This is a genomic window from Collinsella sp. OM04-5 (genome assembly GCF_003439125.1).
Classification (GTDB): Bacteria; Actinomycetota; Coriobacteriia; order Coriobacteriales; family Coriobacteriaceae; genus Collinsella.
The window spans coordinates 1-115,322 of the sequence record NZ_QSUU01000006.1 but is presented as its reverse complement, the minus strand read 5'-3'; the positions used below and the strand labels follow the sequence as shown (position 1 = coordinate 115,322).

General features: G+C 59.2%; 99 protein-coding genes and 1 tRNA gene. 68 read left to right on the top strand and 32 right to left on the bottom strand.

Annotation, left to right across the window (positions count from 1 at the left end):
• Window positions 1–163 precede the first annotated feature (163 nt).
• A complete protein-coding gene (locus tag DXB53_RS05105) occupies window positions 164–601 on the bottom strand; it encodes a universal stress protein (protein WP_117583590.1) in 438 nt (145 codons plus the stop codon).
• A 249-nt stretch (window positions 602–850) separates the two neighbouring features.
• Here DXB53_RS05105 and DXB53_RS05100 point away from each other — a divergent pair, with 249 nt between their 5' ends.
• Window positions 851–1,831 carry an undecaprenyl-diphosphate phosphatase gene (locus DXB53_RS05100; protein ID WP_117583589.1) on the top strand — a complete coding sequence of 327 codons (981 nt, stop codon included), beginning with the start codon at window positions 851–853 and terminating at the stop codon, window positions 1,829–1,831.
• 227 nt (window positions 1,832–2,058) lie between these two features.
• On the top strand, window positions 2,059–4,959 hold the full coding sequence (locus DXB53_RS05095; protein WP_117583588.1) for an ATP-dependent helicase: 2,901 nt from the start codon (window positions 2,059–2,061) through the stop codon (window positions 4,957–4,959).
• 281 nt (window positions 4,960–5,240) lie between these two features.
• On the opposite strand, the gene DXB53_RS05090 is transcribed toward DXB53_RS05095, so the two are convergent.
• Complete coding sequence (locus DXB53_RS05090; protein WP_369831573.1) at window positions 5,241–6,173, bottom strand: type I phosphomannose isomerase catalytic subunit; 933 nt, start codon at window positions 6,171–6,173, stop codon at window positions 5,241–5,243.
• A gap of 72 nt (window positions 6,174–6,245) precedes the next feature.
• Window positions 6,246–6,965: a GntR family transcriptional regulator gene (locus DXB53_RS05085; protein WP_117583586.1), complete on the bottom strand. Its 720-nt coding sequence runs from the start codon at window positions 6,963–6,965 to the stop codon at window positions 6,246–6,248.
• A 339-nt stretch (window positions 6,966–7,304) separates the two neighbouring features.
• On the opposite strand from DXB53_RS05085, the gene DXB53_RS05080 reads away from it, so the two are divergent.
• From DXB53_RS05080 to nhaA, 3 genes are all read left to right on the top strand, one after another.
• A complete protein-coding gene (locus DXB53_RS05080; RefSeq protein WP_117820909.1) occupies window positions 7,305–8,258 on the top strand; it encodes an ROK family protein in 954 nt (317 codons plus the stop codon).
• A gap of 169 nt (window positions 8,259–8,427) precedes the next feature.
• On the top strand, window positions 8,428–9,351 hold the full coding sequence (locus DXB53_RS05075) for a manganese-dependent inorganic pyrophosphatase (protein ID WP_006235927.1): 924 nt from the start codon (window positions 8,428–8,430) through the stop codon (window positions 9,349–9,351).
• Between the two features lie 263 nt (window positions 9,352–9,614).
• The gene (nhaA, locus tag DXB53_RS05070; protein WP_117583584.1) at window positions 9,615–10,973 is read left to right on the top strand and encodes a Na+/H+ antiporter NhaA; all 1,359 of its coding nucleotides are present in this window, start codon (window positions 9,615–9,617) and stop codon (window positions 10,971–10,973) included.
• A 373-nt stretch (window positions 10,974–11,346) separates the two neighbouring features.
• Here the strand turns inward: nhaA and DXB53_RS05065 are convergent, their stop codons facing one another.
• Window positions 11,347–11,601, bottom strand: a complete 255-nt coding sequence (locus DXB53_RS05065; protein ID WP_117583583.1) for a hypothetical protein — start codon at window positions 11,599–11,601, stop codon at window positions 11,347–11,349.
• A 149-nt stretch (window positions 11,602–11,750) separates the two neighbouring features.
• On the opposite strand from DXB53_RS05065, the gene DXB53_RS05060 reads away from it, so the two are divergent.
• From DXB53_RS05060 to DXB53_RS05030, 7 genes are all read left to right on the top strand, one after another.
• Complete coding sequence (locus DXB53_RS05060; RefSeq protein WP_117583582.1) at window positions 11,751–13,055, top strand: aminotransferase class I/II-fold pyridoxal phosphate-dependent enzyme; 1,305 nt, start codon at window positions 11,751–11,753, stop codon at window positions 13,053–13,055.
• A gap of 66 nt (window positions 13,056–13,121) precedes the next feature.
• A complete protein-coding gene (locus DXB53_RS05055; protein ID WP_117583581.1) occupies window positions 13,122–13,436 on the top strand; it encodes an STAS domain-containing protein in 315 nt (104 codons plus the stop codon).
• 153 nt (window positions 13,437–13,589) lie between these two features.
• Window positions 13,590–14,162, top strand: a complete 573-nt coding sequence (locus DXB53_RS05050) for a twin-arginine translocase TatA/TatE family subunit (RefSeq protein ID WP_158551954.1) — start codon at window positions 13,590–13,592, stop codon at window positions 14,160–14,162.
• The gene (gene tatC, locus DXB53_RS05045; RefSeq protein WP_055285525.1) at window positions 14,162–14,953 is read left to right on the top strand and encodes a twin-arginine translocase subunit TatC; all 792 of its coding nucleotides are present in this window, start codon (window positions 14,162–14,164) and stop codon (window positions 14,951–14,953) included. The genes DXB53_RS05050 and tatC overlap by 1 nt, the downstream gene beginning before the upstream one ends.
• A 6-nt stretch (window positions 14,954–14,959) precedes the next feature.
• The gene (gene hypA, locus DXB53_RS05040; RefSeq protein ID WP_117565013.1) at window positions 14,960–15,316 is read left to right on the top strand and encodes a hydrogenase maturation nickel metallochaperone HypA; all 357 of its coding nucleotides are present in this window, start codon (window positions 14,960–14,962) and stop codon (window positions 15,314–15,316) included.
• A gap of 55 nt (window positions 15,317–15,371) precedes the next feature.
• On the top strand, window positions 15,372–16,055 hold the full coding sequence (gene hypB / locus DXB53_RS05035; RefSeq protein ID WP_117583579.1) for a hydrogenase nickel incorporation protein HypB: 684 nt from the start codon (window positions 15,372–15,374) through the stop codon (window positions 16,053–16,055).
• 54 nt (window positions 16,056–16,109) lie between these two features.
• On the top strand, window positions 16,110–18,686 hold the full coding sequence (locus tag DXB53_RS05030; protein ID WP_117583578.1) for a DNA topoisomerase I: 2,577 nt from the start codon (window positions 16,110–16,112) through the stop codon (window positions 18,684–18,686).
• A 142-nt stretch (window positions 18,687–18,828) separates the two neighbouring features.
• Here the strand turns inward: DXB53_RS05030 and DXB53_RS05025 are convergent, their stop codons facing one another.
• A complete protein-coding gene (locus tag DXB53_RS05025; RefSeq protein WP_117583577.1) occupies window positions 18,829–19,812 on the bottom strand; it encodes a zinc-ribbon domain-containing protein in 984 nt (327 codons plus the stop codon).
• A 239-nt stretch (window positions 19,813–20,051) separates the two neighbouring features.
• Between DXB53_RS05025 and tmk the strand changes: the two genes are divergently transcribed.
• From tmk to DXB53_RS04960, 13 genes are all read left to right on the top strand, one after another.
• Window positions 20,052–20,735, top strand: a complete 684-nt coding sequence (gene tmk / locus DXB53_RS05020; protein WP_117583576.1) for a dTMP kinase — start codon at window positions 20,052–20,054, stop codon at window positions 20,733–20,735.
• Between the two features lies 1 nt (window position 20,736).
• On the top strand, window positions 20,737–21,864 hold the full coding sequence (locus DXB53_RS05015; protein ID WP_117583575.1) for an ATP-binding protein: 1,128 nt from the start codon (window positions 20,737–20,739) through the stop codon (window positions 21,862–21,864).
• Window positions 21,855–23,555, top strand: coding sequence for a regulatory iron-sulfur-containing complex subunit RicT (locus tag DXB53_RS05010; protein ID WP_117583574.1), 1,701 nt, complete (start codon window positions 21,855–21,857; stop codon window positions 23,553–23,555). The genes DXB53_RS05015 and DXB53_RS05010 overlap by 10 nt, the downstream gene beginning before the upstream one ends.
• A 101-nt stretch (window positions 23,556–23,656) precedes the next feature.
• Window positions 23,657–24,463, top strand: a complete 807-nt coding sequence (locus tag DXB53_RS05005) for a ComF family protein (RefSeq protein WP_233503813.1) — start codon at window positions 23,657–23,659, stop codon at window positions 24,461–24,463.
• The gene (locus tag DXB53_RS05000) at window positions 24,414–25,583 is read left to right on the top strand and encodes a hypothetical protein (RefSeq protein WP_117583573.1); all 1,170 of its coding nucleotides are present in this window, start codon (window positions 24,414–24,416) and stop codon (window positions 25,581–25,583) included. Before DXB53_RS05005 ends, DXB53_RS05000 begins: the two co-directional genes overlap by 50 nt.
• Window positions 25,584–26,315: 732 nt before the next feature.
• Window positions 26,316–27,341, top strand: a complete 1,026-nt coding sequence (locus tag DXB53_RS04995) for an ABC transporter substrate-binding protein (protein ID WP_233503819.1) — start codon at window positions 26,316–26,318, stop codon at window positions 27,339–27,341.
• A gap of 317 nt (window positions 27,342–27,658) precedes the next feature.
• Window positions 27,659–28,243, top strand: coding sequence for a ribosome hibernation-promoting factor, HPF/YfiA family (gene hpf, locus DXB53_RS04990; protein WP_055285508.1), 585 nt, complete (start codon window positions 27,659–27,661; stop codon window positions 28,241–28,243).
• Window positions 28,244–28,322: 79 nt separating this feature from the next.
• Window positions 28,323–29,276 (top strand): DegV family protein, encoded by a 954-nt coding sequence (locus tag DXB53_RS04985; RefSeq protein WP_089572413.1) that lies wholly within the window; start codon window positions 28,323–28,325, stop codon window positions 29,274–29,276.
• Window positions 29,277–29,374: 98 nt separating this feature from the next.
• On the top strand, window positions 29,375–30,454 hold the full coding sequence (locus tag DXB53_RS04980) for an NAD(P)-dependent oxidoreductase (RefSeq protein ID WP_117583571.1): 1,080 nt from the start codon (window positions 29,375–29,377) through the stop codon (window positions 30,452–30,454).
• A gap of 5 nt (window positions 30,455–30,459) precedes the next feature.
• Window positions 30,460–30,888 carry a hypothetical protein gene (locus DXB53_RS04975; protein WP_055310425.1) on the top strand — a complete coding sequence of 143 codons (429 nt, stop codon included), beginning with the start codon at window positions 30,460–30,462 and terminating at the stop codon, window positions 30,886–30,888.
• 15 nt (window positions 30,889–30,903) lie between these two features.
• On the top strand, window positions 30,904–31,602 hold the full coding sequence (locus DXB53_RS04970; protein ID WP_117583570.1) for a HEAT repeat domain-containing protein: 699 nt from the start codon (window positions 30,904–30,906) through the stop codon (window positions 31,600–31,602).
• Between the two features lie 6 nt (window positions 31,603–31,608).
• A complete protein-coding gene (locus DXB53_RS04965) occupies window positions 31,609–32,694 on the top strand; it encodes an isocitrate/isopropylmalate dehydrogenase family protein (RefSeq protein ID WP_022094615.1) in 1,086 nt (361 codons plus the stop codon).
• 126 nt (window positions 32,695–32,820) lie between these two features.
• Window positions 32,821–33,915: a hypothetical protein gene (locus DXB53_RS04960; protein ID WP_117583569.1), complete on the top strand. Its 1,095-nt coding sequence runs from the start codon at window positions 32,821–32,823 to the stop codon at window positions 33,913–33,915.
• Window positions 33,916–34,029: 114 nt separating this feature from the next.
• Here DXB53_RS04960 and DXB53_RS04955 read toward each other — a convergent pair whose 3' ends face one another.
• Window positions 34,030–34,266 (bottom strand): helix-turn-helix transcriptional regulator, encoded by a 237-nt coding sequence (locus DXB53_RS04955; RefSeq protein ID WP_117564746.1) that lies wholly within the window; start codon window positions 34,264–34,266, stop codon window positions 34,030–34,032.
• A 9-nt stretch (window positions 34,267–34,275) separates the two neighbouring features.
• Window positions 34,276–34,914, bottom strand: a complete 639-nt coding sequence (locus tag DXB53_RS04950; RefSeq protein WP_117583568.1) for a DUF2975 domain-containing protein — start codon at window positions 34,912–34,914, stop codon at window positions 34,276–34,278.
• A gap of 701 nt (window positions 34,915–35,615) precedes the next feature.
• On the opposite strand from DXB53_RS04950, the gene DXB53_RS04945 reads away from it, so the two are divergent.
• The 8 genes from DXB53_RS04945 (at window position 35,616) to nagA (ending at window position 42,307) form a co-directional block, all read left to right on the top strand.
• Window positions 35,616–36,059, top strand: coding sequence for a PTS fructose transporter subunit IIA (locus DXB53_RS04945; RefSeq protein ID WP_117583567.1), 444 nt, complete (start codon window positions 35,616–35,618; stop codon window positions 36,057–36,059).
• Window positions 36,059–36,340, top strand: coding sequence for a preprotein translocase subunit YajC (yajC, locus tag DXB53_RS04940; RefSeq protein WP_117583566.1), 282 nt, complete (start codon window positions 36,059–36,061; stop codon window positions 36,338–36,340). Before DXB53_RS04945 ends, yajC begins: the two co-directional genes overlap by 1 nt.
• Before the next feature lie 36 nt (window positions 36,341–36,376).
• Complete coding sequence (gene agaV, locus DXB53_RS04935) at window positions 36,377–36,859, top strand: PTS N-acetylgalactosamine transporter subunit IIB (protein WP_117583565.1); 483 nt, start codon at window positions 36,377–36,379, stop codon at window positions 36,857–36,859.
• Window positions 36,860–36,949: 90 nt separating this feature from the next.
• Window positions 36,950–37,750, top strand: coding sequence for a PTS sugar transporter subunit IIC (locus tag DXB53_RS04930; RefSeq protein ID WP_117583564.1), 801 nt, complete (start codon window positions 36,950–36,952; stop codon window positions 37,748–37,750).
• Window positions 37,740–38,822, top strand: coding sequence for a PTS system mannose/fructose/sorbose family transporter subunit IID (locus DXB53_RS04925; protein ID WP_022094609.1), 1,083 nt, complete (start codon window positions 37,740–37,742; stop codon window positions 38,820–38,822). Before DXB53_RS04930 ends, DXB53_RS04925 begins: the two co-directional genes overlap by 11 nt.
• Window positions 38,823–39,006: 184 nt before the next feature.
• Window positions 39,007–39,738, top strand: a complete 732-nt coding sequence (locus tag DXB53_RS04920) for a GntR family transcriptional regulator (RefSeq protein ID WP_117583563.1) — start codon at window positions 39,007–39,009, stop codon at window positions 39,736–39,738.
• Between the two features lie 114 nt (window positions 39,739–39,852).
• Window positions 39,853–41,019 carry an SIS domain-containing protein gene (locus DXB53_RS04915; RefSeq protein ID WP_117583562.1) on the top strand — a complete coding sequence of 389 codons (1,167 nt, stop codon included), beginning with the start codon at window positions 39,853–39,855 and terminating at the stop codon, window positions 41,017–41,019.
• A gap of 118 nt (window positions 41,020–41,137) precedes the next feature.
• On the top strand, window positions 41,138–42,307 hold the full coding sequence (gene nagA / locus DXB53_RS04910; RefSeq protein ID WP_117583561.1) for an N-acetylglucosamine-6-phosphate deacetylase: 1,170 nt from the start codon (window positions 41,138–41,140) through the stop codon (window positions 42,305–42,307).
• 75 nt (window positions 42,308–42,382) lie between these two features.
• Here the strand turns inward: nagA and DXB53_RS04905 are convergent, their stop codons facing one another.
• A complete protein-coding gene (locus DXB53_RS04905) occupies window positions 42,383–42,967 on the bottom strand; it encodes a hypothetical protein (protein ID WP_117583560.1) in 585 nt (194 codons plus the stop codon).
• A gap of 157 nt (window positions 42,968–43,124) precedes the next feature.
• Between DXB53_RS04905 and DXB53_RS04900 the strand changes: the two genes are divergently transcribed.
• The 3 genes from DXB53_RS04900 (at window position 43,125) to DXB53_RS04885 (ending at window position 45,672) form a co-directional block, all read left to right on the top strand.
• On the top strand, window positions 43,125–44,006 hold the full coding sequence (locus DXB53_RS04900) for an aldose 1-epimerase family protein (protein ID WP_117583559.1): 882 nt from the start codon (window positions 43,125–43,127) through the stop codon (window positions 44,004–44,006).
• A gap of 59 nt (window positions 44,007–44,065) precedes the next feature.
• Window positions 44,066–45,001 carry a hexose kinase gene (locus DXB53_RS04895; RefSeq protein ID WP_117583558.1) on the top strand — a complete coding sequence of 312 codons (936 nt, stop codon included), beginning with the start codon at window positions 44,066–44,068 and terminating at the stop codon, window positions 44,999–45,001.
• Window positions 45,002–45,198: 197 nt separating this feature from the next.
• Window positions 45,199–45,672, top strand: a complete 474-nt coding sequence (locus DXB53_RS04885; RefSeq protein WP_117583557.1) for a YhcH/YjgK/YiaL family protein — start codon at window positions 45,199–45,201, stop codon at window positions 45,670–45,672.
• Window positions 45,673–45,805: 133 nt separating this feature from the next.
• Here DXB53_RS04885 and DXB53_RS04880 read toward each other — a convergent pair whose 3' ends face one another.
• Window positions 45,806–46,171, bottom strand: a complete 366-nt coding sequence (locus tag DXB53_RS04880; RefSeq protein WP_117583556.1) for a hypothetical protein — start codon at window positions 46,169–46,171, stop codon at window positions 45,806–45,808.
• Between the two features lie 429 nt (window positions 46,172–46,600).
• A tRNA-Thr gene (locus tag DXB53_RS04875) sits at window positions 46,601–46,676 on the bottom strand.
• A 157-nt stretch (window positions 46,677–46,833) separates the two neighbouring features.
• On the opposite strand from DXB53_RS04875, the gene DXB53_RS04870 reads away from it, so the two are divergent.
• Window positions 46,834–47,316: a PTS sugar transporter subunit IIB gene (locus DXB53_RS04870; protein ID WP_117583555.1), complete on the top strand. Its 483-nt coding sequence runs from the start codon at window positions 46,834–46,836 to the stop codon at window positions 47,314–47,316.
• A gap of 326 nt (window positions 47,317–47,642) precedes the next feature.
• Here DXB53_RS04870 and DXB53_RS04865 read toward each other — a convergent pair whose 3' ends face one another.
• Window positions 47,643–48,695: an aldose epimerase family protein gene (locus DXB53_RS04865; RefSeq protein WP_117583554.1), complete on the bottom strand. Its 1,053-nt coding sequence runs from the start codon at window positions 48,693–48,695 to the stop codon at window positions 47,643–47,645.
• Window positions 48,696–48,901: 206 nt separating this feature from the next.
• Here DXB53_RS04865 and DXB53_RS04860 point away from each other — a divergent pair, with 206 nt between their 5' ends.
• Complete coding sequence (locus tag DXB53_RS04860) at window positions 48,902–49,666, top strand: DeoR/GlpR family DNA-binding transcription regulator (protein ID WP_070097564.1); 765 nt, start codon at window positions 48,902–48,904, stop codon at window positions 49,664–49,666.
• A 98-nt stretch (window positions 49,667–49,764) separates the two neighbouring features.
• Here the strand turns inward: DXB53_RS04860 and DXB53_RS04855 are convergent, their stop codons facing one another.
• The 4 genes from DXB53_RS04855 to DXB53_RS04840 form a co-directional block, all read right to left on the bottom strand.
• Window positions 49,765–50,070 (bottom strand): type II toxin-antitoxin system RelE/ParE family toxin, encoded by a 306-nt coding sequence (locus DXB53_RS04855; RefSeq protein WP_117583553.1) that lies wholly within the window; start codon window positions 50,068–50,070, stop codon window positions 49,765–49,767.
• Window positions 50,060–50,326 (bottom strand): type II toxin-antitoxin system Phd/YefM family antitoxin, encoded by a 267-nt coding sequence (locus DXB53_RS04850; protein WP_117583552.1) that lies wholly within the window; start codon window positions 50,324–50,326, stop codon window positions 50,060–50,062. The genes DXB53_RS04855 and DXB53_RS04850 overlap by 11 nt, the downstream gene beginning before the upstream one ends.
• A gap of 375 nt (window positions 50,327–50,701) precedes the next feature.
• Window positions 50,702–52,123 carry a 6-phospho-beta-galactosidase gene (gene lacG, locus DXB53_RS04845; RefSeq protein ID WP_199409680.1) on the bottom strand — a complete coding sequence of 474 codons (1,422 nt, stop codon included), beginning with the start codon at window positions 52,121–52,123 and terminating at the stop codon, window positions 50,702–50,704.
• Between the two features lie 76 nt (window positions 52,124–52,199).
• Window positions 52,200–53,978 (bottom strand): PTS lactose transporter subunit IIBC, encoded by a 1,779-nt coding sequence (locus DXB53_RS04840; protein WP_117583551.1) that lies wholly within the window; start codon window positions 53,976–53,978, stop codon window positions 52,200–52,202.
• Between the two features lie 284 nt (window positions 53,979–54,262).
• Between DXB53_RS04840 and DXB53_RS04835 the strand changes: the two genes are divergently transcribed.
• Window positions 54,263–55,264, top strand: coding sequence for a LacI family DNA-binding transcriptional regulator (locus tag DXB53_RS04835; protein ID WP_117583550.1), 1,002 nt, complete (start codon window positions 54,263–54,265; stop codon window positions 55,262–55,264).
• Between the two features lie 257 nt (window positions 55,265–55,521).
• Here the strand turns inward: DXB53_RS04835 and DXB53_RS04830 are convergent, their stop codons facing one another.
• Together DXB53_RS04830 and lacG (DXB53_RS04825) are read right to left on the bottom strand one after the other, a co-directional pair.
• Window positions 55,522–57,282: a PTS lactose transporter subunit IIBC gene (locus tag DXB53_RS04830; RefSeq protein ID WP_117583549.1), complete on the bottom strand. Its 1,761-nt coding sequence runs from the start codon at window positions 57,280–57,282 to the stop codon at window positions 55,522–55,524.
• 177 nt (window positions 57,283–57,459) lie between these two features.
• Window positions 57,460–58,908, bottom strand: a complete 1,449-nt coding sequence (gene lacG / locus DXB53_RS04825; RefSeq protein WP_117583548.1) for a 6-phospho-beta-galactosidase — start codon at window positions 58,906–58,908, stop codon at window positions 57,460–57,462.
• 344 nt (window positions 58,909–59,252) lie between these two features.
• Here lacG (DXB53_RS04825) and DXB53_RS04820 point away from each other — a divergent pair, with 344 nt between their 5' ends.
• Window positions 59,253–60,281 carry a LacI family DNA-binding transcriptional regulator gene (locus DXB53_RS04820; protein ID WP_040358938.1) on the top strand — a complete coding sequence of 343 codons (1,029 nt, stop codon included), beginning with the start codon at window positions 59,253–59,255 and terminating at the stop codon, window positions 60,279–60,281.
• Between the two features lie 267 nt (window positions 60,282–60,548).
• On the opposite strand, the gene lacG (DXB53_RS04815) is transcribed toward DXB53_RS04820, so the two are convergent.
• Window positions 60,549–61,988, bottom strand: coding sequence for a 6-phospho-beta-galactosidase (gene lacG / locus DXB53_RS04815; protein WP_022094685.1), 1,440 nt, complete (start codon window positions 61,986–61,988; stop codon window positions 60,549–60,551).
• Window positions 61,989–62,054: 66 nt separating this feature from the next.
• Window positions 62,055–63,830, bottom strand: a complete 1,776-nt coding sequence (locus DXB53_RS04810) for a lactose/cellobiose PTS transporter subunit IIB (RefSeq protein ID WP_117583547.1) — start codon at window positions 63,828–63,830, stop codon at window positions 62,055–62,057.
• Window positions 63,831–64,187: 357 nt separating this feature from the next.
• Here DXB53_RS04810 and DXB53_RS04805 point away from each other — a divergent pair, with 357 nt between their 5' ends.
• From DXB53_RS04805 to DXB53_RS04775, 7 genes are all read left to right on the top strand, one after another.
• On the top strand, window positions 64,188–65,192 hold the full coding sequence (locus DXB53_RS04805) for a LacI family DNA-binding transcriptional regulator (protein ID WP_117583546.1): 1,005 nt from the start codon (window positions 64,188–64,190) through the stop codon (window positions 65,190–65,192).
• Between the two features lie 214 nt (window positions 65,193–65,406).
• The gene (locus DXB53_RS04800) at window positions 65,407–65,745 is read left to right on the top strand and encodes a PTS lactose/cellobiose transporter subunit IIA (protein ID WP_055252615.1); all 339 of its coding nucleotides are present in this window, start codon (window positions 65,407–65,409) and stop codon (window positions 65,743–65,745) included.
• Window positions 65,746–66,010: 265 nt separating this feature from the next.
• Entirely contained in the window at window positions 66,011–67,000 is a 990-nt protein-coding gene (locus DXB53_RS04795; protein ID WP_117583545.1) for a hypothetical protein, read from the top strand.
• A gap of 307 nt (window positions 67,001–67,307) precedes the next feature.
• Window positions 67,308–67,736, top strand: coding sequence for a galactose-6-phosphate isomerase subunit LacA (gene lacA / locus DXB53_RS04790; protein ID WP_006234830.1), 429 nt, complete (start codon window positions 67,308–67,310; stop codon window positions 67,734–67,736).
• Window positions 67,737–67,799: 63 nt separating this feature from the next.
• Complete coding sequence (gene lacB / locus DXB53_RS04785; RefSeq protein WP_117583544.1) at window positions 67,800–68,324, top strand: galactose-6-phosphate isomerase subunit LacB; 525 nt, start codon at window positions 67,800–67,802, stop codon at window positions 68,322–68,324.
• Window positions 68,325–68,701: 377 nt separating this feature from the next.
• Window positions 68,702–69,583 (top strand): aldose 1-epimerase family protein, encoded by an 882-nt coding sequence (locus DXB53_RS04780; RefSeq protein WP_117583543.1) that lies wholly within the window; start codon window positions 68,702–68,704, stop codon window positions 69,581–69,583.
• A gap of 56 nt (window positions 69,584–69,639) precedes the next feature.
• Window positions 69,640–70,575, top strand: coding sequence for a hexose kinase (locus DXB53_RS04775; RefSeq protein WP_117583542.1), 936 nt, complete (start codon window positions 69,640–69,642; stop codon window positions 70,573–70,575).
• Window positions 70,576–70,988: 413 nt separating this feature from the next.
• Here DXB53_RS04775 and DXB53_RS04770 read toward each other — a convergent pair whose 3' ends face one another.
• The gene (locus DXB53_RS04770) at window positions 70,989–72,617 is read right to left on the bottom strand and encodes a UDP-glucose--hexose-1-phosphate uridylyltransferase (protein ID WP_369831352.1); all 1,629 of its coding nucleotides are present in this window, start codon (window positions 72,615–72,617) and stop codon (window positions 70,989–70,991) included.
• A complete protein-coding gene (locus DXB53_RS04765) occupies window positions 72,608–73,813 on the bottom strand; it encodes a galactokinase family protein (RefSeq protein WP_199409679.1) in 1,206 nt (401 codons plus the stop codon). The genes DXB53_RS04770 and DXB53_RS04765 overlap by 10 nt, the downstream gene beginning before the upstream one ends.
• A 383-nt stretch (window positions 73,814–74,196) precedes the next feature.
• Here DXB53_RS04765 and DXB53_RS04760 point away from each other — a divergent pair, with 383 nt between their 5' ends.
• Together DXB53_RS04760 and DXB53_RS04755 are read left to right on the top strand one after the other, a co-directional pair.
• Window positions 74,197–75,183, top strand: coding sequence for a LacI family DNA-binding transcriptional regulator (locus DXB53_RS04760; protein ID WP_117583539.1), 987 nt, complete (start codon window positions 74,197–74,199; stop codon window positions 75,181–75,183).
• Window positions 75,184–75,312: 129 nt separating this feature from the next.
• Window positions 75,313–76,473, top strand: a complete 1,161-nt coding sequence (locus DXB53_RS04755) for an FprA family A-type flavoprotein (RefSeq protein WP_233503116.1) — start codon at window positions 75,313–75,315, stop codon at window positions 76,471–76,473.
• Between the two features lie 65 nt (window positions 76,474–76,538).
• Here DXB53_RS04755 and DXB53_RS04750 read toward each other — a convergent pair whose 3' ends face one another.
• Window positions 76,539–77,342 (bottom strand): DeoR/GlpR family DNA-binding transcription regulator, encoded by an 804-nt coding sequence (locus DXB53_RS04750; RefSeq protein WP_117583537.1) that lies wholly within the window; start codon window positions 77,340–77,342, stop codon window positions 76,539–76,541.
• A 335-nt stretch (window positions 77,343–77,677) separates the two neighbouring features.
• Here DXB53_RS04750 and DXB53_RS04745 point away from each other — a divergent pair, with 335 nt between their 5' ends.
• Window positions 77,678–78,535, top strand: a complete 858-nt coding sequence (locus tag DXB53_RS04745) for a class II fructose-bisphosphate aldolase (RefSeq protein WP_022095149.1) — start codon at window positions 77,678–77,680, stop codon at window positions 78,533–78,535.
• A gap of 433 nt (window positions 78,536–78,968) precedes the next feature.
• On the opposite strand, the gene DXB53_RS04740 is transcribed toward DXB53_RS04745, so the two are convergent.
• The 3 genes from DXB53_RS04740 to vsr form a co-directional block, all read right to left on the bottom strand.
• Window positions 78,969–79,592, bottom strand: a complete 624-nt coding sequence (locus DXB53_RS04740) for an HAD family hydrolase (protein WP_089572377.1) — start codon at window positions 79,590–79,592, stop codon at window positions 78,969–78,971.
• Between the two features lie 56 nt (window positions 79,593–79,648).
• A complete protein-coding gene (locus DXB53_RS04735; RefSeq protein WP_158556493.1) occupies window positions 79,649–80,578 on the bottom strand; it encodes an AraC family transcriptional regulator in 930 nt (309 codons plus the stop codon).
• Between the two features lie 497 nt (window positions 80,579–81,075).
• Window positions 81,076–82,062, bottom strand: coding sequence for a DNA mismatch endonuclease Vsr (gene vsr, locus DXB53_RS10110; protein WP_233503812.1), 987 nt, complete (start codon window positions 82,060–82,062; stop codon window positions 81,076–81,078).
• Window positions 82,063–82,206: 144 nt separating this feature from the next.
• On the opposite strand from vsr, the gene DXB53_RS04720 reads away from it, so the two are divergent.
• Together DXB53_RS04720 and DXB53_RS04715 are read left to right on the top strand one after the other, a co-directional pair.
• Window positions 82,207–82,992: an ABC transporter ATP-binding protein gene (locus DXB53_RS04720; protein WP_117583535.1), complete on the top strand. Its 786-nt coding sequence runs from the start codon at window positions 82,207–82,209 to the stop codon at window positions 82,990–82,992.
• Window positions 82,982–85,219 (top strand): ABC transporter permease, encoded by a 2,238-nt coding sequence (locus DXB53_RS04715; RefSeq protein WP_117583534.1) that lies wholly within the window; start codon window positions 82,982–82,984, stop codon window positions 85,217–85,219. Before DXB53_RS04720 ends, DXB53_RS04715 begins: the two co-directional genes overlap by 11 nt.
• A 330-nt stretch (window positions 85,220–85,549) precedes the next feature.
• On the opposite strand, the gene DXB53_RS04710 is transcribed toward DXB53_RS04715, so the two are convergent.
• Window positions 85,550–86,515 (bottom strand): response regulator transcription factor, encoded by a 966-nt coding sequence (locus DXB53_RS04710; protein WP_117583533.1) that lies wholly within the window; start codon window positions 86,513–86,515, stop codon window positions 85,550–85,552.
• Window positions 86,516–86,845: 330 nt separating this feature from the next.
• Between DXB53_RS04710 and ptcA the strand changes: the two genes are divergently transcribed.
• The 5 genes from ptcA to DXB53_RS04685 all read left to right on the top strand — a co-directional run bounded on the left by ptcA (window position 86,846) and on the right by DXB53_RS04685 (window position 93,015).
• Complete coding sequence (gene ptcA, locus DXB53_RS04705) at window positions 86,846–87,919, top strand: putrescine carbamoyltransferase (protein WP_117583532.1); 1,074 nt, start codon at window positions 86,846–86,848, stop codon at window positions 87,917–87,919.
• Window positions 87,920–88,052: 133 nt separating this feature from the next.
• On the top strand, window positions 88,053–89,492 hold the full coding sequence (locus DXB53_RS04700; RefSeq protein ID WP_117583531.1) for an APC family permease: 1,440 nt from the start codon (window positions 88,053–88,055) through the stop codon (window positions 89,490–89,492).
• Between the two features lie 367 nt (window positions 89,493–89,859).
• Window positions 89,860–91,065, top strand: a complete 1,206-nt coding sequence (locus DXB53_RS04695; protein ID WP_117583530.1) for an agmatine deiminase family protein — start codon at window positions 89,860–89,862, stop codon at window positions 91,063–91,065.
• 368 nt (window positions 91,066–91,433) lie between these two features.
• Window positions 91,434–91,616: a hypothetical protein gene (locus DXB53_RS09885; protein ID WP_147330897.1), complete on the top strand. Its 183-nt coding sequence runs from the start codon at window positions 91,434–91,436 to the stop codon at window positions 91,614–91,616.
• The gene (locus tag DXB53_RS04685; protein WP_117583529.1) at window positions 91,606–93,015 is read left to right on the top strand and encodes an APC family permease; all 1,410 of its coding nucleotides are present in this window, start codon (window positions 91,606–91,608) and stop codon (window positions 93,013–93,015) included. Before DXB53_RS09885 ends, DXB53_RS04685 begins: the two co-directional genes overlap by 11 nt.
• Window positions 93,016–93,050: 35 nt before the next feature.
• Here the strand turns inward: DXB53_RS04685 and DXB53_RS04680 are convergent, their stop codons facing one another.
• The 6 genes from DXB53_RS04680 to DXB53_RS04655 form a co-directional block, all read right to left on the bottom strand.
• Entirely contained in the window at window positions 93,051–93,242 is a 192-nt protein-coding gene (locus DXB53_RS04680; RefSeq protein ID WP_117583528.1) for a hypothetical protein, read from the bottom strand.
• A gap of 759 nt (window positions 93,243–94,001) precedes the next feature.
• A complete protein-coding gene (locus DXB53_RS04675) occupies window positions 94,002–94,652 on the bottom strand; it encodes a GNAT family N-acetyltransferase (RefSeq protein WP_117583527.1) in 651 nt (216 codons plus the stop codon).
• Window positions 94,653–95,016: 364 nt separating this feature from the next.
• Entirely contained in the window at window positions 95,017–96,048 is a 1,032-nt protein-coding gene (locus DXB53_RS04670; protein WP_117583526.1) for a 3-deoxy-7-phosphoheptulonate synthase, read from the bottom strand.
• A 570-nt stretch (window positions 96,049–96,618) separates the two neighbouring features.
• The gene (locus DXB53_RS04665) at window positions 96,619–98,475 is read right to left on the bottom strand and encodes an ABC transporter ATP-binding protein (protein WP_117583525.1); all 1,857 of its coding nucleotides are present in this window, start codon (window positions 98,473–98,475) and stop codon (window positions 96,619–96,621) included.
• A complete protein-coding gene (locus DXB53_RS04660; protein WP_117583524.1) occupies window positions 98,475–100,844 on the bottom strand; it encodes an ABC transporter ATP-binding protein in 2,370 nt (789 codons plus the stop codon). The genes DXB53_RS04665 and DXB53_RS04660 overlap by 1 nt, the downstream gene beginning before the upstream one ends.
• Window positions 100,841–101,290 (bottom strand): MarR family winged helix-turn-helix transcriptional regulator, encoded by a 450-nt coding sequence (locus DXB53_RS04655; protein WP_117583523.1) that lies wholly within the window; start codon window positions 101,288–101,290, stop codon window positions 100,841–100,843. Before DXB53_RS04655 ends, DXB53_RS04660 begins: the two co-directional genes overlap by 4 nt.
• A gap of 537 nt (window positions 101,291–101,827) precedes the next feature.
• Here DXB53_RS04655 and pflB point away from each other — a divergent pair.
• The 11 genes from pflB (at window position 101,828) to yihA (ending at window position 115,135) form a co-directional block, all read left to right on the top strand.
• On the top strand, window positions 101,828–103,879 hold the full coding sequence (gene pflB, locus DXB53_RS04650; RefSeq protein WP_117583522.1) for a formate C-acetyltransferase: 2,052 nt from the start codon (window positions 101,828–101,830) through the stop codon (window positions 103,877–103,879).
• Between the two features lie 85 nt (window positions 103,880–103,964).
• A complete protein-coding gene (gene grcA3, locus DXB53_RS04645) occupies window positions 103,965–104,216 on the top strand; it encodes an autonomous glycyl radical cofactor GrcA3 (RefSeq protein ID WP_117583521.1) in 252 nt (83 codons plus the stop codon).
• Window positions 104,217–104,517: 301 nt separating this feature from the next.
• Window positions 104,518–105,528 carry a LacI family DNA-binding transcriptional regulator gene (locus tag DXB53_RS04640; RefSeq protein WP_022094949.1) on the top strand — a complete coding sequence of 337 codons (1,011 nt, stop codon included), beginning with the start codon at window positions 104,518–104,520 and terminating at the stop codon, window positions 105,526–105,528.
• Window positions 105,529–105,711: 183 nt separating this feature from the next.
• Window positions 105,712–107,094 (top strand): family 43 glycosylhydrolase, encoded by a 1,383-nt coding sequence (locus DXB53_RS04635; RefSeq protein WP_117583519.1) that lies wholly within the window; start codon window positions 105,712–105,714, stop codon window positions 107,092–107,094.
• A gap of 45 nt (window positions 107,095–107,139) precedes the next feature.
• Window positions 107,140–108,591: a PTS transporter subunit EIIC gene (locus DXB53_RS04630; protein ID WP_117583518.1), complete on the top strand. Its 1,452-nt coding sequence runs from the start codon at window positions 107,140–107,142 to the stop codon at window positions 108,589–108,591.
• Window positions 108,592–108,686: 95 nt separating this feature from the next.
• The gene (locus DXB53_RS04625) at window positions 108,687–110,135 is read left to right on the top strand and encodes a glycoside hydrolase family 32 protein (RefSeq protein ID WP_117583517.1); all 1,449 of its coding nucleotides are present in this window, start codon (window positions 108,687–108,689) and stop codon (window positions 110,133–110,135) included.
• 276 nt (window positions 110,136–110,411) lie between these two features.
• Window positions 110,412–111,266 (top strand): DegV family protein, encoded by an 855-nt coding sequence (locus tag DXB53_RS04620; protein ID WP_233503811.1) that lies wholly within the window; start codon window positions 110,412–110,414, stop codon window positions 111,264–111,266.
• Window positions 111,267–111,452: 186 nt separating this feature from the next.
• On the top strand, window positions 111,453–112,271 hold the full coding sequence (pflA, locus tag DXB53_RS04615) for a pyruvate formate-lyase-activating protein (protein WP_117583515.1): 819 nt from the start codon (window positions 111,453–111,455) through the stop codon (window positions 112,269–112,271).
• Between the two features lie 483 nt (window positions 112,272–112,754).
• Window positions 112,755–113,684 carry a serine hydrolase gene (locus tag DXB53_RS04610; protein ID WP_158551689.1) on the top strand — a complete coding sequence of 310 codons (930 nt, stop codon included), beginning with the start codon at window positions 112,755–112,757 and terminating at the stop codon, window positions 113,682–113,684.
• An 80-nt stretch (window positions 113,685–113,764) separates the two neighbouring features.
• Complete coding sequence (mtnN, locus tag DXB53_RS04605) at window positions 113,765–114,505, top strand: 5'-methylthioadenosine/S-adenosylhomocysteine nucleosidase (protein WP_117583513.1); 741 nt, start codon at window positions 113,765–113,767, stop codon at window positions 114,503–114,505.
• A 39-nt stretch (window positions 114,506–114,544) separates the two neighbouring features.
• Window positions 114,545–115,135 carry a ribosome biogenesis GTP-binding protein YihA/YsxC gene (gene yihA, locus DXB53_RS04600; RefSeq protein WP_117583512.1) on the top strand — a complete coding sequence of 197 codons (591 nt, stop codon included), beginning with the start codon at window positions 114,545–114,547 and terminating at the stop codon, window positions 115,133–115,135.
• Window positions 115,136–115,322 lie beyond the last annotated feature (187 nt).

Genomic DNA, 115,322 nt, shown 5'->3' with positions numbered 1-115,322 from the left:
CCCCAAACGGGGCGGCACGCCATCTTTTATCAGCCAACTCGCTGAAGTATGGTGACGAAGGCGCAAGGCCGGGAGGGGTTATCAAAGCCGACATCCCGCAGCAGCGAAGCGGCGAGGACGTCGGCGTGATAACCCCGCAGGCCTTGCGCCGACGGGAAGGAACCTACTTCACGACCAAGATGTCGCAGTCGGTATTGCGCAGCAGGAACGTCGAAATCGAACCCAGAAGCGCATACTTGATCGAGGACAGGCCGCGAGCGCCGCAGAGCACCAGGTCGGGCTTGACCACGTCGAGCATCTCGTCTTTGAGCGTCTCGCGAATACGACCGGCGCGTATCATGACCTCGACCTCGGGAATATCGGGATTGGCCTTGGCCTCTTCGAGCTGCTTTTCGATGGAGTTCTTAAAGGCCTCCTCCAGACCGTTGACCAAATCGACCGGATAGGAGCCGGCGCTCTCGAGCGCCGTGGAATCGATAACGTGGCCGATAATCAGCTTGGCGCCGTTGTTCGCGGCGACCTTGATGGCGCGTGCGAGCACAAAATCCTGCTGCTCAGTACCGTCGAGTGAAACAAATACCTTGGTGTAACCTTCGTTCATGGTTTCCTCCTTGGTCTATCGCACGGGCGCGGGGCTCGTGCGTCGGGCGGGCGCGGGTGCGTTGACCGCCGGACACTTTATCTTGTTGCAGTTATACCCAAGGATTTCGGTTTAACTGCTCGCAATTCTGTGAACGGGCGAGTTTTTTGGTAAGGGTAGGCGCGGTCGCACCGCCAACGGTTGATAATGGGACATCGCCCGCATCGTCCGCAGAACATCTACCGGCGGGTGTCTAACGAGGGGGTCCCTTTGGATATTATCGAGCTTCTAAAATCTGCCTTCATGGGCCTGGTCGAGGGCATCACCGAATGGCTGCCCGTTTCGTCGACGGGCCACATGATCTTGGTGGACGAGTTCGTCAAGATGAACGTGAGCGAGACGTTCTGGAACATGTTCCTGGTCGTGATTCAGCTTGGCGCCATTTTGGCCGTCTGTGTGCTGTTCTTCCATGAGCTCAATCCGTTCTCGCCCAGCAAGGGCAAGGAGGGCCGTCGCGACACCTGGGTGCTGTGGGGCAAGATTGTGCTCGGTTGCATTCCTGCGGCGGCGATCGGCCTGCCGCTCAACGACTGGATGGAGGAGCATTTCTACAATGCTCCCGTCGTGGCGCTGGCGCTCATTGTGTACGGCGTGCTGTTTATCGTGATCGAGAACTGGCGCGCAAACAAGCGCGAGGAAATGGCCGTTGCCGGTTCGTTTGGTTCGCGTGCTGTGGTGTCGGGTGGACGTCCCGCCGGTGCGCACTTTGCGGCGCCCCCCACGGCTACCGCTGAGGATGAGGACGATGACGAGAACCTGGACTTTGGCTCCATCGCCACGCTCGAGGACCTCAGCTGGAAGACTGCGCTGGGTATCGGCTGCTTCCAGGTGCTTTCGCTGGTGCCTGGTACGTCTCGCTCCGGTTCTACCATCATCGGCGGCCTGCTTTTGGGCTGCACGCGCTCGGTGGCGTCTAAGTTCACGTTCTTCCTGGCCATCCCTGTCATGTTTGGCGCGAGTGCGCTCAAGCTGGTCAAGTACTTCATCAAGGGCGGCACGTTCGGCACCAACGAGATCGCCATCTTGGGCGTGGGCTGCGTCGTCGCCTTTGTGGTGTCGCTCATTGCCATCAAGTGGCTTATGGGCTTCGTTCGCCGTCACGACTTCAAGTGCTTCGGCGTCTACCGCATCATCCTGGGCATCGTGGTGCTCGCGTACTTCTTCGTTCTGGAGCCTATGCTCGGCCTGTAACTTGGTTGACGCTGCGCGGCGGCCAGAGCGACAACTTGTCATTCAAAGAGGGTGGCATGACCAAAAGGTCTATGCTGCCCTCTTTTTTGGGCGATGGGGCGGGCCTGACGGTGGCGCACGGAGTCGTGGTGTGATTTGCGTCGGTGTCCGCGCGGCTCGGTATACTGGTACGGCTCAAACTATGGCGCTGCCCGCAGGCGCGCCGTCCGTCAGATGAGGAGTCGCCCATGACCCAGCCCTTGCCCTGGGAAAAGAACGCCGCGGTACCCGTGCCGCCCGCGCCGGAACCCGTGCCGCTCGATGCATACACCGCCCCCGCTGCGCCGGAGCCCGAGCTCGTTCCGCTCGACATCTATGACGCTCCCGCGCCGGCGCCCAAGCCTATCAAGCCGCTCGTCGACATCGACAGCCTTAATCCCGCCCAGCGCGAGGCGGTCCTGTCCACCGAGGGCCCGTTGCTGGTGCTCGCCGGCGCCGGCTCGGGCAAGACCCGCGTCTTGACCTTCCGCATCGCACATATGCTTGGCGACCTGGGCGTTAAGCCTTGGCAGGTTCTTGCCATTACGTTTACCAACAAGGCTGCGGCCGAGATGCGCGAGCGTCTGGCGGCACTCATCCCCAGCGGCACTCGTGGCATGTGGGTGTGCACCTTCCATGCCATGTGCGTGCGCATGCTGCGCGAGGACGCCGACCTGCTGGGCTATACCGGTCAATTCACCATCTACGATGACGACGACTCAAAGCGCATGGTGCGCGACATTATGCAGGCGCTCGGCATCGAGCAAAAGCAGTTCCCCATCAACATGATCCGCAGCAAGATCAGCTCTGCTAAAAACGCCATGATCGGGCCCGAGGACATGCTCAAGAGCGCCGATAGCCCCAACGACAAAAAGGCCGCGCAAGTCTACCTGGAGCTGGAGCGCCGCCTGCGCGCCGCCAACGCGATGGACTTCGACGACCTGCTCGTGCGCACGCTCGAGCTACTGCGCACCCGCCCCGAGGTGCTCGACAAGTACCAGGAGCGCTTCCGCTACATTAGCGTCGACGAGTATCAGGACACCAACCACGTCCAGTACGAGATCGCCAACCTGCTGGCCGCCAAGTACCAAAACCTTATGGTCGTGGGCGACGATGACCAGTCCATTTACAGCTGGCGTGGCGCCGACATCACCAACATCCTGGACTTTGAGCAGGACTTTAAAAACTGCAAGACCGTCAAGCTGGAGCAGAACTATCGCTCTACGGGTCATATCCTGAGCGCCGCCAACGCCGTGGTGCGTCACAACTCGCAGCGCAAGGACAAGCGCCTGTTTACGGCCGAGGGCGATGGCGAGAAGATTCAGGCTTTCCAGGCAAGCGACGAGCGCGACGAAGGTCGCTGGATTGCCGGCGAGATCGAAAAGCTGCATGCCAAGGGTACGAGCTACGACGATATCGCCGTGTTCTACCGCACCAACGCCCAGTCGCGTATCCTCGAAGATATGTTCCTGCGCGCGGGCGTGCCCTACAAGATCGTCGGCGGCACGCGATTCTTCGACCGCGCCGAGATTCGCGACGTCATGGCCTATCTCAAGATGATCGTGAACCCGGCCGACGAGATGAGCGTCAAGCGCGTCATCAACACGCCGCGCCGCGGCATCGGCTCCACCTCGATCCAAAAGATCGAGCAGCTGGCGCGCGACAACCGCTGCTCGTTCTTCCAGGCCTGCGAGATCGCAACAGCCGAGACGGGCATGTTTAGTGCCAAGGTGCGCAACGGCCTGTCGAGTTTTGTGGCGCTGGTGCGCGAGGGCCGCCGCATGGACGGCGAGCTCAAGGACGTCGTCGAGATGATTGTCGATAAGACGGGCCTGCTGCAGGCGTTCCGCGCCGAGGGCACCATGGAGTCCGAGAGCCGCGCCGAGAACATCCAGGAATTCCTGGGCGTCGCTGCCGAATTTGAGGAGACGCACGAGGATATCGAGGGCACGCTCGAGAGCTTGGAAGAGCTGCGTGCAGCCGGTGTTGCCGATGTGCCTGTCAGTGCCGAGCCCGAGCCCGTCGTGGTGAGTGCGCCCGCGCCCGAGCCGGGGCCGTCCGCTCCGGCATCCTCGTTTGAGGCACTTGTCGGCGCTCGTGACGCCGCGGGCTCCAATCCGCTCGATAGCCTAGCCGCCCCGGCGTTCTCGCCGCAGGATGCCTTGGCCGCCGCCATCGCGGGCAACGCCTATGCCGCACCGACGGAGCTGCCGGCGGGTGCTGTACATGCCGACGAGATCGAGCGCACCTATGGCCCGCTCACTTGCAAGGCGTTGCCGGCGCTCATGGAGTGGCTGGCCCTGCGCTCCGACTTGGATTCCCTGGCCGGCGAGACGCATGCCATTACCATGATGACCATCCACTCCGCCAAGGGCCTGGAGTTCCCGGCGGTGTTCGTGGCCGGCATGGAGGAGGGTATCTTCCCGCACGTGCACGACTTTGGCGGCAGCGATGACCCGGGCAAGCTCGAGGAGGAGCGTCGCCTGGCCTACGTTGCCATCACGCGTGCCCGTAAGCGCCTGTTCCTGACCTATGCGGCCACGCGTCGCACCTACGGCTCGACCTCTGCCAACCCGCGCTCTCGCTTCCTCAACGAGATTCCGTTTGAGGATATCGAGTTTAGCGGTATCGGTTCTGCCGGTTTTGAGGGCACGGGCTGGGAGAAGCGCGGCGACCGTCACGGCACCTTTGGCTCGGGCATGGGCTCGGATATGTATGGCGGCAAGGTGTTCGGTTCGCATACGCGCTCGACCGGCGGTTCCGGATCGCGCGGCGGATCGAGCTTCGACGATTTCTTTGGCGGCAGCAGCTATGGGACCGAGCGCCATCGTGGGGTCTCGCCCGACGCCGGCCGTGTTGCCTCGACCTTTGGCTCGGGCGCGCCGCGAGCCAAAAAGCCGTCGTCCAAGGTGTCGCCGACGGTGGAGCGCAAGGTCGATCGCGCCAGCGCGTCGCAGGACTTTGCCGCGGGCGATACCGTGAGCCACAAGACCTTTGGCACGGGTACCGTGATCTCGGTCGCCGGAGACATGATCGAGGTTCAATTCGAAAAGACCGGCCAGACCAAAAAGCTCATGAAGGGCTTTGCGCCGATCGTCAAGCTGTCGTAATCTCGGCGGCCCCGGACAGGCGCCATGGACAACGTCGCCTGCTCGGACAGTCCTGCTCGCACGGAGAGCACATTAAGTGCTCTCCGGCTCGTGCGGAACTCGCGATCGACGTTGTCCATGGCGCCTGTCCGGGGCCTTGGGTAACGTTGCTTGCGAACGTCGCTTTGCTCGTTCGCTTTTTGGTCTGGAGAGCCGGGTGGGCTGATAAATAGATGTGAGTAGGGGCTCTCCCGTTTGATGAGCGGGGGAGCCCCTTGTTGCGTTTTGGTTGTTGGTGCGACCTAGAGGTGGCTGATGATCAGTTCCATCTTGCCTTCGAGGTCAATGGAGCTGACGGTGCTCGGAGCCAGGAGGTGGCTTCCCTTGTGGACGGGGTCGCCGCAGACGGTACCTTCGCCGTCGATGACCGACAGGCACATGAAGGGCCAGCGCTGGTCGAGAGTCTTGCTGCCGTCAACACGCACGCGATCGACGGTGTAGCAGGGGTTGGACTCGAGCTCGGTCACGCCGTCGACCTCGGGCGCGGTCACGGTGCCGTCGGTCGGGGCCTGAACATCAAAATCGATGCAGTCGAGGCTCTGCTCAATGTGCAGCGGGCGCAGCTTGCCGTCGGTGCCGGGGCGGTCGTAATCGTACAGGCGATAGGTCACGTCGCTCGACTGCTGCGTCTCCAAAATGAGCGTGCCGGTCTTGATGGCGTGCACGGTACCGGAGTCAATCTGGAAAAAGTCGCCCTTGTGGATCGGCAGCACGTTGAGCATGTCGTCCCAGCGGCCGTCCTCGATCATCTGCGCGGCCTCGGCGCGGTCCTTGGCGCGCTGGCCGACGATGATCGTGGCGCCGGGCTCGCAGTCCAGTACATACCAGCACTCGGTCTTGCCCAGGCTGCCGTTCTCGTGCTCGGCGGCGTACTCGTCGTTGGGATGAATCTGGATCGAAAGATCGTCCTTGGCGTCCAAAATCTTGATGAGCAGCGGGAACTCCTTGCCCTCACAGTTGCCAAAGAGCTCGCGGTGCTCGGCCCACAGCCACGACAGCGTGTGGCCAGCATACGGGCCCTCCGCAATCTGGCAGTCGCCGTTGGGATGGGCCGAGATGGCCCAGCACTCACCGATGGGACCCTCGGGAATGTCGTAACCAAATACGGTTTCGAGCTGGCGGCCGCCCCAGATCTTCTCGTGGAAGATCGGCGTCAGTTTAATCAAATCGGACATGTGCATACTCCCATAAGGTTGTGCGGGTGCCGCGTAAGACAGCTCAAAACGAGCACCCACCGGATTACAAAACTAGGCCAACGTTACGTTGTGCAGCTCAAAGCGGTCGCCAACGTTGCGTGAGATCGAATGCTCAAAGGCGGTGCCACTATCCAAAAAGCCAATCTGGTTGAGCTCGAGCAGGGGAGAGCCGGGTTTGGTGTCCAGACGCTCAGCCTCTTCTTCGGTTGCCGCAACGGCACGGATGGTGCGATGGAAGCTCGAAATCTTAAGCCCGCACTGCTCGCGGATAAAGCCGTAGACCGATCCGTACAGGTCTTTTTTCTTAAGACCCGGAATCAGCTCGAGTGGCATATAGGTGTACTCGATAACGATGGGCTGACCATCGACCTGGCGCACTCGCACGATGTGATAGGCAAAGTCATCTTCGGCAATTCCCAGCTGAGCAGCGACGTCCGCCGGCGGATTAACAATCGAGAAATCGTAGACCACCGAGGTCACTTTCTCCCCGCGGTGCTCATACGAAAAACCCTGGGCACGGTCGTTTTTGCCCTGGAAAAACGCCTGGCCGGGAAGCCCCGCCGTGTCCTTAACGTAGGTACCCGATCCACGCCGGCTGGTGATCAAGCCCTCCTCGGTAATCTGCTCAATCGCACGTTTGACGGTGATCTTAGAAACGTTATACAGCTCGCAAAACTCTACGACGGTGGGAAGCTTGTCGCCCGGTTTAAGTGCGCCGCCCTCGATGCTTCGACGAATGTCTGCAGCTATCGCCTCGTATTTGGGAATCATGGAACCTCCTTTCCAGTTTGATTGAGTATAAAAGAAAGTATAGTCAACACCTAAGTATCCCTATTGCATTTAAAAAAAGTTCGAGAAAGACATAATTCAAAGTCGCTTTGCATATATGACTAGAGCGCTCTAAATGAATAAACATCTGAGTAATGTCGTGTTGAGAAGTCTGATTGGTCCGAGGATGGGGCCAAACCGATTTGGCGCCCAGTGAACCGAATCCCATACTCTGCGTTTCCCAGATAAAACCTACCAAAACAAACCCGTCCCTTTTTGGTAGGTTTTTGTCTTGGGAGCGGTACCATACAGGCAATGTTTAAACGAGAAAGGTGGGCTCCCATGGAACCTAAGCAGTATTACATCGGCATCGACGTCGGCGGTACCTCGGTTAAGGAGGGCCTGTTCGACGAGGACGGCAACCTGCTGGCCAAGGCCAGCGTGCCCACTCCGCCCATCGTTGACGCCGCGGGCTTTGCCGCGGTGACCGAGGCTATCGACCAGGTGGTCGCCAAGGCCCAGATTCCGCGTGCCTTTGTGGCGGGCATTGGTCTGGCCGTTCCGTGCCCCATCCCGGCATCGGGCGATGCCAAGGTCAAGGCCAACATTGCCATTAACCTGCCCGAGCTGAGAGTCGCCATTCAGGAGCACTGCCCCGACGCGGTCGTTAAGTACGAAAACGATGCCAATGCCGCTGCCATGGGCGAGGCCTGGCTCGGCTCTGCCAAGGGCGTGCAGAACGTGGTGATGGTCACCATCGGCACCGGCGTGGGCGGCGGCGTTATCGTTAACGGCGATGTGGTATCGGGCGTCGTGGGCGCCGGCGGCGAGATTGGCCACATGTGCCTGAATCCGGCTGAGGAGCGCACCTGCGGCTGCGGCGGCCATGGCCATCTGGAGCAGTATTCCAGCGCCACCGGCGTGGTGAGCAACTACCTTGCCGAGTGCAAGAAGGCAGGCGTCGAGCCCATCGAGCTCACCGGCCCCTCCGATTCCAAGGACGTGTTCCAGGCCTGCCGCGAGGGCGACAAGCTCGCGCTTGCCGCGGCCGATACCATGGCCGACTACCTCGGCCGCGCCCTGGCGCTTATCGCCAACGTGGTCGACCCCGAGATGTTCCTCATCGGCGGCGGTGCCTCCGCCTCGGCCGATGTTTACCTCGACAAGGTTCGCGAACACTTTAAGCAGTACGCGCTTTCCGCCTCGCGCGAGACGCCCATTAAGGTCGCTTCGCTCGGCAACGACGCCGGCATCATCGGTGCCGCCTACGTAGCCCTGCGCGCCGCCGGTAAATAGCTGGTGCAAGGGGGACAGGTTACTTTGCACCAACATGGTGCGAAAGGGACAGCCTTGGCCCCCCCCATGCTTGCCACAAAATATGCCGTGGCCCTTCCGTCTGCGAAGGCTCGGCATCGGCGTGCTACCATAGCTACGTCCAAGTACACATATCAAGTGGAGGATATCCATGGCAAACGTTCTTGTCTTTGGTCACCAGAACCCCGATAACGACGCCATCATGAGCGCCGTCGTCCTGTCCCAGCTGCTCAACCAGGTTGAGTATGCCGGCAACACCTACGAGGCCTGCGCCCTTGGTCAGCTTCCGGCAGAGTCTGCCAAGCTGCTCGCCGACGCCGGCATTGCCGAGCCCCGCGTGATTGAGTCCGTCGAGGCCGGTCAGCTTGTCGTCCTCACCGACCACAACGAGTCCGCCCAGTCCGTCGCGGGCCTTAAGGACGCCACGGTCTTTGGCGTCGTCGACCATCACCGCATCGGCGACTTCGAGACCGCCGGCCCGCTGCATTACATCTGCCTGCCCTGGGGCTCCAGCTGCACCATCGTCACCAAGCTCGCCGGCGTGCTCGGCGTTGAGCTTTCCGACGTACAGGCCAAGCTGCTGCTCTCGGCCATGATGACCGACACGCTCATGCTCAAGAGCCCCACCACCACCGATGTCGACCGCGCCGTCGCCGCCAAGCTCGGCGAGCAGGTGGGCGTCGACCCGGTCAAGTTTGGCATGGAGGTCTTCCTCACCCGTCCGTCCGGCTCCTTCACTGCAGCCGAGATGGTCGGCAACGACATCAAGATGTTCGAGCCCGCCGGCAAGAAGCTGCTTATCGGCCAGTACGAGACCGTCGACAAGAGCCGTGCGCTTGGCATGATTGACGAGATCCGCGAGGCCATGCGCGCCTACGCCGCCGAGAAGGGTGCCGACGGCATTGTCTTGTGCATCACCGACATCATGGAGGAGGGCTCGCAGGTCCTGCTCGAGGGCGAGACCGAGGCTGCTCAGAAGGGCCTGGGCATTGCTGACGAGCACGACGGCGTCTGGATGCCGGGCGTCCTCTCCCGTAAGAAGCAGGTCGCTGCCCCCATCATGGCCGCCTGCTAGGTTTTGTAACCTGCTACGACCGGACCGCGGACACCCCGCGCTCCGGTCGTTTTTTGTGCGCGGCGCCGCGTCGTCTCTTGGACAGGCGCGCCCGTGTCGTTGAGCAAATAATGTTCAACCTGTGGTTCCGCTTTTCGGCCACGCCTGCGTGCTTGTCGTGCAGGGTAGGCTAGATGCAAGCGTAATACGTTGGAGCGCGGCGCCGCCACTTGGGCGGGCCGTGCTTTTTTAAGACGGGAGCTTTCCCGTGAAAGGAGCCGCCCATGGCAGCAACTGAGCAGCTGTTCAACGTTCGTGAGCGCAAGCGTTTTGAGCGCCACGACATCTGGGAGCGCATCGCCGAGAACGGCACGATTTCCGCCGCCGTCATGGTCTTCGCCGCCATCGCCGCCGTCATTTGCGCCAATACCGATGCCTACGAGGCCATCCATCACTTTTTGGAGACCCCGCTGTATGTGGGTCTGGGCAACCTTACGGCCGGTCTCACCGTCGAGCTTTTCGTCAACGACTTCCTCATGGCGATCTTCTTTTTGTTGGTGGGCATCGAGCTTAAGTACGAGATGACGGTCGGCGAGCTCAAGAATCCGCGTCAGGCCATGCTTCCCATGCTGGCGGCCGTGGGCGGCGTTGTCGTTCCCGCCTGCATCTACCTGATCTTTAACCATGCCGGCGCGCACAACGGCTGGGCCATTCCCATGGCAACCGATATTGCCTTTGCGCTGGGCGTGCTGTCGCTTTTGGGTAATCGCGTGCCCAACGGCGTGCGCGTGTTCTTCTCGACGCTCGCCATCGCCGACGACCTCATCTCCATCGCCGCCATCGCCATCTTCTACGGTCAGAGCCCCAATCCGTTTTGGTTGGGCGCTGCCGCGCTTGTGACCTGCGCGCTCGTGTGGCTCAACAAGACGCAGCATTACCGCCTTGCCCCGTATTCGGTACTGGGTCTGCTGTTGTGGTTCTGCATGTTCAAGAGCGGCGTACATGCCACGCTTGCTGGCGTCATCTTGGCCTTTACCATCCCGGCCAAGTGCGGCGTCAAGCTCGATAGCCTCACCGATTGGCTGGGCGAGTGCCTGCCGCTACTCGATGACCGCTACGACGACGAGGCGCACATCCTGGGCCAGCATGACTTTACCGTCTCGACCACCAAGGTCGAGCGCGTCATGCACCGCGTGACCCCGCCGCTCATCCGCATGGAGCGTCTGATCTCCACGCCGGTCAACTTTGTGATCCTGCCGATCTTTGCGTTCGTGAACGCACAGGTTCGCCTAGTGGGCGTGGACATGAGCACGCTGCTCACCGACCCGGTGACGCTCGGCGTGTACTTTGGCATGCTGCTGGGCAAGCCGATCGGTATTTTTGGCATGACGTTTGCCCTGGTTAAGCTTAGGGCCTGCGAGCTGCCGCGCAATGTCAACTGGCACATGATTGCCGGTGTGGGCATTCTGGGCGGCATCGGCTTTACCATGTCGATTCTCATCAGCGGCCTTGCCTTCCCGACGGCTGAATTTGAGGTTCTGGCCGCCAAGGCCGCTATTCTCGCCGGCTCTGTCACCGCGGCCGTGCTTGGCATGATCTACATGAGCGTGGTCTGCAAGCATCCCTCGCCCAAAGACGAGTAAGAGCGCGAAAACCGGCTCCAGAACCGATTCGGGCGCGTTCAAAATGCGGATTCGGGCGGTGCTTGCCGCCTGCCAGACACGCCAGTGGTCAAAAAACGCCGTTTGTGAGTACTGTCACAAACGGCGTATCATTTTAGGTGCGGAAAATAATGAACAAAGTTATAAGAACTGTACGTTAATGAGTGACCATCGACTTCCAATTTGGCGCTAGCTGACGGTGATTAGGAAGTTTCAAGTCGAGTTTTGCCGATTTCGACCAAGAATCGCTGCTACTAAAAAGGTAACAGTACTCATATTTGCCCTTTTTTGGCCACAAGCCCTAAAACAAGCCTCGCCAAGGTCGGGAAGCGGGCCAAATCGCCGGCCTCGAGGCTTATTCCACCGTTCCGTAGACGGCGCCCCAGCCGTGGGCGGCCAAGGCGGAGTTGAGCTGGTCGCAAAGTGACTGGCGGTCGTAGTAGCCGGGCGGCAAAAGGTTCACGATTTCCATGAGGTCGGGTGCCAAGTCGACGATTTCGGCCTGCACGATTAGGTCAAGCCGGTCGATGGCGTGGCGGTCGTAAAACAGTCCGTCGACCAGGCGCTGCAGGTCACCGAATTCCTCGGCCTGGAACAATCCGTACTCCATAGTGCCTCCTTGGGCGCCCCACGCCGGCATGCGCGGCGATTCGTAATTTATTGCGATGGACTTAATCTATCACGGCTTCATAACGTTGCGGCGGTGGCGGTCTATACTTAGACGAACTGCAACGTCCCGCTTCGCGAAAGGTCGCACCCATGCAGACGATCTACCAGAAGATGGAAACCACCGAACTCGATGCCGCCATCGAGGCGCTCAAGGCCGAGGTCGCCGAGGTCAAGGCCAAGGGTCTGGCGCTCGATATGGCCCGCGGCAAGCCGTCGCCCTCCCAGGTGGACATCTCGCGCCCCATGCTCGATATCCTCAACGCCGATGCCGATCTGCACGACGGCAGCGTCGACTGCTCCAACTACGGCTGCTTCGAGGGTATTCCTTCGGCACGCAAGTTGGCAGGGGAGTTCCTGGGCTGCCCCGCCGAGCAGACGCTCGTGCTGGGTTCGTCGAGCCTTTTGATCGAGCATGACATCGCCGGCATGTTCTGGCGCTGTGGCTCGTGCGGCAGCGAGCCCTGGGACGCCTACGAGGCCGCGCACGACGGCAAGAAGGTCAAGTTCCTGTGCCCCGTTCCCGGCTACGATCGCCACTTTGGCATCACCGCCGACTTGGGCATCGAGAACGTCCCCGTCGCGATGACCGACAACGGCCCCGACATGGCCGAGGTTGAGCGCCTGGTTGCCACCGACGACTCCATCAAGGGCATCTGGTGCGTGCCCAAGTATTCCAACCCCACGGGCATCACATTTAGCGAGGACACCGTGCGTCGCCTGGTCGAGATGCCCACGGCCGCGCCCGATTTCCGCATCTTCTGGGACAACGCCTACTGCGTGCACGACCTGTACGACGAGACCGACGAGCTCGCCAACATCTTCGATCTTGCCCGCGCGGCGGGCACCGAGGACCGCGTGGTGGCCTTTGCCTCGACGTCCAAGATCACCTTCCCGGGTGCCGGCATCGGCTTTATCGGTGCGAGCCCCGCGGTCATCGCCGAGTTCTCCAAGCGCCTCAAGGCCGGCCTGATCAGCGCCGACAAACTCAACCAGCTGCGTCACGTGCGTTTCCTCCCCACCATCGAGGCGGTCAAGGAGCACATGAAAAAGCATGCCGAGTTCCTGCGCCCGCGCTTTGAGTCCGTCGAGCGCAAGCTCACCGAGGGCTTGGGCGACACGGGTTGTGCCACCTGGACGCATCCCCGCGGCGGCTACTTTGTGAGCTTCGATGGTCCCGAGGGCTCGGCCCAGAAGGTCGCCGCGCTTTGCGCCGACCTGGGCGTCAAGCTCACGCCGGCAGGTGCTACCTGGCCCTATGGCAAGGACCCGCGCGACACCAACATCCGCATCGCGCCGAGCTATCCCACGGTCGAGGACCTGGAGGCCGCGCTCGATGTGCTGGTGCTGGCCGTCAAGCTCGTCGCTGCCGAGCTTGCGCGTGCCGAGCGCGCCTAGCGCGTATGGCCCCGCAAGTACGCACCCATTACTATCAGCACTTTCGATTCGCAAAGGAGCGTTTACATGGATTTGGGTATTTCCACCAACCCCACGCCGGAGCTCTACACCATTAAGGTAACCGGCGAGATCGATATCTCTAACGCCGACAGTCTGCGTAATGCCATCGACTTGGCGCTCGAGCAGCCCACCGAGGCCGTTGAGCTCGACTTTGCCCAGGTGAGCTATATCGACTCGACGGGCATTGGCGTTCTTGTGGGCGCCGCGCACCACGCAGCCGATCATGGTAAGCGCTTTAGCTGCGCCAACGTGCAGCCTGCGGTGATGCGCGTGGTTCAGCTGCTGGGCGTGGACCAGGAGATCTCGATCACGGCGGCATAGGCCCCGCCCCAAAAGGGGTGTGCCGTTTGGCATATGTTTGTGATGCGCTCGGACGTTTTGGCGTCCGGGCGCTATACTTGACCGAATGAATAGACGAGTTCCGGCCGAATGGCGCGGTGCGGGCTCGACTCACATCGAGCCTTGGAGGTATGTGTGTTTGGTATTGGAGAAGGTGAGCTGGCAATCATCGTGGTCTTCGGCTTTTTGCTGTTTGGCCCGGATAAGCTCCCGCAGATGGGCCGCACGATCGGCCGCGCCATCCGTCAGTTCCGCGAGACGCAGGAAAAGATGACGGCCGTTGTTCAGTCCGAGATCATCGATCCGGTAAGCGAGGCCGCGTCGGCGCCGGTCAAGCCCAAGAAGGCCGCTGCGACCGACGACGATTCCGATGCGGACGAGGATGCCGCCGAGACGGCTGCGCCAGCAAAGAAGGAGACCTTTGCCGAGCGCCGCGCCCGTCTTGCCGCCGAGAAGGCCGCAAGCGAGGGCGCTGCTGAGGGCGAAGGCGCTGTTGATGAGGCCGAGGGTACAGAGCCTGCTGCTGCCGTCGAGCCCGAGCCTGCTGCAGAGTCCGAGCCCGAGCCGGCAGAGCCCACGACGGCTGACCTCTACGCCCGTCGTCCCCGCAAGCGCAAGGCCGTCGTCGACCAGCTCGCTCGCGAGCTCGAGGTCGAGGACGATGCCGAGGCTGCTGCCGCCGACGCCCCGAAGGGAGGCGATGAGTAATGCCGATCGGACCTGCGCGCATGCCGCTCTTCGATCACCTGGGAGAGCTCCGTCGCCGCCTGACCATCGTGGTCGTTTCGGTGTTTGCCGCCGCCATCGTGCTGTACTTTGCCACGCCCGTGGTGCTCGATATTCTTGAGGACCCCATCCGCTCCTTTGTGCCGGACGGTAAGTTTTACATCACCACCACGCTCGGCGGCTTTGGCCTGCGCTTCTCGCTTGCCATCAAGATGGCCGTGGTCATGTGCACGCCCATGATCATCTGGCAGATTCTGGCATTTTTCCTGCCGGCACTGCGCCCCAACGAGCGCAAGTGGGTTGTGCCCACGGTGCTCGCCTCGACGGTGCTGTTCTTCCTGGGTGCCATCTTCTGCTACTTCATCATCATCCCGGCGGGCTTTGAGTGGCTCATCGGCGAGACCTCGGCTGTCGCTACGGCGTTGCCCGATCTGGAGAACTACGTCAACATGGAGCTGCTCTTTATGATCGGCTTTGGTGTGGCGTTTGAGCTGCCGCTCATCATCTTCTACCTGTCCGTTTTCCACATCGTGTCCTATGCGGCCTTCCGCAGCGCCTGGCGCTACGTGTACGTAGGCCTGCTCGTGGGTTCGGCTGTGATTACGCCCGACGGCTCGCCCGTTACGCTGGGTCTCATGTATGGCGCCCTGCTCTCGCTCTACGAGATTTCGCTCGCCATCGCTCGCGTGGTCATTACCGCGCGCGAGGGCAAGGAGGGCCTGTTCGTGAGCCGTCTGGACCTGTTCTCGGACGACGAGGACGACGAGGAGTAAATCGGTATGCACGAGGTTGGCATTGTCAACGGCATACTCGATACAGTGATTCGCGCGGCGCGTGGGGCGGGGGCCTCGCGCGCCGTTTTGGTAACGCTGCGTATCGGGGATATGACCGAGGTCGTGCGCGAGGCGCTCGACTTTGCGTGGGAGACGTTTCGCGACGAGGACCCGCTCACGCGCGGCTGCGAGCTTGCCGTGGAGGAGGTCCATCCACAAAGCGAGTGCCTGGACTGCGGCGAGGTCTTTGAGCACGACCGTTTCCATTGTCGCTGCCCCCAGTGTGGCGGCGCCAACGTGCGCCTGCTGCACGGCCGCGAGCTCGATATCGCAAGTATCGAAATCGAAACCCCCGACGATTAGCCCGCTAGCCATCTAATGATGGGGTATAAAGGGGCCAAAGTAAGGAGCGCTAAGTATGGCCGAGAAAACGATTGATATCGCGTCGCCGATTCTGTCGCGCAACGAGCGCCTGGCAGATCAGCTGCGTCAGCGATTTAATGAGGCAGGCACCTACGTGATCAATGTGCTGTCGAGCCCCGGCTCGGGTAAGACCACCACGATTCTGGGCACCAACGAGCGCCTGCGTGACAAGGCCGGCCTACGCTGTGCCGTCATCGAGGGCGATATCGCCTCGGATGTCGACGCCATCACCATGAAGGAAGCCGGCATGCCCGCCATCCAGATCAACACGGGCGGTCTGTGCCACCTCGAGGGCAACATGATCATGGAGGCTGTCGATGCCTTCGACCAGGCTGTGGGTCTGGAGAACATCGACGTCATCTTTATCGAAAACGTGGGTAACCTGGTCTGCCCGGTCGACTTTGACCTGGGCGAGAACCTGTCCATCATGATTCTCTCGGTGCCCGAGGGCGACGACAAGCCCATCAAGTATCCGGGCATCTTCCAGCACGCCGGCGCGCAGCTGCTCAACAAGGTCGACGTGGCCCCAGCTTTCGATTTTGACATGGATAGGTATACTAAGACACTCGATGACCTCAATCCGCAGGCGCCGCGGTTTGCCGTGAGCGCGCGCAAGGGCGAGGGCATGGATGCCTGGTGCGATTGGCTCATCGGGCAGATTGAGCAAGCAAGGGCGTAAGTCGGCCGCCATACGGGCGGGCGTAGCCGCAGAGATACGAGATAGGAGCCTCTTTTGAAGCTCATCATCGCCGAGAAAAACGACGCCGCGCGTCAGATTGCCGAGCGTCTGTCCACGGGCAAGCCCAAAAAGGACAAGGTGTACAACACCGCCATCTACCGTTTTGAGTGGAAGGGCGAGGAGTGCGTGACGATCGGCCTTGCCGGTCACATCCTTGCGCCCGATTTTTGCGACAGCGTGCTGTTCGATAAAAAGCTGGGCTGGTATTCGGTCACCGAGGACGGCGAGATGCTGCCGGCCGATATGCCCGATGGCCTGGCACGTCCGCCCTACGACACCAAGCGCAAGCCGTTTCTTGCCGATGGTATCTCCATCAAGGGCTGGAAGCTCGAGAGCCTGCCTTACCTCACCTGGGCGCCCGTCATTAAGCTGCCGGCCGAGAAGGAGCTCATCCGCTCGCTCAAGAACCTTGCCAAGAAGTCCGACAGCGTCATTATCGCCACGGACTTCGACCGCGAGGGCGAACTGATCGGTTCGGACGCCCTCAACAAGGTGCGCGAGGTTGCGCCCGACTTGCCGGTCGCCCGCGCCCAGTATTCTTCGTTTACCAAGGCCGAGATTACGCAGGCCTTCGATAATCTTGTCTCGCTCGACCAGAATCTGGCCGACGCCGGCGAGAGCCGCCAGCACATCGACCTCATTTGGGGTGCGGTGCTCACGCGCTACCTGACGCTCGCCAAGTTTGGCGGCTTTGGCAACGTGCGCTCCGCCGGCCGCGTGCAGACGCCGACGCTTGCCTTGGTGGTCGAGCGCGAGCGCGAGCGCATGGCGTTTGTGCCCGAGGACTATTGGCAGATTCGCGGCATGGGTGCCGCTCAGGGTGCTGCCGAGGATGACCGCTTTAAGATTGCGCACAAGACGGCACGTTTTACCGATAAAGATGCTGCCGAGACGGCGTACGGCCACGTCGACGGCGCTACGACGGCAACCGTCGCCGCGGTGACCAAGCGCTCCCGCAAGCAGCAGCCGCCCACCCCGTTTGCGACGACCTCGCTGCAGGCTGCCGCCGCGGCCGAGGGCATCTCACCTGCACGTACCATGCGCATCGCCGAGTCCCTCTACATGGCGGGCCTCATCAGCTATCCGCGTGTCGACAACACCGTGTACCCTGCGACGCTCGATCTGGGCGCCGTGGTGAGCGACCTGGCAAAGATCAACCCGGCGCTGGCGCCCGTGTGCAAAAAGGTACTCGCCGGCCCCATGAAGCCCACGCGCGGCAAAGTCGAGACCACCGACCACCCACCCATCTACCCCACGGGCGAAGGCGATCCGTCCACGCTCGATGGCGGCCAGCGCAAGCTCTACGACCTCATTGCCCGCCGCTTCCTGGCGACGCTTATGGGTCCCGCGACCATCGAAAACACTAAGCTCGAGCTCGACGTGAACGGTGAGCCGTTCGTGGCCTCGGGCGACGTGCTCGTGACCCCGGGCTTCCGCGAGGCCTACCCGTACGGCCTTAAGCGCGACGAGCAGATGCCGCCGCTGGAGCAGGGCGACACGGTCGACGTGTTCGACATTAAGCTTGAGGCCAAGCAGACCGAGCCGCCCGCGCGCTACAGCCAGGGCAAGCTCGTGCAGGAGATGGAAAAGCGCGGCCTGGGCACCAAGTCCACGCGCGCGAGCATCATCGAGCGCCTGTACGCCGTGCGCTACCTCAAAAACGATCCCGTTGAGCCGAGCCAGCTGGGCATCGCCATCATCGACGCGCTGACGCAGTTTGCCCCGCGCATCACGAGCCCCGATATGACCAGCGAGCTCGACGGCGACATGACTCGCGTCGAGCGCGGCGAGGACACCGAAGAGCATGTCGTGACGCACTCGCGCGCGCTGCTGGCCGGCGTGCTCGACGAGCTGCTCAAGCATACGCAGGAGCTGGGCGACGCCATCAGCGACGCCGTCACGGCCGATGCGCGCGTGGGCGCCTGCCCCAAGTGCGGCAAGGACCTGGTTATGAAGACGAGCGCCAAGACCCGCGGCAGCTTTATCGGCTGCATGGGTTGGCCCGACTGCGACGTGACCTATCCGGTGCCGAGTGGCGTCAAGGTGAGCCCGCTCGAGGGCGAGGCCGCCGTGTGCCCCGAGTGCGGCGCGCCGCGCATCAAGTGCCAGCCATTCCGCCAGAAGGCCTTCGAGATCTGCGTGAACCCCACGTGCCCCACCAACTACGAGCCCGATCTTAAGGTGGGCGAGTGCAAGGTGTGTGCCGAGGCCGGACGTCACGGCGACCTGATCGCGCACAAGAGCGAGAAGAGCGGCAAGCGCTTTATCCGCTGCACCAACTACGATGACTGCGGCGTGAGCTATCCGCTGCCGGCGCGCGGCAAGCTCGAGGCGACGGGCGAGACCTGTCCCGAGTGCGGCGCCCCCATCGTAGTGGTCAACACGGCGCGCGGTCCGTGGCGTATCTGCGTCAACATGGACTGCCCGACCAAGGAGAAGAGGCCCGCCCGCGGTCGCAAGACCACAACCAAGGCGAGCACGGCAAAGAAGACGACGGCTAAGAAAGCCACTGCCGCCAAGAAGACGACCGCGAAGAAGTCGACTGCCAAGAAAACAACCGCCGACAAGTAACGGCGCAGTCGAAACATTGCCCAAAAAAACGAGCGAGGACCCCGCGATCCTCGCTCGTTTTTTTGACCGGCAGTTAGGGACGTTCTTTTTCTGCCGGCAGTTTAGGAACGTCCCTAACTGCCGGCTCGGGAACGACAAAGCGCTAGTTCACCTCGACAGGCTTGGCGCCGGGATAGCGCTCCTCAAAGTCTAGGCGGTACTTATTGTCATTGGTGCCCGCCACGTTGTCGCGCGACAGCGGCGCCACGATCTCATTCTTGTGGTCCGCAGGCTTGGCGTATTTCAGGCTGATCTCCCAGGCATCACAGATTGCGTCAATGCGGTGATCCAGGTCGTCGTACAGGGCGATGATGTCCTTCCAGGAGCTGTAGTTTTTGGAGCTCGTCGGGACGTCCAGGTCCTCGACGATGTCGTAATACTGCTCGATGGTGTCCTCCGTGCGCTCGGCGACGTCGGCGAGATTTTGACGGGTGGTTCGATCCTCTTCTAGATAGTTGCCGTTGAAGTTCTGCGCGCAGCCACGGACCTGGCTGTCGAGATCTTCGAGCAGGTCGTAGTATTCGCTCAGGCGACGGTAGAGGTTCTGCTCAGAGAGCGTTGCTTCGCCGCCATCCTCGTCGTCATCGTCATCATCGTCGTACAGGCTGTTGGGATCGCCGAGAGGCTTTAGGTCATCGTCGTCGACGTCATGGTGCAGCTTAGCTACCTCGGCAGTCGTCTGCGTGGCGGCGTTGTCGAACGGTCTGATTGCAAAGAAGATGACCAGGGCGATGATGATCGCCACCAGCACAACGATAACGGCGATAAGCGGCCCGGTGCCGCTCTTTTTGGAAGCGGGGGTCTGTGGCGAAGCGGGCACGTATGCGGGAACCGGCTGCTGTTGGGGCGAGCCGCTCGCGACGGGTATGCGCTGCGTGGTCTCGACGGCCTCGGTCCTTGCGGCGGGGTCGGGGCTATAGGCGAGGGAGTCGTCCGCCTTGGCTTGCGGCGTATCAAGGGAGCCGGTCTGCTCAAAAGCGGGCTGGCTATCGCTCGCGGCTGTTTGCTCAACGGGTGCACCGCACGAGGTGCAGAACTTGGCATCATCTGCAAGAAGCTTGCCGCACGAGGCGCAATACCGAGACATTGCCACTCCTTTCGCCACATTTCAATGCAATACGACGATTATACCCAGCATCCAAAATTCCCCATCATAAGTTGCGGTGAAATAGGGACTGTTTGGCGGTCTCAGAGCTTCAATCAGTCCCTATTTCACCGCAACTTTGGAAAGGCGCCTTTAGCCATTGGGGACGCGCCGAGCACTGGGGTATCATGGCTTAGTTGATATATCTGCATTTACGCGCCTTGTAGGAAGGGGCTGCGCCCATGGCTTTTGAGCCTGCTCAACATAGCTTTATCACGCTCGAGGGCGTCGACGGTGCCGGCAAGTCCACGCAGACGCGTCTGCTTGCCCGTGCGCTCGACCTCGCTGGCTATCAGGTCGTAACTCTGCGCGAGCCGGGTGGCACTGCCATCAGCGAAAAGATTCGCGCCCTGCTGCTCGACCCCGCCAACACGGCGATGGGCGACACCTGCGAGTTGCTGCTCTACGAGGCTGCGCGTGCCCAGCTGGTGCACGAGGTCATAGCCCCCGCCCTTGCGGCCGGCAAGGTGGTCCTGTGCGATCGCTTCTACGATTCCACGACCTGCTACCAGGCGTTTGCCGATGGCCTCGACCGCCAGATGGTGCGCGACGCCAACAACCTGGCCGTCGCGGGAACGCACCCGGCGCTCACACTCGTCTACCACATCACGCCCGAGCAGGCGGCGCTACGCATGGCAGCCCGTGGCGCGGCAGATCGCATGGAGGCTAAGGGCATGGCATTCCAGGAGCGTGTGTACCAGGGATTTTGTGCCATTGCTGCCGAGGAGCCAAACCGCGTAAAGCTCATCGACGCCACTACGACCGTCGAGGAAGTTTTCGAGAAGACGGTCGAGCAGGTTCGCGCGTACGGTCTCGATATTCCGCGGGAAGCCGTTGCCGCCGCGCTTGCCAAGGAGGCCGAGTAACATGGCCCCCGCTCAGGCAAGCCTGCTGGCCAAGCTCGACACCCAACAGCGCGTGCGCGACTTTTTGACCAACGCCGTCGCCAGCGGTCGCGCATCGCACGCCTATCTGTTCTTGGGAGCGCCCGGCGCGGGCAAGCTCGACGCCGCGTGGGCGCTCGCCCAAGCCTTCCTGTGCGAGCAGGATGGCTGCGGCGCATGCGACAGCTGCGTGCGCGTCGCGCGCCATACGCATCCCGACGTGCACTATTACACGCCCGAGAGCGCCACGGGCTACCTCATCGCCCAGACCCGCGAGCTGCTCGACGACGTGCCCCTGGCGCCCATCCGTGCCAAGGCCAAGGTCTACATCATCGACCGTGCCGAGCAGCTGCGCGCCAACACCGCTAACGCGCTGCTCAAAACACTCGAGGAGCCGCCCGAGGGCGTCATGTTCATCTTGCTGGGCACCTCGGCAGACGTGATGTTGCCCACCATCGTGAGCCGCTGCCAGTGCGTGCCGTTTCGGCTGGTGTCGCCCGCCGTGGCCGCGCGTGCCGTGAGTCGCGCCACCGGTCAGGACCCTGCGCGTTGCCGCATGGCCGTCGCCGTAGCGGGAAGCCCCACGCGTGGCATCGAGTTCCTCAAGAGCGCCGAGCGCCAGGATGCTCGCCGCCAGATGGTCCGTGCCATCGATTCGCTCATCGCCGCCGACGAGGCCGATGTGCTCAGCCGCGCCAAGTCGCTCATCGTCGCCGTCAAGGCGCCGCTCGCCGAGGTCAAGTCCACGCAGGAAAAGGTGCTCGAGCAAAACGCCGATTACCTGTCGCGTGGAGCATTGAAGCAGCTTGAGGACCGCAACAAGCGCGAACTCAACGCGCGCGAGCGTTCGGGTATCATGGAAGCGCTGGCGAGCGCGCGGACGCTTATGCGCGACGTGCTGCTGACGCTTCAGGACGAGGCAGCCGACGTAGTGAACGAGGACGTGCGCGACACGATCGGGCGGCTTGCCGCCGCGACCAATGTTGCGGGTGCCACGCGGGCGCTCGAGGCAGTCGCGACCGCCGAGCGCAACATTGCCAGGAACGTTACTCCCCAGCTGGCCATCGAGGTCATGCTGTTCGATATCAGGAAGGCACTGAAATGCCGTTAGTCGTACCCGTTAAGTTTACCTACGCCTCGCGCGACCTGTGGTTCGATCCGCAGGATTTGGATATCCTCGAGGCCGATTATGCCATTTGCTCCACCGAGCGCGGAACCGAGATCGGCCTGGTCACGGCCGATCCCTTCGAGGTGCCGCAAGACGAGATCGGTCAGCCGCTCAAGCCCGTGCTGCGCGTGGCGAGCGACATCGACCTGCAGCTTGCCGACGACCTGGCCATCCAGGGCGACGAGGCCATGGTCGACTTCCGCCGCCTGGTCAAGGAGCTCGACCTCGAGATGAAGCCGGTCGGCGTCGAGTACCTGTTTGGCGGCGAGAAGGCCGTGTTCTACTTTGCGGCCGAGGAGCGCGTCGATTTTCGTCAGCTCGTCAAGGACCTGTCCTCGACGCTGCACATTCGCGTCGACATGCGCCAGATCGGCGTGCGCGACGAGACCCGCCTGGTGGGCGGCTATGCCCAATGCGGACAGGAGCTCTGCTGCACGCGCTTTGGCGGACAGTTTGAGCCAGTCTCGATTCGCATGGCAAAAGAGCAGGACCTGCCGCTCAACTCGTCCAAGATCAGCGGCGTGTGCGGCCGCCTGATGTGCTGTCTGCGCTATGAGTTCGAGGCGTACAAGGACTTTAAGAGCCGTGCACCCAAAAAGAAGACGCTCATCGATACGCCGCTTGGCAAGGCACGTATTCAGGAATACGACACGCCGCGTGAGCAGCTAGTGCTGCGCCTGGAGAACGGCAAAGTCTTTAAGGTCAACTTGGCCGACATGACCTGCTCTGAGGGCTGCAAGAAGAAAGCTGCCGAGCAGGGCTGCAATTGCCGTCCCGACTGCGTGACGCGCGACGTGCTCGAGCGCATCGAGTCGCCCGAGATGCGCCTGGCGCTCATGGAGCTCGATCGCGAGAACGGCGTCGACGTGGGCGATGGCCTGTCGAGTGCCGACCGTCTGGCCGGCACGTCGATGCCCAAGCGCCGTCGTCGCGATGCCGAATCCGATGCTCGCGCCGGCCAGGGCCAGGGCCAGGGCGAGGGCCGTGGTCGTGGAAAGGGCCGCGGCAAGGCCGAGGCGCCCGAGGCCGAGGAGGCGGCCGGTAGTCGTCGCCGCCGCAAGCGCGCGGCGTCCGTCGACAATGGCGAGGCCGCGGGCAAGAACGTTTCCCGCGAGCGCGAGGCTCAACAGCCCCAGCAGCAAAACCGCGGCGGTGGCATGAACCCCACGCGCCGTCGCCGTCGTCACCTGTCGAGCGAAGAGCGCGAGGACGCCTTCCGCGCCGCAGCCGCTCGCGAGGCCGGTGCTGCTCCCGAGGGTGGCTCGGGTTCCGACGCGCCTGCCGACAAGGGCGGCAAGCCGCGCGGCGAGGAGGAGCGCGCGCCGCGTCCACGTCGTCGCCATTCCTCGGGCACGCAGCAGAAGCCCTCGGTTCCTTCTGTGGCCGATCAGGTTTCGGATGGCGAAGTCAAGGTCACGCGCCGTCGCCCCGGCGATGGCGGGGGAGCTGCCGCCAAGGCTTCGCGCGGCGGTGCTCGCGACGAGTGCGAACCGCGTGAGAATCGCGGCGGCGAGGGTTCGACCGACCAGGGTCAAAAGCGCCGTCGCCGTCGCCGCTCCCGCAAGCCGCGCCAGGACGGTGGCGAGGGCTCGACCCAAACCTCGCCCGCACCGCAACCGCCTGCCGGCGAATAGCGCCCGTAAACGGATGTAACCCGCCTGGCCCCAGCGCCTCTGGGTATCATGGCTCTACACCGACAACCCTCCCTTCGCCTTCGCGTAGGGAGGGTTGTGTCATGAAGAGACATTTGGACGTATTGATTCGCTTGCAGGGTGTTGGTGCCATGCCGTTTGCGGACGAATTGCTACCGCTTGCCGAGCGCGCGACGTACGAGGCGCTTGAGGCGTTGTCGCCCACGCGATGCGCCGGCTGCGAGCGCTCCGGCGCGCTTATTTGCCAAGACTGCTTGGCGGCGCTTGCGCTCATCGACCCGCGGCATAGCTGCATCCGATGCGGCGCTCCGTTTGGGGAATTGCTGTGCACCGAGTGCTCGGTCGAGGGCGCGTCTTCGGCAATGGCCGAGGCGCTCGACCGCTGTCTGGCGTGTGCCGTCTACGCACATCCGCTGCCGCGCATCATCAAGGCGTACAAGGATGCGGGCGAGCGCCGCCTTGCCCCGTATCTGGCAGAGCTGCTCTACGACACCGCCTTGCATGCCCAGGTGGCAGCCCCCGAACGTTACGGCGGCGTGCTGTCCGGTGCGGACGCGGTGGTATTTGTGCCCGCGACTGCAGCGGCGTTTCGGCGGCGTGGATTCGATCACATGGAAGCAATCGCGCGCTCGTTTTGCGATCTTTCGGGTGTGCCGTTGCTGGACGCCCTGGTCAAATACGGCCATGGTGATCAGCGCGAACTCGGTCGCGATGAGCGTCGGGAACGTGCCCGGGGCATGTACGAGACGATCGAGGACGTGCGGGGCCGCCGCCTGCTGCTTATCGATGACGTTATCACCACGGGTGCGACGATGGCAGCGGTTTCGGCGGAGCTCAAGCATGCCGGCGCCGCAGCAGTCGATGGCCTCGCTATCGCACGCGTTTGGTAGGGGTGATTTTGTGGCAGTGAAGATTGAGCGGCGCAACGATCCGACAGACGAACAACTAGCGGCTTCCGTAATCCTAACAGGCGCCTCGGCGCTACGCATGATGCGCGCCGAGCGCCGGCAGATGGGCTACATAAGCTGGAAGGACCTCGATCCCGATGAAGAGCGCCGTGTGCTGCGCACGTCGTCGCCCTCGACCGAGGACATCTATCTTCCCGACTTGGTGCGGATTGGGGCCGCAAGCGGCGAGGTGCAAGAAGATCTTTGCTTGCTGGTGGGATCAGCGGCGCAGCGCCGCCGCATGCCTGGCGTGGGCTGGTCCGTATGCTCCGGGTTGCCCGCCGGCTCGATTCTAGAGGTGGAACCGGGGGTGTACAGTCTATCTCCCGAGGCCCTTTGTGTTGCCATCGCGCGCGAGATCGGCTGCATCCAGGCGTTTGCCCTGGCCCAGGAACTGTGCTCTAAGATTTCACTGAGCGACCGCGGGAAGTATCTGCCTCCCTATACCTCGCCTGTTGTGAATAGACTTGCAAAGGATAAGGACCAACCGACAGACGTGGGCTACTTTGAAGTCGAGCCAGCGCTGACGCCCGATCGCTTGGCAGATTACCTCGCGGCATGCAAGGGGAACGCGGCCAAACAATTGCAGCGTCTGTGTCCCTACTTGTCAGAAAACCTGCGCTCGCCCATGGAGTGCATCATGCTCGCCCTGTTTTCGCTTCCGTTTCCCTATGGCGGATTTGCCTGCGGTCCCTTTAAGACCGACTACAAGATCGAGTTCGATGACCGCGCGCAGGCAATCTCGGGGATGCCCCATGCAGTTTGCGATGCATATCAGGAGACAGCCCGGTTTGACCTGGAATACAACGGTGAGCTGGGCCATTCCTCCCGGAGGGGACGTATCCATGATGAAAAACGCAACACGGGCTTGATTACTATGGGAATCGAGGTCGCGACGGTCAACAACGAAATGCTCTGTGACATGGAAGCGATGGAAGCGCTCGCATGGCGCATGCACCAGCGTATGCGAAAGCGGTACCGGAATCGTGTCGATGCCCGCAGGAAGAAGCAAGAGGCGTTGCTTAACACGCTGCGGGCGTGTTTTGGGCTTAAGCCGGTCTAATACGCGTCGAAAATAGAGGGTTAATCATATGCCCTGGCCATAATATGGCAAATATGAGTACTGTCACTAAATCAGTAACAGCAAAATCAAGGAATTTAGGACTCGGAGGCGGCGTAAAGTAAGAAGATAATAAACAAATGTAGAATAACTAAGCATCAGGTTGGCGACACTGAGCGCAAAATCTGTCCGAGAGGCCAAAATTGCCTGTTACTAAATTGGTGGCAGTACTCATATTTGCCATATTTTGACCGGGGCACCCTAAGAAGGGTGCCCCGGAGCTCCCCACAGGGGAGCTTCGGGCTTCATAGGGGCACGAATAGCCCACTCCGACCTGCGAAATCTGTACTCGCGGTGCGAATGACGCCCTTAACCTTAAACTTTAGCTTGAACTTAGCTATAATGCGCTACGTTCCTACCAGGCTGTGGTTGCGGACGGACGAAATGCCCGTCCTAGTCCAAGACAGACGCGGTCAAAGGGATCCACGTAAGCGACCGCGTGCGCGCGGCGCGATCATGGCGCGTCCTAGATGTAAGCCGCACCGTCCGTTCTACTTTCTTTGGGGCAATACCGCCTCGCGGGCGAGCGGGCCAGTCGTGAAGGTGGCTGCGGCCTCCCGAGCAAACACCCCGGTGCGCAAGTGTGGGGTCAAATACCAGGTCAGCTGGTGGGAACAACCCGATATTCCGCGCAACGCACGGATCGTATACGACACAGAAGGCAGGGTAGTGGACATGGTGAGGGGCAGCTTGATGCACGCGGCTCGGTTAGGTGCTGGGACCGCAGCGGTCATTGCCGTTTTGGGCCTGAGCGGATGCGCGTTCAACCCGCTGTCTACGTTCACGACTCCCACGATCGACCAGATCGAGTACGAGACCGTCACGCCGGCGGTGTCGGACGATGCCCTGGTCACTCCCGGAACCCTGACGGTCGCCCTCGATACTTCCGATGCGCCGCAGGCAATGCAGGGCGCCGACGGCGAGCTTACGGGGTATGCAGTCGATGCTGCCCGCGCCCTCGCAAGCCGCATGGGCCTTAAGGTCGCCTTTGTCGATGCGTCCTCGGCAGGTTCCGCGCTCGGCGACAAAAAGGCTGATATCTTTATCGGCGAGATCAACTCCACGGACGGGGACGTTAGCTCGCTCGGCACCTGCCTGTACGATGCCGCTTCCGTGTTCGGTAAAACCAGCGATGGTGGGTCGCTAAGCGTTTCCACCGATACCCTTAACACGTCTACTCTGGGTGTCCAGATGTCCTCGGCCTCGCAGGAGGCGCTTGCTAAGCAGAGCATCACCGCCAACCAAAAGACCTACTCCAACATCAACGAGTGCTTTGAGGCGCTCGAGTCTGGCGAGGTCGACTATGTGATCTGCGACTCCACAGCCGGCGGCTATCTTGCACGCCTGATGAGCGAGGTCTCCTATGTCGGTGCGCTCGAGGCGCCCTCGACGCTTGGTGTTGCGGGCCTCTCGTCCAATGACGAACTGTGCCGTGCCGTGAGTGATGCCCTCGACGACATCACGGTCGACGGCACGCTCGAGGCGGTTCACTGCGTCTGGTTCGGTCAGATTCCCTACGACCTTACCACTAAGACGGTTTCGGGCGCTAACGTGCAGCCGGGCGACTCTGAGTCCAGTGAGACCACGTCCTCCGGCAGCGAGTCCTCCGATTCCAACAATGAGACCGCATCCTCCGAGGACAAATCGTCCAGCCAGGAAGGCACCATCACTGACGACGACATTAACAAACTTAATAGCTAGTTATTGCTAGGGGTGGTGTCTCCTATACGTTGGAAAGGACACCTCTTCACGGTTTCAACACGCACTGCCGGGTTTCCCCAATAGGGGAGCCCGGCTTTTTTATCCCTATAAAACCAGCAGTTCAAAGCCAATTTTCGGGACCAAATACAAAGTCGCCGGCTCCCTCCTATAGCGCACTTTGCCACAGAAAAGTGCGAGACTTCGGTATGCGGTATCAAGCAATCGTTATTCGGGTCTTTGGGAATCCGCGTGATTAAATGCACGGCAATGGGTACATAGCCAGTACAGTAAGTCCCCGAGGCAGATTGGAGCCACGTATGGATATCAAGGTTTCTGGACGCAAGACGACGGTAACCGATGCTCTGCGTGCGCATGTGGATGAGAAGATCGGCGAGGCGCTCAAGGTTTTCGATATCGAGCCCATGACGGTCGACGTTGTACTTCGCTATGAGAAGAACCCCTCGAACCCCAACCCGGCAATCGTCGAGGTTACGGTTCGCGCCCGCGGTTCGGTGATTCGCGTTGCCGAGCACGGTGCAGATATGTACGCCGCCATCGACCTCTCCGCCGATAAGGTCACCCGCCAGCTGCGCAAGTTCAAGACCAAGGTTGTGGACAACCGCCAGGGTGGTGCCAGCGCAGCGGATGTTGCACCGGTCGAGCGTGTCGAGGATCTGGCCGACCTGCTGCTGCCCGAGGAGGACGACGACCTGCTCGTCCGCGAGAAGGTCATCGATGTCACCCCGATGACTGAGGAGCAGGCGCTGGTGCAGACCGATCTGCTGGGCCACGACTTCTACGTGTTCGAGAACGCGACGACTGGCCTCATCAATGTGGTGTATCACCGTAAGAATGGTGGATATGGCATCATCAAGCCCCGTATCGAAACACTTGACGAGTAAAATACGTTAACTTGCATGAGTTAACGGTTGGCGGCCATCCCATGCGGGTGGCCGCCTTTTTACGTAAGGAGTCGCTTTGATGGACAAGGCCGCATCCGCCGGTCATTCGGACCGTTGCCGCATCGTCGTCGATACCTGCTGCGACTTTAGCCCCGAGGTCGCCGCGAACCTCGATGTCGATATCCTGGGTTTCCCCTTCATTATCGATGGCGAGGAGCGCACGGATGACATCTGGTCGAGCATCACACCCAAGGAGTTCTACGACCGCATGCGCGCTGGTGCCCGCGTGTCCACCTCGGCTGTGTCGCTCGGTCGCTATATCGAGTTCTTTACCGAGTGCGCCAAAGAGGGTACGCCCACGGTCTACCTGTGCTTTACCTCGGCGCTGTCGTCGAGCTACAACTCCGCGTGCCAGGCGGCGGACGCCGTGCGCGCCGAGTATCCCAACTTTGAGCTGTACGTGGTCGACAACGCTCTGCCCTGTGCGACCGGTGAGCTCTTGGCGCTTGAGGCCGTGCGCCAGCGTTCGGCGGGACTGACCGCCAAGCAGCTGGTCGACTGGGCAAACGAGGCCAAGACCTATGTCCACGGTTACTTTACGCTCGAGAGCTTTGACGCGCTGGCTGCCGGCGGCCGCATTCCGCCCGCGGCGGCACAGCTCACGGCAAAGCTCGACGTCAAACCCGAGCTGTCCTACGACCTGGCCGGCTCGCTGTCGCTGATCGGCGTCAACCGCGGTCGCAAGAAGGCGCTCAAGTCCATCCTCAAGTCGTTCCGCGAGAACTATGTGCCCGATCGCACCATGCCCATCGCCATTATGACGGCCGATGCCGAAAAGGACGGCGACTGGCTCGAAGCCGCCATCCGCAAGGAGGAGGGTTGCGCCGACGTCACGATCATTCGCAGCTCCGTCGGTCCTACCATCGGCTCGCACGTGGGCCCCGGCATGGTGGCCTGCGCGTTTTGGGGTAAGAACCGCGCCGACAAGGCGTCGCTTTCCGACCGCATCGCCCGCCGCGTGCGCGGTCAGTAGGCAAGTAACGCGGCCGTAATCGATCCCAACTCACAGCCCAAACGCTGGCACCGAGTATTCAACCTGGTAATAACACCCAACCCAAAAGGAAAGGCTTCATGGCAAACAAGCTCTCTGTCGCATTCATCGGCACCGGAATCATGGGTGCCCCCATCGCCGGCCACATCCTGGATGCCGGCTATCCCGTCACGGTCAACAACCGTACCAAGTCCAAGGCCGTCGCGCTTATCGAGCGCGGTGCCGTTTGGGCCGATACGCCGGCAGATGCCGTGGCGAACGCCGACGTCGTCTTTACCATGGTGGGTTATCCCTCCGAGGTCGAGGAGCTCTACCTGGCGGGCGACGGCCTGCTCGCGTGCACTAAGCCCGGCGCGGTCCTGATCGACCTCACCACAAGCTCGCCCGAGCTGGCGCGCGACATTGCCGAGGCCGCCCAGGTTTCCGGCCGCATGGCGTTTGACTGCCCCGTCACCGGCGGCGAGTCGGGCGCTATCGCCGGTACGCTCACGGCTATCGTGGGCGCTACCGAGAACGACATCGCGCCGGTCCGCGACATCCTTGCCACCTTTGCGGCCAACATCTGCTGCTTCGACGGCGCCGGCAAGGGCCAGGCTGCCAAGCTCGCCAACCAGGTGTCGCTGGGCGCCTGCATGGTCGGCATGGCAGACGCCATGGCATTTGCCGAGCTGAGCGGCCTTGACCTGGAGAAGACCCGCCAGATGATCCTGGGCGGTACCGGCAAGTCCGGCGCCATGGAGAGCCTGGCTCCCAAGGCGCTTGACGGCGACTACAAGCCCGGCTTTATGGTCGAGCACTTCATTAAGGACCTGCGCTTGGCGCTCGCTTACGCCGATGACCGCGAGCTCGCGCTGCCCGGCGCCGACGTCGCCTTTACGCTCTACGACATGCTCGACGCCATCGGTGGCGCCAAGCTGGGCACCCAGGCCATCACGGTTCTCTACAAGGAGGAGGCCGACGCCATCGCCGCCGGTCTGGACTGGTCGCAGTATCGCCCCGAGGAGCATGGCGCTCACGAGGAAGGTTGCGGTTGCGGCGAGCACGGCGAGGACCATGAGTGCGGCTGTGGCCATCACCATGGCGAGGACCACGAGTGCTGCGGCGGCCACGGCCATGACGACGGCCACGAGTGCTGCTGCGGCCACCATCACGGGGAGTAGCGCCCATGAGCTGGACGTTCGTGGTGCTTGCGCTGGTGCTCTTTCTCTTTGCGATCTACATCGGCTTTCTGTGCGGCCAGTGGGCGTGCGAAAAGCGTGTCATCACCAAGCGCGACTACTGGATTGCCAACTTTGCAGGAGCGGCGGCGGTCGTCCTGCTGACCTGGGTGTTCTCGCTGTTCCCGCTGGTGCAGTTTGCGCCGATCGGCTGGCTCGGCGGCTTTATCGCCGGCCTTAAGATGAGCTTTGGCGAGTCCGTCGGTCCATGGCGCAAGCACGACGAGGTTTTTAACGTCAACAAGGCTCATCGCGCCGCCGCCGACGCGGGCGACGCCGAGGAGCGCCGCCGTGCACGTCGCAATGGCGCGGCCGACCGGCAGCTCATCTCGGTCACCGATGACAGCAAGGGTGCTGGCAAGCACGCCAAGAAATAAAAAGAAGAGGTAACTATGGCAGAAAACAAAGACGAACAGCTCACCGACGAGGAGCTGGCACAGCTTCAGCTGGCAGAGGAGAACGAGAACGCCGTCGATCGCCTGGTCCAGGAGCTCGGCTGCCCCACGCGCCGCATCCGCCAGTTTGCCGCCCGCGTGCTGCACCTGCTTGCCGAGCGCGATCCGCAGCGCGTCGCGCCCTGCGTGCCCGCGTTGATCGAGGCACTCAACCGCCCCGAGGCGCAGACCCGCTGGGAGGCCCTTGATGCCCTGACGGCGCTCGCTACCACCTGCCCCGAGCAGCTGGGCGATGCCTTTGAGGGCGCCGAGACTGCACTGTTCGACGAGATCTCCTCCACGCTGCGCTATGCCGCCTTCCGCCTGCTGTGCGTGTGGGGTGCCACGGGCGTCGAGCGTTCGCGCGAGGCTTGGCCCATCCTGGACGAGGCCATCCAGTGCTACCACGGCGACCTTGAGTATCGCGACATGCTCGGTTGCCTGTACGAGTTTTGCCAGGGCGAGATTGACGCCGAGGTTGCCGAGAAGCTTGCGCTGCGCCTTAAGTTCGATGCCGAGAACGGTAAGGGCAGCTATCTCAAGGCCCGTTCGAGCGAGATTTGCGAAATGCTTGTTAAACGTTTTGGCCTGGATCTCTCCAAAAAGAAGAAGCGTGCTAGCGTTAAAAAATCTGACGACGCCGAAGACGAGGAGTAACAGATTATGGCGCACGATGTAGTCCTGATTCCCGGTGACGGTATCGGTCCCGAGATTACGCAGGCCATGCGCCGCGTGGTCGAGGCCACCGGTGTCCAGATCAACTGGAACGTCCAGGAGGCCGGTGCCGGCGTCATGGACGAGTTTGGCACGCCGCTGCCCCAGCACGTCCTCGATGCGGTCGCCGAGACCAAGGTTGCCATCAAGGGCCCCATTACCACGCCGGTTGGCACGGGTTTCCGCAGCGTCAACGTGGCCCTGCGCAAGCATTTCGACCTGTACGCCTGCGTGCGCCCCTGTCTGTCGCAGCCGGGTGACGGCTCGCGTTTCCGCGATGTCGACCTGGTCATCGTGCGCGAGAACACCGAGGACCTCTACGCCGGCATCGAGTTCGATGAGGGCGCTGCCGAGGTCGAGGAGCTCTCGCAGCTCGTCGAGCGTTCGGGCCAAAAGACCTTCGCCGCCGATTCCGCGATCTCGATCAAGCCGATCTCCATCGCCAAGAGCCGCCGCATTGTGGAGTATGCCTTTGAGTATGCCCGCCGCTGCGGCCGCAAAAAGGTGACGGCCGTGCACAAGGCCAACATCATGAAGGCGACTGACGGCCTGTTCCTGCGCGTTGCGCGCGAGGTGGCCGCTAACTATCCCGATATCGAGTTCAACGACAAGATCGTCGACGCCACCTGCATGGGCCTGGTCCAGAACCCCAATGACTTCGATGTCCTGGTGCTGCCCAACTTGTACGGCGATATCGTCAGCGACCTGTGCGCTGGCCTGGTGGGCGGCCTGGGTATGGCCCCCGGCTCCAACATCGGTGCCGACTGTGCCATCTTCGAGGCTACGCACGGCTCCGCACCCGATATCGCGGGCCAGGATATCGCCAACCCCACGGCCGAGATTCTGTCTGCTGCGATGATGCTCGATCACCTGGGCGAGAACGATGCGGCCAATCGTATCCGCGCCGCCGTATCTGCCACGCTCGACGAGGGTGAGCAGGTTACCGGTGACGTGCGTCGTGCCCAGACCGGCTCCGTTGAGGGCGCGGTGGGTACGCAGGCCTTCGCCGATGCCGTTATCGCGCACCTGGCCTAAGGTATGCACGCTGCAAACGCCTAAATAGTACTTAAGTGTTTGCGTATAACCTAAGAATCAATACGCCCGGCGCTCCGTCGGGCGTATTCTATTGGGGACTATGTTTCCTAACAAGGAGTAATTGATATGGGTCTGATTCAAAAGAAGGACGAGAAGGACGAGATCGACGGCATCCAGATCATCGAGCGCGGCGAAGGCCCCGACGGTGATGAGGGCGAGAAGATCGACCTGGTCGCCGGCACGTCTGCCGAACATATTGCCGCCGGCACGACCGCCGAGGAGGAGGACGCTCGCCTGGAGGCAAAGATCGCCGCGGACGCCGCCGACGAGAACCTTATGCCTGAGGAGCAGGACGAGGATGATGACTCCCTAGGTTCCGATGGGGACGATCACGTATCCAAGCACAAGAAGACGATGATTGCCGCCTTTGTGGTTGCAGTCGTGATCGCTGCGGTGGTCGGCTTCTTTATGGGCAATGGCGGCTTTGACGGCAAGGGCGTCGGTTCGTCGACCCTGACCGAGGACCAGCTCGATTCGACCGTGGCAAGCTATAGTTATAGCGGCAAGAAGAGCGACATCACCGCGCGCGAGGCCATCGAGAGCCAGTACAGCCTCGATACCGTCAAGGATAGTAACGGCAACTACACCGCCCCCTCTGCCGACGTCATCCTGTCTTACGTGCGCAACAAGATTCTGCTCGATGCTGCCGAGGACGAGGGCATTACCGTCTCCTCTAAGGAGATGAAGAAGTACGCCGAGGATTCTATCGGCACCTCGGACTACGACACCATGGCCAAGCAGTATGGCGTGTCCAAGGACCAGGCCAAGCAGATCGTCCGCCAGTCCGCGACGCTGCAGAAGCTCTACAAGAAGAAGGTGGGCGATGCTTCCGCGAGCATGCCGACCGCTCCGACCGAGCCTTCTGACGGCAACGAGGACACCGCGAGCAAGGATTACGCCGATTACATCATCAACCTTGCCGGTGACGAGTGGGATAGCTCGAAGGGCACCTGGAAGGACGAGAGCAGCACCTACGCTAAGGCCTTCGCTAACGATGCCTTTACCGCCGATAGTGCCACCTATAAGCAGGCCATGACCGCCTATTACACCGCCTATCAGCAGTACTCCTCGCAGGCCTCGAGCGCCAGCTCCAAGTGGACCGAGTATGCCAACGGCCTGTACGCCAAGGCCAACATCAGCATCTACGGCCTGTTTGCTTAAAGGTTGCCCGAGCTTTCGAGCACGAAGTCGAAATATCTGATTGAGCCCGCTAGAACGCATCGTTCTGGCGGGCTTTTTGCGTTGAGGGCGTGATTGGCGGCTTAATTATGGCTATTAATCTTTAAGTCCAAAGAGGTTATCGGCTTCATCGTCAGGCATATATTCCAGCACATCGCCCGGTTGGCAGTCGAGTGCCCGGCATATCGCGTCAAGAGTTGAAAAGCGCACGGCAGAAACCTTGCCCGTCTTGATACGCGACATATTGACCTGGGAGATACCCACGCGTTCCGCAAGCTCTTTGGATGAGATCTTGCGTTCGGCAAGCATGCGGTCGAGCCGCAGAATAATCATGGATTCCCCCTAGAGCAACTCGTCATCTTGTATTTGCAGGATACACCCGTACTGGAAGACGCTGGCAATCAGGCTAATAATCAGGCCTGCAAAGAGCATAGAGAGGTCGAGATGCTGGCCGCCAAGCGCATCCGTAAAGTTGCCGCCAAATCCTGAGAGTATCAGCCCCGTGACTATGGCACCAAGAAGCTTCACAGCAACGCCGCCAATAAGGAACAAATGTCCTACTTGACGTAGTATGCGGATGCATTCGAGGTCAAAGGGCCTGCCTGCCTTTTCAATGGTGGAGAAAAACCTGTATGCGCTTAGCACAATGGCAAGCGCAAGGCATGTCATCATGGCGCTCCCTATGGCAGTATGACCGTCGTGCGCGACAAGCATAAGAGGGGTCTGTTCATTGGCGCCGACGAGAGCGAGAGATGGCCCTTCGCCGGCATTAAGCTCTACGGATTGGAGGCAGAACCCTTGGGAGAGGCTAGGCAATATGAGTAGAAGCTCGATTGCAATGACTGCGAGGAGTCCCAGAGCGAGCGCTACGGCGGTGCAGATTGTGGCCCATTTGCAGATGTGAGCGAGCTTCCTCAGATCGGCTATTGCCTGTTCGCGGTTGATGGGTTCATTCGATTTGGATACGTTCCAGCGGATCATAGCTCCTCCAACCAATGTCTAGGATGATATTTAAATCTTATAACATACTTAATGATAAACGATAAACAATTACAGATTAGAGTAAGTTATGTTTGTAAGACGAATAGCGAGAGCTTATGGCATATTTAGGGAGTGAGAGTTTGGCACGTGGGGGATGGACGAGTATCGAAATTTCCCGCAACCACGCAAGTGCTTCATCGGGTCTCCCTAATTCATATGGAAAAGGAGCTGCAAACGATTGGAAATAACCGCTGAGCGGTCGAAAACTACCGTTCACCGATAATTTCTAAACTGGTTCTAACTGGTATTAAGTCAAAAAGACCAATTCACAAATCTTCACAATGACCTGCATTTTTTCTACACGCCATTTTTAGCCACCCTGCGTTGTTTAGACACGAAGAAAAGTTCCGATCTTTGGCCAAGGCATTTCAAAACGATTACAAAACCGCAGGTAGAAGTGTTAACGAGCGGTAAACGGTCGATTTTTCGCCGTGAACGGCGCAAAAACGTTTTACTGTGTGAATCAGCGAAAGCGACCTCTTCTGTGGTGATATAGTGACAACAACACGTCACGTGGTTACTACCAGTTGAGAGACCACTGGTCTTAAAGAACGCTTTCCAAGAAGCTTTAAGGGCACCTGCCCGCTGGCTTCCGAAAACATCGGACTCGTATCGTACACACCTTCGGAAGGGAAATTTGAATGGTTGGCTTTATTCTTACCGGTCATGGACAGTTCGCACCCGGCCTCGCAAGCGCTATCGCTATGGTCGCTGGCGACCAGCCCGCTTTTACCGTCGTTCCTTTTGAGGGCGATCAGGCTGCTTCCTACGGTGAGGATCTCCGCGCCGCTATTACCGCCATGCGCGAGGAGTGCGATGGCGTGCTCGTCTTTACCGACCTGCTTGGTGGTACCCCGTTCAACCAGGCAATGATGATTGCCCAGGATGTCGACAACGTCGAGATTCTGACTGGAACTAACCTTCCCATGGTTATTGAGCTTCTGTTCCTCCGCGGCAACGCCACGCTCGCCGAGCTTGGCGAGCAGGCCGTGACCGTTGGCCAGACGGGCATCACCGCCCAGACGGTCGCTTCCGTCGCTGGTGCCGAGGATGAGGATATCTTCGGCGACGAGGACGGCATCTAATGGCCGATTTCGGAGCCAGTGTTCTGAGTTCCTCGGTCGCTCTTTTGGGCCTGCTTGTCATCATGGGCTTGATTTACACCATCTGGTCGCAAATCAACATGAAGAAGAAGCAGAAGTACTTCAAGGAGCTGCACACGGAGCTCAAGCCGGGTCAGGAGGTTCTTTTCGCCGGCGGTATCTACGGAACCGTCAAAGGCATCGAAGGCGAAAAGGTCCAGATTAAAGTCCGATCCGGTGCCGTCGTAGATGTTTCGCGTTACGCGATTCAGGAGATCAAGTAACTGTCGTCAGCAAATAACGAAAGGAAGCTGATCAACATGGCAGAACCCAACATTCTTCTTACCCGCATCGATAACCGACTGGTTCATGGTCAGGTTGCCACCCAGTGGAACTCCACCCTGGGCTCCAACCTCATCCTCGTCGCCAACGACGACGTGTCGAACAACACCATGCGCCAGAACCTCATGAAGATGGCCGCTCCCACCGGCGTTGCTACGCGTTTCTTCTCCCTGCAGAAGACCATCGACGTCATCGGCAAGGCGAGCCCGCGCCAGAAGATCTTCATCGTGGCCGAAACACCGGAAGACGTGCTTACGCTCGTCAAGGGCGGTGTGCCTATAAAGAAGGTAAACATCGGCAACATGCACATGTCGGAAGGAAAGCGCCAAGTCGCCACCTCCGTCGCAGTTAACGACGAGGATGTCGCTGCGTTTAAAGAGCTGCAGGAATTGGGGGTGGAGTTGGAGATCAGGCGCGTTCCGAGCACGCCTGTTGAGGATACGAGCAAGCTCTTCTCGTAATCCTCGTGATCCACGTTGTCAGGAGTGAAACCCTGACATTCTGTACGTGATATCCAAAGTGCGTACATACATTTTGAAAGGAGGAGCAAGATGGAATTCTCGATCATTCAGGTCGCACTGGTCTTCGTTGTTACGTTCATCGCGGCAATCGACCAGTTCAACTTCCTCGAGTCTCTCTATCAGCCCATCGTCACCGGCGCCGTCATCGGTCTTATCCTTGGCGACCTCAACACCGGTCTTCTCGTGGGTGGTACTTATCAGCTCATGACGATCGGCAACATGCCGATCGGAGGCGCTCAGCCGCCTAACGCCGTCATCGGCGGCATCATGGCAGCCATTCTCGCTATCGCTACGAAGCTCGAGCCCAACGCGGCAGTCGGCCTCGCCATTCCGTTCGCTCTGCTTGGCCAGCTTGGTGTTACCCTGGTCTTCACGCTTATGTCCCCGCTTATGTCCTCGGCCGATAACATGGCTCACAACGCGGACACCAAGGGCATCGAGCGCCTGAACTACTTCGCCATGACCCTGCTCGGCCTGATCTTCGCTGTCGTCGTCACCCTGTTCTTCATCGCTGGCGCCACCATCGGTCAGACCATCGCTTCCGCCATCCCGACTTGGCTGCAGACCGGTCTGTCCGCTGCAGGCGGCATGATGCGCTTCGTCGGCTTCGCCGTCCTGCTCAAGGTTATGATGAACCGCGATATGTGGGGCTTCTTCCTCATGGGCTTTGGCCTCGCGCTCATCACCGTTGCCAACGATTCTCTGGCAACCCCTGCCCTGCTCATCCTCGCTCTCATCGGCTTCGGCATTGCTTTCTGGGACTTCCAGCAGCAGACCGAGCTGAAGGGTGCAGCTGTTTCTGACGGAGGTGACTTCGAAGATGGCATCTAATGAGTATGTGATCCCGGAGCACTACGAGGATCTCACTCCTGCTCCGCAGCTCGACCAGAAGACCCTCAACAAGATGGCTTGGCGCTCCTGCTTCCTGCAGGCATCGTTCAACTACGAGCGCATGCAGGCCGCTGGCTGGCTTTACTCCATCATCCCCGGTCTGGAGAAGATCCACACCAACAAGAACGACCTCGCGGCTTCCATGAGCCACAACCTGGAGTTCTTCAACACTCACCCGTTCCTCGTCACCTTTGTTATGGGTATCGTGCTTTCGCTCGAGCAGAACAAGGTTGACATCCCCACGATCCGCGCCGTCCGCGTCGCCGCAATGGGCCCGCTCGGTGGTATCGGTGACGCCCTGTTCTGGCTGACGCTCGTGCCTATCACGGCCGGCATCACCTCCAACATGGCCATCAACGGCAACGCCGCTGCGCCGATCATCTTCCTGGTGATCTTCAACGTCGTCCAGTTCGCTCTGCGCTTCTGGCTCATGAACTGGTCCTACAAGCTTGGCACCAGCGCTATTGACGCTCTGACTGCCAACATGCAGGCCTTCACGCGTGCCGCTTCCATTATGGGCGTCTTCGTCGTCGGTTGCCTGGTCGTCACCATGGGTGGCACCCAGATCAACCTCCAGATCCCCAACGGCACCACCCGTGGCCTCTCCGCTACTACCGTGATCGTCTCCGAGAAGGAGGCCGAGAACTTCACCGGTATGGAGGGCATCGATACCGAGACCGCTGAGGCCGGTACCATCGCCATGACCGATGAGGACGGCAACGCCCTCACCGCTTCCGATGCCGACGGCAACGCTGTCGAGTGCGGCGTCACCGATCTGGGCAACGGCATGGAGTCCGTTACCTACGGCACCGTCACCGAGGATCCGGTCAACTTCTCTGTTGCCGACACCCTCAACACCATCGTCCCGAAGCTTGTCCCGCTTATGCTTACGCTGCTGCTTTACTACATGTTCGCTAAGCACAGCTGGACCCCGACCAAGGGCATTCTGCTGCTCTTCGTTCTGGGCATCCTGGGCGCTGGCCCGCTTGGTCTCTGGCCGAGCATCTGGTAAGGCTCTAGCTTGAGGGGTGTGTCCCTACGCGGCTCACACCCCGACCCCTTAAGCCATGTGTATGTTAAAAGCCGCGTGCTCGAAAGAGCGCGCGGCTTTTGTTTTCTTAATGATTCGGGTGTTGCAGACCGATAATGCTTAACACCCAAGGTAGTAGCCTAGTTTGAGCAAAAGGGAGGATAGGATGGCGATCGGAGCGCGTAAGCAACCGCTGTACGATCAGCTGGTCGATATTCTGACCGAAAAGATTGACCATGAATATCGCGCCGGTGACATGATTCCTTCCGAGCGCGAACTTTCGGAGCGCTATGGTCTCTCGCGCACTACGGTACGCCTAGCTCTGCAGGAACTGGAGCGTTTAGGACTGGTGGTTCGGCAGCACGGTCGCGGTACCTTTGTGACCGACCGTTCGGCAAAGGCAACCAATCTTATGCAGTCCTACAGCTTTACCGAGCAGATGCGCGCGATGGGTCGCGACCCCGAGACCACGATTCTCGATTTTTGCGAGATGGAGGCCGATAAGAATCTGGCCGAGCATATGGGATTACGTATCGGTGATCGCATTTTTAAGCTCAAGCGCCTTCGTTCTGCCGACAACATGCCCATGATGGTCGAACGTAGCTATCTACCGGTTCGTCAATTTCTGTCCCTAAAGCGACCGCTGCTGGAGCGTAAGCCGCTTTACGATGTGATTGAGCAAGACTTTCAACAAAAAATACGCGTGGCCGAAGAGGAGTTCTATGCGAGCATAGCCCGTCCCACCGATGCCCACCTTTTGGAAATCGTCGAGGGCTCGCCTGTGCTCGATTTGGTTAGGACTACGTATAACGAGTCAAACGAGGTTGTGGAGTATACGCTCTCGGTTGCTCGTGCCGATCAGTTTAAATACAAGGTTTACCACCAGCGTAGCGACTAGTGTTGGCATCGTTTCCATATGATGATTCTTTGTATTTAACTGGTTACTACCAGATAACCAACCGAAGTGTATAATTGCACGTCAGAGGATTACTTCTAGAGAGAGGTATTAGAAATGTTCGAGAAGAGTGTCGAGGAGCTCACCGAGCTCGGCGCCCAGATCACCACGGCCGAGATTGCTCAGCAGCCCGAGCTTTGGCGTGATACGCTCAACATCTATCGCGAGAACAAGGAGGCCATCGAGGCCTTCCTGGCCGAGGCTCGCGCTATGGGCGAGGGTCGTCTGTCCGTTGTCTTCACCGGTGCCGGTACGTCCGACTATGTTGGCGATACCTGCGCCCCGTACCTGCGTCACGCTGGCAACACTGATCTCTACGACTTTAAGCCCATCGCCACGACCGACATCGTGAGCGCCCCGCGCGACTTCCTGCGCGCCGAGGATCCCACACTCGTGGTTTCCTTTGCCCGCTCTGGCAACAGCCCCGAGAGCCTTGCCGCCGTTGCCGTTGCCAAGGAGCTCGTCCACAACGTCAAGTTCCTCAACATCACCTGCGCTCCCGAGGGCAAGCTCGCCGTCGAGTCCGCTGATGACCCCAATGCGCTGACGCTGCTCATCCCGCGCGCCAACGACAAGGGCTTTGCCATGACCGGCTCTTATTCTTGCATGACCCTGCTCTCCACCCTTATTTTCGACACTGCCTCTGACGAGCAGAAGGCTGAATGGGTCGAGACCATCGCCAAGATGGGCGAGGAGGTCATCTCCCGTGAGCCTGAGATCGCCGATTACCTGGCTGGCGACTTCAACCGCGTAACCTACTTGGGCTCTGGCTCCTTCGGTGGCCTTGCCCAGGAGAGCCAGCTCAAGATCCTCGAGCTCGCTCACGGTCTGGTCGCTACTTCCTACGACACCTCCATGGGCTATCGTCACGGACCTAAGTCCTTCGTCGACGATAAGACGCTCGTCTTCGTGTTCGTCAACAACGACGCCTACACCCGTCAGTACGATATCGACATCCTCAACGAGATCGGTGGCGACGAGATCGCTCAGCACACCGTTGCCGTTCAGCAGGATGGCGCTACTGTCTACGAGGGTGAGTCCTTCACCTTTAAGGGCTACGAGGCACTTCCCGAGGGCTACCTCGCCCTGCCGTTCGTGATGTTTGCCCAGGCTATCAGCCTGCTCAACTCCGTGCGCGTGGGCAACACGCCCGACACGCCGAGCCCCACCGGCACGGTCAACCGCGTGGTCAAGGGCGTGACGATTCACCCCTTCACCGCTTAATCGCGTCCCCCTGTAAGGGCGCCCGTCCGCTCATAACGGCGGGCGGGCGCTTTTTGTTTTTACGTGGGCTGGGTATAAGCATCACCACAGTCAACTGCTTTAGAAGCAAGGAGTGCATATGAGCACGTACGCAATTAAGGCTGACAAGTTCATCTTGCCGGCAGGCCCGCAGCTGGGCGGCTATCTCATGGTCGAAGACGGCGTCTTTGGCGCCTGGCAGGCCGACGAGCCCTCTTGCGAGATTAAGGACTACACGGGATCGTGGATCGCACCGGGTATGGTCGATACTCACATCCATGGCTTCTACAACCACTCAACTACCGATAACGATCCCGAGGGCATCGATATCAGCTCGACTGAGCTCGCCCGTCGCGGTACCACCAGCTGGCTGCCCACGACGTTCACCGATGGCGTCGAGCAGATCAAGGATGCCTGCGCCGCCATCGCCCAGGCGGATGAGGGTCGCGGCCCCGACTTCTGCGGTGCTCGTATTCAGGGTATCTACCTGGAGGGCCCCTTCTTTACCATGAAGCACGTGGGCGCGCAGAACCCTGCATATCTGATCGATCCTTCCGAGGAGGTCTTCGATCAGTGGCAGGAGGCTGCGGGTGGTCGCATCGTTAAGAGCGCTATGGCGGCCGAGCGCGACGGTGCCGCTGCTTATGCGGCTGCTCTGAACGCCAAGGGTGTGGTGACCAGCATCGGTCACTCCGACGCCACCTACGATGAGTGCATCGCCGCCATCAACGCCGGTGCCAGCTGCTTTACGCATACCTATAACGGCCAGCGCGGGCTGCATCACCGTGAGCCCGGTGTCGTGGGCGCTGCTATGTCCACGCCCGAGACCTACGCCGAGATCATCTGTGACGGCAAGCACGTAAACCCTGCCGCCATCAAGGCGCTGCTGCAGGCAAAGGGCTGGCAGCACACGGTGCTCATCACCGACTGCCTGGGTTGCGGCGGCATGCCCGAGGGCAGCTACACCAGTGGTGGCATGGACGTCATCATGAAGGACAACCTGTGCTGGCTCGCCGATGGCAAGAGTATTGCCGGTTCGGTGCTCACGCTTGCCCAGGGCGTCAAGAACATCGTCGACTGGGGCATCGCCAGCGCCGATATCGCCATTCGCATGGCAACCGAGGTGCCGGCACGCTCCGCGCACATCGAGGATAAGTGCGGCAGCATCATGCCGGGTCGCGACGCCGACTTTGTCGTGTTCGACCATGAGCTCACCCTCGTCGAGACGTATGTTGGCGGCCAGAGCGTCGGCAACGCCTTTACCGAGTAACGAAAGAAAAAGACGGCGGGCCCGAATCTGCTCGGACCCGCCGTACGGGTTAAACGCTCAAAAGCACCTTTACAGTTACAGCTTGCTAGCGATTTTCTTTGCCGTACGCTTAACGCCGGCCACCAGGCCTCCTGCAGGATGTTCCTTCTCGTATGCTAGACGCTTCTCGCGCTTGGCGTACTCTTCGACGATGATGTCTCCATACTCGTCTTCGATCTTGTCGAAGAAGTCGACGGCACCCTTAATTTCCTCAGCGGTCGGGTGCCCCTTTTGGACCCCGCCGGTGAGTTTGAACGGCCCCCACGTATCAAAGCCGGGGCAGCCGTAGACACCCATAAAGATGGCCTGCCTCATGCGGCAGATGCCATCGATATCCTTGCCGTACCACTTGTTTTTGCCACCGTAGGTCATAAGGCCAAACACCTTGTCCTGCGGCTGCAGCACGTTAGTGAGCACGCGTGCCATGTCCTTGTCGATCTCGGAGTAATAGATGCCCGTGGCGACACCAATCAGATGGTATTCGTGCAGGTTGGGATACTCGTTTTTGCCGAGTGTTTTCACGTCGAGGGTATCGATTTTGGGGTGCGCCTCGACGATGGCGTCCACGAGCTTTTTCGTATTGCCGTGGTGGCGTGAGGCATAAAGAATGATGGTTCGCATAAGAAGGCCTTTCAGCTGTAATTGCATCAATGTCTGTATGGTACCCCGTTACATGACCGGGATACCGGACGCATCGATGAGCGTGCGGGTTTGTTCTATGGTTAGGATTGAAACGGGCGCTTGCGTGAAATAAAGCAGTTGTTCGAAAGGATGGGTAATGGAATACGCTCTTTCCAACGATTCGATTTCTATTAAGGTTTCCACTGCCGGCGGCTCGTTTACCTCGATTGAGGCCGACGGTCGCGAGTATTTGTGGCAGGGCGACCCCGCAGTATGGTCCGGTCAGGCGCCGGTCTGCTTCCCGATTTGCGGAGGTCTGCGCGACGGCAGCGCCATGACGTTCGCTGGGCATCATGTGAAGCTCGCCCGCCACGGGTTTGCGCGTAAGCAGGAGTGGAAACTGCTGAGCCAAAGCACGAACGAGCTGGCTGTGTGTCTGGCTTCGGAGGATAACGCCGCGCTGCTGAGCGATTATCCGTATCCGTTTAGGCTCGTCGCCCGCTATACGCTCGAGGACGCCGCCGTGCGTGTCTCCTATGAGGTTACCAACGAGGGCACCGAGGACATGCCGTTCTTTATCGGTGGGCATCCCGGCTTTAGGTGCCCGCTCGATGAGGGCGAGGCCTATACGGACTACGAGTTGCGCTTTGAGAAAGAAGAGGCTGCAGAGCTTTGCACCGCTGTCCCTTCGACTGGCTTGATTGACGTGGACAAGCGCTCCAAGAACCCCATGGTGGGAAAGACGCTGCCCCTGTCGCACGAGCTCTTCGATTTTGCGGAGACCATCTTTGACGTGCTCGAGAGCCGCCAGGTCACGCTTTCCAAAAAGGGCGAGGACAAGGGCGTTCGCCTGAGCTTTGAGGGCTTTCCGTACCTCATCGTGTGGAGTAAGCCCGAGGGCGATTTTGTGGCAGTTGAGCCCTGGGGCGGCCTTTCGACCTGTTCCGATGAGGACGACGTGCTTGAGCATAAGCGCGGCTGCCTTGTCGCCAAGCCCAAGGAGACCGTCGTTCGCTCGTTCACGATTGAGATTCTGTAATTCCGTTTTGTCGACTCGTATCGCGAGGCACAAGGAGCCTGCGAGATAAGGAGCTAAAAATGATCCTCACCGTTACGATGAACCCGTCTGTCGATACGCGCTATCAGCTCGATGAGCTCATTATCGACGACGTCAACCGCGTGACGCCCGAAAAGACCGCCGGCGGCAAGGGCCTTAACGTGGCCCGCGTCCTGGATCAGCTGGGCGACGACGTTGTGGCAACCGGTCTGCTCGGCGGCCACATGGGCGCCTACATGGCCGAGCTCATGGATGCCAACGGCATTAAGAATGATTTTGTACCCATCAAGGGCGAGACTCGTATTTGCCTCAACATCCTTCACGCCGGCAACCAGACCGAGCTGCTCGAGAGCGGCCCGACGATTGCCCCCGAGGAGCTCGATGCCTTTACCGCCAAGTTTACCGAGCTTGCGGGCAAGGCCGACGTCGTCACCATCTCGGGTTCGCTGCCCCGCGGCGTCGAGGCGGACTACTACGCCAAGATCACGGGCATTGCCGAGAACGCCGGCGCCAAGGTGCTGCTCGATACCTCGGGTGCTTCGCTTGAGGCCGCCCTTAAGTCCGAAGTTAAGCCCGAACTGGTTAAGCCTAACCTGACCGAGATCAACGGCCTTCTGGGCACGAGCTTTACCACCGACGATGTGGACGAGCTCCGCGCCGCGCTCGCCTCTGATGCCCGCTTCTCCGATATCCCCTGGGTCGTCGTGTCCATGGGCGCTGCCGGTTCCGTGGGTTTCCATAACGGCCGTGCGTTCCGCGCCAAGACTCCCGATATCCCTGCCGTTAACGCTACGGGCTCTGGCGATTCGACCATTGCCGGCTTCGCGCACGCCATCGCAGCCGGCGCGGATGATGAGACGGTGCTGCGTACCGCCAACACCTGCGGCAAGCTCAACGCCATGGATCCCATGACTGGCCACTTGGTCATGGACCGTTGGGACGAGGTCTACAACGGCGTTGTCGTGACCGAGCTGTAAGAGCTTGGGCGTCGGCCCCGGCATTGCTTGCTAGCTCATGTCGACGACAAGTGCGGTAGCATTATGCTGGGGCGCGACGCCGAGTTTGTCGTGTTCAATCCCGACCTTACCCTGGTCGAGGCGTATGTGGGTGGCAACAGCGTCGGTAACGCGTTTGCCGAGTAGCCGCCAAAGAAGCGATCCGAGAGGGGATTTAGATGATTTACGGTGCATTGGGCGATATCGAGGAGTACCGCGGAATGCTCAAGGGCCTCGACGTGCTGATCGACTGGCTCGAGGAGAACGACCCGGCAGAGCTCGAGGTCGGCAGCCATCCGATTCTGGGCGACAAGGTCTATGCGAACGTCATGGCTCCCACGACGCGTCCCGAGGCCGAGGCTCACTATGAGACGCATCAGCGCTATCACGACCTGCAGATCGACGTCGAGGGTCGCGAGGCCTTTAAGGTCGCCACGGGCAGCCTGACGCTGGTTCAGGAGTTTGACGAGAAGGACGACTACGATCTGGTCGATTCCGACGCTTCGATCGCCGGCGATCTTGCCGACGACAAGTTTGCGCTGTTCGTTGCCGGCGAGCCTCACATGCCCACGCTCGAGTTCCCGGGCGATGGCGCACAACCGATCAAGAAGATTTGCTTTAAGCTGCTTGCAGATGCTTACTGGGAGGAGTAGCGCGCTGCTCGACTGAGCTGCTCGTCTGATGGCGTGATTCCCCTAGGGAAATCACGCTAGGACCCCGCCAAACGTGTTTTCCCTAAGGGGATCACGCTTGGCGGGGTTTTCGGTTTTTGAATAGGGGAGATGTTTATTTGCGAAGAACATCGGCTAGCCGCAGGATTGAAATCATCGACCGATAAGTGAGTTCCACCTTTTCGCCCGCAAGCAGTCGTTTCGATTGAATCTCATCCAGCCCCACAAGCCGAGAGAACAATGTACTGCTCATCGTGCCCTCGTCAATTGATTCCCTTATGGTCTTCAAAACGTCCGTATCATGAAGCGATGCCGAGCTGTAGGGGGCAACACGAGCGGAACTCTCAATTAACGACGAGACAAAAGGATGGAGATGCTTTGGACATAGTCCATCAAACACCACATCCCCATTGTCGTTCGAGCCGACCAGGCGCCAAGTATAATGATCGACCCAGTCATCTCCGTCATATATGGCGTCCATGAGCAACTTCCCGTCTAGAGAGAGAAATCTATTTGGACATCGGGGCGCAAGACCGCAATCCATATCGGGCCTGCAGCAGCTCCAACCCAACGCACCACATAGGTTCCCTTTCGTACATGTGTATCAATCTGCCCCGAAATGCCGGTGAATGCAATTCCAGACCCGTTTGTCGGATAGCAATCGACGTATTTTTGTTTTCCGCTCACAACCTTGTATAGATATATCGTTCCAGCAAAAGAGAAGGTATCGTGGCTATTTTAAATCTATATGGCCAATTCGAGCCCTCACCATGGCAATTGTTGCAGCTGGGTTTCTTTTCATTATAATTTCACTTTGGTAAATCCCCGCCCCCTAAGCATTAAATCCGAAGTCCACCGAGTGGCCGAATCGGCAACAAAAAAGCCGCCCGAAGGCGGCTATCTTGTGCAATGGAGCCAGCGACCGGGCTCGAACCGGTGACCCCCGCTTTACGAGAGCGGTGCTCTACCAACTGAGCTACGCTGGCGACCATGTGGTGACGCAACTGAGGCGTCAACGGCTGTCTATGATACGGGACATCGCACATCCGCGCAAGGGTTCTGACGGCTTTTCTCACTTTAAATGCACTAATATTGGAGACGCGATGTCTTGCTCTTACGGGTCTCAAAAAGAATGGGGCAGCGATGGCACAACCCAAGATTCTTCTCACACGCATCGACGACCGTTTCATGTACGGGCAAGACGTTGAGCTGTGGAACGAAGCCGTGGGTTCCAACCTTGTCCTAATCATCAATGATGAGATCGCGGCGGATTCGCGCAAGTGGGCACCGATGAGGGTGGCGGCGCCAGAAGGCGTTTGGACGCGGTTTTTCTCGGTGCAAAGGACCATCGACATCATTCATACCGCAACGCCGCGCCAATGGATTCTCATCATGGTGGCGTCGCCCGCGGATGCGCTCGCGCTGGTCAAGGGCGGTGTGCCCATTACCAAGATCAGTATCGGTCACATGCAAGCAGGGGAGGGCAAGCGCTCTGTAACGCCTGCCGTTGCCGTAGGCGAGGCAGATGCCGCCGCCTTTAAAGAGTTGCAAAAGCTCGGCATAGAGCTAGAAATCCGCTATCTTCCCAGTTCCGCCCCCGACCCCATCAACAATCTGTTCAACTGATCCCTTGGGGACGGAGGAAAACGGATCATTTTGCCCTTGCGAGGGACGCGCTCGATGCCGCCTGTCAAAAACTATGCCCATTTACTACGTTTGATCGGCTATCGCCGAGCATGTCGAATTTGAGAAAAACAAAACAGCAGGTAGACGGCTCGCGAATTTAACAAAAACCGGTGCATGGTCGAGCATCCCGGGCTAAACGTAGTAAATGGGCATAGTTATGATATGTCACTCATACAGCCACAGCGAAAATGAGCCCAAAAGATGAAAAAACGCCCGTCGGCAGTGGTGCCGGCGGGCGCTGCTGTGCGATATGTTGCGTTGTGGGCTTAGTGCCTCATAAAGTGGTATTCGATCACATTGCTGTAGGGGTGACCCGGGCCCACAATGCCCTGCGGGAACAGCGGCTGGTGCGGTGTGTCGGGGTACATCTCTGCCTCGAGGGCAAAGCCAGCGCCCCAGCCATAGTTGGCATCGTCCTTGGCGTGCTCGTCGCCCAGCCAGTTGCCGGTGTAGAGCTGCACGCCCGGGGCGGTGGTGTAGTAATCCAACTCACGACCGGTCCACATCTCCTCGACGTGCAGGGCGCGGCGCAGATTACGGCCGTACTGATAGCCATCGATGCACAGGCAGTGGTCGTAGCCGCGTGCCTGCTTAATCTGGGGATCGTCGGCCTCCATGCCAGGCGCGACGGGGCGCAGCTCACGGAAGTCAAACGGCGTGCCCTCGACCGGAGCGATCTCGCCGGTGGGGATATTCTGCTCGTTGATGGGCAGGTAGTGGGCAGCGTTGGCAACAAAGAAGTGCTCGCAGTCCATGCCGGCGTTATGGCCGGCAAGGTTAAAGTACGTGTGGTTGGTCATGGACACGTAGGTGGCGCGGTCGCTCTCGCAACCATACTCGATGCGGAAGACGCCGGTGCGCGTAACGGTAAACACAGCCGTAAAGATTCGGTTGCCGGGCAGGCCCAGCTCGCCATCCTTAAGCGAGGTGGTCATGCGCACGGCGTTGTGAGTCTCGTCGAGCTCAACGTCCCATACGCGCTTGTGCAGGCCGTGCTCAAGATCGCTGTGTAGGTTGTTGGCGCCTTCGTTGGCCGGCATATGCCAGTCCGTGCCGGCGATGGTGATCGTGGCACCTGCAGTGCGGTTGGCCACAGGCCCGATGGTTGCGCCAAAGCAGGCGGGGTTGTCAAAGTAATCCTCGAGCTTATCGAAGCCCAGCACCACATCGCGCACGTTGCCGGGAATGTCGGGCACATCGATACCCAGCACGGTGGCGCCATAGTCCATAATGCGAACGCAGATCTCGGGCCCGTTGAGGGTGTAACGATGAACGGGGGTACCGCACGGCGCGGTGCCGAAAAGCTCGGAAGTGATCATTTGGTTCCTAACATCGAGGTATTTCCGACAAACTGTAGCGCGAACAGGCGAGATTATCACTACACCCCACTAAAGCAGGGGGTATTTTTCTCAAAAAAGTGATGATTGGAGCTGTGCGGGCGTTCATTTTTGACGCGCGCGAGTCTGATACAATTTGTTCGTTATTGTTTGAATGATATGCACGCATAGAACGGCGAGGATTCATCGTGATTAAGGCAGAGCGACAGGATAAGGTTCGTCAGCTGCTCGAAGAGCAGGGCACGGTCTCGGTCAAGGAGATTTCGGATGCGTTAGGTGTCTCGGATATGACGATCCGCCGCGACCTCGAAGAACTTGCGAGCCTGGGCGAGATTGAACGCGTGCACGGAGGAGCCCGTAGTGCACAGGGCCGTCCCCACGCTATGTTGCGCCACGAGTATTCGCACAGCGAAAAGCGCACCAAGCATGCCGAGGAAAAGCTGCAGATCGCGCGCCGCGCTGTGGAGCTCATCGAGGAAGGCTCGACCATCTTTTTGGGCACGGGCACTACGGTGGAGCAGATGGCCTCGATGCTGCCGGCGTTTCGCCTGCGCATCGTGACTAATTCGCTTTCGGTGTTTAACCTGCTCGAGGCGCGCGAAGACTGCGACCTGTGCCTCGTGGGCGGTATGTACCGTCGCCGCACCGCCGCTTTTGTGGGGCCAACGGCCGAGGATACTCTGCGTGCGCTGGGTATCGATGCGGCGTTTATCGGCGCCAACGGCATTCTGGATGGCGACGTGTCTACGTCTAATATGGATGAGGGTCGTATCCAGCAGCTCGCCTTTAGCAAGGCCGACTCGCGCTATCTGATCGCCGACTCCAGCAAGATCGGCAAGCGCGACTTCTACACCTTCTGTCGTCTGGATAATTTGGACGCCGTGGTGTGCGAGCCGAGTATCGCCGCCGAGGATCGCGCCGCCATCGAGGAGCATACGCAGGTCATCTGCTAACTAACGCTGCAGGCGATACTTCTGCCCCCTGTCGGCGCGGGGATTACCGCTTCACGTTGACGCGCAAATGTGCTCGGGCCAAGTATTCAGCTTGTGGGTTAGACCAGGCGGGCGTAGTCCTGTGACTGATGAAAGATGTGAGCGATATAGATTGTTTCGTGCTCAAACTTATAAAGGCACACGTAGTTGTTGACGGGAAACGATCGGTAATTACGTGCCGCCAGCTCTTGCATATGCGAGAGGGGACGTAGGAGCGGCTGCTCGCGAAGCAGATCAAGCTGATATTCAAACTCAGCGACAAAATTGCCTGCTGCACGCGGATTCTTGAGGATTTGAGCAAGGTACCCGACGATACTCTCGTACTCATATCGCGCGCTTTTGAGTATAACGACGTTATAGGTCATATTTGTCTCGTATCGCGGTCGCGAAGGAGTCGTAGTCGCTGTAGTCGCCTTGCGATATTTCGTCTTCTGCCAACATCATACGAGACAGCAGTTTTGCCTTGGCGATTTCTTCTTGCATGAGACGATACTGGTCGCTGCTGATGCAGTGCATGGCCTCGTAGCCGTTCTTAGTTACGGTGACGTCGCGCTCAGACTCAACAAGCGCGGTGAATGCAGCAGTGTCCTTCATATCTCGGACGGGCACACAAGCTGACATGGGTACCTCCTTTGCGTCGTGGCATAATTGTACCACGGTGTGTCCAAGCGACTGGTACCGTCGAATCGTCTCAATCTGTAACAGTTGGGATCGAAAAACTCGGCTACGTGTTACAGATTGAGATCTTCAAGTTCGGACCGTTCGTTTGTCTCGATCTGTAACAGTTAGACGGTCGAAAGTGGGCTACGTGTTACAGATTGAGATCTTTCAGCCCTGGTCGCCCGTTCGTCTAAATCTATAACAGTTAGGATTGAAAATCCCTGCTAGATGTTACAAATCGAGACAAACGGCCTGCACGGGCCGAGCAAAAAAATAGGCCGCATGCGAACCCGTGGAGGGATTCGCATGCGGCCGACAGGGGGTATGCGGCAAAAGTTAGGCCATAAGCAGGCCGGTCTCCGAGACGTTCTTGTACCAGTACGCGCTCGCCTTGGGATAGCGCTTCTGGGTCTCAAAGTCGATGTAGAACAGGCCATAGCGCTTGTTATAGCCGTTGGTCCAGGAGAACTGGTCCTGCAGCGACCACACGAAGTAACCGTCGACGTTCACGCCGCCGTCGATTGCCTTGAGAATCCATGCGAGATGCTGACGCATGTAGTCGATGCGAGGGGCGTCGTCGATAAAGCCGTCCTCAAAGTCGTCCTTATAGCCCATGCCGTTCTCGGTGATGTAGATCTTCTTGTAGTTGGGGTAATCGTTCTTAATGCGGAGCAGCAGGTCGTAGAGACCCTCGGGATAGATAATCCAGTCCCAATCGGTGGTGGGTACGCCTTCGCGCACGCATGACTCGCCCACGCCCTTGAGGAACCAGCGCGAGGAGCCCTTGTCGCCGGTGCCATTGTGGTTGATGTCGTTTTCGCCCTCGGCGGCACGCAGGAACTGGCACTTGTAGGTGTTGACGCCCAGGCAATCGTTGTAGGGGAGCGCGGCGGTCAGCGCGGCGATGTCCTCGTCGCGGACGTCGAGCTCGCCGCCGGCGATATGGGCCAGCTTGGTCGCAGCCTCCATGGTGTCGGCTGCATAGTGGCCGCGGAAGGTGGCGTCGAGTACCCAGCGGTTGTTGATGACGTCGGCCATGCGAGCTGCCTCGCAGTCGGCGGCGTTGTTGGGATCGAGGGGATACTTGGGCTCCAGGTTCTGGACAATGCCGATCTCACCCTCAAAGCCGCCCTCATGGAAGGCGACGACGGCCTTGGCGTGGGCCACCATCATGTTGTGCATGAGCTGGAAGGCCTTGTCCAGGCGATACTTCTCGCCGTGCGGCCAGTTGCCGACGATAAAGCTGCCCTCGGCGGTTGCGGGAATCTCGTTAAACGTGAACCAGTGCTTGACCTCGGTGAACTCGGCAAAGCAGAACTTGGCGTACTCGACAAAGGCGTCGATCGTCGTGCGCGTCAGGAAGCCCTCGCCGCCGTCCTGGTAAAAGGCCTCGGGCGTATCAAAGTGATCGAGCGTGACATAGGGGATAACGCCGGCTTTGTTGCAGGTGGCGAAAAGCTCATGATAGAAGGCGACACCCTCGTGGTTGATCTCGCCAGTGCCGTTGGGGAAGATGCGGCTCCAAGCGATGGAGACGCGGATACCGTTGATGCCGAAGCGCTGGCACAGGTCGATATCGACCGGGTACTTGTTGTAGAAATCGCTTGCGGGATCGGGGGAGAAGCGACCCTGAGCTGCCAGGAAATCGTCCCAGGGCACTTTGCCCTTGCCGTGCGTGCGGGTCTCGCCCTCAACCTGGTAAGCGGCGGTGGCGCCGCCAAACACAAAGCCGTCGGGGAACTGCATGGGGTTGGTCATGAGTCATCCTTTCTGTGGGATTCGAATAGGGAGAGGTGCCCGAACTGGGGATCCGGGCACCAACAGAGGGAGGAACCTAGTCGAGGTTCTCGCGGAGCCACTTGATGGCGCCAGCGGGGTCGCGAGTAAGGTCGATATATTCCTTACCGCGCGGGGCGAGCAGCTTAATGCCCAGGCGATCGGTGTCGGCCTTCATGTCGTTGTAGTAGCTACGGACCTGCGGGGCAAGCACGATAACGTCGTACTGATCCATGATGGCAGTGTGCTGGCCATAGGCGCCTGCGGAGGAAGCGATGTTCTCTCCGGTCTGCGCGGCACCTTCCTTGATGGCGTTGGCAAGCATGGCAGAGGTGCCGGCGCCGGCGCACAGGACGAGGACCTTCAGACCGTCGACATCCTTCTTAGCGGATGCATCGGCAGCGGGCTCGGGCTGATCGGCGACAGGCTTGCTGTCAGCGGCAGCGGCGGTCGGCTCGACGGCAGCGGTGGCCTGCTCGACAGCGGGCGCAGAGGTGCTGGCGGCGATGGTGGCAGCACCATCGGACTCGAGACCCAGCTCGGCGGCGCGCTCGGCTTCCTGGTCGCAGAGCAGCTTATCGTATGCCTTCAAGAACGGCAGGTAGATGATGGCGTCCAGCAAGATGATGATCGCGACAAATACCAGGGCGATAAGCTGGAAGTTCGTGGTGATGAAGATGCCGATGGGGGCAGGGGTAGCCCAAGGCACCACGAAGGAGAAGCCGTTCATGCCCACGTTGTCGATAAAGAACTTGGCAACACTTACGTTGACGCAGCCGGCGGCAACAAAGGGGATGAGCATGTAGGGGTTGAGGATCATGGGCGCGCCAAAGAGCAGCGGTTCGTTGACGGCGAAGGCAACAGGAACAATCGAGGCCTTACCGACGGCTTTGAGCTGCTTGGACTTCATAAAGAGAATCAGCAGAAGCGGAACGATGAACGTGGCGCCGGTGCCGCCGAACTCACCCACGAGCGACATGTTAAAGGTGAGGGAGTGGGCGGGGTGGCCACCGGCCAGCAGAACCTGCAGGTTCTCGGCCTGGTTGGCAAGACGGATGGGGTCGATGCCCGGCTGGACAATCGAAGGGCCGTGGACACCGATGAACCAGAAGAACGCGGTGGCTGCCTGAATAAGGATGAGTCCGGGGTAGGTCTCTGCCGCAGTGAAGAGCGGGGAGAGCAGTTTGATAAGCAGCTCGGAGAACGGAACGCCCATGAGGTTGCGCACAACCACATCGATGATGCCGCAAATGATGACAGCGCCACCGAAGGGGATGATGTCGCGGAAGTTCTGTGCGATGGCGCCCGGAACCTCCTTGGGCAGCTTAATGGTCAGATCGCGCGAGACGCAGAACTTATAGACCCACACGGTAATGAACGCGGCGATATAGGCCGAGAACAGACCGCGCGTACCCATGCTGGTGCAATCGAAGACCGAAAGCTCGGAGCCGTTGAACTTGGTGGTGAACTGCGTAACAGCGAGCAGCAGCATGCTGCACTGGGCGGCAACCATGGTGGAGCCGTCGTTGAGCACCTTGCCGGCGGGCATGCGACGGTTCATGGAAGCCGTAAAGTTCTTGGCGGTGGTGCCGGCAACCATGATGCCCATGACGCCCATGGTGAAGTTGTACAGCTTGTTGCACCAGTCGATGAGCGGCTGGGGCAACGTGATTCCAACTACGCCGGGAAGGGTGGCGATCAGCAGAAAGATCGAAGAGGTAAGGACGATGGGCATGCACCCAAGGAATCCGTCTTTGATGGCCTGGAGGTAGATGTTTCTCGAGATCTTCTCGAAGAACGGTTGATGCTTTTCGAGCATCTTTACGATGGCGTCCATAGAGCTCCTTTGCTACTTGATGCGCGATGCATGTGGATGGAACTGGTCGTCGATGGATGGTCAGGACTGCCCGGAAACCTTCCTGCTTAAGGAAGGCATTGCGAAATGACAACGTTGTCATTTCGTTAATGACAACGTAAGACATTTTTGGAAGAGCAACAAGGATATACGGGTGAGCGGTCGATATTGTCCGGTAAACGGTTGATTTGTCAGTCGGGCAGGTAGTGTATGCTAGAACGCAAAAAGCAAGCGATGCAAAACCGACTGGAGAAGTAGTGGCAACGATGGACAAGAAAAATGTCTCAATGAACGATGTGGCGATTGCTGCGGGTGTTTCTCTCAAGACGGTTTCGCGTGTGATCAACGAGCCCGATAGCGTGCGAGAGTCGACACGCGATAAGGTTCATTCCGCAATGGAGGCGCTCGGGTTTCGAACCAACTTTGCCGCGCGTTCGCTCAAGTTGGGCCGTTACGGGTGCATTGGCGTGGTGCTGTTCCACTTGTCGGGCGGTGCCGTGGACATGATTGACGGTATCGCAGATGCCGCCGAAGAACGCGGCTTTGCGCTCACGATGATCAAAAAGCGGGCGGGGGAGAAGATGACCCTTGCCGAAGCGGCGCGTAGGATGTCGCAGCTGCCTGTTGATGGCATGATCTTCAACCTGCGTCAGATGGTCGATGACTTTGATACTTTTGAGGCACCGAAAGACCTCAAGACGGTGATTATCACACCGATGGAACATCCTACCTGCTCCACCGTCAGTGACGACCAAGAGGGCGGCGCGCGCATGGCGTGCGAGTACTTCTTGAACCACGGGCATAAAAACGTGTACTTCGTCTCTGGTAAGAAAGAGTCGTTGTCGAGCCAGTGCCGTATGAAAGGTTGGCGTGCGGCACTCGAGGCGCGTGGCATTGAGCCGCCCGAGCCTCTGCAAGGCGATTGGAATGCGGATAGTGGCTATGCCGCGGGCCTTGTGCTTGCCGATAAGCCCGATTGCACGGCGGTCCTCGCTGCTAACGACTGCATGGCAAACGGCGTGATGATGGCTCTACGTGACAAAGGGCTCAGTGTGCCCAATGATGTGTCCGTGATCGGCTTCGACGATGAGCTCTATAAGACGATTCCCAACTCGATTCTGACGTCGGTGAAGTTTCGCCACCGCGAGCTGGGCGTCCGTGCGCTCAACGAGGTCGTCGCGGGTCTGGAAGCTCCGAGCTCCAGAAGCCGTACGCTCGTCTCGGGCGTGTTGGTCGAGCGTTCCAGCGTAAAGGACTTGCGGGCGTAGACGTGCTCGGCCTATTCCGTTTGTCTCGATCTGTAACAACTAGACGGTCAAAAGTGGTCTACATGTTACAGATTGAGATTTTCGGCTTGGCCTGTGCGTTCATTTCGATCTGTAACAGCTAGGACCGAAAAACTCGGCTAGATGTTACAGATTGAGATGAACAGGAGGACGGGTGCGGTCTAAACAAAATGGCCCGCGCATCACACATCGATGCACGGGCCATTTATTGTCTGCAAGCGGCAGGTGGTGTCAGCGTCTTATGCCTCGAGGTTTTCCTCGATCCAGGCGACGGCACCCTTGGGATCCTTAGTGAGGTCGATGTACTGTTTGCCCTTGGGCGACAGCAGCGTGATGCCCAGGCGGTCGGTGTCGGCCTTCATCTCGTTGTAATAGGTGCGAACCTGCGGAGCCAGGACGATGACGTTGTACTGGTCCATGATGGCGTAGTGGCTGCCGTAGGCACCGGCGTTGGCGGTAATGTCGATGCCCAGCTCGTCGGCGCCTTCCTTAAGCGCGTTGGCGAGCAGTGCAGAGGTACCGGCGCCAGCGCACAGAACCAGAACCCTCAGATCCTTGCCCTTAAGGGCGGACGGAGCTGCAGAGGCCTCAGTGGCAGAAGCGGTCTCGACAACAGGAGCCTCAACGGCGGGGGCGGCAGCGGTCTTGACGGCCTTGGTCTCCTCGGCCTCTTCTTCGGCCAGGGTCTCGGCCTCCTGCTTGCACAGGACGTTGTCGTAGGCCTTGCAGAACGGGTAGTAGATCAAGAAGTCAACGACCAGCAGGACGACAACCAGGACCAGAGAGATCGGCTGGAAGTTGGTGTCGATGAAGGTGCCGATCGGTCCGGGGAGTGCCCACGGCATGGCATAGATAAAGCCGTTCATGCCCAAAAAGTCGATGAAGAACTTACCAATGAGGACGTTGGCCACGGGGGCAAACAGGAACGGGATCAGGAAGTACGGGTTGAGGATGATGGGCGCGGCGAACAGCAGCGGCTCGTTGACGGCGAACATCACGGGCACGACAGAGGCTTTGCCGACGGCCTTGAGCTGCTTGGAGCGCATAAAGAGCAGGAAGATGATCGGGACAATGAACGTGGCGCCGGTGCCGCCGAGTTCGCCGATGTAGTTACCGAAGTTTTCGGTCAGGGCGAGGGCGGGGTGACCGCCGGCCTGCAGCGTGGCGAGGTTGGTGGTGATGTTGCCAAACAGCGCGGCGTTGAGGGCAGGCTTAACGACCGAGGGGCCGTGGATGCCCATGAACCAGAACAGCGGGATCATGAACCAGATGAGGGCGAGGCCGGCGTAGGAATCGGCAGCGGCGAACAGCGGGCTCACCAGCGTGGAGATGACGTTGGCAAACGGGACGGCCAAGCAGGTGCGGCAGATAACGTCGATGACGGCGACAAACAGGATGGAGAAGCTGAAGGCGAAGATGTCGCGGAAGTTCTGGGCGATGGCGCCGGGGACTTCTTTGGGCAGCTTGATGGTGATGTCTCGCTTAATGCAGAAGGCATAGATGTTGACCGTGGCAAATGCGGCGACAAAGGAGCTCAGCAGGCCCTTGGTGCCCATGTTGTCGGTAAAGAACACCGAGACATCGGCGCCGTCGATCTTGGCACTCGTCTGGGTAACGGCCAAGATGAGCATAGCGCACATGGCGGCGACCATGGTGCTCGTGGCGTTGATGGTCTTGCCGGCAGGCATGCGGCGGTTCTTGGAGCCGGTCAGCGCGCTTGCGGTGGTGCCGGCGACCATGATGCCCACGACGCCCATCGTGAAGTTGTAAACCTTGTTGCAGAAGTTCACGACGTCGACGTTCCACCAGTCGGGCAGCGTAAAGCCGCCGACCGTGGCGACAACGCCCGGCAGGGTCGAAATAAGCAGGAAGACAGAAGAAGACAGGATAATGGGCATTGCTGCCAAAAAGCCGTCTTTAATGGCCTGAAGGTAGATGTTCTTAGAGACCTTGTCGAAGTACGGCTGACCTTTCTCCAAGAACTTAACGATCGATTCCATAGTTCACGCTCCTCTTTGCATGAAATCTTAATGGCATGGACGTTGAAAACCTATATGGTCTCCCGCTTGCTAAAAGCCCGGGTGCAGGCGGGGCCGGTCCCAGGGGGAGAGAGGGGAGCGGCTGGGTTTGTATCGCATAGGGCCGCTCCCTTCTCGGGGGGAAAGCGAGGCGATGCGCTACTGCGCGTCCGCCATAGTGTCGGCGAGCTCCTTGTACCAGAGTGCCGACTGCTTGATGTAGCGTTTTTGCGTGTCGAAGTCGATGTAGAACAGGCCGTAGCGCTTGTTATAGCCATTGGCCCACGAGAACTGGTCCTGCAGGCTCCAGATAAAGTAGCCCTGGACGTCGACGCCCTCGGCGCGCGCCTGGAGCACCTTCTCCATGTGCTGGTCGACAAAGTCGATGCGCTCGGGATCGGCGACGATGCCGTTTGCGTCGGGCTCGGGGTCCTTGTGGCCCAGGCCGTTTTCGGTGATATAGATGACGGGGAGGTTGGGATAGGTGGCGCTGATGTGCTTGAGCGTGTCGTAGAGGCCTTGCGGGTAGATGAGCCAATCCCAGTCGGTGGTGGGGATACCCGGCATATCGACCTGCTGCCCGACGCCCTTAAACTTAAAGCACGAGGTGCCCTTGTCTCCGGTGCCGTTAAAGCTGTTGGTTGACTCGCCATCGTAGGCGGCGATAAACGCCGACTGATAGTAGTTGAGGCCGAACATATCGTTGCGGGGCGCCGCCTTGGCGAGCTCCTCCATGTCGCTGTCCTCAACCGTAAGTGTGGCGTTGTTGGCACGCAGAATCTCGTTGATGAGTGAGAGGGTGCGCGCGGAGTAGTGACCCAGGAAGGCGCCGTCCATGATGAAGTCGGTGTAGAAGGCGTTGTACAGGTCGGCGGCGTGCTGGTCGGCGGGCGAGTCGGTGGCAGGATATGCCGGCGTCAGGACGTTGACCATGCCAATGCGTCCGCCCAGGTGCTCGGTCTCGTCAAGATCCTTATACAGGTTGACGGCGCGGGCGTGGGCAACGAGCTCGTTGTGCTGGCTCTGGATGCCGTTCGTCACATCAAAGTGATGGTTGGGCGGGAAGTTGCCTTGGATGTATTGGGAGTGCGAGAGGCTGATGAGCTCGTTGATGGTGAACCAATTCTTGACCTCGCGGAACTCGCGGAAGCAGAACTCGGCATAGCGCACATAGGCGTCGACGGTCTTGCGGTTGAGCCAGTCGCCCTGGTTGAACAGGGCGGCGGGGGAGTCAAAGTGATGCAGGGACACATAGGGCTCGACGCCATACTTTTTGCAGCAGGCGAACAGCTCGTGGTAGTGCTTAACGCCCTCGGCGAGGGGTTCGGCATCGTCGCCGTTGGGGAAGATGCGGGTCCAGGCGATGGACACACGAATGGCGTTGAGTCCATGCTCGGCAGAAAGGCGGATATCCTCCTCGTAGCGGTTGTAGAAATCACTGGCCGGGTCGGGCAAAAAGCGACCCTGGGCGACAAGGTAATCGTCCCACATGGTCTTACCCTTGCCTGCCACCTTCGTGGAACCTTCCGTTTGGTACGCGGCGGTTGCGGCGCCCCAAACAAAGCCCTTCGGCAGCTGCTGTACGCGGTTTAGCAAAGACATATGCATACACCCTCTCGTCTCGCTGTTCGATATTGTGCGTTTGCGCTCAGGAGGCTCCCTGGTTAGCGTTCAGCGGTGAAAAAGCCCGATAAACACTATCTTAAAATGATTAGAACCAAAATGAGCACGTGAACATTTGACAATGAGCACGTTAACATCCGGCTGGGATGTATAGAAACAAAACAACTTCAAACAGCCGCGAACGGTTGTATTTGTTCGGTAAGCGGTTTTGATTGACAGAAGTTTTCATGTTGTGGTATATGGCTCGGGTATCATGAGCACGTTATCAATGTATGTACGATGCGCCATGGGCGCGGGGAATAGTTGGGAAGCAGGTTAGCGTGGAAGGCATGGATCAGCAGACAAGGAATGGTCGTTCGGCGAGCGCGGCAGAGGTTGCGGCGCTCGCTGGCGTGAGCCGCCAGACTGTGTCTCGCGTGGTCAACGGTATGCCCAACGTGACGGAAAAGACGCGCAAGCGTGTGCTGGCCGCCATGGAAGAGCTGGGCTTTCGTCCCAATTTTGCTGGAGCGGCGTTGCGCGGCGGGTCGTATCGTTCTATTGGCCTGTGCATGTACAACATCACACGTGTCGGTAACCTGGCGACGCTCGAGGGTATCATGCAAGCGGCGCGCGAGCACGATTTTGCCGTCACTATGATCGAGATGGGCGGCGACAAGCCCTATGCACTTGCCGATGCCTCGCGCCGCATGGTCGAGCGACCCGTCGACGGCATGATTCTCAACATGAACCGCATGGCTCCCGATTTTGAGGAGTTTGTTCCCCAGCCGGGAGTGCGAACGGTCATCCTGTCCATGTATGCGCATCCGCGCTGCACGACGATCGACTCCGACCAGTATGGTTCGTGCGAGCTGTTGACCAATTATCTGCTGGAACATGGTCACTCGAATATGCGGTTTGTGGCGGGTCCGGAAAACTCGATTTCCTCGCGTTTTCGTGAGGCCGGTTGGCGCGATACGCTGGGTCGTGCTCATGTCGATGCCGCTCCGATGCTGCGTGGCGATTGGAGTGCGGACAGTGGGTACGCCATGGGCGAGCGGATTGCGGCCGAGGTGCTTGCCGGCGGGTCGCAGGCGCCGACTGCCGTGCTTGCGGCAAATGACCAGATGGCGCTGGGCGTTATCGCCGCGCTCGAGAACGCGGGCCTGTCCGTGCCCGACGACGTGAGCGTGGTTGGTATCGACGACGCACTCGAGGGACTTGTTCCTCACAATCGACTGACGACGCTGCGATTTGATTTGCGCGGTGTCGGTAAGCTTGCGTTTGAGGCGGCGATTGGAGAGAGCTCGTCTATCGAGGCGATTCATGTGCCGAGTACGCTGGTCGAACGCTCGACTGTTAGGGACATACGGGGTTAGGTCCTACTCCGTTTGTCTCGATTTGTAACAGGTAGACGGTCAAAAGCGGGCTACGTGTTACAGATTTAGATTCTTCGGAAAGAGCAATCCTGTTCGTCTCAATCTGTAACAGCTAGGACCAAAAAACTCGGCTAGATGTTACAGATCGAGACAAACGGCTCCCGACCAGCCCAAAAACAAAAAGACCGGGGGCGGCGCGCCGTGTGACGTGCCGCCCCCGGCTGAGAAATGGGGACAGGTTGTGTGAGCGGGCAACCCCGCCAGCCACTAGTCCAGACGACGGGTCTGCGCCACGTGCTTGTACCAGTAGGCGCTTGCCTTGGGCGTGCGCTTCTGGGTTTCAAAGTCAACGTAAAAGAAGCCGTAACGCTTGTTGTAGCCATTGGTCCAGGAGAACTGATCCTGCAGGCTCCACAGGAAGTAGCCGCCCACGTTGACGCCCACCTCCATGGCCTTGAGCAGCCAACGCAGGTGCTGCTCGATGTAGTCGATGCGCGGCTGGTCGTCCACAAAACCGTCCTTGTAGGGGTCCTTGTAGCCCATGCCGTTCTCGGTGATGAAAATCTGCTTGTAGTTGGGGTAGCGCTGCTTAATGTAGACGAGCAGATCGAACAGGCCCTCGGGATAGATGATCCAGTCCCAGTCGGTGGTGGGGATGCCAGGCTTGTTCACATGCTCGCCAATACCCTTAACGCGCCAGCGGCCAGTGCCCTTCTCGCCCGTACCGTTGTGGTGCAGGTCGTTCTCGCCGTCGTAAGCCTTCAAGAAGCGGCACTGGTAGTTGTTAACGCCCAGGTAGTCGTTGTAGAGCGCGGCCTCGCGCATGATTTCCAGATCCTCGTCTAGGATCTCGATGGTGCCGCCCGAGACGGCAGCCAGGCGGTTGGCGCACTCGAGGGTGTCGGGCGCATAGTCGCCGCGGAAGGTGGCGTCGAGCAAGAACTGGTTTTGCAGCACGTGCTCGTTGTTGGCGGCTTTGATGTCGGCGGGGTCGTTCTCGTTGAGCGGGTACTTAAACTCCAGCGACTGGATGACGCCGATTTTGCCCTTAAAGCCGCCGTTGTGGAAGGCCAGCACGGCCTTGGCGTGGGCGAGCATCATGTTGTGCTCGCACTGGAAGGCCTCGGCCAGATGAGCTTTGACGCCGCCGGGGAAGGTGCCCTCGATGTAGGTGTTGGAGGCGTCGGCCCAGATCTCGTTAAAGGTGAACCAGTAGGTCACCTGGTCGGCGTACTCCTTAAAGCAGAAGGTGGCAAAGTCCACAAAGGCATCGATGGTCTCGCGGTTGAGGAAGTCGCCCTTCTCAAAGAGGGGAAGCGGCGTGTCAAAGTGATGCAGCGTGACGAACGGCTCAACGTGGTGCTTGTGGCACTCGGCGAAGAGATCGTGGTAGAACTGGACGCCCTCGGGGTTGATTTCGCCGGTGCCGTTGGGGAAGATGCGGCTCCAGGCGATGGAGAGGCGAATGCCGTTGATGCCGAACTCCTCGCACAGCTCCAGGTCGACGGGGTACTGGTTGTAGAAGTCCGAAGCGGGATCGGGGGAGAAGCGCCCCTGGGCCTCCAGAAAGTCGTCCCAGGCAACCTTGCCCTTACCGTGAGTGCGGGTCTCGCCCTCTACCTGGTAGGCAGCGGTGGCGCCGCCAAAGACAAAGTCCTCGGGAAACTGCGCGGGCGGGTTGGTGACGCTAGCAGGATTAACGGACATGATGATCCAATCGTCTAAATCGAAGGGCCAGCCGGTCTTGGATGGTCGGCTGGCCCTGGGCGTTACTTACTTCGAAAGTTGCTCACTCACGAAGGCGAGAGACTTGTCGCCGTTCTGGGAGAGCTCGATGTACTGCTTGCCACGGCAGGCGACGCACTTGTTGCCCACGCGCTCACAGTCCTTCTGCAGGTCGGCCAGGTAGCTTGCGGCCTGCGGGGCCAGGACGACCAGGTCAAAGTCGGGGAGCATGTCCACGTGGTTGCCATAGGCCTCGGCAGCGGTCTCGAGGTTAATGCCGCGCTCCTTGGCGGCCTTGGCCAGCGCGTTGGCGAGCAGGCCCGAGGTTCCGCCGCCCTGGCAGAGCACGAGCACGCGCTTGCCGTTGAGGTCGCTGGCGGTCGTTGTCTCGGCAGCGGGTGCTGCGGAAGCGGCGGGGGAGTCGGCCTTCACGGCCTCGGCAGCAGCGCCGGCGGCAACGCTCTTGGCGTCAGCCTTGCCCTGGAAGGCATCGTTGAGCTTGGCGGCTTTCTCGGCGTTCTTGGCGGCGAGCTCCTCCTGGGAGATCTCGGCCTCCTCGGCGCACTTCTGGGCGTCATAGGCACGGAAGAACGGATAGTACAGGGCAAAGTCGACGACCAGGATGATGGCGAGCATCACAAAGGCGAGCGGCTGGAAGCCCAGGCCCATGATGGTGCCGATGGGGCCGGGGACGGTCCAAGGCAGGGTGTACATAAAGCCGTTCATGCCCAAGAAGTCGATAAAGATCTTGAGGATCCAGATGTTGGCGATCGGGGCAAAGACAAACGGGACAAAGAAGACGGGGTTGAGCACGATGGGTGCGGCGAACAGCAGCGGCTCGTTGACGGCAAAGCAGACGGGGACGATGGCGGCCTTACCGACGGCGCGCATCTCCTGAGACTTGGCCAGGAAGCAGAACATAAAGACCAGGACGAGCGTGGCGCCGGTGCCGCCCATGCAGACGACGAAGTACTGGGCACCCTGGGTCAGGACAGCGGAAGCGTGCTGGCCGGCCTGGAACGCAGCCAGGTTGTCGGTCATGTTGGCAACGAGAGCGGCGGCGATGGCGGGCTCGACGATCGAGGGGCCGTGGACGCCCACGAACCAGAAGAGGCTCATGGCGCCGTAGATCACAGCGAGGCCGATGTAGCCATCGGCAGCGGTGAACAGGGGCTGGAACACCTGGATGACACCCTGGGCAAAGCAGAAGCCAAAAGCAGCGCGGAAGACGATGTCAAAAACCCAAAAGACGGTGATGCAGACGGAGAAGGGGATGATGTCCTTAAAGGTCTGCGAGATGTTGGGCGGAACCTGCTCGGGCATCTTGACGGTGATGTTGCGCTTAATGAAGAACTTGTAGATGATGCCGGTCACAAACGCAGCGATGAAAGCGGTCAGCAGGCCCTTGGAACCAAGGTAGGTGGTGTTGAAACCGCTGGCAGCGTCCGTGGCGATGGTGTCGCTCGAAAGGAGCAAGAAGCCGATGATGGCCGCGCACATGCACGAGATGAAGTTGATCTGGTTGTTCTTGGGCAGATCGCGGTTCTGAGCGTCGGCGAAGTGCTTGGCCGTGGTGGCGGCGCAGGCGATGGCCAGGATGCCCATGGAGTAGTTGTAGCACTTCCACAGGGCGTTGTTGATGTCATCGGGCCAGTAGAAACCCCAGATGTTGGGGACCGAGGCTACCAGGCAGAAGATGGACGAGAAGATGATGATGGGGATGACGGAGATAAAGCCGTCGCGGATCGCCTTGAGGTACTTGTTGCGGGCGATCGCGTTGAAAAAGGGCTGGCCCTTTTCGATGATGGCGATGAGTTGCTCCATGCAATGCTCCTAAGAGTCGGTGGGTTAGCAACGATGGTAGCTTTTGGCGTCCGGTTGCCAAAATGTTGACGTTGCCATTTTGCGACACAAAAAAAGACGCGAACCGGTGATTCCTGTGCCTGCGAACCGTCGATTCCTTACGCGTAAACGTTTGAGCCGCCCGGTGGCTCTGTGTTTGCACAATGGCAACGTTAACATTTGGTAGACAAAAGCCGTTCGGGGAAGCAAAAATGTCGGTGAACGGTAGGTTTTGGGTGGTGAGCGTATGGTGGGGGAGGCGTTGGATATACTTGAAGACGTTTCATTTGACTGCGCAAGGTGCCACCAATGGCATCGTTGACATAGAAAGATCGACCTATGGCCGCTGTTAAAAAATCGGTATCCGTCAAAGACGTAGCGCGCCTCGCGGGCGTCTCGGAGCAGACAGTCTCGCGTACGGTGCACGATTCGCCCAGCGTGCGCCCCGAGACCAAGGAACGCGTGCGTGCCGCCATGCGCGAGCTGGGGTATCGCCCCAATTTTGCCGGTCGATCGTTGCGCCGTGGCAAGTTTAAGACCGTCGGCGTCGCCATGTTCAACATTACCGGCACCGGCAATCTCGACCGTATGGAGGGCTTTGCCGCAGCGGCCGACAAACATGGCTATGCCATCACCCTCACTAAAGTAGACGGGCATCCGTATACCCTCGAGAGCGCATCGTCGCGCATGAGCGCACTGCCGGTGGATGGCATGGTTGTGATTATGAACCGCATGCCGGCGGACTTTGGAACCTTCGAGCCGCTGCCCGGCATGCAGACGGTGCTCGTTACGATGTTGGAGCACCCGCTCTGTTCAACGGTCGATAACGACCAGTTCGATTGTTCGCGCCAGGTGGTCGAGTATTTGCTGGGGCAGGGACACAAGACTGTGCACTTTATCTCGTGTCCCGAGCGCTCGCTTTCGGGCATGCGGCGCGAGGAAGGCTGGCGTGAGACATTGCGTGCGCATGGCATTGAGCCCCCGCAGCTCGTGCGTGGCGACTGGACGGCGCAGAGTGGATATGCTGCCGGCCAGGCGCTTGCGGATGATCCGACCTGCACGGCCATTTATGCCTCCAACGATGCCATGGCATATGGCTGTATCCGTGGGCTCGAGTCGCGCGGGAAGTGCGTGCCCCAGGACGTGAGCGTGGTGGGTGTTGACGATAGTCTGGGTGATATCGTGCCCGACCGTCGCCTGACCACGGTGCGCTTTGACAACAAGCGCGTCGGCATGTGGGCGGTCGACAAGATTGCCGACGCCGAGGGCGTTGCGCCCGGTGTGGAGCACATGCTGTTTCCGGGCGTGCTCGTCGAGGGCGATACGGTGCGCGATGTACGCTAGGGCGCGGGTCTGTTTGGGTTTCCGCTAATTGTGTTCGATATTGTTTAAATTGGTTTAAAAACCGTTCACGGTCGAAAAGTGACCGTTCATAGCTCGAAATTACGTTTTGCGCTGTTCTTTTTTGTTTGAATGTTATTGTTTCTGTCATACACAACGCAGCGCGTATGCCCGGACGCGATGCTCTCCATTGGTTCATATGTGAAAGGAACGCAACATGGCAACCAAAGAAGAAATCTCGATGGTTGGATTCGAGATCGTCGCATACGCAGGTGACGCCCAGACCGATCTGCTTGCAGCGCTCGATGCTGCTCGCGAGGGTGACTTTGAGAAGGCCGAGCAGCTGCACAAGGATGCCAGCGATGCGCTCATCGGTGCCCACGACACGCAGACCAAGCTGCTTTCGCAGGAGGCCGGCGGTGGCGAGATGGAGATGACCTTCATCATGGCTCACGCTCAGGACACTCTCATGACCACTATGATCCTGGAGAAGCAGGCCCGCTTTACCATCGATGCCTACAAGCGCATTGCCGAGCTCGAGGCCAAGCTCGCCTAACGAGCCCTCACAACCAAGTCCCCTTCCAAAAGCTCTGCCGCTACCCGCGGCAGGGCTTTTTCTGTCCTCCTCCAAGTTGCGGTGAAATATAGTCATTGGGGACGTTCTTAAACGACTAGTCATTGGGGACAGTCTTGGTGCGCTCCGTTCGTCCTCCCGTTCGATTTTTGCTCGGTGGGTATACTTCCTTTCGCATTAAACGCCGGACTGAGGAGGTATCCAAATGCCGGATAACGGGTCAATACAAAAAAGAGGCGCGCACGAGATGGCTCATGGGCGTCCTGTCCAGATAACCGAGCACACGACGGTAACCGAGCTGCAGCCCAGTCTGTCCGATGTCGTGTGCGCAAACAAAAAGCTGCAGATTGGCTTTATCGTTGCGCTCGTGGTGCTGGCGCTGCTGTCGGGCTTTGTGGCTCGTCCGCATTTCGCCGATACCAAAACTTGGGACTCCACCATCGAGGTCATCGATCAAAAGAAAGGAAACGTACTGGCGCTCACGACCTCGTGCGTGGCGCTGTCTGCGGGCATTACCGCGCTGCCGGGTGATACGGGAACGCCGGTTGCCGAGCAGCTCGCGCAGCTTTCAGGCAACCTTGGTATCGTGCTTGCCGTGCTATACCTAGAGAAATATTTGCTCACGATTTTGTGGTCGGTTGGCCTGGGCATCTTAATCCCGTTTGCGTTGGCGCTCTTTGCGGTGTCGCTCGGCATTCACGGGCGCTGGAGCACGAGCGCTGTCCTGCGCCGTGTGGCGACGCGCGTGCTGGTGGTTGCCGTGATCGGCATGGCGCTCGTGCCCGCGAGCGTATGGGTGTCGCAGAAGGTCGATGAAACGTATCGCGTAAGTATTGAGCAAGCTGAGCAAAAGGCTGCGGACGCTGCGGACGCGGCCGACACCACGGACAAGTCAGCCGAGACCAGCTCAAAATCGAACAAGAAAAAATCCGAGGCCAAGGAGTCCAAAAACGTGCTCGAGCAGTTGACTGACGGGGCCTCGAGCCTTGTTACGTCGGTGACCAGCGGTGCCAAGCAGATGACCGATGAGATCGTGCATCAGGTGACCGATCTGATCGAAGGCGTCATCGTGATGATCGTGACCTCGTGTGTGATTCCTCTACTGGTGCTCGTGGCGTTCCTATGGCTAGGACACGTGCTGCTGGGGATCGATATCTCCGGTCCCGCGAACTATCTGACGGGTCGTTTCTTGAGCGCTCCGTCCAGACATGCCAAGAAGAGCGGGCAGTCTGAGTAGGCGGCAAAGCGATCTTTGGAAGATCAACCGTAAGAAGGGCGGCCGAGACACGTTCTCGGTCGCCCTTTTGTTTGTTGAACACGTGGGCGCTACGTCCGCGCCGGGCTCAAACGGTCAGCAATCATCCGTGAATGGTGTTTGTTCAAAAAAGAACAAAGATAAACAAATTATTGTTGCAGTCGGTGTTCGAATGTGTTCAAATAAACACGAACAGTGAAGAACCGCACATTCAGATGCCCGGACCTGAACGCGATTCAACACTTCCAAACAGAAACTACGCACCTGCGTATCTCTCAAGGAGGATGTCATGAGGGTTGTAATCGCTTCCGATGCCGACGGTATGTCGATGAAGGAGTCCATCAAGGAGATGCTCATCGCCGACGGTCACGAGGTCGTCGACTATTCCGAGACCCCTGCCGCGGACTTTGTCGATTCCGCGACCGCCGTTGCCAAGGACCTGCTGGAGCACAAGGATTCCCAGGGCTTTGCATTCGATAAGTACGGCGTCGGCTCCTATATGGCCGCCGTCAAGATCAAGGGCATGGTCGTCGCCAACATTTCCGACGAGCGTTCCGCTTACATGACCCGCGAGCACAACGGCTCGCGCATGGTCACCATGGGCCCGGGCGTTGTGGGCACCGAGGTCGCCAAGAAGATCGCCCGCGAGTTCCTGCGTGCCCAGTACGCCGGCGGCCGTCACCAGATCCGTGTCGACATGCTCAACAAGATGGCCTAACGAGAGCCACCGAGAACTCGAACTTCTACCTCAACTTGTGAATTCAGACGAAAGGACGTTCTGATGAAGAAGACCATCGCAATCGGTTGCGACCATATCGTTACGGACGAGAAGATCTATCTGGCCGACCGCCTGGAGCAGGCTGGCTACAAGGTGCTCGACTGCGGCACCTACAGCCACACCCGTACGCACTATCCCATCTATGGCAAGGCCGTGGGCGAGGCTGTTGCCAGCGGCAAGGCCGACTTTGGCGTGGCCCTGTGCGGCACCGGCATCGGCATCACCAACGCCGTCAACAAGGTTCCCGGCGCCCGCTGCGCCCTGGTCCGCGACATGACCTCTGCCCTGTATGCCCGTCGCGAGCTCAACGCCAACATCGTGGGCTTTGGTGGCAAGATCACCGGCGAGTTCCTGATGGCCGATATCATGCTTGCCTTCCTGGAGGAGCCCTACGACAAGACTCCCGAGCACGACGCCCTGATCGCCAAGATCGACGCCTGCAATAAGGCCGACGCCGAGGCTCAGGCTGACCCGCACTTCTTTGACGAGTTCCTCGAGAAGTGGGACCGCGGCGAATACCACGACTAAGGAGGTTACGCGGTTTTACCAAACCGCGTAACGGGTCGACGCTGCGCGACGCCCAGGCACCCCATCTCGCCGCTCAAACCGTCGCTCGCGTACATGAAGTACGCGTCGCTCCTCTTTCGCGGCGACCTGGGGCACCTGAGCGCCGCTCGCTGACGTTGGGGGTACCTGTGGGGTTACCGCTGTTGTTGCGAAGCCGTCGGTTCGGTAAGCTGCTCCGATAACACGTTTGCTTGCTTGGCTTGAGTGCTTCGCTCTTGGCGGTACCCGGCATTCTGCAGCTTTTCAATTGACGGCTCGCGTTTCTGTGAGGGGGCGCGGGCCGGTTTTCTATCAGCCCTATTGACTTGGCGGGCTGTCGTAAGAAAGGGAAGGCTCCTATGGAGTTTGTTCTTGATAACGGTTTGATTTGTGTGGCGTTGACCACGGCGGGCGGGTCGTTCACTTCTATTGCGGCCAACGGCCGTGAGTACCTGTGGCAGGGCGATCCGGCGGTCTGGTCGGGCCAGGCACCCATTTGCTTTCCGATTTGCGGCGGCCTTCGTGGCGGCCGCGCGATGACCATGGGCGGCCGCGAGGTCAAGCTTGCCCGCCACGGCTTTGCCCGCAAGCAGGAGTGGAAGCTCGAGGAGCAGGGCGACAGCATGGTTGCGCTGAGCCTAAGCTCTGCCGACCACGCCGAGCTACTCGAGCAGTATCCGTATCCGTTTAAGATCGTCGCGCGCTACACGATCGATGCGGCTAAGGTGGCCGTGTCGTACGAGGTGACCAATGAGGGCACCGAGGATATGCCATTCTTTGTGGGCGGTCACCCCGGCTTTAAGTGCCCGCTCGACGAGGGCGAGTCCTATGACGATTATGAGCTTCGTTTTGAGCAGCGTGAGGCCACCGAGCTCTGTACTGCCGTTCCCTCGACTGGCCTGATTGATGTTGAGCATCGCAGCAAGAACCCCATGATCGACCAGAGCCTGCCGCTTACCCACGAACTCTTCGACTTCGCGGAGACCATCTTTGACGTGCTCGAGAGCCGCGTGGTTACGCTGACCAAGAAAACCGAGGACAAGGGCGTGCGCCTGACGTTCCCCGATATGCCGTACCTGATTGTGTGGAGCAAGCCCGAGGGCGACTTTGTGGCTGTTGAACCGTGGGGTGGTCTGTCCACCTGCTCCGACGAGGACGATATTCTGGAGCACAAACGTGGCTGCCTGGTGGCCAAGCCGGGAGAGACCGTCACTCGCTGCTTTGAGATCGAGATCCTTTAAAGAGCTATCGTATGTTTGGGGTCGCACACGTCGTGCCCCGGAAACAGGAGTTCAATATGATTCTGACCGTTACCATGAACCCGTCGATTGATACGCGCTATCAGCTCGACAAGCTGATCATCGACGATGTTAACCGTGTGACGCCCGAAAAGACCGCTGGCGGTAAGGGCCTCAACGTGAGCCGCGTGCTGCTGCAGCTGGGCGACGATGTGCTTGCGACCGGTCTGCTCGGCGGCCACATGGGTGCCTATATGGCCGAGCTTATGGATGCCGATGACGTCAAGAACGACTTTGTGCCCATTGCCGGTGAGACGCGCATTTGCCTGAATATTCTGCACGAGGGTAATCAGACCGAGCTGCTGGAGAGCGGCCCGCAGATCGCCCCGGCCGAGCTCGAGGCCTTTACGGCTAAGTTCGCCGAGCTTGCAGCGAAGGCGGACGTTGTGACGCTTTCGGGCTCGCTGCCGCGTGGCGTCGATGCCGGCTACTATGCCGAGCTCGTCAAGATCGCCGAGGAGGCGGGCGCTAAGGTGCTGCTCGACACCTCGGGTGCATCGCTGGAGGCCGCGCTGGAGTCCGACGCTAAGCCTGAGCTCGTAAAGCCCAACCTGACCGAGATTAACGGCCTGCTGGGTACGTCCTTTACGATCGATGATGTCGATGCCCTGCGCGAGGCGCTTGCCGCCGATGGCCGCTTTGCCGATATTCCCTGGGTTGTCGTTTCGATGGGCGCTGCCGGTTCGGTGGGCTTCCATGAGGGCCGTGCGTTCCGTGCCAAGACGCCCGCGATTGCGGCTGTGAACGCGACGGGTTCCGGCGACTCGACCATCGCCGGCTTTGCACATGCCATTGCTGCTGGTGCCGACGACGTCACGGTGCTCAAGACCGCCAATACCTGCGGCAAGCTCAACGCCATGGATCCCAAGACCGGCCACCTGGTCATGGACCGCTGGGACGAGATCTACAACAACGTTGTCGTGACTGAACTGTAGGGTTACGCGGTTTTACCAAACCGCGTAACGGCCCGACGCTGCACCTCAGGTTCCGCCGTTCTGCCGAACGGCGGACCGGCCGACGCTGCAAACCCGCCAGAGCGGCAATCTGCCTTTCAACTGCGGCGGCATGACCAGAAGGTCAATGCCGCCTCGTCTCAAGGCACCTTGCTCGCTCTGGCGGGTTTTCGCTGTTGTTGCCAAAACATCGACGTTGCCCTGGTCGCAAGTAGTCGTTGGGGACGTTCTTAAATGACTAGTCAAACAAGAACGTCCCGAACGACTAGTCGTTTAAGAAAGTCCCCAACGACTAGCCAATAAAACGGCGCCCGTCGGCGATGTTGCCGGCGGGCGCCGTTGTCGTGTGGGTGTCTATGCTGTGCGGGCTGCCGTTGAGCGACCGGGTCTGTGCTCTACAGCGAGTCGATAAAGCGCTGCTGGGCGGCACGTCCCGCCTCGTCCCACTTAAAGACGCCGGCGTTGTCGAGCACGTGGCCAAACACCACGCCGACCTCCTCGTGCAGGATATCGATGGCGTTGTCGGCCGTAAGCTCGTCGGCGCGGCGGGCATAGACATCCTCGGCCCATGCGGCGTGGCTGCGGCAAAGGTCGTCGCCCTCGAGCGCGCCAGCAAGGTCGTAGCTGGCATCGGCCTTGGCTGCCAGCAAGTGCTCGCGGACAGCGCCGAGCTCGGGAACCAAGCGCGGCGGCAAAATGGCCAGGCCCATGACCTCGATCAGGCCGATGTTCTCCTTTTTAATATGGTGATACTCGGCATGCGGGTGGAATACGCCCAGCGGATGCTCATCGGTCGTGATGTTGCAGCGAAGCGCAAGATAGGCCTCGTAGATCTCGCCACCGGCGTTGCCGCGGGAGTCGACGCGGCGGATGACGGGCGTCACGGTGTTGTGCGCCACGCCATCCGCTGTGTGCGCGATGACGCCCACCGACTCATCGGTCCACTCGCGCCAGGCAAGGATAATCTTCTCGGCGGCGTCGAGCAGCTGGGCGCGGTCGTGCGAACGCAGTCGCAGCACCGAGAGCGGCCACTGCAACACGGTACCGCTGACCTGGTCAAAGCCGGGCACGCTAAACTGCGAGACCTCAGCGGCGTGCATCATGGGGAACTCGTGTGCGCCGCCCTGGAAGTGGTCGTGCGACAAGATCGAGCCGCCCACGATGGGCAGGTCGGCGTTGGAGCCAATAAAGTAGTGCGGGAACAGGTCCACAAAATCGAGCAGGCAGGTCAGACCCTTGCGGTCGACGTGCATCGGACGATGCTCGGAGCTCATAGCAATGCAGTGCTCGTTAAAGTACGCGTACGGGCTGTACTGGAAGCCCCAGCGCTCGCCGTCGAGCTGGATAGGGATAACTCGCAGGTTCTGACGGGCGGGATGGGCACCGCCGTCGGCTGCGGCGGAGCGTCCAGGGTAGCCCTCGTTCTCGATGCACAGCTGACAGGCGGGATACTTCTCGCTCGTGTTTTTGGCGGCACCGGCCGCGGCAATATCGCGCGGGTCCTTCTCAGGCTTGGACAGGTTGATGGTGATCTCCAGGTCGCCCCAGTTGGTGGGGGTGCTCCATTTGATATTGCGCGCGATGGCGGCGCGGCGCACGTAGCCGGCGTCGCAGCATAGACCGTAGAACCAGTCGGTTGCGGCGCGGGGCTCGTTGACACCAATGCGGCCGTTGAATTCCTCGTTTACAACCGAAGGCCTCGGCATCAGCACGCCCATGATGCGCATGGCGATGCGATCGCGGCCCGATGCCGTGTCCTCGGCGGCGCCGTTGGCAACGGCAGCCTCGGAAAGCGCGGCAAGCGTGCCTTCAAGGTCAAAGTTGGGGAGTGTATCGGGGTGCAAGAGCGAAATCTTCTCGGTCTTGAGCGCCCAGGCCATGTCGAGTGCGGGGCCCGTGGCGCCGATGCACTCCAGAATGGTGTTGTAGGCCCAGATGCGGTCGTCCTGTCCGATCATCGATCGGTGGATAGCATATTCGATGAGGCCCTGCGCAGCCTCGCGCGCGTCAGTCATTACAGCCATGCCGCGTAAGCCCCCTTGTCAGAAATTGCGTAGTGGCGGGCAGAGCCCTCGCCCAGCCAGCCGTTCATCTTGGCAATGAAGGTGTCGACCAGGTCGAGCGGCACGAAGGCCTGGATGGTGCCACCAAAGCCGCCGCCGTGGATGCGGACGGCGCCGCGGCCGTCGAGCACATGCTCGGCCAGTGCCAGGGCATACATCGAAGGCTGCTCGGAGCCCAGCTTGGCAACGACATTCTGCAGGTACATGGCAGAGCTGGCGCCGGACTCGCGCGTCAGGACCAGGAACTGATCGATGTCGCCGGCGTTGAGCGCTGCCCAGCGCTTGTCGACCAGGCCGTTTTCGTACCAGTAGTGAACGGCGCGCAGGCAGGCACGGTCGCCCAGCTTGGCGCGCAGCTCGGGGAGTTTGGCGTCAAAGTCCGCCACATTTACCTCGCACAGGCGCGCCTTGCCAAACTCGGCAGCGACGTCTTGCATCTCGCGTGGAACGGCGGCGTAGTCGTCGGTGGCGGCCACATGGTCGGCGCCAACCTTAACGAGCACGAGCGCATAGCCGTGATCCTCAAAGTTGAGTTCGAGCTTCTGGGTTTTAGGCTGAGCCTGGTCCTCAAAGTCCATGTAGGCAAGGCCGCCCAGGCACACAGCGGCCTGGTCCATCAGACCGCAGGGCTTACCATAGTAGTTGTTCTCGGTGCGCTGGCTCATCTGGGCGAGTGCGACGGGCTCGATGGCGGGTGCGCCCCAGAGGGTTTCCATGGCACGACCGTATGCGGCCTCGACAGCAGCAGAGCTGGAAAGGCCGCCGCCAGAGGGGACAGAGCAGGTGAAGGCGAAGTCGAAGCCCTGGGGCTCAACGTCCAGAGCAGCGATTTCGTGGGCCATGCCGCGGACGAGGCTCGCGGACGTGCCCTTCTCGGACGCTTGAATATCCAGCGTGTCGAGCGTGATCTCAAAGGCGGGGTAGCCCTCATCGGCAACGCGGACCTTGTTGGTGTCGGTTGCCACGGCGATGCCGTCAACGGCGACATCGAGCGAGCCGGCGATGACATGGCCACCCTCGTGGTCGGTGTGGTTGCCACTGATCTCGGAACGGCCGGGCGCGTGCACGTAGAGCACCTGGCGGTCGCCGATGGGACCAAACTCCTCCTCAAACAGCTTGGTGAGCATGGCGAATGTCTTTTCGTCGGGGGTGGTCATGGGAGTCCTTTCCTTGGCGCGCACGGGTGAGTTTTGCGTCGTTATGAGTACGTTAACAACTTGAAGCGGCATGAACCAAGTGTTCTCGACACCGCACGTTACAGGCTATGTTAACGTACTCATAACACATCGCTTGTCACTTTTTGAGAATCTGGTAATCGGTAGAAATACAGCCGTGAACGGTACTGCCGTGTGGACTTATAAAGCAGAAGAGATTCAGATAGAAAAAGTAGAGTACGTTAACATGCGTCCGACGATAGCGGGCCTCGGCGCGGGGTGTATTTCTGTCCGGGCCGGCATGCACGCTATTCACATCTCGCAAGGGTGAAGGTGATCCTGTGGCAAGGCGCCCGTCCAACGATACCAGTTCGCGTCCGGTCTCCATGGCCGACGTCGCCCGCGCTGCCGGCGTTTCGCAGCAGACGGTTTCGCGCGTCGCCAACGGCTTGCCCAACGTTAACGAGCAGACGCGCCAGCGCGTGCAGGCCGCTATGCAAGAGCTCGGCTTTCGTCCGAGTTATGCCGGTCGCTCGCTGCGCGACGGCCGTTACCATTCGGTCGGCCTGTGCGTCAACGATGTCACCAAGTTTGGCAACCTCTCAATGATCGACGGCATCGCCAGCGCTGCTCGCGAGCATAATTGCGCTATCACGCTGGTCGAGATGTCCAAGACCGAGGAGTTTTCGCTTGCCGAGGCCACGCGTCGTATGGCGGCATTGCCGGTGGACGGCATCATCATCGGCATGAGTCGCATGGCACCCGATTTCGAGACGTTTGATCCACTGCCGGGCATTGGCACGGTCATCGTTACCATGTACGCGCACCCCCGGGTGACCACGGTCGATTCCGACCATTACGGCTGCTCGCTATTGCTTATGGATCACCTGTTTGAGCTGGGGCACGAGCAGATTCGCTATATCGGCGGCCCGTCGTTCTCGGTCGACGAGCAATTTCGTCGCGCCGGTTGGCAGGATGCGCTCGAGCGTAAACACATCGAGCCGGCAGAGCCGCTCGAGGGCGACTGGTCTGCCAACAGCGGCTACGAGGCCGGCAGGTACCTGGCCGAGCACGATCACACCATGACGGCGATCTATGCGGCAAACGATCAGATGGCAAATGGCGCGATTGCCGCGCTGCGTGATAGCGGCCTGCGCGTGCCCGAGGACGTGAGCGTGGTGGGCGTCGACGATTCGCTCGATGATTTTGTGGCACACAACGAGCTCACGACCGTGCGATTCGATCTACATCAGCGCGGACGCGAGGTGTTTGAGCATGCGGTTCCCGAGGCGGGTACGGCGGGCAAAAACGTTGCCATTCGTATTCCCGGTCAGCTCATCGTTCGACATAGTACGGCGGCACCGCGCGCATAGTTTTCGCAGGTCAACGGTAATATGTTGAACATCAATAACAATCGGTAAGGATGTCGGTAGATAGCTGTTGGGATGTAGCCGAGTGCTATGATAGACGGGCTCTTTTGTCTATCTAGGAGGCTTTGCCTGATGGAGATCACCAAGGATATCCGCTACATTGGCGTCGACGATCACGACATTGACCTGTTCGAGGGCCAGTACGACGTGTCCGAGAACGGTATGGCATATAACAGCTACGTTATCTTGGGCGACAAGATCGCTGTCGCCGATTCGGTCGACGGTGGCTTTGTCGACGAGTGGCTCGGCAACCTCGAGGCCGCGCTCGATGGCCGTACGCCCGACTACCTGGTTGTTCATCACATGGAGCCCGATCACTCCGCCGGTATCGCCGCCTTTATGGAGCGCTATCCCCAGGCACAGATTGTGGCCAGCGTGGGTGCTTTCCGCATGATGGTCAACTACTTTGGCACCGACTACCCCGAGCGTAAGATGGTCGTCAAAGATGGCGACGTGCTCGACCTGGGCGGCCACAGCCTGACGTTTGTCGGCGCCCCCAACGTTCACTGGCCCGAGGTACTCTTCTCCTACGAGTCCACCGATAAGGTGCTCTTTAGCGCCGACGGCTTTGGAAAGTTTGGCGCCAACGACATCGAGGACCCCGAGGGTTGGGCTTGCGAAGCGCGCCGCTACTACTTTGGCATCGTCGGTAAGTTCGGCAAGTTCGTGCAGGCCGTGCTCAAGAAGGCCGCCGATCTGGATATCCAGATCATCTGCCCGCTCCATGGTCCTGTGCTGACCGAGAACCTGGGCTACTACCTCGACACTTACAACACCTGGTCGAGCTACCAGCCCGAGGACGAGGGCATCACGATCGCCTATGCGAGTGTGTATGGCCATCTGAAGGCTGCCGTTGAGGAGCTCGCATCTGCGCTCGAGGCCCGCGGCCAGAAGGTCTCCGTCTTTGACTTGGCTCGCGACGATATGGCCGAGGCCGTTGAGGACGCGTTCCGCTATGACCGTCTGGTGCTCGCCTCCATTACCTATCAGGGCGAGATCTTCCCGTTCATGAGCACCTTTATCCACACGCTTGCCGGGCACGCCTATCAGAACCGTACGGTGGCACTCGTCGAGGCCGGCTCTTGGGCGCCCACCGCTGCCAAGGTTATGACCAAGGAACTCGAGGGCATGAAGGACATCACTCTGGCGCAGAACAAGGTGACCGTGCTGGGTTCGCTCAACGACGCCTCGCGCGCTCAGATCGAGGCCCTCGCCGACGAGCTTTCCAAGTAGCGATATTTCGCTTTTAACGAGCAAACCACCACAAAGGGGACAGGCACCTTTGTGGTGGTTTTTGTTTAAGCGCCGGCGATGACGAGATTTGGGCGGGCGTCGTCGACGATTTCGGCGATTGAGGCGGCGACGGCATGATCGGGGTCACGGTCCATCACGATGGCGTCGACGTCGGCGAGCTCGGCAAAGCGGTACATGCCACGTCCGTTGACCTTACTGGCGTCCATGAGGGCGACAGTTTGACGGGCGGCGCCGACCATAGCCGCTTTGGTCTCGGCCATCTGCGGAAAGTCGGTCGTAAAGCCGCAGCCGGGAACAAAAGCTCCAGGGCACATGACGGCAAGATCGGCGTGGACCATTTGGAGCGCCTGCATAGTGAGCGGTCCGTACAGATAACGATGGCCTTTGCGCAGCGCCCCGCCCGGCATGACGACATCGACTGAGGGCATGCTCTCGTCGATGTAATCGGCAATGGTAATGTCGGCCGTGATGACGGTGATACCATCGCGCTGATCGAGGAGCCGGACGAACTCGAGCGCCGTGGTGCCCGAGTCGACGAGCAGGGTGTCACCGCTGCCGACGAGTTCGATGGCACTTTGTGCGATGGCCTGCTTGGCGGCGACATTTACGTTGATGCGGCGATCTTGCGTGGAGACAGTTAGGCGTTTGTGGAGCGACACGGCGCCGCCATGCGTGCGACGCAGCTTGCCGGATTCGGCGAGCGCGTCCAGGTCGGCGCGGGCGGTGACGGAGGACACGCCAAAGGTTTGGGCGATGTCTGCCACCTGAACGGAGGCGTTATGCTCGAGCATTTCCATGATGGCGGCGCGGCGCTCATCGGCGAAAGCCCGGGTTGTTGCGTGGGCCATAGCTGCTCCATCCTCAACCTAAATTTGCAGGAATTGTGTTGAGTCTATTTTCGTTCATTTTCTTTTTAAGTAAGAAAACACCTTTCGATTACTTATCTTTTCTATAAAAGAAAGACAATTCGTGTGAAAACTTCAGTGTCGGATAGAGGAATTTGGTCCGAATCCCTTCCGTTTGCTTTTCAAAAACGAGCGTCTTGACCTGCGTGCCGGCGATATCTCATGCATGTAACACGAACGATTTTCATACAATGGGGGCAGCAAAACGCAAGGTAAAACGCCTTGCGGACACGTACGCCCGATGTCCAGATGCGGGCGAGGGAGAGGAGCAAACGCTCATGGCACTTGTTACCACCGAAAAGATGCTCAAGGACGCTCAGGCCGGCCACTACGCTGTTGGCGCTTTCAACGTCGAGAACCTCGAGTTTGTTATGGCCGTTCTAGCCGCTGCCGAGGAGACCAAGTCCCCCGTCATCATGCAGACCACCCCGGGCACCATTAAGACCGCTGGCCTGGACTACTTCTACGGCATGGTCAAGGCTGCCGCCGAGCGCGCTTCCGTGCCCGTCGCCCTGCACCTCGATCACGGCGATGGCTATGACCGCTGCATGCAGGCTTTCCGCACTGGCTACACCTCTGTCATGATCGACGGTTCGCATGAGTCCTTCGAGGACAACATCGCCCTGACCAAGTCCGTTGCCGACGCTGGCCGCGCCATGGGCGTGCCCGTCGAGGCTGAGCTCGGCAAGGTCGGCGGCAAGGAGGACGACGGTCCCGCGGTTGAGGGCGAGAGCCCCTACACCGATCCGGCCGAGGCCAAGGAGTTCGTCGAGCGCACCGGCTGCACCTCGCTGGCCATTGGCGTTGGCACCAGCCACGGCGTGTACACGAGCGATCCGCACATCGAGCAGTCCGTGGTCAAGGCCATCCGCGACGCCGTCGACGTGCCGCTGGTTCTGCACGGTACCTCCGGTGTGCCCGATGAGCAGGTTGCCGAGGCCGTGAAGAACGGCATCTGCAAGGTCAACTACGCCACCGAGCTGCGTCAGGCCTACACCAAGGGCTTCATGGCCTACATGGCCGAGAACCCCGCCTGCTTCGATCCCAAGAAGCCGGCCAAGGAGGGCATGCGCGAGATCACCGAGCTGGTTAAGATCCGCATGACCAACCTCAACTCTGTGGGCAAAGCAGAGTAACAGCAAGGGTACTCTGATCCCACCGGACGGTTTGGGCGGGTCCCGTACTTAGTTTCCAAAACGTCCTCGCGCATGAAGGCCCCCGTTGTCTCGCTTCTTCGAAGCGTTGACAACGGGGGCCTTCGCGCTGCGGAATGATTTTGGAAACTAAGTACGGGACCCGCCAAACCGTTCTGCTCAATCGCCCTTGTGGCGTTAGTGTCGGAAAAATAAGACGTTGCTTTTTGCCCCCTGCGGAAAGATTGGAGAACTAAGCCCTCGTCCCTCCCAGGTTGACCTACTCGAGGTCGTCGCCCTTGTGGCGTTAGGTCTGAAAATAATAAGAAGCCTTCGCGCTGCGGAATGATTTTGGAAACTAAGTACGGGGACCCGCCCAAACCGTCCTGCTCAATCGCCCTTGTGGTGTTGGGGCTGAAAGGGTGGGACGCGTGGGTTATTTGGTTGTTAGGGTTAGTAGGTCGTTGGGGGTTTTGAGGTTGTAGGTGGCGTTTGGGATATCTTGGTGTGATCCCCATGCTGCTCGGGCAAAACTGACCCCTGCTGAAGTTGCGCATTGTTCGTCGTAGACGGTGTCGCCAACGTAGACGACGTTGCCAGGATTCGCGCCCGCACGTCGGAGATATTCGAGCATGGGTGCGGGTGCGGGTTTATGTTCGGTTGTGTCTTCGACAAGGATGATGTGCTCAAAATACTTATCGAAACCAAGGGGTGCAATTTCTTTTGCGTATTCGTCGCGCGCACGTGAGGAGACGATGCCAAGTTTGCAGCCGCTATCGGCGAGTGTTGCGATGACTTCAAGCAAACCTGGAAACACGCTGATGGTGCTTTTAAAGCTGGCGGCAACTTGGCACCAGCGATCCAACGTTGCCTGCGAGTAGATCCCAAGTTTCTCAAGGGCATCCTTGCCGGGTATGCCGAGGGCAAAGTCAAGCTCGTGTCGGGGAAGCGTTTTGCTGGTCTCTTCTTGGACAATCTGGACAAGCGATGACAGAACGCTTTCTTCTGTATCTGCCAATGTCCCATCAACGTCAAATACGATATGGTCAAAGTGCTTCATATGATTGCTCCTCTCTGTTGTTTGCCTGCAAGTTTGATGCAGTGACAGAAGAAGGGCTAGCGGGATTTCTGCCTGGTGCTATCGAGATTCTGCCTCGCTGCTCGATAGCTCGAAGGAGTGCACCCCATTTGTTCTTTAAATACCTGGCCAAGATGGCTTGCTGTTATAAATCCGCATTGGCGCGCGACTGTCTGTACCGTTCGCGTGGTGTGTGCCAAAAGTTCGCAAGCACGGTTTATGCGGTATGCGCGTAGATATGCCGCCGGGGTCGTTCCTGCACAAGTTTCGATAATGCGGTAACACTCTCTTTCGCTTACGCCGGCTGCAGATGCCATCTGGGGCACATCTATAGCGGCTGCATAGTTTGCGCGGATAAAGTCCAGGATTGCCTTGAACTGTACGTCGCGGCTGGTCATCCAAGAGGCGCCGTCGGAAGAAAAGAGCGGTTCGGTCTTGGCGTTAATCTGAATCCAGAGCTCTGACAAACTATTTCGAAGCGCCATCTCGTTCTGCGGCTGTTGAAGGTCGTGGCTAAAGGAGCTCTTCAGCAAATCGATAAAGGGCATATCGTCGGGATTGGTGGGCGACCATTTGAGCACATCGACGCCTCGACATTGAAGCAATGGGTTGATGTAGCGCTTTTGGAGACGTCCCGCGGGATCGCCGAGCATCGACGGCTGAAAGATATGCAGCATTTGAATGGCTGGCGCCGAATTGGGTGATTGCAGCGTACTGTGCAAAACGCCGCCGTTGATAAAGCCGGCGGACCCTTCCTCAAAGCGTACGTGCTCATGAGCCGCGTGCGTTCGATAGTCAATCGCTCCCTGCTCCATGTAGAAAAGCTCAACTTCGGAATGCCAGTGCCAGGGGACGGAATTGCCCGGATAGCGAGCGAATTCTGCGCGTTCGGCAATATAGGGCCAGTCTTCGGCGGTCTCGGGAAACGCTTCCTCGCGTCCTCCGCGGTGCAATTCTATGTGATCCATGTTTCGCATGGCATCAGTATAAAGCGCGATGGGCTTAGATTGCTCTTGCCTGTTCGGGGAACGCCTTGTCTAGGGATGCTTGGAGCTTTTCGAAGGAAGCTCGTAAGTTGAGGCTCTGATCGGCTGAGCGCTTGGTTTTTGTGGTGGGGGAGTCGAGGAGACCGTTTCTCTGTGTCGGGGGGAAGGAGAAAAGGTCTGCATGTGTTAGGGATGGCTGCTGTGTTGCGTCATTGGAAGAATGCATGCTTATGCGGCCTCCTCGATGTCCACCAAAAGGTTGCGCTCGGGGTTTGCTGCTAGGTCCCGTGCGCTGGCAGTATTATGCCGCGGCTGCCGCAAAGAAGCGCTAAAGAAAGGCTTAACCTGGTTTGGTGTTACGATGAAACTGCAGGTCAGAGGTATCGAGTAACACTCTTGAAAGGTTTTGAGCTTAAGGGCTTTCTAAGGTTTGTGACGTGGATGTGGCGCGGACGTGCGGAGCGTGTGAATGCTCGCTGTTAGCGCTGCGGCTCTGTGGCGCGCACCTGCTCGATGACCTTTTCCATCGTGGCGTCGATGCGGTCTTTTTTGAGTTCGCATTCCCAGATGGTTATGGGCGTCCAGCCCATTTGAGTGAGCGCTGCCACAGCAGCACGGTCGCGCTCGACGTTGCGACGGAACTTTGCCTCCCAAAACTCAACGTTGCGCTTGGGCTGGCTTGGGTTGCACTTGGGGCAGCGGTGCCAAAAGCAACCGTTGACGAAGATGGCGATCTTGCGGCCGGGGAAGGCGATGTCGGGCTTGCCGGGTACCTTCCATTCCAAACGATAGCCCGTAAGGCCCGCGGCCCGTAGGCGCTGACGTACGAGCAGCTCGGGCTTGGTGTTGGCGCGCTTGTTGCCCTTCATGGACTTTTTGATGGCGGCGCGACGGCGGACCAGTTCGCGCTCGTCAGCGGAGAGGTCCGAGGTATCGATGCCGTCGAGCAGACCGGGCTTGGGACGCTTTTTGCTGCGGCGTTTAGGTGCGCGCTTGGGTTTGGTGGCGGGTTTGTCGGTTGCGTTGGGCGCGGCGTCATCGGCGGAGCTTGCCTCAAGCCGATCTTCCTTTAACTCAATCAGAGCATCGATGAGCCCCTTGTCGGCGGGCATCCACTCCACCGTGGCAAGCGAGGTGCGCGGAATCCAGCGGATATCGAGCTGGCGGTCGTGCTTCTGGGGCTCATCGGATTCATCGGCGAGCGAGCAGTAGTAGCACTCCATGGAGAGATGGAAATCGGGATAGTCATACTCAACGGTGTAGAAGTCACGCAGGTTGGTGACCTTCACCTGCAGCTCTTCCATGAGCTCGCGGCGCACGGCGTCTTCTGGCGTCTCACCGCGCATGAGCTTGCCACCGGGGAACTCCCAAAGTCCCTGCATGTCGCCATAGCCGCGCTGCACAGCCAGTAGCTCGTCGGATCCTTCCTTGCGAATGATCCCGGCGGCAACATGAACAGTCTTCAACAGGAGTCCTCTCTCAACATCAACACGTGGCAGACTACGCTTACCTTACGCAACGGTAAGGCAAGCGTAAGCCATATCGATGGTAGCCGACTCGGCATCTTGCGACTATAGATGCCGTAGACTAATTGCAAGAAAGGACTCGGTATGCAAACCATGCAAGCAGCGACCCCGGTACTGGAGGTCGCGCATCTCGAAAAGGTATATGGAGCGCTGGGCAACGTGACCCGCGCGCTCAACGACGTCAGCTTTACCGTCAACCGCGGCGAATTCGTCGGTATCATGGGTGCCTCGGGCTCGGGCAAGTCGACGCTGCTCAACTGCGTGTCGACCATCGATGCCGCCACGAGCGGCACCATCCGCATCAACGGCCAGGACGTAACGCGCATGAAACAGGCCAAGCTTTCGCAGTTCCGCCGCGAGGAGCTCGGCTTTATCTTCCAGGACTCCAACCTGCTCGATACGCTCACGGCACGCGAGAACATTGCCCTGCCGCTCACCATCGCCCGCACAAACTCGGCCGAAATTTCGACCCGCGTGCAGGATGTAGCCGCGCGTCTGTCTATCAGTCAGGTGCTCGACAAGTATCCCTACCAGATGTCCGGCGGTCAGCAACAGCGCGTTGCCGCGGCTCGCGCGCTCGTCACCGACCCCACTATGATTATGGCCGACGAGCCCACCGGCGCCCTCGATTCCAAGAGCGCCCGCTTGCTGCTCGAGAGCCTGGAGGCGCTCAATCGCCGTCTGCGCGCCACCGTGCTCATGGTCACGCACGACAGCTTTGCCGCCAGCTACACGAGCCGTGTGCTGTTTATCCGCGACGGCAAGATTTTCACTGAGCTGCGCCGCGGCGACACCGACCGCCGAGAGTTCTTCGACCGCATTATGGAGGTCGTTGCCATGATGGGCGGTGAGGGCTCCGATGCTCTGTAAACTCGCTTGGGGCAACGTCCGCCGCGCCGGCCGCGATTACCTTGTCTACTTGCTGACGCTCACCCTGGGCGTCACGGTCTTCTATGCCTTCAATACCGTCTCGATGCAGGTCGACATTGCCGGCATCAAGGAGGAGGGACTGTCCGAGCTCATGGGCAGCATGCTCGGCTACCTGACGTACTTTTTGGCCGGCGTCATGGCCTTTTTGATGGTGTATGCCAACAACTTCATTATGAAACGCCGCAAAAAGGAGTTCGGCCTGTACCAGGTGCTCGGCATGCGCCGCGGGCGCGTCGCCACGATCATGGCGCTCGAGACCGTATTTGTTTCGGTCGGCGCGTTTGTCGCCGGCATTGTGCTGGGCGTGGGGCTCTCCCAGCTCATGACATTCTTTACCGCTTCGCTCTTTAAGACGCAGATCGCCGATTTTCACTTCTTCTTCTCGGTGCATGCGTTCAATCTGACCCTTGCCTGCATGCTCGTGATGTTTGTGCTCACGCTACTGCTGAACCTTCGCGCCGTGCGTCGCACCAGGCTCATTGAGCTCATGGGTGCCGAGCGTCGCAACGAGAGCATCAAGACGCGCAACCCCTGGATCGCGATTGCCATCTTTGCCGTGGGCGTGGCGCTTGTGGGCGTGGCCTATTACCGTCTGCTACGTGATGGGTTCCCGCTGACTGCGACGGACAGCAAGCTGCAAGAGGCCATGAGCCAGTTTGGCATTACGACCGCTATGGTTACAGTGGGTACCTTTGCGCTGTTCTGGGGACTCTCGGGCATGCTCATCAAGCTGCTGCAGAGCCTGCGCGGCGTGTACTGGCGCGGCCTCAACATGTTTACCGTGCGCCAGCTTGCGGCCAAGGTCAACACGGTGTGCTTTTCGATGGGCGTCATCGCGATGATTCTGTTTTTGGCCATTACCTCGGTGACCTGCGGTATGTCGATTGCCAACGTGATGAACGAAAACCTGGAGCGCTATAACCCTGTTGACGTGTCTCAGACGTATGTCTATTACACGCCCGAAACGCTCGACTACTACAAGGAGTATGTCAATCCGTCTGAGGCCGATCGCATGGTGCTGGCCGATGCAACGGTCGATTTGTACGCTGCATGGCATGGCGATCGTAAAGATCCCGATAACGTTGCAGACGGTATTAAGGGCAAGTCGGCGGACAACAACGACGAGACCGGCAAGAAGGTCAATATCGCCGATGTTGCCGGTGAACATGTGCAGATCGATTCGTATCTGAGTTACCCGCTTGGCGGCTCGGGCCCCTCGGTGGTGGCGGGTGAGATGTGCAAGGCCATGGGCGAAAAGCTTCCCAAGGCGCTCGAGGGAAGCAACGCCGATGCGATGGGTCTGTTTGTGACGCCGGCGAGCCAGTACAACAAATTGCGCCAGATGATGGGCGAGGAGCCGGTGAGCATTGGCCGGGACCAGTACTTGCTTACGTGTGATATGGGCGGTGAGCTGGGCGACCTGTACACCAAATACATGGCCGGCGGCCATGCCCTCACCTTGGGCGGGCATGAGCTCAAGCCCGCAACCGATAAGTCGGACGAGGACACGGCGGCCATCGCCAACTCGGCGATGGGCAGCAATCCCGGTACCGTGGTCGTAGCCGATGAACTGCTGTCCCAGCTTAACCTGCAGCCGTATTCCAGTAATCTGCTCGTTAACTACAAACAGGGGATGGATACGACCGAGGCAGACGAGAGCATTAAATACACCTTGCTCGACAATCTGCTCGTTGACGGCAAGGAGCCGGGGTCGTGGGGAGTCTTCATCACGCGTTCCGAGATGTACACGCAAGCAGCGCAGATGAACGGCATGATTAGCTATCTGGCCATCTACATTGGCTTTGTACTGGTCGTTGCGTGCGCGGCAATCCTATCGATCCAGCAGCTCTCCAATGTGGCCGACGGCAGCCGCAGCTATCGTGTGCTGGCACAGATCGGCTGTGACGACCGCCAGATTCGTCATTCGGTGATGGCGCAGCAAGCGGTATTCTTCCTGTTCCCGCTGGCAGTGGGCTTGGCGCACTCCTTTGTGGCGCTCAAGGTGATCATCGAGCTGGTGAGCGTATTCGGCGATATGAGCATCGCCGGCACCGTGGGCCTCACCTGCGCGATTTTCCTGGCGGCCTATGGTGGCTACTTCCTGGTAACGTACCTCATGAGCGCCGGCATGGTACAAGCTGCCATCGCCACCCGCTACAGCGAGTAGCAGACGGGTAAAACCATCGCAAAGCCACTGCGAACAGCCGCCGCGAACGGGGTTCGGACCCCTTTCGCGGCGGTTTTTTGCCTTTCTGGTGCGCCTCAGATGCAAGTGAGTAGACTTTCTTGGATTTGCCGAGCACACCGCGACAAGTGCCCAATAAAACCGCAGGTCAGGGCTGTGTCGATTTGGGGCGTGCTCGGCCTTCTGCAAAAAGCCTACTCACTTGGTTTTCGCTGTTAGAAGGCCGTCGCGAGGGAAAGCAGTTCCCTCGCGACGGCCTTCACGTTTGCCCAGATAAAACCTGCCAAAATAAACCTGTCCCTTTTTGGTAGGTTATCGCTTCCAAAAGTGGAGGATGAGCGTCGTGCGGTTTTGCTGTTCGGTTTTGACCAGGATGTTGTGGATGTGGGTCTTGACGGTGCCCACGGCAAGGAATAGCTCGTCAGCGATCTCTTGGTTCGATTTGCCCAGTACGACCAGACGCATAACTTCGGTCTCACGGTTGGAGAGCTTGTAGGCGTTGCGATAGAAGGGCATCTGCTCTTCGATGTGTCGATCAAGATCGCTGACGTTCTTTTCCTCGGGCGCCTCCTGCATGCGGATTGAAAGCACGTGGTAGGAGTAGATGATCAGCAGAATCGCAAAGTAGCAGGCAAAGACGTTTTCGCTAAAGTTGCGCTCGGACAGATATAGTTGCAGCCAAGAGGGCGCCAGACTCATGGGGACAATCAGAATGTTGTAGAAATCCTCGGCAACGATGCAACCGACCAGAATAGCGCCGATAATCAGGTGCTTTCGTTGGTTGTTAACGCGTGCCTTCAGCTCGACTTGTGTGCTCTTGCGTGCCGTCCAAAAGATATATAGCCCCACGAAAACAAGGAATACCTGACGCATCGTGTAGTAGAGCCATTGATGAATGGGGCCGTAGGGGGCAGCGACGATAATCAGCAGCTCGCTCAGCAAGAACGTTGCGACGGGAATGACAAACTGCTTTTTTGAATGCTTGTCGAGCAAATCCATGGCAATGAGCCAAATAAAAGCCTGCGAAGCGGTCGCCACAAAGGTCCGCAACACAGGCATGGTAATTGAGTAATAGTCGCTGGCTGGAAAACTCTGGTTTTGCAGCGTGTATTCAAAAAAGAAAATCTCGGTCATCTCGATGGCATAGCAGATAAATACGCCGCTGCCATAGATAAAGAAGCGTCGACGAGATGAGGCATAGGCGGCAAGCGAGAGCACCGCCGTCACAATACAGATCACGAGTATCGCTAGGGTATAGAAGAACATCAGGGTGTTCATCTGTCACCGTCCCATCTCATTTATTCTATGGCCGAGTTCTGTATACCTTGTGGGATATAGACGTCTCAACCCTTCGTTTCATTGTGGATTAGGCGCCGAGATACAGCATAGCCGTATACCGTTCGCGGTTCTAGATGGTAAACCCCCTGTAAACTCTTGACCTGCGGGTTTATATTGGTTTAGAGGGGGTGTAACTCCGTGAACGGTCTTTAATCCCGAATAAACTAGGTAAAAATTGCATACGGGTGAATGATGGTCTTGTCAACACGAGGCGTGATGTTCGAGCGCCTCATAGTAATAGTCGGCAAGACCGGCGGAAAGGAAATCGACATGGCACTGCCTAAGGATTTCATCGACACCAACGACTTCACCAAAGAGCAGATCCTGGCTATCGAGGATCTTGGCCTGGCAATGAAGAAGGCCATCAAGGTTGACGGTTATTATCCGCACCTGCTCCGCAACAAGAGCCTTGGCATGATCTTCCAGCAGGTCTCCACCCGCACTCGTCTTTCCTTCGAGACCGCTATGACCGACCTCGGCGGCCATGCTCAGTTCTATGGCCCTGGCACCATCCAGCTCGGCGGTCACGAGTCCCTGGGCGATACCGCTCGCGTTATGGGCTCGCTGCTCGACATCATGATGGCTCGCGTTGACCGTCACAAGGACGTCGTCGGCCTCGCCGAGGGCTCCGCTGTGCCCGTCATCAACGGCATGTCCGAGTTCAACCATCCCACGCAGGAGATGGGCGACCTCATGACCATGCTCGAGAACCTCCCCGAGGGCAAGAAGATCGAGGACTGCACCCTGGCCTTCATCGGCGACGCCACCCAGGTCTGCGTCTCCCTCATGTTCATCGCTTCCAAGGTCGGCATGAAGTTTGTCCAGTTTGGACCTAAGGGCCACCAGATCCCCGACGGCGGCCTGCACGTTGGCACCGTCGAGGAGCGCGCCGAGTTCGGCAAGCAGATGATGGCCATCGCCGAGGAGAACTGCAAGGTCTCCGGCGGCTCTGTCGTCATCTCCGACGACATCGAGTGCATCAAGGGCGCCGACTTCATCTACACCGACGTGTGGTATGGCCTGTACGACGAGGAGGTCTCGGGCGAGAACTACATGGACGTGTTCTATCCCAAGTATCAGGTCACCATGGACATGATGAACTTCGCCGGCCCCAACTCCAAGTTCATGCACTGCCTGCCGGCCACCCGCAACGAGGAGGTCGTCGACGAGGTCATGGACGATCCCGAGCGCTCACTGTGCTGGGTCGAGGCCGAGAACCGCAAGCACTCCATCCGTGCTCTCCTTGCCGCCCTGGGCAAGCGCACCCCGCTCAACGACGAGGGTGTCGAGTACTCCGCCAAGGCTGAGCTCCACGCCGCTCTCGAAGCTCTCGAGCAGCTCTAAGCCTCAAGGCTTCTAAAAGCACGTTTGCGGGCGGCGGATGCTCGTCTCCTGTCGCCCGCTCACCGAGGCCCAAGCAATTGCCTTAATACCTTAGGGCCTCGGATCTGTCCAAGACTGAGCGAAGGAGCTCATCATGAGCGACGGAAAGAAAAAGCTTTCCTTCTTGACGGTCATTTCGACCATCATCTGCGTCGTCTTCGTTTGCGAGGCCGCCGCTCCTGCTGCTGCCATTGGCAACCAGCAGTTCTTCTGGTGGATCTTCCTGATCCTGACCTTCCTGCTTCCCTACGGCATGGTTGTCGCCGAGCTCGGTACCACCTATGACGGCGAGGGCGGCATTTACGACTGGGTACGCGATGGCCTGGGCGACAAATGGGGCGCCCGCATCTCGTACTACTACTGGGTCAACTACCCGCTGTGGATCGCCTCGCTGGCTACCATGTTCCCCGACATTTTGGGCATGGTCTTTGGCGTCGAGTTCAACTTGATCGCCAAGATGGGTATCGATCTTGCCTTTGTGTGGATCGTCTACCTCATGGGCCGCTCCAAGGCGGCCGACTCCGAGTGGGTCCTTAACGGTGGCGCCATCATCAAGGTCGCCGTCGCCGTTATCGTTGGCGCTTTGGGCATTTGGTATGCCATGGAGAACGGTTTTGCGAACGACATGTCCGCTGCCACCTTCCTGCCCGAGCTCACCAACACCAACGCTCTCGGCTACCTGTCGATCATCATCTTTAACTTCATGGGCTTCGAGGTCATCTGCACTATGACCGACGACATGGCCGATCCCGCTCGCGATATCCCCAAGGCTATCATCGTCGGTGGCCTGTCCATCGCCGTGATCTACCTGTTCGCTGGCTTTGGCATCGGCGCTGCTGTGCCGGCCGATTCCATCGACCCCGACTATGGCATGATTGTCGCAGTCCAGACCATGGTGGGCGACTCCATGATCTTCAAGGTCATCTGCATCGCCTTCCTGATCACCCTGTTCGCCAACATGGCCGCCTGGTCCTTCGGCGTCAACTCCGTCGCCCGCTACGCTGCCGAGCACGGCAACATGCCCAAGGTCTTCGCCTCGATGATTTCGGATGATGACATGCCCAACGGCGCCAACCTGGTCAACGCCGTCGTTGCCTCCCTGGTGCTGTGCCTGCAGCTCGTTCCCATCGACGCCATCTCCAACGGCGTCTTCTGGATGCTCTTCGGCACCTCCGTCGTCTTCCTGCTGCTGACCTACATCCCGATGTTCCCGGCGTTCCTCAACCTTCGCAAGAACGACCCCGACCGCGAGCGCATCTTCACGTTCCCGTTTAAGGGTGCCATGATGAAGGTCATGCTGGCCATCCCTTGCATCGAGCTGATCCTGGCCATCGTTGCAACGCTGGTGCCGCTCTCCGCCGCCGAGATTGGCGACAAGCTCCCGATGATCGTTATCTTCATCGTGCTTCTGCTCATCGGCGAGGTTGTCCGCGTCGTCAGCGCCAAGGGCCGCGAGACCGAGTACAAGGGCCTCACTCCCGAGCTGGCAGCTCAGCGTCTCGCTGAGGAGGCCGCCGAGGCCGAGGAGAACTAGAGCACCCGGTTCTGGGACTCCGACCCTCCTCGCGTACCAACGTGCGCTTCGTCGGGCTTGTCGTTCCCGACTCTGGGCACTCCGGCCTCTTTGGAGGCGTGCCCAAGCGACAGGTTTGCTAACCATTCCCTGGGGTGGGTGTGAGCTATTGCTCCGGTAACCACCGCCCACCCCAATCTCTCTTCCGTATCCTTCGTGCGTTCTGTCTCCGCGCACCGGGTTACGTCGTCGCTTGCCGGTGCGACTCCGTGAAAACCGGCGCCGGGCGCCCCGACCTTTGCCGGGGAACGGGCGCCTACCATCTCTTGGTTTTAGGCTGCGGGTAACCCGCCCGCGGCAAACGATCGTTCGATTTGGAGGAAATCTTATGCGTACGATCACCGAGTCCGAGTCCACCCCCAAGGCCGACGGCTTCTTCATGCCCGCCGAGTTCGCCCCGCAGGATCGCGTGTGGATGGGCTGGCCCCACCGCACCGACACCTGGGCCCACGGCGCCAAGCCTGCTCAGAAGCAGTATGCCGCCATCGCCCGCGCCATCTCCGAGTTCACCCCGGTCTATATGTGCGCCAACCAGGTCGACTATGCCAACTGCAAGGCCGTCTTCGAGAACGACGAGAACGTCACCGTCATCGAGATGACCACCGACGACGCCTGGTTCCGCGACACCGCCGCCACCTACGTCATCAACGGCAAGGGCGAGAAGCGCGCCAACCACTGGCACTTCAACGCCTACGGCGGCCTCGTCGACGGCCTCTATTTCCCGTGGGACAAGGACGAGCAGATCGCCCTTAAGATGGCTGAGCTCTCCGGCTGCCGTCGCTATCGTCCCGACGACATGATCCTCGAGGGCGGCTCCATCACCGTCGACGGCGAGGGCACCCTTGTCGTTACCGACCAGTGCCTCCTGTCCCCCGGCCGCACCTGCTCTGCGGTGCTCGAGGAGGAAGAGGATCCCGAGTCCATCTGGCCCAAGTACCACAAGAAGTTCGAGCCCTGGAGCGAGGAGCTTCGCGAGTACATGAACGAGCACCTCAAGGATTACCTGGGTGTCGAGAAGGTCATCTGGGTCAAGGAGGGCATCGACCCCGAGGAGACCAACGGCCACATCGACGACGTCGCCACGTTCATTGCCCCGGGCGTCATGGCCTGCATCTGGACCGACGACCCCGAGTACCCGTTCTACGAGCAGTGCCACGCTGCCTACGAGACCCTTTCCAACGCCGTTGACGCCAAGGGCCGCAAGCTGAAGGTCTACAAGCTCTGCATGCCCGTGAACCCGCTGTTCATGGACCAGGCTTCCTGCGACACCATCGACGCCGACGAGAACGCCGAGCCGCGCGTCCCCGACGAGCCGCTGATCGCCTCCTACATGAACTACCTTGTCACCAACCACGGCGTTATCGTCCCGCAGTACGGCGACGAGAACGACCAGCTGGCCGTTGACACGCTCCAGAAGATCTATGACGAGGTCTGGGGCGAGGGCGTCTACAAGTGCGTCGGCGTTCAGTCCGAGCAGGTCGTCTTCGGCGGCGGAAACATCCACTGCATCACGCAGCAGGAGCCGTCCGCTTAATCGTCTGACTTTCCGAGGCACCCCATCTCGCCGCTCAAACCGTCGCTCGCGTACCAAAGTACGCTTCGCTCCTCTTTCGCGGCGACCTGGGGCACCTCGAAAACCCAGCCGATCAATCGGACAATCGGCGAATCGAACCATCTTGGGGCATTGATGGTCGGCTTGCCCGATGTCTTGGTCGGTTGGGTTTTCTTTGGGCACTCCGTTGCCTCCACATCGGAGTGCCCTTTTTCTTTGATTGAATACGCGTCTGATCTGGGATTTATTGCGGGTTAGGCCAATTGTTCGCTTGAATTTCCCAGGTCAGACGCGTATTCAATTGCTGATAGTTTCCGGTTGCGAGCGCGACCGTTTTGATCGGAGTATCTATGTACCAGCGTATCGTTGTCTACACGCGCCTGTTCCGCGAGCGTTGGTCCAACAATTGCATCCTCTCTTCTCTTTGGGATGGCACCTGCACCGGTGACGCGGCCTGCAACCCTACCTTGGGCTGCGCCTTCGGTACAGATGCCATCCTTTTTGCTGTAGGGGGAGCGTGCCATGGCAGGTAAAAAGTTCTCCCTGTTCGAGGTCATCCTCTCGGTCATCTGCGTTGTCTTTACCATCGAGGCGGCTGCTCCGGCATCTGCCATGGGTAACGTGCAGTTCTTCTGGTGGATCTTCCTCATCATTACGTTTTTGCTTCCCTATGGCCTGGTGGTGGCCGAGCTCGGTACGGCGTTCGATTCCGAGGGCGGCCTGTACGATTGGGTTCGCCTGGGCTTGGGCGACCGTTGGGGCGCCCGTTGCTCCTGGTGCTACTGGGTCAACTTTCCACTGTGGGTGGCAAGTATTGCCTGTATGTTCCCCAGTGTCATCAATGCGGTATGGGGCATCGAGTTTTCGCTCGGGGTTCGAATTGCCATCGAACTTACCTTTGTGTGGGGCGTCACGGTCATGGCGATGCACCCGGTGTCCGAGGCCGATTGGGTCATGGACGGCGGTGCCGTCATCAAGGTGCTCATTACCGCCGTAGTGGGAATCGTCGGCATCTGGTTTGCCTGCAATAACGGCTTTGCAAACGATATGTCGTTTAAGACCTTCATTCCAGATTTGGGCGACACCAATTCGTTGACGTACCTATCGATCATCCTGTTCAACTTTATGGGCTTCGAAGTGGTCGCGACCTTTGCCAGCACGATGAAAAACCCATCGCGCGATATCCCCAAGGCGGTTATCGCTGGTGGCGTTGCCATTGCGGCAATCTACATTATCTGCGGCATCGGCATTGGAGCCGCGGTTCCCACCGAGCAGCTTTCACTCGATTCGGGCATTGTGGACGCGGTCGCCGCCATGTTGGGGCGCAGCCATCCGCTGACGATGGTCGTGGGCGTGGCCTTTTTGGTGACGCTGTTCGCCAACATGATCTGCTGGAGCTTTGGCGTCAACAACGTGGCGAGCTATGCCGCGCGTCATGGCAATATGCCGCGTCCCTTTGCGCTGGTGTCCAAGAAGACCGGCATGCCCAATGGCTCGGCAATCATTAACGGATGTTTTGCCAGCCTGGTACTACTGCTTCAGATTCCGCTGGGCGAGGGCTCCGACGTCTTTTGGGTTTTCTTCTCGATGAACGTCGTCTTCTTGCTCATGAGCTATATCCCGATGTTCCCGGCGTTTTGGCGTCTGCGCAAATATGACGATCGCCCGCGTGTGTTCCGTGCGCCCTTCGAGGGCAAGGTACTCGCGGTGGCGCTCGCGATTCCCGTGGTAGAGCTCGTGCTTTCGATTGTCGCTACGATTGCGCCGCTCAACAGCTCGACCGCCGAAATGGCAAAGCTGCCCATTCTCATGGGTGTGGTGGTCGGCGTGTTGCTGGGCGAGGTTTCGCGCCTCATATCGCGCCGCGGCCGCAGTGTCGATAATCCCGGCGTTGGTGCAAGGGGGACAGGTTTCTTTGCACCAAAACAGTAGCGCCGCGAGCTGCGCGGCGCTTGCTGTGTCTTGGATTACTGCTCGCAGTGCTCGGGATCAGAAGCGAGCTTAGGCGCAAAGTAGGGAACGTGGCCCAGGTACGGACAGCCGTCCGGGCGCTCGTCGACAACGCAGGGGATATCTTCGTAGGTGAGTGAGTCGCTCAGGCGGGCGATGGTCTTGGCGGCAGGAGCGACGAGCATCTTGAGCGGTGCGATAGGCGCCATGGCATCTCCTTTCTTGCATGCGACCCGTGTTTTGGCGCGAATGTATACGCCGCCAGTCTAGCATTCCGCCGAGGAGAGCTCCAAACCACCACAAAGGGGACAGGCACCTTTGTGGTGGTTTTGGTGTTTGACCAGATAATACCTGTTATCGCTCCCGGGCAGTCGTTGGGGACGTTCTAAAACGGTTATATGTCACTATCCAATAACGCCTCTGAACTGGGCCACTATTAGATTATGGAAAACACTACTGCAAGATTATGGCAAATGATACTGTCAGATTATTGCGTGTGCTGCTGTAGTCGTCGGGGGCCTGCCTTATGAGCGCCGGCATGGTGCGAACTGTCATCGCTGCCCGCTGCAGCGAGTAGCAAGCGGGCAAAACCGCCTCAAAACCAGCGCGAACAACCGCCGCGAAGAGGATCGGATCCCTTTCGCGGCGGTTGTTCGCCTATCTGGAGCGCCTCAAAACCAAGTGAGTAGGCTTTTTTGGATCTGCCGAGCATATCACGACAAGTGCTCAATAAAACCGCAGGTCAGCGCTGTGGCGATTCGGGGTGTGCTCGGCCTCCTGCAAAAAGTCTACTCACTTGGTTTTGGCTGCTAGAAGACTGCCGCGAGGGAAGGCAACTTCCTCGCGGCGGTTGGCGTTTACCCAGATAAAACCTGCCAAAATAAACCTGTCCCTTTTTGGCATGTCCCTTTTGGCGTGGCTGATTGCTTTGGGCTGTCTTGGAGAAAGCCCGTGAGGCGGCACTCAAGCTAATCCTGCGTGTCGCCTCCGTACATGTAGACGATAAAGCCGTCGCCGGTGTCTTGGCTGTGATCTTCCAAGATGCGCTTCATGTTGAGGTGCTCGTAGAACTGCCAGTCGGAGCTGCAGTCGCTCATCAGGAAGAACTTGGTGCAGCCTGCCCGGGCGAGCTCGGCGCGCGCAAGGTCGATGAGCGCGCGGCCGAGCCCCTTGCCCTGCCACTCGGGCACGATGATGATGAGGTTGAGTTGGCCCTGGGCATACTCATTGCCCGTGGCGGCAAAGCGGTCGGCCGTGGCCTTCTCGCGGCTGTCGCCAAAGAGCGAGCCCTCGAGCTTGGCGTCGGCGGTCTTCGCCATCTCGGTTGCCTGGGCGAACATCTCGTCGTAGCAGGGTACCCACGTGGGGTTGGTACGCGGCTTGCCGTCTTCGAAGATGCCGATGCAGCAGGCGGCGATAATGCGGCCCTCGGCCTCGGCGACAAGCGCGATGGGGGAGCGCTGCAGCTGCATGGCGATGTTAAAGCGCGCGCAGAAATCGGCAGCTTCGACGTCGCCGCGGTTGCGCAGCGTGTTGCACCACAGCTGGTTGTAGATGGCGGCGATGCCGGTCAGGTCATCAAGTGTGGTGGCGCGCAGGGCTACGTTGTCAAGGCTCATGGAGGCTCCTTCCGGGTTGGGTCAGGCCACCTCTGAGTGTGACATGGCCGCAGGGCCGCCGCATCAACCATTCGGTAGACGACCCCCGATCCCACGGGGGCGGAGAGATAGTCATTGGGGACGTTCTTAAACGACTGGTCAAACAAGAGCGTCCCCAACGACTACCTCAAGGAATGTCCCAGACTGCCGGCAGAAAAGGAACGTCCCTAACTGCCGCATCCGGAGCAAGACAACGCCGCAGGTAGAGGACGGACAGAGCGAGCGGGCCGCATTTGAGACAAGGTGACGTGAAACGAAAGGGCGCTGACCTTCTGGTCGCGCCCTTGAAGTTGAACGTCAGATTGTCCAAATGCGGCCCGCGTAACTAAACCCGCTCTGCGATCTCGTGGATGAGGTAGTCGGTCTTTTCCCAGCCCAGGCACGGGTCGGTGATCGACTTACCAAAGACCCCACCATCGACCGGCTGGTTGCCGTCCTCAAGGTAAGACTCGATCATAAAGCCCTTGACCAGCTTGGAGATGGACTCGTTGCGGCGGCAGCTGTCGAGCACCTCCTTGCAAATGCGGTACTGCTCCAGCGGGCGCTTGCCCGAGTTGTCGTGGTTGCAGTCGATGACCGCCGCCGGGTTGGCGTAACCGGCATGCTCGGTGTAGCGCTCGGCCAGGCGCTCTAGGTGCTCGTAGTGGTAATTGGGGTAGGTACGACCGTCGAGACCGATGTAGCCACGCATAACGGCGTGCGCGAGCGGGTTGCCGTCGCACTCGACCTCCCAGTTGCGGAAGATAAAGCTCTGATGTGCCTGGGCGGCGTAGATGGAGTTGAGCATAACGGTGGTGGAACCGGCGGTGGGGTTTTTCATGCCCACAGGCACCGAAATGCCGCTCGACACCAGACGATGCTCCTGGTTCTCGACCGAGCGCGCGCCCACGGCGACGTAGCTCAGCAGGTCGACGAGGTACTGGTAGTTGGACGGGTAGAGCATCTCGTCGGCGGTAAAGAAGCCAGTCTCCTCGATGACGCGCAGGTGCATGTGGCGGATGGCCTTAACGCCTTCAAGCAGGTCATCGGGCGCCTCGGGGTCGGGGTTGTGCAGCAGCCCCTTGTAGCCGGTGCCCTTGGTGCGCGGCTTGTTGGTGTAGACACGCGGAATGATGATGAGCTTGTCCTTGACCTCTTCGGCGACCTTGGCCAGTCGGTTCATGTACTCAAGCACCGAGTCCTCGCGGTCGGCAGAGCACGGGCCGATGATGAGCGCCTTGCGTGCGTCCTCGCCGGTAAAGACCTTGGCGACCTCGGCGTCGAATGCCTGCTTTTTGGCGGTAAGCTCGGCGGGAAGCGGCATTTCCTCGCGGATCTCCATGGGGATCGGCAGCCTGCGCTTGAATTCCATGGCCATATGGGGCCTCCTTTATCAATTAACGGCAACAATTGGCGAATTCTCGAATGCTCGGCATTATCCGCTGTCGCACGCTAAAGTGCAAGTGAAACCTGCCGAAAAGGGACAGGTTTATTTTGGTCGGTTTTATCTGGGGAAATGTCGGCGCTCGCCGGAAGGGGAGGGCCAACGTACGGCACGCTGGAGCAAGTTGGATCTTCTGCGGCATACCCTATGGACAAAAAATGGCAAATATGAGTACTGTTGCTAGCGTAGTATCATATCGATCTTACAAGATAATAGACACAACAGTAAATATGTTCATTAACGTTGGCACACAGAAGCATGCTACCGGGCATTTTGATCAATTTGAAGGCATATCTAGGCCGCAATGAGGTCGTTTGGGGCAGTTTTGGCTGTTACTAAAAAGGTGACAGTACTCATATTTGCCATTTTTTGCCCACAGGGGCTGGAAAGGACCGTCAATTCGGCTCCAGGGGATGCGGTCCAAGGGCCGCAGAACGAAAAATGGGGGCGCTGGTTGTCCTGCGCCCCCATTCTTTGGGTATTGCGGTTGTTTGCCGCCGGTTGTTACGCCGCTTCGTCGAACTGCGAATTGTACAGGTCGGCGTAGAAGCCGCCTTGGGCGAGCAGCTCGTCGTGCGTGCCCTTCTCGACGATGTCGCCGTCGCGAATCACCAAGATCACGTCGGCGTTGCGGATCGTGGACAGGCGATGCGCGATGACAAAGCTCGTGCGGCCCTGCATCAGCGCATCCATGGCGCGCTGAATAAGCTCCTCGGTACGGGTATCGACGTTGGAAGTCGCCTCGTCCAAAATCAGCGCCGGACGGTCAGCCAAAATGGCGCGGGCGATGGTCACGAGTTGGCGCTGGCCCTGTGAGAGGTTGGTGCCCTCCTCATTGATCATAAAGTCGTAGCCGCCGGCGAGCGTATGGATAAAGTGGTCGCAGCGTGCGGCGCGTGCAGCGGCCTCGACCTCGGCGTCAGTCGCATCGGGACGTCCGTAGCGGATGTTCTCGCGGATGGTGCCGTTAAACAGCCAGGTATCCTGCAGCACCATGGCAAACTCGCCGCGCAGCGCCGCGCGATCCCAGTCGCGCACGTCGACGCCCTCGACACGCAGCGAGCCGCCGTCCACGTCGTAGAAGCGCTGCAGCAGCTTAATGAGCGTGGTCTTGCCAGCGCCGGTGGGGCCGACGATGGCGATGGTCTGACCGGGCTGCGCCTCGCAGCTAAAGTCGTGGATGATGGTCTTGTCGGGCGTGTAGCCAAACTTGACGTGGTCGAACTCAACGTGGCCGGGGCGCTTCTCGGGAATCTGGGCGTCGGCTTTCTGCTCCTCCTCGGGCGCGGCGAGGAACTCAAAGACGCGCTCGGTGGCAGCGGCCATCGACTGCATCGTGTTGCTCACGTTGCCCAGCTGCTGCACGGGTTGCGTAAAGTTGCGCACGTACTGGATAAAGCTCTGGATGTCGCCGGGCGTGGCATTGCCGGTCAGCGCGAGCTGTGCGCCCACCACGACAACGCCCACGTAGCCCATGTTGCCCACCAAGCTCATAAGCGGCATCATCAGGCCCGATAGGAACTGCGAGCGCCAGCCACTAATAAAGAGACGGTCGTTTTGACGGTCGAACTCCTCGATTGAGGCCTCGGCGCGGTCGAACACCTGAATAACGTTCTGGCCGGCAAAGTCCTCCTCGATAATGCCGTTGACGGCGCCCAGGACTTGCTGTTGCTCGCGGAAGTACGGCTGCGAGAAGGGAATCATCACGGTCAGGATAATCGCGGCTGCCGGCAGCGTGAGCACGGTAACGCCGGTGAGCGGCAGGCTGATCGACAGCATCATGACGAGCACGCCGATAATCTGCGTCACCGACGTGATGAGCTGCGTCACGCTCTGGTTGAGCGACTGGCCGAGCGTATCGACATCGTTAGTGATGCGGCTGAGCACGTCGCCCTTGCTGTGGCCGTTGAAGTAGCTCATCGGCACGACGGCAATCTTGGCGGCGATCTCCTTGCGCATGCGGTAGCAAATCTTTTGCGTGACGCCGGTCATGAGCCAACCCTGGATGAGGCTGCAGACAGAGCTTGCCAGATACAGGCAGAGCAAAAAGCCGAGCGTCTTGGCGATCCAGGCAAAGTTGACATCGCCGGTACCGTTGACCTTGGAGACCAGGCCTTCGAACAGTTTGGTCGTAACCTGGCCGAGCACCTTGGGTCCCACAATGTTAAAGATGACCGAGCACACGGCAAAGGCGACGGCGGCAAACACGGCAATCTTGTGCTGACCGATATAGCCGAGTAGCTGCCTCATGGTGCCCTTAAAGTCCTTGGCCTTTTCGCCGCGGCCCATGCCACCCATGCGGCCCATGGGACCGCGCCGGCGGGTGGGCTTGGGAATCTGAGTCTTGGTCTCGTCGGCCATTAGTGCTCGCCTCCTTCCATGACGGCTGCAATTTCTTCTTGGGTAAGCCCCAGCTCCTCGGCGGAAAGCTGCGACTGTGCGATCTCCAGGTACGCCGGGCAGCTGCGCAGCAGCTCCTCGTGCGTACCGGTGCCCACCACGTGGCCGTCGTCGAGCACGATGATCTGGTCGGCGTGCATGATGGTCGCGATGCGCTGGGCCACGACCACGAGCGCAGCGTCAGTGACGTTTTTGGCCAGCTCCTCGCGCAGGCGCGCGTCGGTTTTGTAGTCGAGGGCGCTAAACGAGTCGTCGAACACCACGATCTCAGGCTTTTTGGCCAGGGCGCGGGCGATGGCCAAACGCTGGCGCTGGCCGCCCGAGACGTTGGAGCCGCCCTGGCTGATGGGGGAGTCGTAGCCGCCCTCGCGCTCGGCGATAAAGTCCTCGGCCTGGGCGATGCGTGCGGCCTGGTGCATGTCGTCATCGCCCACCATGTCGCCGGCAAACTTGAGGTTGCTCTCGACGGTGCCCGAGAACAGGCGACCCTGCTGCGGGATGTAACCAATGCGGCGGCGAAGCTCGGAAAGGGTCATATCGCGCACGTCGATGCCGTCGAGCGAAATGCTGCCGCCGGTGACGTCGTACAGGCGCGGGATGAGCTGCACAAGCGTGGACTTGCCCGAACCCGTGGAGCCGATGATGCCGAGCATCTGGCCGGCGTGCGTGGTGAAGTTCACACCGCTGATGACATCGGCGCGGGCATCGGGATACTGGAAGCTCACGTCGTGGAAGGCGAGCTCACCGCGCGGCGCGTTGGCCGCGGGCAGTTTGGGCGAGACGGGGTCGTTGATGCTCGTGGGACAGGTGATGACCTCTTCCACGCGCTCGGCTGCGACTTCGGCGCGGGGCAGGATGACCGACACCATGGTGAGGATCATAAACGCCATGACGATCTGCATAGTGTAGGAGATGAACGCCATCATGTTGCCGACCTGCATCACGCCGTCGGACACGCCCTGCGCGCCAAACCAGACGATAAGCACGGTGATGCAGTTCATGACGAGCATCATGAGCGGCATCATAAAGCTCATGGCGCGGTTGGTGTAGAGCTGCGTGGTCATCAGGTCGAGGGACGCCTGGTCAAAGCGCTCGAGCTCATGCTCCTCGCGGTTAAACGAGCGGATGGGCATAAGGCCGTCGAGCAGCTCGCGGGCGGTAAGGTTCACGCGGTCCACAAAGCTCTGCATCTTTTTGAACTTGGGCATGGTGAGGCCCATAAGCACGCCGACGACGGCCGAGACCGCGATGATGGCCACGGCGATGGTCCACTCCAGGCCGGTGTGGTTGGCCAGGACGCGCATGACGGCGACGATGCCCATGACGGGCGCCATGAGGCACATGCGGATAAACAGGGTTGCGGCCATCTGAATCTGCTGAATGTCGTTGGTGCAGCGAGTGATGAGCGAGGCCTGGCTAAACTTGCCCACCTCGGCCGGCGAGAAGTGCATGACCTTGTTGAAGGTCTCGCGGCGCAGGTCGCGTGCGATGGAACAGGCGGTGCGCGAGGCCACGGCGCCGGTTAGGATGGTGGCGACCAGTGAGATCAGGCACAGACCAAACATCGTGGTCGCCATGCGGCCCAGGTAGGCGTTCTGCACGTCGGCGGGGTCGATGCCCTGCGCCTTGTACTCATCCTGCACATAGCTCACGGCGCGCTGAGTGACGATGGAGCCCGACATGGAGCCCATTTTATCCGCCATTTGGTTGGCGCCCTCGACGAGCTTGCTTTGGTCTACCAGACCGCCCTCGATGCCCAGACGCAGACTCTTCATGGTGATCTTGCCGCCGTCGGCATCAATCTGTTTTTGCATGTTTTGCGCCGCTGTGGCCTTCTGCTGCATCTCGGCGAGCTGCTCGGGCGTCATTGTCGCCATCTGCTCGGGGGTGGGCATGGCCTGGGCGCCGCCGCCATTGCTTGCCTCGGTGGATGCGCCGGTCATGTCGCCCATGGAGCTGGCGTCGATGCCCTGGTTGAGAGAAAGGACGACGGTCTCGGGCAGGCTCATAATGTCGGCAATCTTGCCGCCATCGGCACGCTCTTCCTCGGTGCCCTTGTACGTTCGAATGCCGTTTTTGTCAGCCTTGCTAAACACGGCCTCCACAGCTTTGGCGTCCTTGGTGCTCATAAAGAGCTCAAGGTCATCGAGTGATTCGGCACGAATGGTGTCGGGCACGGGCGAGGCGATGCCGCCTTGCTGTACGCCCACGTCGACGATGTCGCTCATGTAGGTAGGCAGTGCCAGATCGGCGTTGCAGCTGATTACGATAAGTACGATAGCTGTGAACAGTGCCAGGACATGCTTTTTAAAGAGCTTGAGAATCCTCACTCGGCATCTCTCCTTTCTTGATTGCGGTCGATAATTTCGTTGAAACGCCTTAGAAGGCGCACCATCTCTTGGGTATCTGTTTCGCCGAGCTGCTCGAGGAAGGCCGCGGTGCGCTCCTCGAATTCCCGACGTTTGATTTCGAGATTCTGGAATCCCTTATCGGTCATCGTGACGTGTACACGACGACGGTCGGTCTTTGAGTGCTCGCGCTCGACCCAGCCCTTGGCTTCGAGAGTGCGTAAGATATTGGCGATGCGGGCACTCGAGACCCAGGCGCGATCGGCGAGTTCGCTCGGCGTGAGCGAACCGCCGGCGAGCATGAGAGCGCGCATGACGGCCATCTCGCCGCCGAGAGCTTTGTCCGCAAAGCGCGAAATGCGCTGATGCATGCTGCCAAACTCAGTTAAAAGCTGACGCCCAAGCTCATGGAAATCGGTATCTTCCACCGAAAACCCCTAACACTAGAAACTATTTTCGGTAAAAGATGATACCCCTGTATGCACACCTTATGCGGTAGATTTTGGGACATGCCTAGAAAACTCTCCGTACACCGTCGGTACCAGCAAAGTTGGGGGCAGATCGTTAGACATGTCCTAAAGCCTACTCAGAGGCACTTTACCCTGCTAAAGCTGGCATAACAGCTAGAGTGAAGGACGTATAAAGGCAAGGGGAAATATCAAATAATTCGGTGAACGGTAGCTGATGGCGGGCGCGTTTCCTGCGGATTTGTTGAAAACGCTCTAATGACACAAAAAAAGGAACATATAACAGCCCTGATGAAGGGGGTGGCTATGTTATCCTTCACTAACGGGTGAAATCTTGGGTTTAGGGTTGCAAGACCAAGGTGAATAAACGTTTTTCCCTGTGCTAATGTGCGGCGGAAAGCGAATGAAGCCGGTCATGCAGGTCTAACATTCAAGAATTCAATAAGCAGCGGTGTGAGAGAGCGCCGCATTACACGTAACTAGGAGCGTGGTTACACAATGCAGGAGGCATGGGAAGGCTTCAAGGAAGGCATCTGGACGGGAGAGGTTGACGTCCGAGACTTCATCCAGAAGAACTACACCCCCTACGAGGGCGACGAGTCGTTCCTCGCCGGCCCGACCGAGCGTACCAAGGAGCTGTGGGGCGAGGTTCTCGACCTGCTGCTCAAGGAGCGCGAGCAGGGCGGAGTCCTCGATATGGACACCAAGACCGTCACGGGTATCGTGAGCCACCCCGCTGGCTACATCGATAACGCCCATCGCGACAAGGAGACCATCGTCGGCCTCCAGACCGACAAGCCGCTCAAGCGTGCGCTGCACGTCAACGGTGGTATCCGCATCGCTTGCCAGGCTGCCAGCCAGCACGGCTACAAGATCGACGAGAACGTTGTCGAGCGCTACACCTTCGAGCGCAAGACCCACAACGCCGGCGTCTTCGATGTCTACACCCCCGAGATGCGCGCCTGCCGTTCGGCCCACATCATCACCGGTCTGCCCGATGGCTATGGCCGCGGCCGCATCATTGGCGACTACCGTCGTGTCGCCCTGTACGGTGTCGACTACCTGATCAAGGACAAGGAGGCCCAGAAGGCTTCCACCCCGACGGTCATGACCGCCGACAACATTCGCGATCGTGAGGAGCTGCAGGAGCAGATCCGCGCCCTCGGCGAGCTCAAGATGATGGCCGAGACCTATGGTTTCGACATTTCCAACCCTGCTACCAACACGCAGGAGGCCATCCAGTGGATGTACTTCGCCTACCTCGCTGCCGTCAAGGAGCAGAACGGCGCCGCTATGTCCATCGGCCGCACCTCCACGTTCATCGACATCTACGCTGAGCGCGACCTTGCCAACGGCACCTTCACCGAGGAACAGATTCAGGAGTTCGTGGATCACTTCATCATGAAGCTTCGCATGGTCAAGTTCGCCCGTACTCCCGAGTATCAGGCCCTGTTTACCGGCGATCCGCAGTGGGTCACCGAGTCCATCGGCGGCATGGGTGTTGACGGCCGTACGCTCGTTACCAAGATGAGCTACCGCTACCTGCACACGCTCGAGAACATGGGCACCAGCCCCGAGCCCAACATGACCGTTCTGTGGTCGACCCGTCTGCCCGAGAACTTCAAGAAGTTCTGCGCCAAGACTTCTGTCGCCAGCTCCTCGATCCAGTACGAGAACGACGATCTCATGCGCGTTTACCACGGCGACGACTACGGCATTGCCTGCTGCGTGTCCTCCATGCGCATCGGCAAGGAGATGCAGTTCTTCGGCGCCCGTGCCAACCTGGCCAAGTGCCTGCTCTACGCACTCAACGGCGGTGTTGACGAGGTCTCCAAGAAGCAGGTCGGTCCCAAGTATCGCGCCGTCGAGGGCGATACGCTCGATTACGACGACGTCGTGGCCAAGTACAACGACATGATGAAGTGGCTCGCTGGCGTGTACGTCAACTCGCTGAACATCATTCACTACATGCACGACAAGTATTGCTACGAGCGCATCCAGATGGCTCTGCACGACAAGCACGTGCATCGTTGGTTCGCTACGGGCATCGCTGGCCTTTCCGTCGTGGCTGACTCCCTGTCCGCCATCAAGTACGCCAAGGTCCACCCCGTCCGTGACGAGAACGGCATCATCGTCGACTTCGAGACCGAGGGCGAGTTCCCCAAGTACGGTAACGACGACGACCGCGTCGACCAGATCGCTCACGACGTTGTGCACCAGTTCATGGAGTACATCCGCATGAACGACACCTACCGCAACTCCGTGCCCACGACCTCGGTTCTGACCATCACCTCCAACGTCGTGTACGGCAAGAAGACCGGTTCTACGCCTGATGGCCGCAAGGCTGGCCAGCCCTTCGCCCCGGGTGCTAACCCCATGCACAAGCGCGATAGCCACGGCGCCATCGCTTCGCTGTCTTCGGTTTCCAAGCTCCCGTTCCGCGATGCTCAGGACGGCATCTCCAACACCTTCTCCATCATCCCGGGTGCGCTCGGCAAGGAGGACCAGGTGTTCTTTGGTGATATCGACCTTGATCAGCTGGGCGAGTAACTATTGTTAGTGCTATACTAACAATAACGATTACTGATTAGTGCGCTGGTTTCGGCCGGCGCCTATCGATCGAAGGAGACACATTATGAAGGTTTCTGAAGTTTCCGAGACTCAGGCCGATAACCTGGTCCACATGCTCGACGCTTACGCCGAGAAGGGTGGCCACCACCTGAACATCAACGTCTTCAACCGTGAGACGCTGCTCGACGCTCAGGCTCACCCCGAGAAGTACCCGCAACTGACCATCCGTGTTTCCGGCTATGCCGTGAACTTCCACACGCTCACCAAGGAGCAGCAGGACGAGGTCATTTCGCGTACCTTCCACGACAAGTTCTAAAGGGGTTTAACTCCCGCAGGATCGCCGGGCCGCTTTGGGTTACTTTCCAAAACGTCCTCGGACATGCAAAGGGCTCCGCTGCGCGCTTCGCGCGGCGGAGCCCTTTGCGTCCTGCGGAAATGTTTTGGAAAGTAACCCAAAGCGGCCCGGCGGGGGTCCTGTGTAGTCACCCTTTAGGCGGAACTCTCCTAATTATTTGGATGAGTCGTCTACTTACTTGTGCCGTTACCGTCTTCCCGCTGTTGTTGGGGTATGCTTTGTTCGTATGTAAACGTATGACATGTTGATGGGGGAGGGTGCTATGGCTCGCGAGGGCGCTCGTTCTAAGGATTCTGCTAAGCCTGGCATCAAGGAAGTTGCAGCGGTGGCGGGGGTTTCGCCTACTACGGTATCTCGCGTGCTTAATAATCGCGGCTATATTAGCCAAGAGACCCGCGATAAGGTCCATGCCGCGATGGAGCGCATCAACTATACGCCCAACGATATCGCCCGTGCCATGCTCAACGGCCGTCTGAACCTTATCGGCATGATCGTTCCCTTTGTGAGCAGCCCGTTCCATGCTCAGGTTGTGCAGGCGGTCGAGCGCACGTTAGCGGAAAACGGCTTTAAGATGTTGCTGTGCAACAGTGCCAATCGACCCGATCTTGAGCGTTCCTATATTGACATGCTCCGCCGCAATATGGTCGACGGCGTCATCGTCAACTCCCTCAATATCGGTGCCGAGGCATATGCCGAGATGGGCTTGAGCCTGGTTGGCATCGACTGCGATCTTGGCGAGGGCTCTGTCCAGATTGCAAGTGACAGCTATGGCATTGGCGAGCTCGCCACGCGCCGTCTGATTGATGACGGCTGCAGGCGTATCCTGTGCCTGCGCAGCAATAGCCGCATGCGCATGCCCGCCAATAAGCGTACCGATGCCTACCTCGATGTTGTTGAGCAGGCCGGTTTGTCCGCGCTTGTCCGTGAGGTTGAGTTCGTTAAGCCCGACGACGAAAAGGGCGCGGTCGTTGCGAAGATCCTCGATGAGAACCCCGATATTGACGGCATCTTTGCGGGAGACGATACGATGGCGGCCATCTGTCTCAACGTGATGAAGCAGCGCGGCTTGAGCGCTCCAGACGATATTAAGGTCGTGGGCGCGGATGGTGCCCGCCGAACTATGACGTTTATGCCTGACTTAACAACCGTACGTCAAGATATCGATCGCATCGGAGAGCTCGCGGCGCAATCCATCATCGCTCTTATTAACGGCGATAATCCCGAATCGAATATCAAGCTCCCCGTTGAACTCATTGAGGGCAAAACCGCGTAGTTCATCCTGTGCCAAAAGAATTCCTCAAACGCCTCCGATGACCGTTCGCCGGCATATGTCAACCGTTTACCGACGACTGGAACTGCGAAAAGACGTATTGATATGAAAACGTTTGACATATGAAAACGATTGACATATCTTGCCATTGTACCGAGTTAGTATGTCGTGGAAAGGAAGTCTCGGATGCACAAGGTGTATTACCAGCCTGAGGGAATTTGGGTAGGCGACATCATGCCGTACGGCGAGGACGGCACGTTCTATCTCTATCATCAGCGTGACACGCGTAACCCCGAACCTTTCGGAGAGCCGTTTGGCTGGGCACTCGCTACGACCAAGGATTTCGTCAACTACAAGGACTTTGGCGAGAGCCTTGAGCGCGGCGGCGACGAGGAAGTCGACCAGTACATTTATGCCGGCACGGTGTTTAAGGTGGGCGACAAGTACCATGCGCTCTACACTGGTTGCAATCGCGATAAGGTCCGCGCACGTTTGATGAAGCAGGTTCTTCTTCACGCAACGAGCGACGACGCCGTCAAGTGGGAGAAGAACATCGCCGAGACGCTGCTTCCGCCCCAGGAGGGTTACGATGACCGCAACTGGCGCGATCCCTTTGTGCTTTGGGATGAGGAGAACGAAGAGTACATGCTCATCCTCGGCACGCGTGTGGGCGAGGACAAGCGTCTGATGACCGGCCGCCTGGTCAAGTTCACCTCCAAGGATCTGACCAACTGGGAGTTCCAGGGCGACTGGTGGAACCCAGGCCTGTACACCATGTTTGAGATGCCTGATCTCTTTAAGATGGGCGACTGGTGGTACCTCGTCTTTTCCGAGTACAGCGACGGCAACAAGACCCGTTACCGCATGTCCAAGTCCATCAACGGTCCTTGGATTACCCCCGCTGACGACTCCTTCGACGGCCGCGCGTACTACGCCGCTCGCACCGCATTCGATGGCGAGCGTCGCGTTCTCTTTGGTTGGGTTCCTACGCGTGACGAGGGCGACGACCCCAGCTCTTACCTGTGGGGTGGTACCTTCATGCCCCTCGAGATCGTTCAGCGTGCCGACGGAACGCTCGGCACCAAGCTTCCCGACAGCATGCTCGGCGCCTTTGGCGAGGGCAAGGCTGTCGAAGCCTTCGAGCTCTCCTGCGAGTCGGGCAAGGTCGAGCAGGTTTTGTCTGCAGACGCCGGCTCCACCTACTTGCTCGATACCGACATTGAGCTCGGCGGTAACGCTGCCGGCTTCTCGGTCAAGTTCGCCGAGGACGCCGAGACCGGTCTTGCCTATGAGTTCCGCGCCAACCTGCGCGAGGGCAAGCTCGAGTTCACGCCGGCTCCCCAGTACCCGTGGTTCCAGGTCAACAACATGGGCCTCGAGCGTCCGTTGTTCTTTAAGGGCGAGGGCACTCATCATGTGCGCCTGGTCGTTGACGACGATATCGCGACCATCTTTGTCGATGATGTTGCGCTCAACGCTCGCTTCTGCAACAAGCAGGGCCAGGGTGTGGCGCTTACCGTCACCGACGGTGCGCTCAAGTGCGCAAACGCAACGATCGCGTCTCTGTAGCGGCAACGAACCGTTTTATGATTTAGAAAAGGAATGGAGAGGAACATGGACTACAAGGCAGTGTCCCAGCAAGTCGTCGACAACGTCGGCGGACTGGAGAACATCGAGGGCGCCACGCATTGCGTGACCCGTCTGCGTCTGGTGCTCAAGGATACGAGCAAATACAACAAGGCCGAGCTCGAGAACATCGATGGCGTCAAGGGCGTGCTGTACAACAGCGGCCAGCTCATGATCATCTTCGGTACCGGTACCGTCAACAAGGTTTACGATAAGTTTATGGCTCTGACGGGCGTTAAGGAGATCAGCGCTTCCGAGGTCAAGGGCGCCGAGGCGGACAAGAAGGGCAAGTTCTTCTCGGTCCTCAAGGTATTCTCGGACATCTTTATCCCCATCATTCCCGCCTTCGTCGGCGCTGCAATCATCATCGGCCTTAAGTCGCTGATCGTTGCCAACGGCCTCTTCGGCATGGAGGGCAGCCTCGCCGATCACAGCGAGTTCCTCAAGAACCTCGCAAGCTTCTTTGCCATTATCGCCACCACCTTTGACTACCTGCCTGTCCTGGTTATGTATAGCGCGGTCAAGCGTTTTGGCGGCAACCCGATCCTGGGCATCCTCGTCGGTATCGTCATGGTTCACCCGAGTCTTATGAACCGTAACACGTTCGTTATGGACCCGACGGGTGCTGAGTACTGGAACTTCGGTCCGCTCTCCATCCCCATGGTTGCTTTCCAGGGCGGCGTGTTCCCTGCAATCCTGACTGCCTGGTTTATGGCCAAGGTCGAAAAGATTGCCCAGAAGTACATCCCCGAGGTCGTCTCGTTTGTCTTTGTCCCGACCGTTACCCTGATTCTTGCTAACGTTGCCCTGTTCACCGTGTTCGGCCCGCTCGGCAACCTGATCGGCGACGTCCTCGCTGGCGTAATCGATGTCCTGTACAACAGGATGGGCGTCTTTGGTGCCTTTGTCTTCGCCGCGTTCCTGCAGCCGCTCGTCGTTACCGGTACGCATCAGTTCATCCAGGGTATCGAGGCAAACCTCGTTGCCACGACTGGCTTCAACTACATCCAGGCCATCTGGTCGGTCTCCATCATCGCCCAGGGCGGCGGCGCCATCGGCATGTACCTCATTCACAAGAAGCACTCCAAAGAGCGCAACATCTGCATGTCGTCCTTTATTCCGACGCTGGTCGGTATCTCCGAGCCCGCTATCTTCGCTGCAAACATGCGCTATTCGATCATTCCGTTCATCTGCGCATGCATCGGTGCAGGCTGCGGCGGTGCCTTCGTGAAGTTCTTTGAGGTGCGCGCCATCGGTCAGGGTCTGACCGGTGTGCTTGGCCTGCTCATCGTTACGCCCGAGACTCTCGTGTGGTATGTGGCTGGTAATCTCATCGCCTTTATCGTGCCGATCGTCTTGATCTTTGCCTACAACAAGGCAAAGGGCGTTCCGACCACCGATGAAGAGGGCGCTGGTGCTGGCTTCGATGTCAGCTTCTAGTTGAGCCGTTCAGCGTAATGTGCGGATAAGTCCATTTGAGGAAGGGCGCTCGGCTCGTGCGAGTCGAGCGTCCTTCCCTATAGACGAGAAAGTCAATGGCGATGTTTAATCAAAAAAATAAGGTGACACGCGCGGACTATGAGCAGTGGCGTGCCGGACAGGATGAGACGGCTGGTCGCATCGCGTCCGACCCCGATAGGCTCCTGTTCCATGTGGAGCCTGAGCTTGGCTGGCTCAACGACCCCAACGGTTTGGTTCAGATTGGTGATACGTATCACATCTATCATCAATACGATCCGTTCGATGCTGCGCATGGCGGTCCAGTGCTTTGGAACCATCTGACGACAAAGGATTTTGTGACGTACGAGAATCATGGCTCCGTGCTGTTCCCCGATTCCGATTTGGATTCGAACGGAGCGTATTCTGGTTCTGCCTTTGTACGCGATGGCAAGATTCACTACTTCTATACCGGCAACGTCAAGCATTTTGACCGCGATGATTACGACTACGTGTTGACGGGTCGTGAGCAAAACCAGATTCATATGGTTGCCGAGAATCCCGACGAATTGGGCGAGAAGTGCATAGCTGTTGGACCGGTCGATTACCCCGACGATATCGGTACGCACGTGCGCGACCCCAAGATCCTTGAGCACGACGGTATCTACTACATGGTTCTGGGCGCTCGTACGAAAGACGATCGCGGCTGCGTGCTTGTCTATACCTCGCGCGATCTAGAGGACTGGAACTATGCGACGCGTATTGAGCTGGGCGAGAAGTTTGGCTTTATGTGGGAGTGCCCCGATCTGTTCGAGCTCGATGGTGAGCTTATTCTCGTTTGCTGTCCGCAGGGTGTGCCTGCCGATGGATGGCGTTACCGCAATCCGCATCAGTGCGTGTGGTTCTCCATCGAGGCCGATTGGGAGGCGCCGAGCTTTAAAATCGTCGGGCAGGGCATGCCCCCGATGGTCGATGCCGGTTTTGATTTCTATGCTCCGCAGTCCTTTGAGGATGCTGCAGGCCGGCGTTTGATGATCGGATGGTCGGGTTGCCCCGACGCGACGGCAGAAAACCCGACGGTGGCGCGCGGGTGGCAGTGCGCGTTGACGGTGCCGCGAGAGCTGAGCATGCGCGATGGTAAGCTCTGCCAGCAGCCGGCGCACGAGATTGAGAGGATGCGCGGCGACTGCGTTCGCGCGACAGGCGGTGAAACCGTTGAGGAGCCGGGCCGCCTGTTTGATGTTGTGGTTTCCTGTGAGGGCGCCAAGATGGTCGAGCTCGAAATCCGCAAGGGTGTCTTTGTGCGCTATGCAGACGGGATGCTTACCCTCGACATGGGTGACGAAGGCTATGGGCGCGACCAGAGGTCGATCGAGCTCAGCGAGCTTCGCGACCTGCGCGTGCTTTCGGACACTACGATGGTCGAGATTTTTGCAAATGGCGGCGAGGCGGCACTTACGAGCCGTACCTATTCGCCGGCGGTTCCGGCGATGGGGTTGCATGCCGAGAGTGCGGCGTCGATGGATTTCTACCGCCTCGCGCATTAACCATGCGTGAGGCACGATTGGACTTGCTGGGCGGAATGTGTTGCAGTTGCCGCAGCGAACTACCGTTTATCGCGTATAGCTACCGTTTGCGGGATAAGTAACACTCATTTATAAACCGTGTAAAATCTCAGCCAAGCACGGAGTTTTCCAGGGAGACGCTGTCCTTTGTTATGTGCAAGGGACGGCGTCTCTTTGGCGCTTGGACGCCGTTGTGCAACAGTGCGGCGGCGCGTGCCATGTATTGAAAAACCAATGTCGAGATGGGTCGTGATAAGAATGGGCAAGTACGTAATCGTGGTTGAATCTGGTTCGGATGTGACGCCAGAGCTCTGCGAACGCTACGGCATCGTGCGCGTGCCCATGCATGTCACGATTGGTGACGAGACCGTCGAGGACGGCTCGATCGATCCGCTCGAGATTTATTCGCGCTGCAACGAGTTTGGCGTGATGCCCAAGACCAGTGGCTGCGCACCGGCAGATTTCTCCCGTGTGTACGACCGCATTCACGCCGAGCAGCCCGACGCGACTATTCTGCATCTCGCGTATTCCGAGGCCACGACCTGCTCGCATCAGTCCTCAAAGATTGCGGCCCAGGGGCGCGACTACGTGTTCTCCATGGACACGCGCTTTGTCTCGGTGGGCCAGTCGCTCGTTGTCGTCGAGACCGCCAAATACATCGAGGCTCACCCCGATGCCACCGTCGACGAGATCTTTGCATTTACGAACTCCGTCATGGACCGCGTGCTGTTGGGCTTTGTTCCTACGGACCTTGCCTTCCTTAAGGCGGGCGGTCGCTTGTCCAACGTCGCGTTCCTAGGCGCCCATCTGCTCAAGATTAAGCCCTGCATTGAGGTGACGGGCGGCAAGTTCGTGGCGACTAAGAAGTTCCGCGGCTCTATGCTCAAGTGCGCCCGCGCCTTTATTGACCACATGGTTGCCAAGGGCGAGATCGACTACTCGCACATTGGCCTGGCGTATTCGGTGGGCCTTTCCCAGGAGCTGCGCGACGACATGGAGGTCTATGCGCATGACCTGGGCTTTAAGGATATTACCTGGACTCAGGTTGGCGGTGTCATCTCGAGCCATTGCGGCCCGACCGCCTTCGGTGCGGTGCTCACGCTTAAGGCGTAAGGCCTGGCGTCTATCGATTTCTATTGCCTCGGCGACGGGCGGGTTGTGACAACCTTCCCGCCGCTTTTGCGTGAAGTAAAATAGGACGACCTAATTGACCCCTAAACCGTTTTGCCATCATGCGTATGGGCTAGAATGGCTCTGACATTTATGTAGCTAAAACCAATGAGAGGCAAGGTAGCGGGAATGGCTGAGATGACGCTCGAGGGTGTGGACGCTCGTCCCGAGGACTCTGCGTTTGCCCTGGGCCGCGTGCATTCGATTGAGACGATGGGTACGGTCGACGGTCCCGGCATCCGCTTTGTGGTGTTTGTTCAGGGCTGTCCCATGCGCTGCGCGTATTGCCACAATCCCGATACCTGGTCTGTTAACGGTGGCACGATGGTGACCGTCGAGCATCTCATGGACGAGTTCCAGAGCAACCATGAGTTCTACCGTAGCGGCGGCATTACCGTTTCGGGCGGCGAACCGCTCCTGCAGCCCGAGTTTTTGGCCGACCTGTTCCGTGTGATGCACAACAACCCCGATGGCCGCGTACACACCTGCCTAGACAGCTGTGGCTATGCATTTGATCCCAAGCATCCGGAGAAGTTCGATGCTGTTCTCAACGAGACCGATATGGTGCTGCTCGACATCAAGCATGCCGATCCGGTTGAGCATAAAAAGCTGACCGGTTGCGATCCTGCGCGCATCCTGGCGTTTGGCGATGAGCTTGCCCGTCGCAAGATTAAGGTTGTTATTCGCCATGTGGTGGTGCCGGGTATCACCGACACGGCGGAGGAATGCGAGAAGCTCGGTCGCCTGATCGCTCCATGGCACAACGTGGTGGGCCTGGAAATGCTGCCGTATCACACGATGGGTGTCGTCAAGTACGAGCAACTGGGTATTCCCTATAAGCTCGAGGGCGTGCCCCAGATGGATACCGCGCGCATGCCCGAGCTGCGCAACGCCGTCATGGCCGGCATGAAAAAGCGCCGTGCGGAACTCAAAAACGCCATCGGCTAGCAGCACTCATTGGGGACAGACTTAAATGAGTGCCCCGGGCACATAGTTGATCGCTAAAGAGCCCCGTCAAGTTGCGGTGGAATAGTTCTTGTGTATCGGCCTATGCCGTCCAAACAGGAACTATTTCACCGCAACTGCGTTTTGGGCAGAGATGCGCAACAGAATCGTGCCATTTGGATAAATACGCCTGTGGTTTCTTTAAAGACGCCTTAAACGGTGTCAAACAATTTGGGAAAGAAATGGCTGCTCAGTATTATGCTGCTCGTATATGAACGGGCACAATCAGGAGACCACGTGCGAAAGGGCAAATCGCGGGACGAGTATGTGCCGCAGCATGGCAGCAGATATGAGACGAAGGGCATGTCTTCGCGCGGCCTTGCCGACGCTCGCTTTCGCGGGGCGAAGATTGCCGCCATAGGAATGCTAGCGTTAGCGGTTTTTATCCTCGGAATTGCCGTTAAAACCCACGCCTTGGAGCGAACGGTGCGCTCAGATGCGTCAACGGTACAGCTGCAAAACGAGAAGGTTTCAAAGTCCAAAGCGTCGGCAGATCAAGCTCTGTCGACGGCAGATCTCAAGACGAGACTTTCGAAGGCGGACTTCAACGATATCCCTTCGGGTGATACCGTTCAAACCTTCTCGTTGGTGGATAACAAGACTCCTACCTTGGAGGATCAGAGCCTTACCTCGCTCCAGGATGCCCTGAGTCGGGCGCAGGAGCTGGGCGACGTAGGCGTAGTGTTCTACGACCTATCGAGCGGTAGGGGCGTGACGTATAACGCCGATGTCGCGGTGTATGGAGCGAGCAGTTACAAGGCGCTGTATGCGCTCTATATTTGCGAGACGTTGGTCGAATCGGGGCAGGTGTCGCTCGATTGGGCTTTAGCCACGTATGGTGGTTACAGCATGGGCTGGCAGACGGTACGCGACCTTATCGAGAATGCCGTCGTCAACTCGGACAACGATTCGTTTATCGCGTTACGCGCGGCGTTTGACCATGATGGCTATGAGGATTGGATTGCCAACCTGGGTGTTGATAACGAAACGGCACTGGATCCGATGAGTGATTTTCCGACCTACTGCCCGCGCACCTCGGCCAAGTTGTGGTGCGAGATGAGTGAGTATTTGAGCTGTGACACCGAGACGTCGCAATGGCTGTCGGGCCTTCTGACCTCTACGACCCGATCGTTTATTCGCGATGGCATTGCGGACGATCAGGTCTTGGTGCGCAACAAGGCGGGTTGGATCAGCGAGGACGGTTGCTATTCGACATGCGATGCCGGACTGATCGACGTCGACGGCCATAGCTATGTTATGAGCGTCATGACGTCGATGCCGTGGAGCGATCGCTCGAGCGAGGTTACGGCTGCGATTGCAAAGGCGCTCTATGATGTGCGGTCCTCGTTGGCCTAGCGACTTCGTAAAAAGTGAAAGAACCAAAATGCTGGTACCATACCGTGGATAAGCAATTTGCACGAATTTGGGGGGATGGCATGGCAACCATCGCGATCATAGGCGCACTCGAAAAAGAGGTTACGCAGATTAAAGAAGAACTGAACGGCGCTCATGTGTCGCAAGAGGCGGGCTTGACCGTTGTAAGCGGCGAGCTTGACGGTCTGACAGTAGTCGCCACGACCGCTGGCATGGGCACCGTGAATGCCGCCGCCGCAACGCAGCATCTCATCAGCAAATACGCCCCGCGGGCAGTTGTGTTTTCGGGTATCGCGGGCGGCCTAAACCCTAAGCTCCATATTAACGACGTGATTATTGGCAAGTGCCTGCGCTATCTGGATACTGACACGGCACTCATTGCCGAGTCGGCGCCGGGGCTCGAGGAGTTTGTCTCGACGCCGGCGTTGGTTGATGTTGCTGCCGCCGTGCTTGCCGAGCATGGATTTGTGGATGCCTCGACGGAGGAGACTTCTGCGGAGAAGGACCCCAAGCAGTTCCTGTGTGGCACTATCGCCACGGGTGACCGCTTTGTTACGGGTGACGCCATGCGTAACGCTGCGATTGAGGCCACGCATGCCGATTGCGTCGAGATGGAGGGCGCGGCAATTGCGCACATCGCGGCCAAGAATGGTGTCGATTGCCTGGTGCTGCGCGCTATCAGCGATAATTGTGACGAGGCATATGACGCGTTTTGTGAGCGCGAGTTCGATCTGGATGAGTACGCTCGCACCGCGAGCGGCATCACGCTTGACATCGTTCGTCGTATTGCCGCCGCGCAATAGCGCGCCCGTTTTGTAAAAACCTACGACCAAGGAGTGTCCATGGCCGATTCCATTAACTATCAGCTTGCCAAGTTCGTCGCCAGCTATGGCAAGGTTTCGCAGATTCCCGAGTCCACCTGCCCCGAGGTGAGCTTTGTCGGCCGCTCCAACGTGGGCAAGTCGTCGATTATGAACAAGCTTTTTGGCCGCAAGAACCTGGTCAAGGTTTCGAGTACGCCGGGCAAAACGAGCAACATCAACTACTTTGAGGCCGATGACGTGCATTTTGTCGACCTGCCGGGTTACGGTTTCGCCCGTCGCTCCAAAGCTGAGCGCGATCGCTGGGCCGAGCTTATCGGCGACTTCTTTGACTCCGAGCGCAGCTTTAACCTGGTTGTATCACTGGTTGACATTCGTCACGACCCCAGCAAGCTCGATCATGACATGATCGACTACCTGCAAGGCAACGAGTTCAACTTTATCGTCTGCCTCACCAAAGCCGACAAGCTCAGCCGCACCCAGCAGGCCCGCCAGTCAGCAGCCATCAAAAAGCAGCTCAACGTCCCGGCCGAGAACGTAATCATCACAAGCTCCCAAACCGGCACCGGCATCGACGAACTCAAACGCCGCATCGCCGAGGCCTGCCTCTAGTAAGGGCTCCAGCCTAGCAAGAGCCCCTACCAATAAAAGGCCATAATTTCAGCCCGGCGCCCCTTCAAAGCGTGGGTCCCTGTAGACATCGCTAGTCACGTTACCATAGGGCCACCCAGGGGCATCCCCTTAAAAACATTCCGCACTGATATCTTCTGTATTGAAGACGTCGATGATGCACCCGTAT

What these genes read in the sequence shown, in the direction of transcription:
- DXB53_RS05105 (WP_117583590.1), bottom strand. Translation starts at nt 601, where the DNA reads ATGAACGAAGGTTACACCAAGGTATTTGTTTCACTCGACGGTACTGAG.
- DXB53_RS05095 (WP_117583588.1), top strand. Translation starts at nt 2,059, where the DNA reads ATGACCCAGCCCTTGCCCTGGGAAAAGAACGCCGCGGTACCCGTGCCG.
- DXB53_RS05090 (WP_369831573.1), bottom strand. Translation starts at nt 6,173, where the DNA reads ATGTCCGATTTGATTAAACTGACGCCGATCTTCCACGAGAAGATCTGG.
- DXB53_RS05085 (WP_117583586.1), bottom strand. Translation starts at nt 6,965, where the DNA reads ATGATTCCCAAATACGAGGCGATAGCTGCAGACATTCGTCGAAGCATC.
- DXB53_RS05080 (WP_117820909.1), top strand. Translation starts at nt 7,305, where the DNA reads ATGGAACCTAAGCAGTATTACATCGGCATCGACGTCGGCGGTACCTCG.
- DXB53_RS05075 (WP_006235927.1), top strand. Translation starts at nt 8,428, where the DNA reads ATGGCAAACGTTCTTGTCTTTGGTCACCAGAACCCCGATAACGACGCC.
- nhaA (WP_117583584.1), top strand. Translation starts at nt 9,615, where the DNA reads ATGGCAGCAACTGAGCAGCTGTTCAACGTTCGTGAGCGCAAGCGTTTT.
- DXB53_RS05065 (WP_117583583.1), bottom strand. Translation starts at nt 11,601, where the DNA reads ATGGAGTACGGATTGTTCCAGGCCGAGGAATTCGGTGACCTGCAGCGC.
- DXB53_RS05060 (WP_117583582.1), top strand. Translation starts at nt 11,751, where the DNA reads ATGCAGACGATCTACCAGAAGATGGAAACCACCGAACTCGATGCCGCC.
- DXB53_RS05055 (WP_117583581.1), top strand. Translation starts at nt 13,122, where the DNA reads ATGGATTTGGGTATTTCCACCAACCCCACGCCGGAGCTCTACACCATT.
- tatC (WP_055285525.1), top strand. Translation starts at nt 14,162, where the DNA reads ATGCCGATCGGACCTGCGCGCATGCCGCTCTTCGATCACCTGGGAGAG.
- hypA (WP_117565013.1), top strand. Translation starts at nt 14,960, where the DNA reads ATGCACGAGGTTGGCATTGTCAACGGCATACTCGATACAGTGATTCGC.
- hypB (WP_117583579.1), top strand. Translation starts at nt 15,372, where the DNA reads ATGGCCGAGAAAACGATTGATATCGCGTCGCCGATTCTGTCGCGCAAC.
- DXB53_RS05025 (WP_117583577.1), bottom strand. Translation starts at nt 19,812, where the DNA reads ATGTCTCGGTATTGCGCCTCGTGCGGCAAGCTTCTTGCAGATGATGCC.
- tmk (WP_117583576.1), top strand. Translation starts at nt 20,052, where the DNA reads ATGGCTTTTGAGCCTGCTCAACATAGCTTTATCACGCTCGAGGGCGTC.
- DXB53_RS05015 (WP_117583575.1), top strand. Translation starts at nt 20,737, where the DNA reads ATGGCCCCCGCTCAGGCAAGCCTGCTGGCCAAGCTCGACACCCAACAG.
- DXB53_RS05010 (WP_117583574.1), top strand. Translation starts at nt 21,855, where the DNA reads ATGCCGTTAGTCGTACCCGTTAAGTTTACCTACGCCTCGCGCGACCTG.
- DXB53_RS05005 (WP_233503813.1), top strand. Translation starts at nt 23,657, where the DNA reads ATGAAGAGACATTTGGACGTATTGATTCGCTTGCAGGGTGTTGGTGCC.
- DXB53_RS05000 (WP_117583573.1), top strand. Translation starts at nt 24,414, where the DNA reads ATGCCGGCGCCGCAGCAGTCGATGGCCTCGCTATCGCACGCGTTTGGT.
- DXB53_RS04995 (WP_233503819.1), top strand. Translation starts at nt 26,316, where the DNA reads ATGGTGAGGGGCAGCTTGATGCACGCGGCTCGGTTAGGTGCTGGGACC.
- hpf (WP_055285508.1), top strand. Translation starts at nt 27,659, where the DNA reads ATGGATATCAAGGTTTCTGGACGCAAGACGACGGTAACCGATGCTCTG.
- DXB53_RS04985 (WP_089572413.1), top strand. Translation starts at nt 28,323, where the DNA reads ATGGACAAGGCCGCATCCGCCGGTCATTCGGACCGTTGCCGCATCGTC.
- DXB53_RS04980 (WP_117583571.1), top strand. Translation starts at nt 29,375, where the DNA reads ATGGCAAACAAGCTCTCTGTCGCATTCATCGGCACCGGAATCATGGGT.
- DXB53_RS04975 (WP_055310425.1), top strand. Translation starts at nt 30,460, where the DNA reads ATGAGCTGGACGTTCGTGGTGCTTGCGCTGGTGCTCTTTCTCTTTGCG.
- DXB53_RS04970 (WP_117583570.1), top strand. Translation starts at nt 30,904, where the DNA reads ATGGCAGAAAACAAAGACGAACAGCTCACCGACGAGGAGCTGGCACAG.
- DXB53_RS04965 (WP_022094615.1), top strand. Translation starts at nt 31,609, where the DNA reads ATGGCGCACGATGTAGTCCTGATTCCCGGTGACGGTATCGGTCCCGAG.
- DXB53_RS04960 (WP_117583569.1), top strand. Translation starts at nt 32,821, where the DNA reads ATGGGTCTGATTCAAAAGAAGGACGAGAAGGACGAGATCGACGGCATC.
- DXB53_RS04955 (WP_117564746.1), bottom strand. Translation starts at nt 34,266, where the DNA reads ATGATTATTCTGCGGCTCGACCGCATGCTTGCCGAACGCAAGATCTCA.
- DXB53_RS04950 (WP_117583568.1), bottom strand. Translation starts at nt 34,914, where the DNA reads ATGATCCGCTGGAACGTATCCAAATCGAATGAACCCATCAACCGCGAA.
- DXB53_RS04945 (WP_117583567.1), top strand. Translation starts at nt 35,616, where the DNA reads ATGGTTGGCTTTATTCTTACCGGTCATGGACAGTTCGCACCCGGCCTC.
- yajC (WP_117583566.1), top strand. Translation starts at nt 36,059, where the DNA reads ATGGCCGATTTCGGAGCCAGTGTTCTGAGTTCCTCGGTCGCTCTTTTG.
- agaV (WP_117583565.1), top strand. Translation starts at nt 36,377, where the DNA reads ATGGCAGAACCCAACATTCTTCTTACCCGCATCGATAACCGACTGGTT.
- DXB53_RS04930 (WP_117583564.1), top strand. Translation starts at nt 36,950, where the DNA reads ATGGAATTCTCGATCATTCAGGTCGCACTGGTCTTCGTTGTTACGTTC.
- DXB53_RS04925 (WP_022094609.1), top strand. Translation starts at nt 37,740, where the DNA reads ATGGCATCTAATGAGTATGTGATCCCGGAGCACTACGAGGATCTCACT.
- DXB53_RS04920 (WP_117583563.1), top strand. Translation starts at nt 39,007, where the DNA reads ATGGCGATCGGAGCGCGTAAGCAACCGCTGTACGATCAGCTGGTCGAT.
- DXB53_RS04915 (WP_117583562.1), top strand. Translation starts at nt 39,853, where the DNA reads ATGTTCGAGAAGAGTGTCGAGGAGCTCACCGAGCTCGGCGCCCAGATC.
- nagA (WP_117583561.1), top strand. Translation starts at nt 41,138, where the DNA reads ATGAGCACGTACGCAATTAAGGCTGACAAGTTCATCTTGCCGGCAGGC.
- DXB53_RS04905 (WP_117583560.1), bottom strand. Translation starts at nt 42,967, where the DNA reads ATGCGAACCATCATTCTTTATGCCTCACGCCACCACGGCAATACGAAA.
- DXB53_RS04900 (WP_117583559.1), top strand. Translation starts at nt 43,125, where the DNA reads ATGGAATACGCTCTTTCCAACGATTCGATTTCTATTAAGGTTTCCACT.
- DXB53_RS04895 (WP_117583558.1), top strand. Translation starts at nt 44,066, where the DNA reads ATGATCCTCACCGTTACGATGAACCCGTCTGTCGATACGCGCTATCAG.
- DXB53_RS04885 (WP_117583557.1), top strand. Translation starts at nt 45,199, where the DNA reads ATGATTTACGGTGCATTGGGCGATATCGAGGAGTACCGCGGAATGCTC.
- DXB53_RS04880 (WP_117583556.1), bottom strand. Translation starts at nt 46,171, where the DNA reads ATGGACGCCATATATGACGGAGATGACTGGGTCGATCATTATACTTGG.
- DXB53_RS04870 (WP_117583555.1), top strand. Translation starts at nt 46,834, where the DNA reads ATGGCACAACCCAAGATTCTTCTCACACGCATCGACGACCGTTTCATG.
- DXB53_RS04865 (WP_117583554.1), bottom strand. Translation starts at nt 48,695, where the DNA reads ATGATCACTTCCGAGCTTTTCGGCACCGCGCCGTGCGGTACCCCCGTT.
- DXB53_RS04855 (WP_117583553.1), bottom strand. Translation starts at nt 50,070, where the DNA reads ATGACCTATAACGTCGTTATACTCAAAAGCGCGCGATATGAGTACGAG.
- DXB53_RS04850 (WP_117583552.1), bottom strand. Translation starts at nt 50,326, where the DNA reads ATGTCAGCTTGTGTGCCCGTCCGAGATATGAAGGACACTGCTGCATTC.
- lacG (WP_199409680.1), bottom strand. Translation starts at nt 52,123, where the DNA reads ATGACCAACCCCATGCAGTTCCCCGACGGCTTTGTGTTTGGCGGCGCC.
- DXB53_RS04840 (WP_117583551.1), bottom strand. Translation starts at nt 53,978, where the DNA reads ATGGACGCCATCGTAAAGATGCTCGAAAAGCATCAACCGTTCTTCGAG.
- DXB53_RS04835 (WP_117583550.1), top strand. Translation starts at nt 54,263, where the DNA reads ATGGACAAGAAAAATGTCTCAATGAACGATGTGGCGATTGCTGCGGGT.
- DXB53_RS04830 (WP_117583549.1), bottom strand. Translation starts at nt 57,282, where the DNA reads ATGGAATCGATCGTTAAGTTCTTGGAGAAAGGTCAGCCGTACTTCGAC.
- lacG (WP_117583548.1), bottom strand. Translation starts at nt 58,908, where the DNA reads ATGCATATGTCTTTGCTAAACCGCGTACAGCAGCTGCCGAAGGGCTTT.
- DXB53_RS04820 (WP_040358938.1), top strand. Translation starts at nt 59,253, where the DNA reads ATGGATCAGCAGACAAGGAATGGTCGTTCGGCGAGCGCGGCAGAGGTT.
- lacG (WP_022094685.1), bottom strand. Translation starts at nt 61,988, where the DNA reads ATGTCCGTTAATCCTGCTAGCGTCACCAACCCGCCCGCGCAGTTTCCC.
- DXB53_RS04810 (WP_117583547.1), bottom strand. Translation starts at nt 63,830, where the DNA reads ATGGAGCAACTCATCGCCATCATCGAAAAGGGCCAGCCCTTTTTCAAC.
- DXB53_RS04805 (WP_117583546.1), top strand. Translation starts at nt 64,188, where the DNA reads ATGGCCGCTGTTAAAAAATCGGTATCCGTCAAAGACGTAGCGCGCCTC.
- DXB53_RS04800 (WP_055252615.1), top strand. Translation starts at nt 65,407, where the DNA reads ATGGCAACCAAAGAAGAAATCTCGATGGTTGGATTCGAGATCGTCGCA.
- DXB53_RS04795 (WP_117583545.1), top strand. Translation starts at nt 66,011, where the DNA reads ATGGCTCATGGGCGTCCTGTCCAGATAACCGAGCACACGACGGTAACC.
- lacA (WP_006234830.1), top strand. Translation starts at nt 67,308, where the DNA reads ATGAGGGTTGTAATCGCTTCCGATGCCGACGGTATGTCGATGAAGGAG.
- lacB (WP_117583544.1), top strand. Translation starts at nt 67,800, where the DNA reads ATGAAGAAGACCATCGCAATCGGTTGCGACCATATCGTTACGGACGAG.
- DXB53_RS04780 (WP_117583543.1), top strand. Translation starts at nt 68,702, where the DNA reads ATGGAGTTTGTTCTTGATAACGGTTTGATTTGTGTGGCGTTGACCACG.
- DXB53_RS04775 (WP_117583542.1), top strand. Translation starts at nt 69,640, where the DNA reads ATGATTCTGACCGTTACCATGAACCCGTCGATTGATACGCGCTATCAG.
- DXB53_RS04770 (WP_369831352.1), bottom strand. Translation starts at nt 72,617, where the DNA reads ATGGCTGTAATGACTGACGCGCGCGAGGCTGCGCAGGGCCTCATCGAA.
- DXB53_RS04765 (WP_199409679.1), bottom strand. Translation starts at nt 73,813, where the DNA reads ATGACCACCCCCGACGAAAAGACATTCGCCATGCTCACCAAGCTGTTT.
- DXB53_RS04760 (WP_117583539.1), top strand. Translation starts at nt 74,197, where the DNA reads ATGGCCGACGTCGCCCGCGCTGCCGGCGTTTCGCAGCAGACGGTTTCG.
- DXB53_RS04755 (WP_233503116.1), top strand. Translation starts at nt 75,313, where the DNA reads ATGGAGATCACCAAGGATATCCGCTACATTGGCGTCGACGATCACGAC.
- DXB53_RS04750 (WP_117583537.1), bottom strand. Translation starts at nt 77,342, where the DNA reads ATGGCCCACGCAACAACCCGGGCTTTCGCCGATGAGCGCCGCGCCGCC.
- DXB53_RS04745 (WP_022095149.1), top strand. Translation starts at nt 77,678, where the DNA reads ATGGCACTTGTTACCACCGAAAAGATGCTCAAGGACGCTCAGGCCGGC.
- DXB53_RS04740 (WP_089572377.1), bottom strand. Translation starts at nt 79,592, where the DNA reads ATGAAGCACTTTGACCATATCGTATTTGACGTTGATGGGACATTGGCA.
- DXB53_RS04735 (WP_158556493.1), bottom strand. Translation starts at nt 80,578, where the DNA reads ATGGATCACATAGAATTGCACCGCGGAGGACGCGAGGAAGCGTTTCCC.
- DXB53_RS04720 (WP_117583535.1), top strand. Translation starts at nt 82,207, where the DNA reads ATGCAAACCATGCAAGCAGCGACCCCGGTACTGGAGGTCGCGCATCTC.
- DXB53_RS04715 (WP_117583534.1), top strand. Translation starts at nt 82,982, where the DNA reads ATGCTCTGTAAACTCGCTTGGGGCAACGTCCGCCGCGCCGGCCGCGAT.
- DXB53_RS04710 (WP_117583533.1), bottom strand. Translation starts at nt 86,515, where the DNA reads ATGAACACCCTGATGTTCTTCTATACCCTAGCGATACTCGTGATCTGT.
- ptcA (WP_117583532.1), top strand. Translation starts at nt 86,846, where the DNA reads ATGGCACTGCCTAAGGATTTCATCGACACCAACGACTTCACCAAAGAG.
- DXB53_RS04700 (WP_117583531.1), top strand. Translation starts at nt 88,053, where the DNA reads ATGAGCGACGGAAAGAAAAAGCTTTCCTTCTTGACGGTCATTTCGACC.
- DXB53_RS04695 (WP_117583530.1), top strand. Translation starts at nt 89,860, where the DNA reads ATGCGTACGATCACCGAGTCCGAGTCCACCCCCAAGGCCGACGGCTTC.
- DXB53_RS09885 (WP_147330897.1), top strand. Translation starts at nt 91,434, where the DNA reads ATGTACCAGCGTATCGTTGTCTACACGCGCCTGTTCCGCGAGCGTTGG.
- DXB53_RS04685 (WP_117583529.1), top strand. Translation starts at nt 91,606, where the DNA reads ATGGCAGGTAAAAAGTTCTCCCTGTTCGAGGTCATCCTCTCGGTCATC.
- DXB53_RS04680 (WP_117583528.1), bottom strand. Translation starts at nt 93,242, where the DNA reads ATGGCGCCTATCGCACCGCTCAAGATGCTCGTCGCTCCTGCCGCCAAG.
- DXB53_RS04675 (WP_117583527.1), bottom strand. Translation starts at nt 94,652, where the DNA reads ATGAGCCTTGACAACGTAGCCCTGCGCGCCACCACACTTGATGACCTG.
- DXB53_RS04670 (WP_117583526.1), bottom strand. Translation starts at nt 96,048, where the DNA reads ATGGCCATGGAATTCAAGCGCAGGCTGCCGATCCCCATGGAGATCCGC.
- DXB53_RS04665 (WP_117583525.1), bottom strand. Translation starts at nt 98,475, where the DNA reads ATGGCCGACGAGACCAAGACTCAGATTCCCAAGCCCACCCGCCGGCGC.
- pflB (WP_117583522.1), top strand. Translation starts at nt 101,828, where the DNA reads ATGCAGGAGGCATGGGAAGGCTTCAAGGAAGGCATCTGGACGGGAGAG.
- grcA3 (WP_117583521.1), top strand. Translation starts at nt 103,965, where the DNA reads ATGAAGGTTTCTGAAGTTTCCGAGACTCAGGCCGATAACCTGGTCCAC.
- DXB53_RS04640 (WP_022094949.1), top strand. Translation starts at nt 104,518, where the DNA reads ATGGCTCGCGAGGGCGCTCGTTCTAAGGATTCTGCTAAGCCTGGCATC.
- DXB53_RS04635 (WP_117583519.1), top strand. Translation starts at nt 105,712, where the DNA reads ATGCACAAGGTGTATTACCAGCCTGAGGGAATTTGGGTAGGCGACATC.
- DXB53_RS04630 (WP_117583518.1), top strand. Translation starts at nt 107,140, where the DNA reads ATGGACTACAAGGCAGTGTCCCAGCAAGTCGTCGACAACGTCGGCGGA.
- DXB53_RS04625 (WP_117583517.1), top strand. Translation starts at nt 108,687, where the DNA reads ATGGCGATGTTTAATCAAAAAAATAAGGTGACACGCGCGGACTATGAG.
- DXB53_RS04620 (WP_233503811.1), top strand. Translation starts at nt 110,412, where the DNA reads ATGGGCAAGTACGTAATCGTGGTTGAATCTGGTTCGGATGTGACGCCA.
- pflA (WP_117583515.1), top strand. Translation starts at nt 111,453, where the DNA reads ATGGCTGAGATGACGCTCGAGGGTGTGGACGCTCGTCCCGAGGACTCT.
- mtnN (WP_117583513.1), top strand. Translation starts at nt 113,765, where the DNA reads ATGGCAACCATCGCGATCATAGGCGCACTCGAAAAAGAGGTTACGCAG.
- yihA (WP_117583512.1), top strand. Translation starts at nt 114,545, where the DNA reads ATGGCCGATTCCATTAACTATCAGCTTGCCAAGTTCGTCGCCAGCTAT.